Genomic DNA, 96584 nt, shown 5'->3' on the forward strand with positions numbered 1-96584 from the left:
TCGCTCTAACAGGCGCTGCATACCTTGTGGCAAACACCTGTCAGCCCTGATGCGATCCCCGTGGGAGCTGGCTTGCCGGCGATTGGGCCGCATCGCGGCCCCTTGCTTTATTCCTGCAAAGGCAGGGTGGCCTGCTGGCGCAGGGTAGCCCCCAGGAAATACGCCGGCGCACGCAGGCGTGACAGCATCATCAGCCCGATGCCCAGCACCGAGATGATCGCGGCAATCACGAACACCAGCCCCACCCCGCCGACATGCGAACCGCTGCCGAAGTCCGGCGACGCGCTGTCGATGGCGGTACGCGCGAAGATCACCGACAGAATCACCCCACCCACCAGCGGGCACATGCCACGCATGAAGAAGTGGCGCACGCTGCTGAACAGGCTGCCGCGGAAATACCAGACGCAGGCAAACGCCGTCAGCGAATAGTAGAAACAGATCATCATGCCCAGCGCAGTGATGGTATCGGCCAACACGTTCTCGCTCAGCGTACGCATGGTCACGTAGAACAGGCCCGCCGCCACACCTGCACAAATGGTGGCGTAGCGTGGGGTCTGCGAGCGTGGGCAAACGCTGGCGAACTTCGGCGGTACTGCGCCGTAATAACCCATGGCCAGCAGCGTGCGCGCCGGCGCCACGAAGGTCGATTGCAACGAGGCTGCGGTACTGGCCAGCACGGCAATGGACATCAGGATCGCCAGCGGCCCCATCACCGGGCCGGCCAGGTGGGCAAACACGTTCTCCTGGATGCGCGGGTTGTTGAGCCCCAGGCCGGTTTCGCTAATGCCGGCAAACTGCAGGGTGGCAATGGCAGTGAACAGGTACAGGCCGAGGATCAGCATGACGGTCAAGGTGGCAGCCTTGCCCGGCACCTCTTCACTGCCAACCGACTCTTCGCTGACGGTCAGGCAGGTATCCCAACCCCAGAAGATAAAGATCGACAGCGACAAGCCCGCGGCAAAGGCCGAGAACGACTCCACGCCGAATGGGTTGAACCAGGCCAGGTCGAACGCCATCGGCGGTGGCGCGGTGGTGCCGCCGAACGCGGCGAAAGCGAAGCCGACCAACACCAGCAATTGCAGGGCCACCAGGCCATACTGCACGGTCATGGTGGTGGCCATGCCCCGGCAGCAGATCCACACCGCCAGGGCGATGAACACACAACAGGTGACGATGTTGATCAACAGGTTGTCGGCCAGCCCCGCCAGCGCGTGCCTGCCGGTGATCTGGCCGAGGAACAGGTAGAAGAAGTCGACCGCCACCCCCGCCAGGTTGGACAGCACGATGGTGGTGGCAACCACCAGCCCCCACCCCCCGATCCAGCCGATCATCGGCCCGAAGGCGCGCGCCGACCAGGTAAAGGAGGTGCCGCTGTCCGGCTCTGCCGAGTTCAGTTCACGGTAGCCCAAGGCTACCAGCAGCATTGGCAGGAAGCCGACGATGAACACGGCTGGCAGGTGTGCCCCTACCTCACGCACGGTAGGGCCCAGTGCGCCGGTGAGGGTATAGACCGGGGCGATGGTGGAGATGCCCAGTACCACGCTGGCCAGCAAGCCCAGGCGACCCTTGGCCAGGCCTTTGCTGCGCTGATTGTTGCCCGCTTCGGCCGCCAGGTCGGGTGGGCGGGCGGCTTCGGTGTAATTGCTCATGAGTATTTGCCGTAAGTTTTGGAATTGTTCTTACAGGCCTTGCGCACAAGGCCCGCTTTCACTCATTGAAAGCTTGCTGTCAGGGGCGCGTCAGCCGTGCGCCCTCCCGTGCTGCATAGGCAATGCAGGCCTCGCGAAACGCCTGAAACAGGCGCAGCGAGACCGGGTTTTCGCTGAACCGCCACTCTGGGTGCCACTGCACGCCAAGGACGAAGCCCGGCGCACCGGGCATGGACACCGCTTCGATGAGGCCGTCCGGGGCCCGCGCTTCGACCCGCAGGCACGAAGCCAGGCGCTCGATGCCCTGGCTGTGCAGCGAGTTGACCTCGAACTGCGCTGCCAGCCCCAGGCGCTCGAACAAGCCACCAGGCTCTACGAACACCGGGTGCCGAAGGCCGTACTGCACCTCCAGGGGCGCGCCCTCGGGCTCGCGATGGTCCAGGTAGCCAGGCAGCTCTTGCACACGCTGGTGCAGGCTGCCCCCCAGGGCCACGTTCAATTCCTGATAACCACGGCAAATGCACAACATCGGCACACCGGCGGCGATCGCCGCCTGCAGCAGCGGCAAGGTCAGCCGGTCACGCGCCAGGTCATGAAGGGTGCCCGCGGCACTGGGGGCGCCATTGTAATGATGCGGTTCGATATTTGAAGGCGAGCCCGTAAAAACAATGCCGTGCAGGCAGGCCAGCAACGCTTGCGTGTCGCTGCCACCGTCACGGGCCGGCAGAATCAGCGGCAGGCCGGCAAACGCGGCCGCCTCGACATACTTGTCGCCAACCGTGTGCGACGAGTTCTTCCCCACCTGCTGGCGGCAGACGCTGACACCGATCAAGGGGACCGCAGTTGCGCTCATGGGCTTACACCGTGTGCAGGTACCAGTTGTACTCGAGGTCGGAAATCGACACTTCGAACTCGGCCAGTTCGCTTTCCTTGCAGGCCACGAAGATATCGATGTAGTCCGGGCTGATGTATTGGTTGAGCACCTCACTGTCGTCCAACGCGCGCAAGGCATCGCGTAGGTTGTTCGGCAGGCTCTGTTCGAGTTGCTCGTAGGAGTTGCCTTCGATCGGCGCCTGGGGTTCGACCTGGTTGGTCAGGCCGTGATGCACGCCGGCCAGGATGGCCGCCAGCATCAGGTACGGGTTGGCGTCGGCGCCGGCCACACGGTGCTCAAGGCGCACGTTGTCGCTGCTGTCGGTGGGCACGCGGACGGCTACCGTACGGTTGTCCAGGCCCCAGCTCGGCGCATTGGGCACGTAGAACTGGGCGCCGAAGCGGCGGTAGGAGTTGATGTTCGGGCACAGGAAGGCCATCGATGCCGGCATCGTCTCCAGCACCCCACCAATGGCGTGACGCAGGGTATCGCTCTGCAGCGGGTCGTCACTGGCGAAGATATTCTTGCCGGTTTTCTTGTCCAGCAGCGAGATGTGCACGTGCAGGCCGTTGCCTGCCTGGCCCGGGTAGGGCTTGGCCATGAAGGTGGTGTCCATTTCATGGTCGTAGGCCACGTTCTTGATCAGCCGCTTCAGCAGGATCGCGTAGTCGCAGGCTTTCAGCGGGTCGTCAACGTGGTGCAGGTTGACCTCGAACTGCGCCGGGGCACTTTCCTTGACGATGGCGTCCGCCGGCAGCCCCTGCTCCTTGGCGGCTTCGAGCATGTCCTGCAGGCAATCTGCATATTCGTCGAGGTCGTCGATCAGGTACACCTGGGTCGATTGCGGGCGCTTGCCGGAAATCGGCGAGCGCGGCGGTTGCGGGCGGCCATTGAGGTTGTCCTGGTCAATCAGGTAGAACTCAAGCTCGAAGGCGGCGCAGATAGCCAGGCCCAGGTCGTCGAACTTGCTGACCACCTGGCGCAGCACTTCCCGCGGGTCGGCGAAAAACGGCTGGCCATCCAGTTCGTGCATGGTCATCAGCAACTGGGCTGTGGGGCGCTTCTGCCACGGCTCATCCGATAACGTGCCAGGGATCGGGAAGCAGATACGGTCGGCATCGCCGATGTCCAGGCCAAGGCCGGTGCTTTCCACGGTGGAGCCGTTGATGTCCAGGGCGAACAGCGACGCCGGCAGGTTGATGCCCTTTTCGTACACCTTGTGCAGGCTGGCTCGCTCGATGCGCTTGCCGCGTACCACGCCGTTCATGTCGGAGATCAGCAGGTCGACGTACTGCGTGTCCGGATGGGCCTGGAGGAAGTCTTTCATCTCGCTGGAAGAACTGGCGCACGGGGTGACCGACGTCATGGCTGTACATCCTTTGATTTGCTGCGGCGATGTGGGGGGTACGGCTGGCGCCTCATGGGCGACGATGGTTGCAGCTGTTGTTCTTTTCACTTCCCATCGTGGGGATTGTTGACCCGACCGGGCGCATTGATTCCGGGGGGCGGTTTCACTATAAAATGGCCCTGATGCAACAGACATTGGCAATTCGGCAAGCAGAGCGTGCACCAATGCAATATCAGATCACCCACGCCGACCTCACTCTGGTCCTGGCACTGGAGCGTGGCCGCTCGCTGGCGAAGGCCGCCGAGTTGCTCAAAGTTGACGTATCGACGGTCTTCCGCTCGATACGCCGGCTGGAATCGGCCCTCGGTACTGCGCTGTTCGTGAAAAGCCGCAAAGGCTACCTGCCAACCGATACTGCCCAGGCCCTGGCCGAGCAGGCCGAGCGTGCCGAGCAGGCGCTGGAGGCCGCGCGCATTGCCATGACCAGTGGCGAGCAGGTGGTCAGCGGCACGGTGCGCCTGACCTGTACCGAGGCGGTCATGCACAGCCTGCTGCTGCCGGCGCTGGCCGAGTTCATGCCCAACTACCCGGCGCTGTCGCTGGAAATGGGCACCTCCAACACCTTCGCCAACCTCAGCCGGCGCGACGCCGACATTGCCCTACGCCTGACCAATACACCGCCGGAACACCTGGTGGGCCGCAACCTGGGCTCGACGTCCTATGTCATCTGCGGCCAGCCGCAGTGGCGCGAGCGGCTGGCCGAATCGCCTGCCAGCACCCCGTGGATCGCCCCTGACGACTCCATGCAGGACCACCCCACGGTGGTCTGGCGCAACCAGCAGCACCCCGGGTTGAGCCCGCGCTACCAGTGCAGCAGCATGTCGACCATCGCCCAGTTGGTGACCGCCGGGTTGGGCGTGGCGGCGCTGCCGGACTACATGGTGCACGCGCTGCCCGGCGTCGATGCGCTCAGCGGGCCGCTGGCCGGCTGCGACACCCAGCTATGGCTGCTGACCCGCCCGGACTGCCGGGCACTGCGCTCGGTGCAGACCTTGTTCGAAGAGCTGACCCCGAGGTTGCGCGGCGCGATGCTCTGAGGTTATCGTCAGGCTCATGCGTCGAGGGTGTCTGTTTCGGACCTTTCGCGGCTGAAACCGCGCCTGCAGGGTGCGGTGGCAGGCTTGGTGATGACGCTGCTCGGCAAAACAGCGCTTCCCTATTGGCTGGTGAATTTTTATACTATCGAGTCCGCCTGCCCACTATTGGGCTGCACGCCCACCGCATTTGCTACTGAGGAAGACCATGGCCCGCGTAACTGTTGAAGACTGCCTGGAACACGTGGATAACCGCTTTGAGCTGGTCATGCTCTCGACCAAGCGCGCTCGCCAGCTGGCGACCGGCGGCAAGGAACCACGTGTAGCGTGGGAAAACGACAAGCCTACCGTCGTTGCCCTGCGTGAAATCGCCGAAGGCATCGTCACCAACGAATTCATCGCCGCTGAAGAGATCGTCACCGAGGATCCGGTGTTCGCCGCGTTCGAGGACGAGAACAACGAGGCTGTCTGATTGATGCCAGGTCGACGTCGCACGGCGCAAGGCCCTCTTCCTCGGCAGGAGGTAAACCCATGCCGGGTATAGAAGCCTTGGCCGAACGGCTGTCGACCTATCTTGGCCCTGAACAGGTCAACCTGGTCCGGCGCGCCTATTTCTATGCCGAACAGGCCCACGACGGGCAGCGCCGCCGCAGCGGCGAGCCCTACGTGACCCACCCGCTGGCCGTGGCCAGCATCCTCGCCGACATGCACATGGACCATCAAAGCCTGATGGCGGCCATGCTGCACGATGTGATCGAAGACACCGGTATCGCCAAGGAAGCCCTCAGCCAGCAATTTGGCGAGACCGTGGCCGAGCTGGTTGACGGGGTCAGCAAGCTGACCCAGATGAACTTCGAAACCAAGGCCGAGGCGCAGGCTGAAAACTTTCAGAAAATGGCCATGGCCATGGCGCGCGATATTCGCGTGATCCTGGTCAAGCTGGCTGACCGCCTGCACAACATGCGCACCCTTGAAGTGCTGTCCGGTGAAAAGCGCCGGCGCATCGCCAAGGAAACCCTCGAAATCTACGCCCCCATCGCCAACCGCCTGGGCATGCATACGGTGCGCGTGGAGTTCGAAGACCTCGGCTTCAAGGCCATGCACCCCATGCGCTCGTCGCTGATTCACCGTGCGGTGAAAAGCGCTCGTGGCAACCGCAAGGAAATCGTCGCCAAGATCGAGCACTCGCTGGCGAACTGCCTGGCTGCCGATGGCATCGAAGGCGAAATCAGCGGCCGGCAGAAGCACCTCTATGGCATCTACAAGAAGATGCGCGGCAAGCGCCGCGCCTTCAACGAGATCATGGACGTGTACGCCTTCCGCGTCATCGTTGACAAAGTCGATACCTGCTACCGTGTGCTCGGCGCCGTGCATAACCTGTACAAGCCGCTGCCCGGCCGCTTCAAGGACTACATCGCGATCCCCAAGGCCAACGGTTACCAGTCGTTGCACACCACGCTGTTCGGTATGCATGGCGTGCCCATCGAAATCCAGATCCGTACCCGCGAGATGGAAGAGATGGCAAACAACGGCATCGCGGCGCATTGGCTGTACAAGTCCAACGACGACGAGCAACCCAAGGGCAGCCACGCCCGTGCCCGCCAGTGGGTCAAAGGCATCCTCGAGCTGCAGCAGCGTGCTGGCAACTCGCTGGAGTTCATCGAAAGCGTGAAGATCGACCTGTTCCCGGACGAGGTCTACGTGTTCACGCCCAAGGGCCGCATCATGGAGCTGCCCAAAGGCTCGACGGCCGTCGACTTCGCTTACGCGGTACACACCGACGTCGGCAACAGTTGCATCGCCTGCCGTATCAATCGCCGCCTGGCGCCGTTGTCCGAACCGCTGCAGAGCGGGTCCACGGTGGAAATCGTCAGCGCCCCGGGCGCCCGGCCAAACCCGGCCTGGCTCAACTTCGTGGTTACCGGCAAGGCGCGCACGCACATCCGCCACGCGCTCAAGCAGCAGCGCCGGTCCGAATCCATCAGCCTGGGCGAACGCCTGCTGAACAAGGTGCTCACCGGCTTCGACAGCAGCCTGGAGAAGATCCCTCAGGAACGTATCCAGGCGATCCTGGCGGAGTACCGCCTGGAACTGATCGAAGACCTGCTCGAAGATATCGGCCTGGGCAACCGCATGGCGTATGTGGTTGCGCGCCGCCTGCTGTCAGCCGAAGGCGAACAGTTGCCAGCACCGGAAGGGCCGCTGGCGATCCGCGGTACCGAGGGGCTGGTACTGAGTTATGCCAAGTGCTGTACACCCATCCCGGGCGACCCGATCGTCGGCCACCTGTCGGCAGGCAAGGGCATGGTCGTACACCTGGAGAACTGCCGCAACATCAGTGAAATCCGCCACAACCCGGAAAAATGCGTGCAGCTTTCCTGGGCCAAGGACATCACCGGCGAGTTCAATGTCGAACTGCGGGTCGAACTGGAGCACCAGCGCGGCCTGATTGCCCTGCTTGCCAGCAGCGTCAACGCGGCCGACGGCAATATCGAGAAAATCAGCATGGACGAGCGCGACGGCCGTATCAGCGTGGTCCAACTGGTGGTCAGCGTACACGATCGCGTGCACCTGGCCCGTGTGATCAAGAAGCTGCGTACCTTGACCGGTGTGGTCCGCATCACCCGCATGCGTACGTAGTCCGCCAACCGCAAGGAGTCATCATGAGCAAGACCGTCATCAACAGCGACAAGGCCCCCGCCGCTATCGGTACCTACTCGCAGGCGATCAAGGCCGGCAATACCGTGTACATGTCCGGCCAGATCCCGCTGGACCCGAAGACCATGGAGCTGGTCGAAGGCTTCGAAGCCCAGACCGTGCAGGTATTCGAGAACCTCAAGGCCGTGGCTGAGGCTGCCGGCGGTTCGTTCAAGGACATCGTCAAGCTGAACATCTTCCTGACTGACCTGAGCCACTTCGCCAAGGTCAACGAAGTGATGGGCCGCTACTTCGAACAGCCTTACCCAGCCCGCGCCGCGATTGGCGTTGCCGCGCTGCCAAAAGGCGCCCAGGTCGAAATGGACGCCATCCTGGTCATCGAATGATGCCTTGGGCGACGGGCACCCTGCCCGTCGCCCCCTCTCCTGCGCAAGGTTTCCCGACATGCGTCACGCACTGCCCCTCGCGCTGGTAGCCCTGCTCCTGAGCGGCTGCGCCAGCCACAAACCCGAAGATTTCAACGGCACCTGGATCAACCAGGCTGCGATCAAGGCCGCGGTAAAGGGCGACAGCCTGCGCCAGGCCCTCAATGAAAATGGTCCGGTATTCGAGTGGAAGCTCGACGTCGCCAACCAGCAGGCCAGCTACAGCAATGGCTTCGAAGCGGCGGACGGCCAGCTGGTCACGCTCGACAAGCAATTGCAGGCCAGCTTTGACGGTGGCCAGACCGAGCAGCTTGCGCTGGACGGTGACGAACTGCTGACCACAGACCAGAGCGGCGCAAAGCAGGCTTTTGTCCGCGTACAACCCTCTGCCACCGCCAACGCCCCGCTGGGCAGCAGCTTCGAAAAAGCCCTGTACCAAGCGTATCTGGGCGGTGAATGGACCATTCTCGAAGGCCAGGGCCAAGGCGGAAAAGTGCGCTTCAGCGATACCGGCAACGTCACTGGCTTGCCTGGGCCAGACCGTTTCGCCCTGTGCCTGGCCGGCGACTGCGCCACCATGGGCGGCAGCAACGACAGCCTGTGGCTGGAGCGCAACCAACGGGGTGCGCCTTTCATCATCAAGCGTGACGGCGACAAGCTGGAGATCTTCCAGGCGGTGAACCGTGCCCAGGCTGATGACATGCCCCAACTGGCAGCGGGCAAGCGCCAGTGGTTGCTGGAAAAAAACTGAAGCCTGCAGCAGCGGCCTTGTTTCGCGACAGGGCCGCAACACGGCACCAGGGCATCAGCGTCGCCGCGTGGATTGCCAGGGCTGCGTTGCAGTCCAATCGCAACGCCAGGCCGCGCCTACAGAAGTCGCGTCAAGGGTGTGGTCAGGCTTTCGCCGCCAGGATGGCTGCGTAGCCTTCCTTGTAACTCGGATACACCGGTGCCCAGCCCAACGCCTTCACCCGTGCGTTGCTGCAGCGCTTGCTACCGGTACGCCGCACGCGCTGTTCATCTGACCACTCGGTAACCCCCAGGTAGGCCCGCAACCAGGCCACCACATCGGCCAGCGGTGCCGGATCATCGTCAACCCCGATGTAACAGTCGTCCAACGCCTTGCCATCAGCATCTTCCCGCAGCAGAAACGCCAGCAAGCTGGCAGCATCTTCGGCATGAATACGGTTGCCGTACAGCGGCGGCTGCTCAGCCACCCGATAGCCTTGGCGTACTTGGCTCAGCAGCCACTCGCGGCCGGGGCCGTAGATGCCAGTGAGGCGCACCACACTCGCCGGTATGCCGCTGCCAAGGGCCAAGCGCTCCGCTTCCAGCATCACCCGCCCCGAATACCCCTCGGGCTCGGTCGCCGACCCTTCCTCAACCCACTCGCCGTCCTTCTGCGCATACACGCTACTGCTTGACACGAACAGCAAGCGGCGCGGCCGTTGGCCACGCTCGGCCAGCCAGGCCAGCACATGGCGTAAACCGTCGACATAGGCCGCCCGGTAACCCGCCTCGTCATGCTGGCTGGCCGCCACGCAGTACACCAGGTAGTCCAGCGTACCCCGTGGCCATGCGGCTGGCAGCGAAGGCTCGGCCAAGTCCGCAGCCACCGGGTGAACCCCCGCAGGCAATTGCCCCACCGAACGGCGCAGACCGCTGACCTGCCAGCCACGTGCCAGCATCTGCCGGGCCAAGCGCCCGCCTACATCACCACAACCCACCACCATCACGGAAAGGTCTGACATCACAAAACTCCCTGGACCAACTGATCAGCCCAACCACGCTACACGATGGATGGCTAGACCATAGGCGAAAAAAGCTACAATATTACTTTTGTTAACAAGAATTACTTGCAATAATGGCGACCAAGTTGTTCTCGGCCCGCCTCGAGGCCTTGGAGAACGTTCGTCTTTTCTCTTCATCAGGTCCGGCCAGCATGACACGTACTAAACCCTCCGCTTCGCCAACCCAGTCGCGCGCCTGGCGCGCCATCGCCGCGCTGACGCTCAGCCTGGTGCTGGCCCCGGCAGCCATGGCCGATGAGCCAACCGCCAATACCACCACGCCGGCCGCCGCCACTGCCGCTGCTGCCCCGAGCACCGCCCCGGCTGGCGAGGCACCCGCCACCAGCGCCACTGCCGGTGCACCAGCTGCAGCAGACCCAAGCGTCGAAGCCCTGGTTGAAGATACCTCGCTGGGCATGGCCCACGACCTGTCCCCTTGGGGCATGTACAAGAACGCCGACATCGTGGTGAAGATCGTCATGATCGGCCTGGCTATCGCCTCCATCATCACTTGGACCATCTGGATCGCCAAAGGCTTCGAGCTGATGGGCGCCAAACGCCGCCTGCGTGGCGAAATCGCCCAGCTGAAGAAGGCCACCACGCTGAAAGATGCCAGCGAAGTCTCCAGCAAGGAAGGCACGCTGGCCCATACCCTGGTGCACGACGCCCTTGAAGAGATGCGCCTGTCGGCCAATGCCCGCGAGAAAGAGGGTATCAAGGAACGCGTCAGCTTCCGCCTGGAGCGCCTGGTGCATGCCAGCGGCCGTAACATGAGCAGCGGCACCGGCGTACTTGCCACCATTGGTTCCACCGCCCCGTTCGTCGGCCTGTTCGGCACCGTCTGGGGCATCATGAACAGCTTCATCGGTATCGCCAAGACCCAGACCACCAACCTGGCCGTGGTCGCCCCGGGTATCGCCGAAGCCCTGCTGGCCACCGCCCTGGGCCTAGTCGCGGCAATCCCGGCCGTGGTCATCTACAACGTCTTCGCCCGCTCCATTGCCGGCTACAAGGCTCAGGTGTCCGATGCTTCCGCGCAGGTACTGCTGCTGGTCAGCCGCGATCTGGATCACCAAGGCAGCGAGCGCGCCGCCCCGCACATGGTGAAAGTGGGGTAAGCCATGGGCCTGCATCTCAACGAAGGTGGCGACGACCTCGCCGAAAACCACGAAATCAACGTTACGCCGTTCATCGACGTAATGCTGGTACTGCTGATCATCTTCATGGTTGCCGCCCCCCTGGCCACAGTCGATATCAAGGTCGACCTGCCGGCCTCGACCGCCAAACCGGCGCCGAGGCCCGAGAAGCCGGTGTTCGTCAGCGTCAAGGCAGACCAGAAGCTGTACGTCGGCGACGATCAGGTCCCGGCACCCGACCAGCTTGGCCCGATGCTCGACGCCAAGACCAAGGGTGACAAGGAAACCACCATCTTCTTCCAGGCCGACAAAGGCGTGGATTACGGTGACCTGATGGAAGTGATGAACAACATGCGCTCGGCCGGCTACCTGAAAGTCGGCCTGGTAGGTCTCGAGACGGCAGCCAAGAAATGACAAAACCGCGCTCAAACATGGCGCGCTACGCTGGCAGCCTGGCGATCGTGCTGGGCGTGCACGTGGTCGCCGTGCTGCTGACGCTCAACTGGTCTGTGCCGCAGGCCATCGAGTTGCCGCCAGCAGCCATGATGGTCGAACTGGCACCGCTGCCGGAACCCGCGCCACCGCCGCCCCCGAAAGCGGCGCCGCAGCCACCTGCACCGGTAGAGGAACCACCTTTGCCGAAGCTGGTGGAGGCACCCAAGCCGAAGATCGCCATCCCCAAGCCGCCCAAGCCGAAGGCCAAGCCCCAGCCGCCCAAGCCTGAGAAGAAGCCTGAGCCGTCGAAGGAAGCACCACCGACCGAGCAGACCGTCGACGCGCCGCCGAGCAATACGCCACCGCAGAAGTCCGCGGCACCGGCCCCGAGCATCGCGTCCAACAGCAACGCCCTGCCGACCTGGCAGAGTGACCTGCTGCGCCACCTGGCCAAGTACAAACGGTACCCGGAAGACGCGCGCCGCCGTGGCCTGCAAGGCATCAACCGCCTGCGCTTCGTGGTCGACGCCGAGGGCAAGGTGGTGTCGTATTCGATGGCCGGTGGGTCGGGCAGTGCCGCGCTGGACCGCGCGACCATGGAAATGATCCGCCGCGCCGGCAAAGTGCCAAAGCCGCCACCCGAGTTGTTGAACAATGGCACCATCGAAGTCGTGGCCCCCTTCGTCTACTCGCTGGATCGCCGCTAAGACTTTTGTTTCTGTCACAAATCGGCAAGTCTGATAACGTGCGTCTATCGATTGCAGCCGCTATGCTGGGGCCGCAACTTCATGGACGCACGTTATGACCCTCACAGAACTACGCTACATCGTCACACTCGCCCAGGAACAGCACTTCGGCCATGCCGCCGAGCGCTGCCACGTGAGCCAGCCGACCCTGTCGGTCGGTGTGAAGAAGCTTGAGGATGAGCTTGGCGTTCTGATCTTCGAACGCAGCAAAAGCGCGGTCCGCCTGACCCCTGTCGGCGAGAGCATCGTTGCCCAGGCACAAAAGGTACTGGAGCAGGCCCAGGGCATTCGCGAACTGGCCCAGGCTGGCAAGAACCAGCTGACTGCGCCGCTCAAGGTCGGTGCCATCTACACCGTGGGCCCCTACCTGTTCCCGCACCTGATCCCGCAACTGCACCGCGTGGCACCGCAGATGCCGCTGTACATCGAAGAAAACTTCACCCATGTGCTGCGCGAGAAGCTGCGCAATGGCGAGCTGGACGCGGTGATCATCGCCCTGCCGTTCAATGAAGCCGATGTGCTCACCCTGCCCCTCTACGACGAACCGTTCTGCGCGCTGATGCCTGCCGACCACCCATGGACGGCCAAAAAGACCATCGACACCGCCATGCTCAACGACAAGAGCCTGTTGCTGCTGGGTGAAGGTCACTGCTTCCGTGACCAGGTGCTGGAAGCCTGCCCTACCCTGAACAAGGGGGGTGAAGGGTCGCGGCACACCACGGTCGAATCCAGCTCGCTGGAAACCATCCGCCACATGGTAGCGTCCGGCCTTGGCGTGTCTATCCTGCCGCTGTCGGCGGTGCACAGCCACCACTACGCGCCTGGGGTCATCGAAGTCCGCCCGCTGACCGCCCCGGCACCGTTCCGCACCGTGGCCATCGCCTGGCGCGCCAGCTTCCCACGGCCAAAGGCCATCGAGATCCTCGCCGACTCGATCCGCCTGTGCTCGGTAGCCAAGGCCCCTGCAGAACAAACGGCCTGAGTCATGACGGAGCTGTCGAACGTCCCGGTCACCGTGCTCAAGGGTGTTGGCGAGGCCATGGCCGAAAAGCTCGCCAAGGTCGGCCTGGAAAACTTGCAGGACGTGCTGTTCCACCTGCCCCTGCGCTATCAGGACCGCACCCGCGTGGTTCCGATCGGCCAGCTGCGCCCAGGCCAGGACGCGGTGATCGAGGGGGTGGTCAGCGGTGCCGACGTGACCATGGGCAAGCGTCGCAGCCTGGTGGTACGCCTGGGTGACGGCAGTGGCGTGTTGAGCTTGCGCTTCTACCATTTCAGCAACGCGCAAAAGGAAGGGCTCAAGCGCGGCACCCACCTGCGCTGCTACGGCGAAGCTCGCCCGGGCGCTTCCGGGCTGGAGATCTACCACCCGGAGTACCGCGCACTGAACGGTGACGAACCGCCACCGCCGGTCGACCAAACCCTCACCCCGATCTACCCGTCTACCGAGGGCCTTACCCAGCAACGCCTGCGCCAACTGTGCCAACAGAGCCTGAGCCTGCTCGGCCCGCGCAGCCTGCCCGACTGGCTGCCCGACGAACTGGCCCGCGACTACCAGCTGGCGCCGCTGGATGACGCCATCCGCTACCTGCACAACCCGCCCGCCGACGCCGACGTCGAGGAGTTGGCCCTGGGCCACCACTGGGCTCAGCACCGCCTGGCATTCGAAGAGCTGCTCACCCACCAGCTGTCGCAACAGCGCCTGCGCGAGAGCCTGCGCAGCCTGCGTGCGCCAGTGCTGCCCAAGGCCACCCGGCTGCCGGCGCAATACCTGGCCAATTTGGGCTTCCAGCCGACCGGCGCGCAGCAGCGCGTCGCCAACGAAATTGCCTACGACCTCAGCCAGCACGAGCCGATGATGCGCCTGGTGCAAGGCGACGTGGGTGCCGGTAAGACCGTGGTCGCCGCGCTGGCCGCGTTGCAGGCCCTGGAGGCTGGTTATCAGGTGGCATTGATGGCCCCCACTGAGATCCTTGCCGAACAGCACTACATCACCTTCAAGCGCTGGCTGGAGCCTTTGGGTCTGGAGGTGGCCTGGCTAGCCGGCAAACTCAAGGGCAAGGCGCGGGCGGCGTCGCTCGAGCAGATCGCCAATGGCGCCCCGATGGTGGTCGGCACCCACGCCCTGTTCCAGGACGAGGTGAAGTTCAAGCACCTGGCCTTGGCCATCATCGACGAACAGCACCGTTTCGGCGTGCAGCAACGCCTGGCGCTGCGCAAGAAAGGCGTAGCCGGCGAGCTGTGCCCACACCAGCTGATCATGACCGCGACCCCCATTCCGCGCACCTTGGCCATGAGTGCCTACGCCGACCTGGACACCTCGGTGCTCGACGAGCTGCCGCCTGGGCGCACGCCGGTGAACACCGTGCTGGTGGCCGACAGCCGGCGTTTCGAAGTGGTCGAACGGGTACGCGCCGCCTGCGCTGAAGGGCGCCAGGCGTACTGGGTGTGCACGCTGATCGAAGAGTCCGAGGAACTGACCTGCCAAGCAGCCGAAAGCACTTACGAGGAGCTGGGCAGCGCCTTGGGTGAACTGCGGGTCGGGTTGATCCACGGCCGCATGAAACCGGCGGAAAAGGCCGAGATCATGGCCGAGTTCAAGGCCGGCAACCTGCAGTTGCTGGTCGCCACCACCGTCATCGAGGTGGGCGTGGACGTGCCCAATGCCAGCCTGATGATCATCGAAAACCCCGAGCGCCTCGGCCTGGCCCAGCTGCACCAGTTGCGTGGCCGGGTGGGTCGCGGCAGCGCCGTCAGCCATTGCGTGCTGCTGTACCACCCGCCGCTGTCGCAGATCGGCCGCGAGCGCCTGGGCATCATGCGCGAAACCAACGACGGCTTCATCATCGCCGAAAAAGACCTTGCGCTACGCGGCCCGGGCGAAATGCTGGGTACCCGCCAGACCGGCCTGCTGCAATTCAAGGTCGCCGACCTGATGCGCGACGCCGACCTGTTGCCAGCGGTACGCGATGCCGCCCAGGCCCTGATCGCACGCTGGCCGGAGCACGTCAGCCCGCTGCTGGACCGTTGGCTGCGTCATGGCCAGCAATATGGTCAGGTGTGACGCCTGTCCCATAATGGATCCAGATTTGCGCCCAGGGTGGTTATACTTCGCGTTTAAAAGAATCAGTGGATACGGACCATGACTGAAGTTGCCCTGGACACCGCAACCCCACACACGCCTTCCGTCATCAGGCTGCTGCTCGAGAAACTCGGCGTAGCCTACCGCGAGGTGGTCGAACATCCGCACCTGCCCGCAGCCTCGCGGGTACAGGCCGTGCTGCTGGACGACGAGGTGGGCGCCATGATGGTGCTGTTCCCGCAGAGCCAGCTGCTGGACCTGAACCGCCTGGCCGAACTGACCGGGCGCAAGCTCACCGCCGTGTCGGTGCCACGCCTCAAGCAAATGCTCGACAAACACCAGCTCAAGGCGCTGCCGGGCATCCCGGCGCTCACCAGCTCACCGTGCCAGTACGAAAAAAGCCTGCTGGACGTCGACCTGGTGTACATCAATTCGGGTGAAGCCGGCCTGTTGCTGGAAATAGAGCGCGCGCACTTCAAGCGCATGTTGCTCAAGGCCAGCGCCAGCAGCTTTGGCCAGGAAGTCGGGGCGATCAGCCCCAACCTCGACCGCCCTAACGACGATACCCGCGAAATCACCAATGCCGTGCAAGCCTTCACTGCCCGGCGTATCCAGAAGCGTCTGGAAGAAACCATCGAAATCCCGCCGCTGGCCGATACTGCGCAGAAAATCATCAAACTGCGGGTAGACCCCAACGCCAGCATCGACGATATCACTGGGGTGGTAGAAACCGACCCGGCCCTGGCCGCCCAGGTGGTCAGCTGGGCGGCATCACCCTACTACGCCTCGCCGGGCAAGATCCGCTCGGTGGAAGACGCCATCGTGCGCGTGCTGGGCTTCGACCTGGTGATCAACCTCGCCCTCGGCCTGGCCCTGGGCAAGACCCTGAGCCTGCCCAAGGACAACCCTCAGCAGGCCACCCCGTACTGGCAGCAGTCGATCTACACCGCCGCCATCATCGAGGGCCTTACCCGAGCCATGCCGCGGGCAGAGCGCCCTGAAGCAGGCCTGACCTACCTGGCCGGGCTGTTGCACAACTTCGGTTACCTGCTGCTGGCACACGTTTTCCCGCCGCACTTCTCGCTGATTTGTCGCCACCTGGAGGTCAACCCTCACCTGAACCACACCTATGTGGAACAACACCTGCTGGGTATCAGCCGCGAGCAGATTGGTGCCTGGTTGATGAAACTGTGGGACATGCCGGTAGAGCTCTCGGCCGCGCTGCGTTTCCAGCACGACCCGGCTTACGACGGCGAGTTTTCGGAATTCCCCAACCTGGTATGCCTGGCCACACGCCTGCTGCGCTCGCGGGGGATTGGCTCGGGGCCGCTGGAGGAGATTCCTGACGAACTGCTGGAGCGTTTGGGCATTGCCCGGGAAAAGGCCGAGGATGTGGTGAACAAAGTGCTGGAGGCCGAGAGCTTGCTGCGGGAGCTGGCTTCGCAGTTCAACGCACCGCATTGAAGCCCGGGGCCGCTTGGCGGCCCCAAACATTTCAGCCCTGCTTCTTCTTCGGCTTCAGGTACTTCATCAACCCCTGAAACCACATCACCAACGCCGGATTGCCCTTGATCTGGATGTTCTTGTCCTGAATGCCCTGCATGAACGCCAACTGCTTGTTGCTTGCCTGCAAGGTGGCAAAGCCATAGGCGGCATCCTTGAAGGCAATGGCAAAGGCTGGCTGTGAGTACGACCCGCTTTTGCTGCTGACACGCTCGTTGCTGACGATAAAGTGCCGGGCGACCTTGCCGTCCAGGGTCTGCATCTGGAATACCAGGTCCTTGCCTTTGAGCTGCTGCTGGAATGCCGGATTATTGCGGCTGGCCCGGGCCATCAGCAGCCCCATGGCCCAGAGAAGAAAGCGGAACTTCATCGACACGCCTCGATGGAAAAGTGACTAAGTTGCGCAGTTTATCCTCCTAATGACCGTTTTATGCAAGTTCGCAGCAATTACTGGGTGTAAAGCACAACGGGCGCCATCTGGCGCCCGTTCGGGATCAACGCATCCTCAGTGCACAGTTACTTTTTCTTGCTGGCCTTGCTCGGCGCGGCCGGCGTATTGACGCTGTCCCTGAGGTTCTTGCCGGGCTTGAAAGCCACGGTATTGCTGGCTTTGATCTTGACCGGCTGGCCGGTTTGCGGGTTTTTGCCGGTACGCGCGCCGCGGTGACGCTTTTCGAAAGTGCCGAAACCAACCAGGGTCACGGTGTCCTTGTCCAGGGCGCCCGTGATGCTGTCGAGAATCGCGTTCAGCACTTGATTAGCCTTTTCTTTGGTCAGGTCAGCTTTTTCAGCGATGACGGCGGCGAGTTCTGGTTTGCGCATAGTAAAGCCTCTTTGACGGAATTCTTGTTGTTATGCCGTGCTGCCTTCAGGAGCAGCGCTCAAGGCACCGCAGGCTCTAACCTGCGGCAGACGGGAGTGAGAATGGCACGTGGTTCGGGGCCGCGCCAGTATCTGAGCGGCCATTGTGCAGGCAACAACAGGGCAAACCAGACAGAACGCCGGGCAATTACGCCATAACTGCAGGTAGCTGGCGGTTCAGCGCCAGCTTTTCCATGACCGCAGCCCCGGTCAGGGCGTAACCCAGCAGCCCGCCACCCGCATCGATGCACAGCACCTTCAGGTCATTGCCTTGCCCTTCCACCTGCCAAGTGCCTTCTCGCCCCTGTGGCGGTGGCGACACCACCAGCGGGCAAGCCGGGGTTTTCACCGTGATCGGCATTGGCCCATAGGCAACTGCCGTGGGCTTGCCGGCCAGGGTTTGGGCCAGTGCCCGTGCACAACTCATCAGTGGCATCACGTACAACAGGTTGATGCCGTCTACCTCGGCACAATCCCCGAGGGCGAAGATATTGGCGTGGGAGGTTCGCAGCTCACGGTCCACGCTGACGCCACGGTTGACCTGCAGCCCGGCCGCGGCAGCCAGGTCGGTACGCGGGCGCAGGCCAATGGCCGAAACGACCAGGTCACAGCCAACCACGCTGCCATCCGACAGGTGCGCCTCCAGGCCGTGGGGCGCCTGCTGCAAGCGGGTCAGAACCGGCCCAAGGTGGAAGCGTACGCCCAGGTCTTGCAACCCACGTTGTACCGCGCCGGCAGCGGCCGGATGCAACAGGGTCGGCATGACCTGCTCGCAGGGTGCAACCACATCCACCTGGAAGCCCCCCAGGCTCATGTCGTTGGCAAACTCGCAGCCGATCAGGCCAGCGCCGAGAATCAGCACGCGTTGCTTGCCGGCGGCGGCAGCACGAAAGCGTGCGTAGTCCTCCAGGTCGTTGATGGGGAACACCAGGTGGCTGGCATCGCCTTCAACCGGCACCTGCACGGTCTGCGCACCCCACGCCAGCACCAGGTCGCGGTATGCCACGGTCTCTTCGCCGATCCACAGGCGTTTGTGCCCAGGGTCGATGCCGCTGATGCGGGTATGGGTGCGGATTTCGGCGTTCAGCTGCTCGGCCATGGCACCGGCTTCAGCCATGCACAGGTCAGCGGCGCCCTTGTGCTTGGCATAGCCCATGGAAAGCATAGGCTTGGAGTAGGAACGACCGTCATCGGCGGTGATCAGCAGCAGCGGCGTATGCGCATCGAGCTTGCGAAATTCGCGGGCCAGGTTGTAGCCCGCCAGGCCGGTGCCGATGATTACCACAGGGGACGTCATGTCGTGCTTGCCTCGCTTAGCCGATGGAGATCATTTCAAAGTCGCTTTTGCCAACACCGCAGTCAGGGCATAGCCAGTCTTCCGGCACGTCCTCCCAACGGGTGCCAGGGGCGATGCCGTCGTCGGGCCAGCCTTCGGCTTCGTCGTAGATCAGGCCACAGACGATACATTGCCACTTTTTCATCAGGTTGTTTTCCTCGGGTCAGGCTGGGGCTTTGTGTTGCTGCTGATGGCCCTATGGCGGGTGAGCCCGCTGCAACAGGGACCAACGCGCAATGCTTGGGGGCTTTGTAGCGGCCCTGCCCGCAGTATGCAAGCAGTCGGGGCAATCATGCTAAGCTCGCCGCCTCTCAGGTTGTAACAAGCAGACCGACGTGTCGTACGAATCCCCGCAAGCAGCCGCTGTCGCGTGGCTGCCGTATTCACGGCTGGCGACCGACATCGACCAGCCCACCCTTGACTGGCTGTTCGACGAAGGCTCACTGACCCGCCGCCTGACGCGCCTGGCCCACGATGACTTTTCCGTCACCCCTTTGTTCGAGGGCTGGCAGCCACTGCGCGCCGACGAATGCCAGGCACTGGGCATCGCTGTTGGCGCTGAAGGCTGGGTGCGCGAGGTGTACCTGCGCGGCCATGGCCAGCCGTGGGTGTTCGCCCGCAGCGTGGCCAGCCGCAGTGCGCTGGCCCGCGGCGGGTTGGACCTGGAACGCCTCGGCAGCCGTTCGTTGGGCGAGTTGCTGTTCTGCGACCAGGCGTTCATCCGCCACCCAATCCAAGTGTGCAGTTACCCACAGGCGTGGTTGCCGGCAGATGCCGCCCGGCCAGCGCTATGGGCTCGCCGCTCGCGTTTTGAACGTGACGGGCTGGACCTGCTAGTGGCCGAGGTGTTCCTGCCGGCGCTGTGGCAAGCGGCCCAGGAGGAAAACAGCTGATGTACCTGCAACTGCTCAAGTCGCTGAACCGCCTGCACCCGCGTGCCTGGGACTTTGTCCAGCTCAGCCGCATGGACCGCCCGATCGGCATCTACCTGCTGCTGTGGCCCACGCTGTCGGCGGTATGGATTGCCGGCAACGGCTCGCCGACCCTGGCCAACGTGCTGATCTTCGGCCTTGGCGTAGTACTGATGCGCGCCGCCGGCTGCTGCATCAACGATTTTGCCGACCGCAAGGTGGATGGCCACGTCAAGCGTACCGCCGACCGGCCCCTGGCCAGTGGCCGCGTGCGCCCGCGCGAGGCGCTGGCCCTTTTCGCCATACTTGTCGGGGTCAGTTTCCTGCTGGTGCTGTGCACCAATAGCCGCACCGTGTGGCTGTCGTTCGGCGCGGTGGCGTTGGCGTTCTGCTACCCGTTCATGAAGCGCTACACCTACTACCCGCAAGTGGTGCTGGGGGCAGCGTACTCGTGGGGCATTCCGATGGCGTTCACGGCCGCTGGCGGCGAACTGCCGGCCAGTGCCTGGCTGCTGTATATCGCCAACCTGCTGTGGACGGTCGGCTACGACACCTATTACGCCATGGTCGACCGGGACGACGACCTGAAGATCGGCGTGAAATCCACGGCCATCCTGTTCGGTGAGGCCGACCGCAGCATCATCCTGACTTTGCAGTTGTTGTCGCTGGGCTGCCTGTTGCTGGCCGGTAGCCGCTTTGACCTCGGCGGCTGGTTCCACCTGGGGCTGCTGGGGGCGGTGGCGTGCTTTGCCTGGGAGTACTGGTCTACACGAAAGCTGGACCGCGAGTCATGCTTCAAGGCGTTCCTGCACAATCACTGGGCGGGGTTGCTGGTGTTTATGGGGGTGGTTCTGGACTACGCGCTGCGCTGACAGCGTGAGCACCCCACCTTGTGGGAGCGGGCTTACCCCGCCCCCGCAAGCCGACTGCAAGCCCTTACGGCTTGGCGACGTGCCAAACGTCTTTCATGCCGTCACCGGTCATGTCGCCAGCCTTCTTGTCCTTGACGAAGGTATACAGCGGCTTGCCGTCGTAGGCCCACTGCATCTTGCCGTCGTCCCGCTTGATATGTGTCCACTTGCCTTCGGCTTTTTCGCCGCCACTGGTCATCAAAGGCGGCCAGTTCTTGGCGCATTCGCCATTGCACATCGACTTGCCGCCGGTATCTTTGTCGAAGGTGTACAGGGTCATGCCAGCATGATCGACCCACATGCCATCCTTTTCCATTGCAGGTTGTGCCGAGGCCACCCCCGGAAGTGCCAGCGCAGTGAAAAGGGCCATCCAGCTCAGCGTATGTCGTGTCATTGGATTCACCATCGTTTCGGGGGGTAATGGTTTCGGGTTGCCAGAACCGCGGCCCTCTGTAGCCTAGTTCAGTCACGCAATGTCGCCAGAACGGCCAACGTCCTGTCACACAGCTGCAATAATTCCGTTATCTAATGCGGGCCAAGACACTGAATCCAGGAGAGGTTTTGAGCATGGTAGGCAGGAACATTCTGATCGTCGACGACGAAGCACCGATTCGCGAGATGATCGCCGTTGCCCTGGAAATGGCCGGCTATGACTGCCTGGAAGCGGAAAACTCCCAACAGGCCCACGCGATCATCGTCGACCGCAAGCCGGACCTGATCCTGCTCGACTGGATGCTGCCGGGTACCTCCGGCATCGAGTTGGCCCGCCGCCTGAAGCGCGATGAACTGACCGGCGACATTCCGATCATCATGCTCACTGCCAAAGGTGAAGAGGACAACAAGATCCAGGGCCTGGAAGTGGGTGCCGACGACTACATCACCAAACCGTTCTCACCGCGCGAGCTGGTTGCGCGGCTCAAAGCCGTGCTGCGCCGCACCGGCCCAAGCGACAGTGAGGCACCGATCGAGGTCGGCGGCCTGCTGCTCGATCCGATCAGCCACCGCGTGACCATCGACGGCAAGCCGGCTGAAATGGGCCCCACCGAATACCGCCTGCTGCAGTTCTTCATGACCCACCAGGAACGCGCCTACACCCGTGGCCAACTGCTGGACCAGGTGTGGGGCGGCAACGTCTATGTCGAGGAACGCACGGTCGACGTGCACATCCGCCGCCTGCGCAAGGCACTGGGTGAGGCCTACGAGAATCTGGTTCAAACCGTGCGCGGCACCGGCTACCGCTTCTCGACCAAGAGCTAGCTGCAAGCTGCAAGCTGCAAGCTGCAAGCAAGAGCATGTAGCATCAGGCTCAAAAAGGACTATCAGCACCACTGATCCGCTTCATCTTGAAGCTTGCAACTTGCAACTTGCAACTTGCAACTTGCAGCCGGATCCGAAGGACCCATCAATTGAACCAGAACTGGCACGCGACACTGATTCGCCACCTGCTGTTGCTGATCAGCATCTGCCTGATCGGCGGGCTGATCAGCGGCTACTATGGCTGGAGCCTGGCCATTGGCCTGGCACTGTACCTGGCTTGGACCCTCAAGCAACTGCTGCGCCTGCATGACTGGCTCCGCAACCACCAGCCCGACGAGGCGCCGCCCGACGGCTATGGCCTGTGGGGCGAGGTGTTCGACAGCATCTACCACCTGCAGCGCCGGGACCAGCGTGTGCGGGGCCGCCTGCAAGCGGTGATCGACCGCGTTCAGGAGTCCACCGCTGCGCTGCGGGATGCGGTGATCATGCTCGACAGCGACGGCAACCTGGAGTGGTGGAACCGCGCCGCCGAGACCCTGCTGGGCTTCAAAACTCCACAGGACGGCGGCCAGCAAGTCACCAACCTGGTTCGCCACCCGCGCTTCAAGGAGTACTTCGAGGCAGAAAACTACCTCGAACCGCTGGAAATCCCCTCACCGATCAACGACCGCATGCGGCTGCAGTTGCACATCACCCGCTACGGCAACAACGAGCACTTGATGCTGGTGCGCGACGTCACCCGCATTCACCAGCTGGAACAGATGCGCAAAGACTTCGTCGCCAACGTGTCGCACGAATTGCGCACACCGCTGACCGTCATCACCGGCTACCTGGAAACCCTGCTGGACAACGTCGAGGACGTGAACCCGCGCTGGCGCCGGGCCTTGCAGCAGATGAGCCAGCAAGGCTCGCGCATGCAGACGCTGCTCAACGACCTGTTGCTGCTGGCCAAGCTGGAGGCCACCGATTATCCGTCGGACAACCAGCCAGTGCCGATCGATGCCCTGCTGGCCGCCATCAAGAACGACGCCCAGGCGTTGTCTGGGCCGCGCAACCAGCGCATTACGCTGGAAGCAACCCCCGGCGTGCAGCTCAAGGGCAGCGAGTCGGAGCTGCGCAGCGCCTTTTCCAACCTGGTGTTCAACGCCGTCAAATACACCCAGGATGAAGGCGATATCCGCATCCGCTGGTGGGCCGATGCCCAGGGCGCGCATTTGTCGGTGCAGGACTCTGGCGTGGGCATCGACGCCAAACACCTGCCACGCCTCACCGAGCGCTTCTACCGGGTGGATTCCAGCCGGGCCTCGAATACAGGCGGCACCGGGCTGGGGCTGGCCATCGTCAAGCATGTGCTGATGCGCCACCGCGGCAAGCTGGAAATCAGCAGCGTCCCGGGGCATGGCAGTACCTTCATCTGTCATTTTGCCCCGGCACAATTGGTCAACAGCAAGGTCTGAGCAACTCAGGGCCCTTTGCTTTTGCAGCCCCAACCGCTACATTGGATCCCCTGTGCCAGCAAGAGCTGGCACTTTTTTTCTCTCCATTTCTAAGACGGACCCCGTAAAAACTCCATCATGGACCCTTCCCCTGGTATCAGCCTCAGTTCGTTATTCGCCGATTTCGGCATGATCATCTTTGCCTTCCTGCTGGTGCTGCTCAACGGCTTCTTCGTTGCTGCAGAGTTCGCCATGGTCAAGCTGCGCGCCACCCGCGTGGAGGCCATTGCCGAAGAGCATGGCTGGCGCGGCAACATTCTGCGTAAAGTGCACAACCAGCTGGACGCTTACCTGTCAGCCTGCCAACTGGGTATCACCCTGGCCTCGCTGGGCCTGGGCTGGGTCGGTGAGCCGGCGTTTGCCCACCTGCTGGAACCACTGCTGGCGTACTTCGGCGTCGATTCACCCGAACTGATCAAAGGCGTGTCGTTCTTCGTCGCCTTCTTCGTCATTTCGTACCTGCACATCGTTGTCGGTGAGCTGGCACCCAAATCCTGGGCCATCCGCAAACCGGAGCTGCTGTCGCTGTGGACTGCCGTACCGCTGTACCTGTTCTACTGGGCCATGTACCCGGCCATCTACCTGCTCAACGCCAGCGCCAACACCATCCTGCGCATCGCCGGCCAGGGCGAGCCGGGGCCGCACCACGAGCACCACTACAGCCGTGAAGAACTGAAACTGATCCTGCACTCCAGCCGTGGCCAGGACCCAAGCGACCAGGGCATGCGCGTGCTGGCTTCGGCCGTGGAAATGGGCGAGCTGGAAGTGGTCGACTGGGCCAACTCGCGCGAAGACATGGTCACCATCGACGCCCATGCGCCGCTGAAGCAGATCCTGGCCCTGGTGCGCCGCCACAAGTTCAGCCGCTACCCGGTGTACGACGCCGAGCGCGAGGAATTCACCGGCCTGCTGCACATCAAGGACCTGCTGCTGGAGCTGGCGGAGCTGGAGCACTTGCCCGAAGCCATCGACCTGGACGACCTCGCCCGGCCGCTTGAGCGCGTATCGCGCCACATGCCACTGGCCCAGTTGCTGGAGCAGTTCCGCAAGGGTGGTGCGCACTTTGTGCTGGTCGAAGAAGCCGATGGCAAGGTGATCGGCTACCTCACCATGGAAGACGTGCTGGAAGTGCTGGTCGGCGATATCCAGGACGAGCACCGCAAGACCGAACGCGGCATCCTCGCCTACCAGCCGGGCAAGCTGCTGGTCCGTGGCGACACGCCGCTGTTCAAGGTGGAGCGCCTGCTTGGGGTCGACCTTGACCATATCGAGGCGGAAACCCTGGCTGGCCTGGTCTACGAGACGCTAAAGCGCGTGCCTGAAGAAGAAGAGGTGCTGGAAGTCGAAGGGCTGCGGATCATCATCAAGAAGATGAAAGGGCCGAAGATCGTGCTGGCCAAAGTGCTCAAGCTGGATTGATGGCCATGGGGCTGCCGCGCAGCCCCGCTCGATTGGCGCACGCCTATAGGCGCGGCCTTGTGCCCCGATGGCCTGCAAAGCAGGCCATACGCTCTCAAGGGTTACCCGCAGTAAAGTCCGGCAAGCCGCTGAGCGGCCTGTCGAACCGGTAAGGGATCGACTCCAGCGCCAAGCCTACGTTGCGCTGTACCACGAAATGCAGGTGTGGCCCGGTGCTGTTCCCGGTATTGCCCGACTTGGCCAGCATCTGCCCCTGGCGCACCCGCTGCCCCTCCTTCACCACCACCGAGTCGCGCATCAGGTGCAGGTACACGCCCATGGTGCCGTCCGAGTGCAGCACCCTGACAAAGTTGCCCGACGGGTTGGGCTCGCGCCCGCTCTGGCCATTCTGCGTTTTCACCACCACCCCTTCGCGCGCCGCGATAATGGTGGTGCCTTCGGGCATGGCGATATCCATGGCATAGCGCCCCTTCGGCCCGAAATGGCTGACACGGCCATTGGGGCCCTGGGTCACGCGGAATGGCCCGCCAAGCCACGCGAACCCGTAGCGGAAGCCCTGCGGCCGCTTGCCCGGGTCACCCATGGCCTGCAGCAGGGTCGAGCGGTAATTCAGCAACAAACCGGGCCGCCCCCTCAGCACGCTGAGCATTTGCGTGGTGCCCGGTGGCAGCAGCCGGCGCACGATACGCGGGGCATCACCGCCCTGGGCGTTCACCAGGTTGTCCAGGCGCAGCTCGACCTCGACCGGAACATGCAGTTGGTTGCGTGCCGAAAAGCTCACACCGCCGTTGAACACTTTCGCGTTCAGGAACACTTGGCCTTCGAGCGTTTCGACCATGGGCTCAAGCAAATTCAGCGGCCTGGCGCCAGGGCCGGGGCGGTCGGAATAGGAAATGACACCGGACTCGTCGGTGCTCTTGTAAAGGGTCACACCCAGGCTCGACGCCGAGGCCATGAACAGTGCACAGAACAGCAGCAGGCGCCCGGGCATGATAGTGGCTTTTTGACAGTTGAGGTCTGTCGAAGCCTAGCAGCAGGTTTAACGGCGAGTGTTGCAGTTGGTCGGATGGCTCAGGCCCCTGGGGTGAAATGCTTCTGCGCGGTGCCACGGGCAATCAGCCGCGACAGGTAATCGAGCTTCTGCGCATCCTGGTCGACGAACTTGAAGGTCAGTTGCAGCCAGTCGCTGTCCGGCTTGGGCTCCAGCGCCGCGACGGCGTGCAGATAGCCGTTCAGGCGGGCGACTTCGGCACTTTCGCCTTGCTCCAGGTCCAACACTGCACCTTCCAGCACTTGTGGCAGCACATCGCCGCGGCGTACCACCAGCAGGGCCTCTTTCAGGCTCAACGCCTTGATCACGCACGGCTGCATGCCACCGGCCAGGCGCAGTTGCCCTTGGCCCCGACCGGTCGGGGTGGCCGCGGCCGGCGTGGGCGCCTTGGCCGCTGGCCTGGCAGCAGCCGGTGCCAGTGCCGGCGCTGCAACCTTTACCGCCTCCGGCTTGCCGGCGGTCAGCGCACCCAACGAATCGTTGGCGAACGCCGGGTTGGCGCGCGCCGGGGTGATGGCCATCAGGCTGTCGAGCTTGCCGATCCTGGTCAGGGCCTTTTTCACCTTGGTCAGCAACTGCTCGTTGGTGAATGGCTTGCCGACAAAATCGGAAACACCGGCCTGGATCGCCTGGATGACGTTTTCCTTGTCGCCACGGCTGGTCACCATGATGAACTGCAGCTGCTTCAACGCAGGCTGCTGGCGGCACCAGGTGAGCAGTTCCAGGCCCGACATCTCGGGCATCTCCCAGTCGCACAGCACCAGGTCGAATGCCTCCTTGCCCAGCATGGCCATGGCCTTGCGACCATTGACGGCATCGTCGATCGTCATGCCCGGGAAGGCACTGCGCAGGCACTTGCGGACCAGGTCGCGGATAAACGGGGCGTCATCCACGACCAGCACATTCACTTTACTCATCGAAACTCCTTCTGAACCCGACTAGCCTACTGCCAAATACTGGCTACTTGCTACCACCTGGTAACGCCGGGCGTTCATCCGATCGTTCGCGGGTGCCTGCCGGCTCTCGGCCGTAAACGAAAACGCCCGGCCAAGGCCGGGCGTCGCTGCTCGGGGGCAACCTTACTTATCGTCAGATTCACCAGGAACATTAGCCTTTTCGCCATCGGTGGGCGCGGTGCCCTGCACTTCTGCAGTCATTCGCTTGAGGCCCATGTGACGCACATCGGTACCGCGGACCAGGTAGATCACCAACTCGGAGATATTGCGTGCATGGTCGCCAATACGTTCCAGCGAGCGCAGCACCCAGATCACGCTCAGTACCCGCGAAATCGAGCGCGGGTCTTCCATCATGTAGGTCACCAGTTCACGCAGGGCGGTCTTGTACTCCCGGTCGATGGTCTTGTCGTACTGAGCCACGGACAGTGCCAGGTCGGCGTCGAAGCGGGCAAAAGCGTCCAGCGCATCGCGGACCATGTTGCGCACCTGGTCACCGATGTGGCGCACTTCCACATAGCCCCGTGGCGACTCGCCTTCTTCACACAGCTGGATGGCCCGGCGGGCGATCTTGGTCGATTCGTCACCAATGCGCTCCAGGTCGATCACCGACTTGGAGATACTGATGATCAGGCGCAAGTCGGAGGCCGCCGGCTGCCGACGGGCGAGGATACGCAGGCATTCCTCGTCGATATTGCGCTCCATCTGGTTGATCTGCTCGTCAACCTCGCGCACTTGCTGGGCCAGGCCCGAATCGGCTTCGATCAGCGCGGTGACCGCGTCGTTGACCTGTTTTTCAACCAGCCCGCCCATGGCCAGCAGGTGGCTGCGCACCTCTTCCAGCTCGGCGTTGAACTGCTGGGAAATGTGGTGGGTAAGGCTTTCTTTGTTGATCATGCTGTCGCTCCGCGAAGTTGCTAGCCGCTAGCTGCAAGCTTCAAGTGGTTCGTGTCGTTCCCTGGCTCCGCGCTAACCGCTTCATCTTGCAGCTTGCAGCTCGAAGCTTGCAGCTGCGCCAAAGGCGCTCTTAGCCGTAGCGACCAGTGATGTAGTCTTCGGTCTGCTTCTTCGCCGGGTTGGTGAACAGGGTATCGGTGTCGCCAAACTCGACCAGCTTGCCCATGTACATGAACGCGGTGTAGTCCGAAACACGGGCAGCCTGCTGCATGTTGTGGGTCACGATGACGATGGTGTACTTGGCTTTGAGTTCGTAGATCAGTTCCTCGACCTTGAGGGTCGAGATCGGGTCCAGCGCCGAGCACGGCTCATCCAGCAGCAGCACCTCAGGCTCCACGGCGATGGTGCGGGCGATGACCAGGCGTTGTTGCTGACCACCAGACAGGCCCAGGGCCGACTCGTGCAGGCGGTCCTTGACCTCGTCCCACAGCGCCGCGGCCTTCAACGCCCACTCGACGGCCTCGTCGAGCACGCGCTTTTTGTTGATGCCCTGAATGCGCAGGCCATAGACCACGTTTTCGTAAATGGTCTTGGGAAAGGGGTTGGGCTTCTGGAACACCATGCCCACACGGCGGCGCAGCTCCGCGACATCTTCGCCCTTGCGGTAGATGTTGTTGCCATACAAGTTCACGGCACCCTGTACGCGGCAACCGTCAACCAGGTCGTTCATGCGGTTGAACGTGCGCAACAAGGTCGACTTGCCGCAGCCGGAGGGGCCGATGAACGCGGTCACGCGCTGCTTGGGGATGTTCATGCTGACATCGAACAAGGCCTGCTTGTCGCCGTAGAACAGGCTTAGCCCCGGTACCTCGATGGCCACGGTTTCTTCGGCCAGGCGCAGACTCTGCTTGCTGCGGCCCAGGGCAGACATGTCGATGCCGTGGGTGTGGGATTCGTTCTGCATGGTTGACTCCGTTTGTAGCTGCAAGCTTCGAGCTGCAAGCTGCAAGTTTGGGCAAAGCGGCAATCTGCTTGGAGCTTGCCGCTTGTGGCTTAAAGCTTCAATCAGCTGTCCAGCGCCTTGTACTTTTCGCGCAGGTGGTTGCGGATCCATACCGCCGACAGGTTCAGGGCCGCGATCACCAGCACCAGCAACAGCGCCGTGGCGTAGACCAGCGGCCGCGCGGCTTCTACGTTGGGGCTCTGGAAGCCGACGTCATAGATGTGGAAGCCCAGGTGCATGATCTTCTGGTCCAGGTGCAGGTACGGGTAGTTACCGTCAACCGGCAACGACGGCGCCAGCTTCACCACACCCACCAGCATCAGCGGCGCCACCTCGCCCGCAGCGCGGGCCACGGCGAGGATCATGCCGGTCATCATCGCCGGGCTGGCCATGGGCAACACAATCCGCCACAGCGTTTCGGCCTTGGTCGCACCCAGCGCCAGCGAGCCTTCACGCACCGTACGCGGAATGCGCGCCAGGCCTTCTTCGGTGGCCACGATCACCACAGGCACTGCCAGCAGCGCCAGGGTCAGCGACGCCCACAGCAAGCCTGGTGTACCCAGGGTTGGCGCGGGCAGCGCTTCGGGGAAGAACAGGCGGTCGATCGAGCCACCCAGCACATACACGAAGAAACCCAAACCAAATACGCCGTAGACGATCGCCGGCACCCCCGCCAGGTTGTTCACGGCAATGCGGATCAGCCGGGTTACCGGCCCCTGCCTTGCGTATTCACGCAAGTAGACTGCCGCAAGCACGCCGAACGGGGTGACGATCACGGCCATGATCAGGGTCATCATCACGGTACCGAAGATGGCCGGGAAGATGCCGCCCTCGGTGTTGGCTTCACGCGGGTCGTCGCTCAGGAATTCCCATACCTTGGCAAAGTAGGTGCGCAGCTTGGTAAAAGCAGACATGCCGTTTGGCTGGAGGGCGTGCACCACCTTGTTCAGGCTGATTTCCACTTCACGGCCGTTGCCATCGCGGGCCACCAGGCTGTCACGCGCGAGTGCCTGGTGCAGGCCGCCGAGGCGCGCTTCGATAGCCTGGTAGCGGCTGTTCAGTTCGGCGCGCTCGGCGTCCATGTCCGCCTGGGCGGTAGCGTCCAGCTTGCCGTCCAGCTCCAGCTTGCGGGCGTGCAGCCGCAGGCGCTCCAGGCCATGGTTGATGGCCCCGATGTCTTTCTTCTCCAGTTGCTGCAATTCACCGTTGAGCTGGTTGGCACGCTTGAGCCGCGCTTGCAACTCGCTCCAGGCAGCCGGGCCTTCGGCAACCACCCGGCCCTGTTCCTTGACGCTGACCAGGTAGCCATAGAAGTTGCCCCACTCGCGGCGCTCCAGGGTCATCAGGTCGGCCGGGCGCTGCTCGTCGACCAGCCAATCGCCGACCACCCAGGTGAAATCGCTGCCATAGAGGTCGCGGTTACCGACCTTGATCAGTTCACGGCTCATGAACTCCGGGCCCTGGTCCGGTACCGGCAGGCCGGCGCCTTTGAGGCGGGCACGCGGCACGTCCTCCTGCTGCACCACTTCGCCAATCACCACCTGGCCAGCCTGGCCCGGCACCTGGTAGGTGGCCTGCACCAGGTCGGCCGGCCAGAAGTGGCCCAGGCCGCGCACGGCGATGACCGCCAGCAGGCCAACGGTCATGATCACCGCCATGGCCACTGCGCCGCCGCTCATCCACACACCGGGGGCGCCGCTCTTGAACCAGCCTTTGAGGGAATCCTTTTTCACGGATCGCTACCTTTCTATCAAAGCGACGAGTATTTCTTGCGCAGACGCTGGCGAATCAGCTCGGCCAAGGTGTTCATGACGAAGGTGAACATCAGCAGTACCAGCGCGGCCAGGAACAGCACGCGGTAGTGGCTGCCGCCGACTTCCGATTCGGGCATTTCCACGGCCACGTTGGCGGCCAGGGTGCGCATGCCCTCGAACAGGTTCATTTCCATCACCGGCGTATTGCCGGTGGCCATCAGCACGATCATGGTTTCGCCCACTGCGCGGCCCATGCCGATCATCAGCGCCGAGAAGATGCCCGGGCTGGCAGTCAGGATGACCACGCGGGTCAGGGTTTGCCAGGGGGTGGCGCCCAGGGCCAGCGAGCCCAGGGTGAGGCTGCGCGGCACGCTGAACACGGCGTCTTCGGCGATGGAGTAGATATTGGGGATGACCGCGAAGCCCATGGCGATGCCGACCACCAGGGCATTGCGCTGGTCATAGGTGATGCCCAGATCGTTGGTGATCCACAGGCGCATGTCGCCAGCAAAGAACCAGTTTTCCAGGTGCGGGCTCATGGCCAGGGCGAACCAGCCGATCAGCAGGATCACCGGGATCAGTATCGCCGCTTCCCAGCCGTCAGGTACACGCAGGCGTATCGCCTCTGGCAGGCGGGTCCAGGCGAAGCCCACCAGCAGAATGCCGAACGGCATCAGCAGGAACAGGCTGAAGACCCCCGGCAGGTGACCTTCCAGGTAGGGGGCAAGGAACAGGCCGGCGAAGAAACCGAGGATCACCGTCGGCATCGCCTCCATCAGTTCGATCACCGGCTTGACCTTGCGCCGCATGCCCGGGGCCATGAAGTAAGCGGTATAGATGGCGGCCGCGACCGCCAGCGGGGCTGCCAGGATCATGGCGTAGAACGCGGCCTTGAGGGTACCGAAGGTCAGCGGCGACAGGCTGAGCTTGGGCTCGAAGTCGGTGTTGGAAGCGGTCGACTGCCAGACGTACTTAGGCTCGTCGTAGTTCTCGTACCAGACCTTGCCCCACAACGCGCTGAAGGAAATTTCCGGGTGCGGGTTGCGCAGGCTCAGCGGCAGCAGCTTGCCGCCTTGTTCGATGATGATACGGTTAGCACGCGGCGACAGGGCCAGGATGCCCGGGCCTTCGGCGACGGGTTCGACCAGCAGCGTACGGTGCGCCGTACTGTGGAACACTCCCAGCTGGCCGTTCGCGTCCAGCGCGATGAAGCCCTTGCGGCGCTCTTCGGCGTCGATCTGCACGATCGGTGCCTTGCCCAGCTGGAAGGTACGGATCTGCTTGAGGCGCGATTCGCCGTCCGGGTCGCGGGCCATGAACCACTGGGCCAGGCCGCCCCTGGAGTCACCGACGATCAGCGAAATACCACCCACCAGTTGCCCCGTGGCGGTCACTTCGGTGTCGGCACTGTCGGCCAGTTTATAGCGGCCGTTGAGGCTCTTGTCGCGCAGGCTGAACACGTCGGCCGTGGCCCGGCCGTTGATCACGTACAGCCAGTGCTGGCGCGGATCGATGAAAATGTTCTTCACCACCTCGGTCATCTGCGGCAGGACGATGCGGTTCTGCTCCGTGGTGACTTCTTCGGTCAGCATGTTCTCGCTACGGGTCAACTCCAGCACCTGCAGTTGCGCACCGGTGGAGCCGGCCAGCACCAGGGTGTCACCGTTGGCATTGACGCTCACGTGCTCCAACGCACGGCCCTGCTCGTCGAGCACGAATGGCTGCTCGCCGTAGGGGTAGTCGATGCTGGCGGTAATCGCCTTTTGGTTGTCCGGGTAGGTGATCTTGTAGGCGTGGTGGAACACCAGCGCCTGACCGTTGGACAGGCCCAGCACCACCAGCGGGCTGCCCGGCTGGTCGGCCCCGATCGAGGTGACCTGGGTACCGGCGGGTACCGGCAGGTCGATGCGCTTGAGCGCTTGGCCGGTCTTGGCATCGAAGAACAACGCCTGGCCTTTGTTCGAAACCCGCATGCCCACCAGGTTCTGCTCTTCCAGCGCGATCATCAGCGGCTTGCCGGCATCCTGCTGCAGCCAGTTTGGCTGCAGGGCTTGCTTGCGCGTCAGCTCGGCGCCCTGGAACAGCGGCAGCACTACATAAGCCAGGTAGAAGAAGATCAACGTAATGGCGGCCAAAACGGCAAGGCCGCCCACCAGCACATACCAGCGGGTCAGGCGGTCCTTGAGCGCGCGCAAGCGGCGCTTGCGTTGCAACTCGGGCGTATTGAAATCAATGCGCACGGGCTGGGGTTTTTGGGTCATGTTGGAGTTGGCCAGATCATTCATGCGCACACCCTAGCGGTCCCGTGTGACAAAAACATTACAAAATGGTGACGCGCGAAAGCCCGCCGCACAGGTTACCTGGCTTCGGGCCGGGAATTCGTGGAAGAGGCCGGGCAGTGGTACCGGCCTTCCCTGCAATTACTTACTGCTTGGCAACGCTGCCGGCATGCGACAGGCCCAAATCTGCCAGGGTCTTGTCGACGACCTTGGCCGGCAGCGGGATGTAGCCATCCTTGACCACCACCTGCTGCCCAGCCTGCGACAGCACCAGCTTGACGAACTCGGCTTCCAGCGGCGCCAGTGGCTTGTTCGGCGCCTTGTTCACGTACACGTACAGGAAGCGCGACAGTGGGTAGGTGCCGTTCAGGGCGTTGGCTTCGTTGTCTTCAACGAACGCGCTGCCTTCTTTCTTGGCCAGGGCTACGGTCTTGACGCTGGCTGTCTTGTAGCCGATGCCCGAGTAACCGATGCCGTTGAGCGAAGAGCTGATCGACTGCACGACCGAGGCCGAACCAGGCTGTTCGTTGACGTTAGGCTTGAAGTCGCCTTTGCACAGGGCCTCTTCTTTGAAGTAGCCATAGGTGCCGGAAACCGAGTTGCGGCCGAACAGCTGGATCGGCTTGTTGGCCAGGTCGCCGGTCACACCTACATCACCCCAGGTCTTGACCTCGGCCTTGCCCCCACACAAGCGGGTCGAGGAGAAGATGGCATCGACCTGCGCCATGGTCAGGCCCTTGATCGGGTTGTCCTTGTGCACGAACACGGCCAGGGCGTCGACGGCAACCGGGATGGCGGTCGGTTTGTAGCCGTACTTCTGCTCGAAGGCTTGCAGCTCGACGTCCTTCATCTTGCGGCTCATCGGGCCGAGGTTGGCAGTGCCTTCGGTCAACGCAGGTGGCGCGGTGGAGGAACCCGCCGCCTGGATCTGGATGTTTACGTTCGGATATTCCTTCTTGTAGGCCTCGGCCCACAGCGTCATCAAGTTGGCCAGGGTGTCGGAGCCGACGCTGGAGAGGTTGCCCGAAACACCGGTGGTCTTGGTGTACGTCGGGATCGCAGGATCGACAGCGGCCACCGCGTTGGCGGTTGCAACGCCAGCGGCGGCGAACGTGAGGGCCGCCATCAAACGCTTCAGTTTCATGCCTTGCTCCTAGCAGGAATATTGGGGTGCTGGATGGAACGGGCCCCAGTATCGGCAGGCCGCATGAACACGATATGACCTAATTGTGACAAATGGATTAAAGGCCATCATTTGAGGGCCGCGCCAACCGCCAGCGCAGCTCAGCGTTTGTTGGCGAGCAGATAAACCCCTACGCCCAGCCCGACGGTACACAACCCCGCCACATAGTAGGCCGGCGCCATGGGGCTGATCTTGAGCAGCGCCGTCACCACCATCGGCGTCAGCCCGCCAAAGATCGCGTAGGCCACGTTGTACGAGAACGACAACCCACTGAAGCGCACCACCGCCGGGAACGCCTTGACCATCACATAAGGCACCGCGCCGATCACCCCCACGCACAGGCCGGTTACCGCATACAGCGGGAACAGCAACTCGGGCCGGGTTGGCAAGCTATGGTAGAAGCTCCAGGAGGTTATCAGCAGCAACAGGCTGCCAATCACGAACACTCGGCCCGCGCCAAATCGGTCCGCCAGGCTGCCAGCGCTGATGCAGCCAAAGCTGAGCAGTACGATGGCCAGGCTGTTGGCCTTGAGCGAGTCGGTGGGGCTGATGTGGTAGATGCTCTGCAACAGCGCCGGGGTCATCAGGATGAGCACGACGATGGCCGCCGACAGCATCCAGGTCAGCAGCATCGACAAGATGATCGCGCCACGATGGTCGCGCAGCACTGCACGCAGCGGGAGCTCTTCTGCCAGGGCCTTGCGCTGCTGCATCTCGGCGAATACCGGCGTTTCGTGCAGCCAGCGGCGCAGGTAGACCGAGAACAGGCCGAACACACCACCCAGCAGGAAGGGGATGCGCCAGGCGTAATCCGCGACTTCTGCAGGGCTGTAGACCGTGTTGATCAGCGTGGCGACCAGCGACCCCAGCAGAATGCCCGAGGTCAGGCCGGCCGTGAGGGTGCCGCAGGCGTAACCGGTGTTACGCGCCGGTACGTGCTCGGAAACGAACACCCAGGCGCCCGGCACTTCCCCTCCGATCGCAGCGCCCTGGATAACCCGCATCAGCAGCAGCAGGATCGGTGCCCACAGGCCGATCTGGGCATACGTTGGCAGCAGACCCATGATCAGCGTCGGCAGGGCCATCATGAAAATGCTCAGGGTGAACATCTTCTTGCGCCCGAGCAGGTCGCCAAAGTGGGCCATGATGATGCCGCCCAGCGGCCGCGCCAGGTAACCGGCCGCGAAGATGCCAAAGGTTTGCATCAGGCGCAGCCACTCGGGCATGTCGGCCGGGAAGAACAGCTTGCCGACCACCGTGGCGAAGAACACGAAGATGATGAAGTCGTAGAACTCCAGCGCCCCGCCCAGTGCGGACAGTGAGAGGGTCTTGTAGTCACTGCGGGTCAGCGGCCGCGAGGGCTGCTCGATACTGCTCGGCACGGAAGTCATCGCTGGTTGTTCTCTTTATAGGGCATGCAGGCCGCTGGGCGCGCGGCTTCTGGATTGGGAGACCAGCGAAGATAGCAAATTGCCGAGGCGTGCTGATAGCGCTACAAAAACCCTACAGATATTCACGAATGTGCGGTCGTCGCTGGCCGTTATGCTCTATATACTGGCAACTCGTAGGAAAAGGTTGCGCCTAAACGTGGGATGTTGTGCGAAAACGCCGGTCTTTATTGTCAGGCGGTTTCGCAGAGTTTCCCTACGGCCGCCCAGTGAAACGAAATCGGCGTAGTATGTTTCAAGCTGAATCGTTTACCCGGCCCTTGCGCCACACCAACGAAAGCGTCACGGGTCAGAGGCCCCATCGCATGATTGAGCTCGAACAAGAAGATCCTATCCCGCAGGGCGACCTGGCCTTGCAGATCACTGCACTCCCGCGCGAGACCAATGGGTTTGGCGACATCTTCGGCGGCTGGCTGGTCGCCCAGATGGACCTGGCCGGCACTGCCATGGCCAGCCGTGTCGCCGGTGGCCGGGTAGCCACCGTGGCCATCGACCGCATGGCGTTCCTCGTGCCGGTCGCCGTGGGCGCGCAGCTGTCTTTCTATACCCAGACCCTGGAAATCGGCCGTAGCTCGATCCAGATGATGGTCGAAGTGTGGAGCGACGACCCGCTGTCCAGCGAATGGCGCAAGGTCACCGAGGCGGTATTCGTCTTCGTCGCCATCGACGGCAGCGGCCGCACGCGCTCGGTCCCTCGTCGCTGAGCCTTGCCGGCGGTAAACTCATTGCAGGTGCCCGGGTCCAAGGCCCACTGGCAATCAATGAGACAAGTGCAATGGCAACCTTCCAGGTCGTAACCGAGCAACATGGCGAACTGAACTGCTGGCGTATCAGCAGCGACCACGCCGAACTCCTGATCGCCCAACAGGGCGCACAGATCCTCAGCTACCAGCGGGTGGGCGAGCCGCCACTGCTGTGGCTGAGCGACCAGGCCATCTTCGGCAAGGGCAAGTCGGTGCGCGCCGGGGTACCCGTGTGCTGGCCGTGGTTCGGCAACCTGCAGCGTAACCCCCAGGCTGTGCAGGCCATGTACAACGGTGCGCAGGCGCCTGCCCACGGCCTTGCGCGCGCCCGAGACTGGCAATTGCTGGGTATCGAGGAAGTCGGCGAGCAGCTGCAGATCGAATTCGCGCTGCCAGAAGCGCAGGGTCAACTGCCCGACTGGCCGCATTCAGTCGAACTGAAACTGGTGATAGCGCTTGGCGCGGACCTGAAACTGAACCTCACCAGTCGCAACGTGGGCACTGCACCAGTCACCATCAGCCAAGCCCTGCACAGCTACTTTGCGGTCAGTGACGTGCGCCAGGCCCAGGTCGAAGGGGTGGAGGGGCTGAGTTACATCGAAACCTTGGCTGACTGGCAGCAGCGCCAGCAGCAGGGGCCGCTCACGTTCACCGGGGAGACTGACCGGATCTACCTCGGCGCCCCGCAAACGCTGAGCATTGTCGACCCGCACTGGAACCGGCGGATAACCCTGACCAGCAGTGGCTCGCGTTCGGCGGTTATCTGGAACCCCTGGACCGAACGGGCCAGGGAGCTGCCGGACATGGCCGATGAGGGTTGGCAACGGATGCTGTGCATCGAGACGGCGAATGTGTGGGATGACCTGGTGGAGTTGAAGCCTGGGGCCAGTCATTCGCTGGGCGTGATGCTGGCTAGCGAAGCACTTTGAGTACTCGGGACCGCTGCGCGGTCCTTTCGCGACGCAAGGCCGCTTGTGTCTTGAGAGGGGATTAGAATCTGCAGTGAGAGCGGTGAATGACAAGCTGAATGCCGCAGGTGCCTAGAGCACGAGCAGGAGCAGAAGCTGTCATTCACCGTTCCACTTGTGGGAGCGGGCGTGCCCGCGAACACCGGCGCAGCCGGTGCCAGACACCGCGTTGCCTGCTTCGCGGGCAAGACCGCTCCGACAATGAATCGCGCAGGCTTTTCAAATTTTGGGAAAGACAGTTGCTCCTACTGGCGATCGCGTGCCCTTGCAGGTGCGGCCTTGTGTGGCGAGGGCTCAGAGGTCGGCGTCTTCCACCACCCTCACCTTTCCGGCATCCAGCGCATAGGCGGCATCGGCCAGATCATTGCTGACCTTCTCCACCTTCAATTTGCCGGTGACCCACAGCGGGGTGTAGATGTCATCGATCTTCAGGCCTTTCGGGTAGCGCACCAGCACCAGCTGATTGGGCGGCGGAGGCGGTACGTGGATGCACGCGCCCGGGTAGGGCACCAGGAAGAACAACGTGCTGTTACCCTTGGCATCGCTTTCCAGCGGTACCGGGTAACCGCCCAGGCGGATGTCCTTGCCATTCATGGCTGGCACGGTCTTGGTGGAATACATCACCGCCGGCAGACCCTTGCTCTGCTTGAGGCCGCCCTTGTCGGTGAAGGTACCCATGGCTTCCGGCGAGTTATGGTCGATTTCGGGCATTTGCTCGAGCGCCTTCTGGTCCGACTTGGGCATCAGCTCCAGCCAGTCGGTTTCAGGCAGTTCGGCATGGGCCAGGGTGCTGGCCAACAGCAGGGGCAGGAGAAAAAAGGCACGCATGACAATGCTCGGCAACTCGATGGAATTGCCGAGCATTCTAACCGGTATTCAGCGTTTCTTGATGAACCCGTAGATCACCAGAAGGACAATGGCACCGACCAGCGCGCCGAAGAAGCCCGCCGCCTGCCCAGCCTGGTAAATGCCCAGCGCCTGGCCGCCATAGGTGGCCAACAGCGAACCGGCAATACCCAGCAGGATGGTCATGATCCAGCCCATGCTGTCGTCGCCTGGTTTGATGAAGCGGGCCAGTAGGCCGACGATGAGGCCGATGAAGATGGTTCCGATGATGCCCATGGCAATCCCTCTGCAGTGAAAATGGCACAAGCCAAAGCCTAGACAGCGCTTCGACTTGTTGCCATTTCAGAGGGCAAGCCGCTGGTAGAAGTTCGATCAGTTGCTGATCAGGGCCTCTACCTCGGCAATTTTGCGCTCGAGGGTAGCCATGTCGTGGCAGCGCAGGGTGGCGTGGCCAACCTTGCGGCCGGCCTTGAAAGCCTTGCCGTAGTGGTGCAGGTGGCAGCCATCGATGGCGATCACCTTGTCCACGGCAGGCACTTCACCGATGAAGTTGAGCATCGCACTCTCGCCCACCTTGGCGGTGGAGCCCAGCGGCAGGCCGGCCACCGCGCGCAGGTGGTTCTCGAACTGGCTGCATTCGGCACCTTCGATGGTCCAGTGCCCGGAGTTGTGCACGCGCGGGGCGATTTCGTTGGCCTTCAGGCCACCGTCGACTTCGAAAAACTCGAACGCCATCACGCCCACGTACTCCAGCTTTTGCAGTACACGGCCTACATAGTCTTCAGCCAAAGCCTGCAGCGGGTGTGCCTGGCTGGCCACCGACAGGCGCAGGATGCCGCTCTCGTGGGTGTTGTGCACCAGCGGGTAGAAGCGGGTTTCGCCATCACGGGCCCGTACGGCCACCAGCGAGACTTCGCCGGTAAAGGGTACAAAGCCTTCCAGCAGGCAGGGCACGCTGCCCAGTTCGGCGAAGGTATCAACCACGTCTTCAGGCGTGCGCAGCACCTTCTGGCCCTTGCCGTCGTAACCCAGGGTACGGGTTTTCAACACGGCCGGCAGGCCGATGCTGGCGACTGCGGCGTCCAGGTCGGCTTGCGAGAGGATGTCGGCGAAAGCCGGGGTAGGGATACCCAGGTCGCGGAACATGCTCTTCTCGAACAAGCGGTCACGGGCGATGCGCAGCGCTTCGGCACTGGGGTAGACCGGTACGAACTGCGAGAGGAAGGCCACGGTTTCGGCCGGGACGCTTTCGAACTCGAAGGTCACCAGGTCAACTTCGTCAGCCAACTGGCGCAGGTGCTCCTGATCGCCGTAATCGGCCCGCAGGTGCTCGCCCAGAGGCGCAGCGCAAGCATCCGGCGCCGGGTCGAGGAAAGCGAAATTCATGCCCAGCGGGGTACCCGCCAGGGCCAGCATGCGGCCCAGCTGGCCGCCACCGATTACACCGATCTTCATGGGTTGAGCCTCAAGCCTGGCGCGGGTCTGGGTTGTCCAGCACGGTGTCGGTCTGTTCCGTGCGGAATTGCTTCAGCGCAGCGTGGAATTGCGGGTATTTGGCACCCAGGATGCTGGCCGACAACAGCGCCGCATTGACTGCACCGGCACGGCCTATGGCCAGGGTGGCAACCGGTACGCCGGCTGGCATCTGCACGATCGACAGCAGCGAGTCGACGCCCGAGAGCATCGACGACTGCACCGGCACGCCCAGCACCGGCAGGTGGGTCTTGGCGGCGCACATGCCCGGCAGGTGGGCAGCACCACCAGCACCCGCGATGATCACCTCGATGCCCCGGCCCTCGGCCTCTTCGGCGTACTGGAACAGCAGATCCGGGGTGCGGTGGGCGGACACCACCTTCACTTCGTAGGGAATGCCGAGTTTTTCCAGCATATCGGCGGTGTGGCTAAGGGTGGACCAATCGGACTTGGAGCCCATGATCACGCCAACCAGTGCACTCATCGTCGAGCCTCTCCTGCAAGCGCCTTCTGGCGCGCTATAAAGCAACAAGCCACGCGGGTAGGCCGGCGTGGCTTGTCATACGGATTCTAATCGGCCCGGTGGCCGAAGGCGCGGGATTGTAGCGTACTTGCAGGCGGGCCGCCCACCCCTGCAAGCACATGACAGATAAAAGGGCAAGCTGTCTCGCGGGACAACTTTTTCCGGCTGCGATGCCTAACGGCAGTTGCAAGAGGATTGAACACCCCTGTTCAAACTTCTTGGAGAAAAAGATGGCCAGACCATTTTTCACCTCACTGCTGTTTTGCATGACGATGGCCCTTCAGGCCTCCCCCACATGGGCTGCGAGAACCTTGGTGGTTACTATCTATCCGCACGATGAACTAGCCGATGTGAGCGACAAACAGATCGATAAAGACTACGTGCAACCGTGGCTGGAAGAAATGCGCAGAATCAGCAATCACTCAATTGAAATCGTCTTCAAGCGTGATGTTGCAGGCATCACTGATATTCCCTATCGCCAGATGCCTCCAGAAGATACCCACAGGGTCTTCAGCGCTGCAGCGCGTCCACAGTTCAGGTGGCAGAAATCGATTTTGCTGACGCGCGATAGTTTCGGCCTCAACAGCGAAGGCGCAGAACACCTTGGCCTGGCCAAATTGGGCTATGCCCACGCGATCGCCTCCATGGCCAGCTATGGCACCCTGGGGCATGAACTGGGTCACTTGATGAACGCCACTCACGAGGCAGCAGAGTTACGCTACAACCCATGGCCATGCGAGACCTTCGTCTATCCGGACCGCTTCTCGCTTCGGGCCAATTGCTACCGCTACAGCGACCAGAACAGAGCGGCCATCGCCAATCACCTTGATCACGCGCTTCGTAACTGAAGAGGCTCACTCCGGCGCAGGCGTATTTTCCAGCTTGCGCCAAAGTAGCCGCACATTGGCCTTGCGCACCAACGCGCAGCGGTACAGGCGGATTTCCAGTGGTACGTGCCACTGGCTGCCTCCGCAGATCGCCAACTCACCGCGTTCCAGCTCGCCGCGCATCGAAAGCCGGGGCACCCAGGCAATGCCCATGCCTTCCAGCGCCATGCTCTTCAGGCTGTCTGCCATGGCGGTTTCGTAGACGGTGGTATACCGCACATTGCGCTGGCGCAGCAGCAGGTTGACCGACCGCCCGAGGAAGGCCCCGGCGGTATAAGCCAGCAGTGGCACGCTACTTTCACCTTCCAGGTCGAACATGGGCCTGCCGTCGGCGCCCACCGCGCATACCGGCACCATTTCGGTATTGCCCATGTGCAGCGACGGGAAAATCTCGGCATCCATCTGCAAGGCGGCGTCTGGGTCGTAGAACGCCAGCATCAGGTCGCAACCGCCCTCGCGCAGTGCATGCACGGCATCCCCCACGTTAGTCGCAACCAAGCGGGTGGCGATATTCAGGCCGTCATTACGCAGCTGCGCTACCCAACGCGGGAAAAAGCCCGACGCCAACGAGTGCGCTGCAGCCACCTGAATCACCTCCCCCTGGCCACCTTCCAGGTGATGCAAATGGCGGAGAATTTCACCCAACTGGTCGACAACCGTGCGCGCGGTAACCAGAAACAGCTGCCCTGCCTCGGTCAGCTCTATCGGCGTGCGGGAACGGTTCACCAACTGCAGGCCCAACGCTGCCTCAAGGCTGCGGATACGCCGACTGAAGGCCGGTTGGGTGACGAAGCGCCGCTCTGCCGCCTGGGAAAAACTGCGGGTGGCGGCCAGCGCACTGAAATCTTCCAGCCATTTGCTTTCAAGGTTCACGAAGCACATCTCCCGTCGTGCACCAAAATGGAACACGCTCGAATTTCGATTGGCGTCACATAATCACTATGCCGTTTGTGCATAGGTTAGCGTGCAACAGCATTGGCCGCAAAATCCCCTTAAGGCCTAGGATTGGCGCCATTCCGGCATGTGCCGGTTCAACATCGAGATGATATACATCATGTCCGCTGCTGCATCGTTCCGCGTCGAAAAAGATCTGTTGGGCACCCTGGAAGTACCTGCCGATGCTTACTACGGCATCCAGACCCTGCGCGCTGCCAACAACTTCCACCTCTCCGGTGTTCCGCTGTCGCACTACCCGAAACTGGTAGTGGGCCTGGCGATGGTCAAGCAGGCTGCTGCCGACGCCAACCGTGAGCTGGGGCACCTGAGCGATGCCAAGCATGCTGCCATCAGCGCCGCCTGCGGCCGCCTGATCAAGGGCGACTACCACGAGCAGTTCGTGGTCGACATGATTCAGGGTGGCGCCGGTACGTCCACCAACATGAACGCGAACGAAGTCATCGCCAACATCGCGCTGGAGGCCATGGGCCACCAGAAGGGTGAGTACCAGTACCTGCACCCGAACAACGATGTGAACATGGCGCAGTCGACCAACGACGCCTACCCGACGGCCATTCGCCTGGGCCTGCTGCTGGGTCACGACGCCCTGCTGGCCAGCCTCGAAAGCCTGATCCAGGCATTCGCCGCCAAAGGCAAGGAATTCGACCACGTACTGAAGATGGGCCGCACCCAGCTGCAGGACGCCGTGCCGATGACCCTGGGCCAGGAATTCCGTGCCTTCGCCACCACCATGACCGAAGACCTGCAGCGCCTGCGCTCGCTGGCGCCGGAGCTGCTGACCGAAATCAACTTGGGCGGTACCGCCATCGGCACCGGCATCAACGCCGACCCTGGCTACCAGGCCCTGGCCGTACAACGCCTGGCAATCATCAGCGGCCAGCCGCTGGTACCGGCTGCCGACCTGATCGAAGCCACCTCCGACATGGGTGCCTTCGTGCTGTTCTCCGGCATGCTCAAGCGTACCGCGGTCAAGCTGTCGAAGATCTGCAACGACCTGCGCCTGCTGTCCAGCGGCCCACGCACCGGCATCAACGAAATCAACCTGCCAGCGCGTCAACCAGGCAGCTCGATCATGCCAGGCAAGGTCAACCCGGTTATCCCGGAAGCCGTCAACCAAGTCGCCTTCGCCATCATGGGCAACGACCTGGCCCTGACCGTTGCTGCCGAAGGTGGCCAGCTGCAGCTGAACGTCATGGAGCCGCTGATCGCCTACAAGATCTTCGACTCGATCCGCCTGCTGCAACGCGCCATGGACATGCTGCGCGAGCACTGCATCGTCGGCATCACCGCCAACGAGCAGCGCTGCCGTGAGCTGGTCGAACACTCGATCGGCCTGGTCACCGCCCTGAACCCATACATCGGCTACGAAAACGCCACCCGTATCGCCCGCGTTGCCCTGGAAACCGGCCGCGGCGTGCTGGAACTGGTGCGTGAAGAGAAGCTGCTGGACGAAGCAATGCTCAACGACATCCTGCGTCCGGAAAACATGATCGCGCCACGCCTGGTTCCGCTGAAGGCGTAACCGGCTGCTGCACACTGTCTCACCAGGTTAAGGGACTAGACACCTCTCAACCTTTCCAAGCCCGGGCTTATGCACCGGGCTTTTTTTTGCCTGCTGGCTTGCGCAGGCGCGTGCCCTGCCTACACCGGTAGACGTGGGAGCGGCCTGGCGCCGCAAAGGGGCTGCACTGCGGCCTTTGAATATCGGCACACAACTTGCTCCATAATGTGTTCCAGGCCCACGGGATTACCCAGCATGCTGCACAGCCACCTGACCACCCTCAACGCGGTTTCGCTGATACTCAACGTCTTCCAGGCAGACGGTGCTGAGGCTTCGGCGCTGCTCGCCGGTAGCGGCATTGGCCCGGCAGACCTGGGGCACGCCGACGCGCGCATCACCACACAGCAGGAACTGCAAGTGTGTGCCAACGCCGTGGCCCGGCGCGAAGACATCGGCCTGGAGCTGGGCCAGCGCATGCATGTGTCGTGCTATGGCATGCTCGGTTACGCCCTGCTCTCCAGTGCCACTTTGGGTGACGCCCTGCGCCTGGCGCTGCAGTATCCGGCACTGCTGGGAACAGTCTTCTCGCTGCGCTTGCGCGACGATGGCCAACGCGTCTGGTTCAGCGCCAGCGAGTACCACGACAACCCGGCATTGAGCGCTTTCAATGCCGAGTTCTGCCTGGTTTCGCTGAAAGTCATCTGTGACGACCTGCTTGGCCGCCCGCTGCCGCTGTTGGGGGCACGCTTCGAGCACCCTCGGCCTGACTACCATGCACGCTATGCCGGTGCGTTCCAGTGCCCAGTGGTGTTTGCGGCGCAAGACAATGCCTTTGCCTTCGAGCGGCGCTGGCTGGATACGCCGCTGCCGTTGGCTGACCCGATCACCCACAAAGCCATGAGCGAACGCTGCCGGCGCCTGAACCTCGAATTCACGGGTCGCCAGGCCTGGCTGGGGCGGATTCGCCAGTTGCTCACGCAACAACTGGACGCCGCGCCAGGGCTGGACGGGCTGGCACGGCAGATGAACTGCTCGTCGCGCACGTTGCGCCGGCATTTGCAGGCGCTGGGTAGCAGTTACCAGCAGTTGCTGGACGAACTGCGGTTCGAGCGGGCCAAGCAGTTGCTGGCCGATGAGCAGATGCCAATCTACCGCATTGCCGAAACCCTGGGGTTCAGCGAAACGGCCAGTTTCCGGCATGCCTTTCAGCGTTGGAGTGGTGTAGCGCCCAGCCATTTCCGCGGTTGACCTGTGCTGGCTGCTTCGCGGGCTCGCCCGCGAAGCAGCCAGCACAGGAAAACCCGGCCATAGAGCTTGGCCACATCGATCCCCTTTTGGCCAGTTGCGTCGTTCTCCGCCACTGGCCCACCGCTGAAAATGGCCCCACGCCAGTCCCCACCGGAGAACAACAATGCTGACGATCTATTCCGATGATCACCGCCTGCACCATGGCCGCTGCGAGCTGATCGACGGCAAGCTGATGCCGTGTTTCGAAATGCCCTCGCGCGCTGACCATGTGCTCGACCAGGTCAAAAAACGCAACCTCGGTGACATCCAGGGCCCTACCGACTTCGGCCGCGCGCCCTTGCTGCGCATCCACAGCGCCGACTACCTGGACTTTTTCGAAGGCGCCTGGGCGCGCTGGGCGGCGCTGGGCCAGGAAGGCGACCTGCTGCCGTTCACCTGGCCTGCACGCACCTTGCGTCAGGTAAAACCTACCGGCCTGCACGGCGAGTTGGGCTATTACAGCTTCGATGCCGGTGCGCCGATCACCGCCGGCACCTGGCAGGCGGCCTACAGTGCCGCCCAGGTCGCCCTCACCGCCCAGGCAGCGATCCAGCAAGGCGCGCATAGCGCCTTTGCCCTGTGCCGCCCACCAGGGCACCACGCCGCCGGCGAAGTGATGGGTGGCTACTGCTACCTGAACAACGCCGCCATCGCCGCCCAGGCATTCCTCGACCAGGGTCGGCGCAAGGTTGCCATCCTCGATGTCGACTACCACCACGGCAATGGCACCCAGGACATCTTCTACCGCCGCAACGATGTGTTCTTCGCTTCGATCCACGGCGACCCGCAGGACGAATTCCCGTTCTTTCTCGGCTATGCCGACGAAACCGGCGAAGGCGCCGGCGAGGGCTGCAATATCAACTATCCGCTGCCCGCCGGCAGCGACTGGTCTGCCTGGAGCGCTGCCCTGGAAGAGGCTTGCCAGCGCATCGCCAGCTATGACGCCGACGTACTGGTGGTCTCCCTGGGTGTGGACACCTTCAAAGATGACCCGATCTCGCAATTCAAGCTGGACAGCCCCGACTACCTGGAAATGGGCAAGCGTATCGGCCAGCTTGGCAAGCCGACCCTGTTCGTGATGGAAGGCGGCTACGCTGTGGAAGAAATTGGTATCAACGCAGTCAATGTGCTGGAAGGTTTCCAGCGCGCTCAGCCAGGAGCCCGGTAATGGTCCGACTCAAGCGTCTGCTCGCCCCGTTCATCGCTGCCACCCTGTTCACCGGTGCCCTGCAGGCGCACGCCGAGCAGCGCACCCTGCGTGTGTATAACTGGTTCGACTACATCACCCCGCAGACCTTGACCGATTTCCAGAAGGACAGCGGCGTCAAGCTGATCTACGACATCTTCGACACCAACGAAGCGCTGGAGGCCAAGTTGCTCACCGGCAACTCCGGCTATGACGTGGTGGTGCCATCCAACGTATTCCTCGCCAAGCAGATCGAGGCCGGGGTGTTCCAGCCGCTGGATCGCAGCAAGCTGCCGAACTGGCAACACCTGGACCCTGCGCTGATGAAGCTGATCGAGGCCAACGACCCAGGCAACAAGTTTGCCGTGCCCTATATGTATGGCACCGTGCTGATCGGCTTCAACCCGGCCAAGGTCAAGGCCGCGCTCGGCGATAACGCGCCGGTGGACAGCTGGGACCTGATCTTCAAGGAAGAGAACATCGCCAAGCTCAAGCAGTGCGGGGTAGCGCTGCTCGACTCGCCGTCGGAGATCCTGCCGCTGGCCCTGCAGTACCTCGGCCTGCCACCGAACAGCGACAACCCGGCCGACTACAAGAAGGCCGAAGCGCTGATGCTGAAGATTCGCCCGTACATCACCTACTTCCACTCCTCGAAGTACATGGCTGACATGGCCAATGGGGATATCTGCGTGGCGGTGGGTTACAGCGGCAGCTTCTCGCAGGCTGCCAACCGCGCCCGCGAAGCGAAAAATGGTGTGACGGTCGACATGCGCCTGCCGAAGGAAGGCGCGCCGATCTGGTTCGACATGCTGGCGATTCCGAAGAATGCCGCCAACCCGGCAGACGCCCATGCATTCATCAACTACCTGCTGCGGCCGGAGGTGATTGCGCCGATCAGCGATTTTGTCGGCTACCCGAACCCCAACAAGGATGCCACCGACAAGGTGAGCCCTGCGATTCGCAACAACCCCAACCTGTACCCGACGGCGGAGGCGATGGCCAAGCTTTACACGCTCAAGCCGTTGCAGCGCGAGGCCGAGCGGGCGCGAACCCGGGCCTGGACGCGGATCAAGTCGGGGACCTGACGCAGTTGGGGCTGCCTTGCAGCCCTTCGCGGGTGAACCCGCTCCTACAGGATATGCGCCGCACCTGAGACCACCCGGCCATACCTGTGGGGGCGGGTTTACCCGCGAAGAGGCAGGCAGCCTCAACCCTTGCGCCACGCCTTGCGCAATTTCATCAATGCCGCGGCAATCTCGCCCTCCGGGACCGCGGCAAACCCCAGCACCAGACCTGCACGCTTATCCACAGGCACTTCGCTGTCGGCCAGCCAGAAATTGCTCAATGCTGTCACTTCAACGCCGACCGCCTCTGCCTTGGCCACCAGCGCCTGTTCACGCGCAAAGTTATCCACAGACACCTTCACGTGCAGCCCAGCGGCCACTGCGGGCATGCTACCCAGCCCGGCAATATCCACAGGCCAGCCGGCCTTGAGCACATTGCGCCGGTTCAACGCCGCTTTGCGCATGCGGCGAATATGCCGCTGGAAATGCCCACGGGCCATGAACTCGGCCATCACGCACTGGGTGCTGACCTCCGAATGCCGTACTGCCAACGCCTTACCCTGGCTGAAGGCCTGTGCCAACTGCGCCGGCAACACCAGGTAACCCAAGCGCAGCGCCGGGAAGGCGATCTTGCCGAAGGTGCCCACGTACAACACCCGGCCGGCCCGATCGAGTGCAGCCAGCGGGGCCAGGGGCGCGCCGCTGTAACGGTACTCGCCATCGTAGTCGTCCTCGATGATCCAGCCATCGCTGCGTTCTGCCCAGCCCAGCAACGCCAGGCGCCGGGCCAGGCTCATGGTTACCCCGGTCGGGTACTGATGGGCGGGCGTGACATAGGCCAACCGGCAACGCGGCAACTGGCCCAACCGTGCGCAATCCATACCCTCTTCATCCACCGGCACGCCGGCGACCTGAGCACCCGCCACTGAAAAGGCGTGCGCCGCCGCCCGGTAGCCCGGGTTTTCCACAGCCACCCGGTCGCCGGGCTGCAACAGCAACTGTGCACAAAGGCTTATGGCCTGCTGCGCGCCACTGGTGATCACTATTTGCTCAGCGGTACAGGTCAGCCCCCGCGAGCGCCGCAAGTAGGCGGCGATCAACTCGCGCAGTGCCGGTTCACCCGCCGGGTCGCCATAACCCAGCTGTGCAGGCGCAGGGTTACGCCAGAAACCCGCTTGCAGCTTGGCCCAAACGTCGAAGGGGAACAGATCGAAGGCAGGTATCCCCAAACGAAAAGCCCGCGGCGCGCCCTGTTTGGGGGGCGGCAGATGGTGATTTTTCAGGCGCTGCAAAGGCTCGCTCCAGCTGCGCTGGCTGGATAAATCCTCAGTATTTTCCTGGCCAAATGTGGATAAACCTGTTGATAACCCCCGGTATAACCCTGTGGACAGTTGTGTGGATAGTTTCGGCAGCCGGGTTACGTAGGTGCCGTCACCGACTCGGCTTTCGATATAGCCCTCCGCGTACAACTGGTCATACGCGCGCACCACGCTGTTGCGCGACAGCCCCAGCACGGCTGCCAGGTCGCGGGTGGCAGGCAGCCGTGTGCCGCTGCACAGCCGCCCGTCCAGCACCCGCTCGCGTAGCGCCTGGTAAAGCTGCTGGCTCAACCCGCGGCGGCGATCGAGCGAAATCCCGGCCGGGTCGAAAGGCAGGATGAGGGGCTTTTCGTGCATGGCATTGGACCTATGAAAACAGGCAGTAATGGCTCTTACCCAGAACCATTAGCCTGCCTAGGATGGGACCATTCGACAAGGACTCAGGCCATGTACAACAGTAAGCCTCACCAGGAACACGACCTCGCCCGGCTGCAGCGGCACATGCTCGACACGCGTCTGGCCGTGCTGGTCAGCCATGGCGAGCAGGGCCTGCTGGCCACCCACTTGCCGGTGCTGCTCGACCCCGCAGAAGGCGAGTTCGGCACCGTGTACGCCCACTTGGCCAGGGCCAACCGGCAGTGGCAGGACCTGGCGCGGGGGGCCGAAGCGCTGCTGGTGTTTCCCGGGGCCGATGCCTATGTGAGCCCCGGCTACTACCCGAGCAAGGCCGAGAACCCCAAGGTGGTGCCAACCTGGAATTACCTGGCCGTGCACGGCTATGGGGTAGCCGACGTGATCCACGACGCCGAGCCATTGCTGGCGATTGTCAGCCGGCTCACCGACCGCCATGAGCACGGCCGCAGTGAGCCGTGGCAGGTGAGCGATGCGCCCGCCGACTACATCGACGGCATGCTCCGCGCCATTGTTGGCATTCGCCTGCCGATCCAGCGGTTGCAAGGCGCGCGCAAGCTGAGCCAGAACCGCGCTGAGCAGGACATTGCCGGCGTGCGCGAAAGCCTGAGCGCCAGCCCCGATCACCTGGACAACCAACTTGCCGCGCACATGCGCCTTCTGTGAAGGAGTAGCCCAATGCCCAGCGTTACCCTGTGCCCTGTCACCGCTCAAGATCACGCCGCCTGGCATGCCTTGTGGCAGGCCTACCTGCACTTCTACGAAACCGAACTGGCCGATGACGTCAGCCTCAGTACCTGGCAGCGCCTGCTCGACCCCAACGAGCCAACCCATTCGGCCCTGGCCTGGGTAGATGGCATGGCCGTGGGCATGGTCAACTTCATCTACCACCGCTCCAACTGGAGCATCGAAAATGCCTGCTACCTGCAGGACCTTTACGTGCACAGCGCACAGCGGGGCCTGGGCATCGGCCGCCAGCTGATCGAACATGTCTATGCTGCAGCCAAGGCCGACAACTGCAACAAGGTGCACTGGCTGACCCACGAAACCAACGCCACCGCCATCAGCCTGTACGAGCAGGTTGCCGAGCGCCCGGGCTTCATCCAATTCCGCAAAGGGTTGTAGGCCACATGACTGACGCACTGCACTGGAAACCCGCCGCATCACCCAAGGCCGAGCCCATCGACGGGCGCTTCATCCGCCTGGAAAAACTCGACCCGGTGCGCCACGGCGACGACCTTTGGGCTGCCCTGCAAGGTCCGGGCGCCGACCCGGTACTGTGGGATTACCTGCCCTACGGCCCGTTTACCGAACGCGCTGCCTTCGACCGCTGGCTACAAGGTAACGCCGCCGGCCACGACCCGCTGTATTTCACCGTGATCGACCGCGCCAGCGGCAAGGCTCAGGGCATCCTCAGCCTGATGTCGATCGTGCCTGATCATGGCCGCATCGAGATCGGCCACATCGCCTTCGGCGCGCCCATGCAGCGCACACCCAGGAGTACCGAGGCCGTCTACCTGTTGGCCAAGCTGAGCTTCGAACTCGGGAACCGCCGCCTGGAATGGAAGTGCAATAACGCCAATGCCCGCTCCAAGCGTGCAGCGCAGCGGTTCGGGTTCGTCTTCGAAGGGGTGTTCCGCAAGCACCTGGTGGTGAAGGACCACAACCGTGATACGGCGTGGTACTCGATTACCGATGATGAGTGGCCGCAGGTGGCGGCTGGCTTCGAGCGGTGGTTGAGTGCCGAGAACCAACGCCCGCAAGGGCAGGCACGAACGCTTGAGGCCTGCCGCAGGAGCTGACCTGCACAACCGGTCACGGGCTCACGGGCCTGTGATCGGTGCAGTGGCTTACCTGATCAGACTCGCGCGCCTGACGACCCCCATCTGCAAGCCAAATGGCTTGAACACGGCGTTCAACGAGTTCAGCGTGGGGTTACCACCGCCCTGCTCGATCTGGATCAGCGTACGCACGGAAATCTTGCACATGCGTGCAAACTGAGTCTGCTGCATCTTCGCCACCTCCACACGCAGCCGCCGCACGGCAGCACCCAGCTCAAGGCTGCCGTTGGCGATTCCTTCGCGTACTCCGTCGATCAGCAGCCCACGGGCATCGATGGAAACCGTCATGCCAACCCCCATTCAACCATCCGGCGCTCAAGCCTGCCCAGCGCAATTGCCGGGTGATTCATCACCGCATCAGGCAGCCCCAGGGCGGACAAGATATCCGGCAATGCCAACAGGTGCCGGGCATCCCGCCGCAGACGCTCAAAAGCTTCGCCCGGGTCGACAAATTCGGCCAGTGCAGTGCAGGCAGCCTGCCAGTCGATATCGCCAGCCCGCTCTATCGAGGCTGGCCACTTCGTCGTTCGCGTTATCCCTTCCTGATCCATCACCATCGGTGCAAGATCGTAGATCGGTGCGAGGCGCACGGTGTCACGGGTACGGATGATCGCAGTGTTACGTCCGTGGTTATCGGCATTACCCAGGATCTTGTTGATCAGGTCGCGCCGCAGATAATCGGCAACCAGGTCAGGCAGCTGTCTCCCCTGCCCGGCCAGTTTCCACACCACGGCAAGCGCCTCAATCGCCTCCAGGTGCCCCATTCGGCTGCCAGGCTCGGTCACGCCACACAGGGAGTACATCGACTCCACGGCAAAGCGTTGCACACCCTGCGCGCAAACCTGCCGGTCGAAGCGTTCCAGCCACAGGCTGGGCTTGGAGCCTTCTTCCAGCGCCATGTATTCAGTGGCCACCGTTTCGATGCCAAGCTGCTGCAACGCCTTGTAGTAGAGATACTCGGCCCGCAGTATCTGCTGATCATCAGCTAGTGCCTGGTTCCTGGCGAACTTGATGAACCAGTGACGCCGGGCACGTTCATCCGCCAGCACCGCGTCCGGATACAACAGGCCGTTTTCTGCCTCGGTCATCAACAGCTTTGGCGCCTCCCCACCGGCGCCTGTCGCGCCACCAATGGCCGCACCTCGCTCATAGGCGTATTCGAGAAACCGTTGATCGCGGGTGATCACATCCTGACGGGCAAACCCGATGGGGTCGGCATAATCCAGTAGCTCAGCCGACTCCTTGATGCGCAGGTTGCCGATTGGCGCCGGAGTGGACCGCCCCAGGAGAAACAGGTCATCCCCCATGCCTTCTGGTTTCTCACGGCCGATATGCCGGAGCAGGAAGCGCTTGGCGGCACCGGCGGGTGCGATGTCGTAAAGGAACGCGGGAGCATGCTGCAGACGATGAGAACCAAAATCCACCGGCAGCCTCGCGCTTGCCGCCTGGCAGAACAGGCTGTCGTATGCCTCCAGATGGGTTTTGACGTACTCGGAGGTATAGCCAAACTCGCAGGGGCTGGAGAGGCCCTTTTCAGGCTCGACAAAGGCGATGGCAACAGCATCATGCCACTGCGCCTGATCATGGAGTTGAAGCGTGAGTCTGTACATGGTTCACCTGCAATTTACCGCATGCGGACAACCGACTCGGTTGATGAATCTGCATCATAGTGCAGATTCCCTGATGTCCCAATTTAAATTCTGCAATTTAATGCAGATACGATCCAAGATTCACGCTATTCCTGCATTAAAATGCATATTAAACCTCAAAAAAAGGGGAGCATCCGCTCCCCAGAGGTAAACCGCTTGTAGATGAGGGCCTGAATCAGCCCTCGATCTCGATCAGGATCTCGCCCGGTGTAACGCGATCGCCCTTGGCCACGTGGATGGCCACGACCTTGCCGGCGATGGCCGCCTGCACTTCGGTCTCCATCTTCATGGCTTCGGTGATCAGCACCGCCTGGCCTGCCTTGACCATGTCACCTTCCTTGACCAGCACATCGACGATGTTGCCGGGCATGGTGGTGCTGACGTGGCCTGGGGCACTGGCCTGCTTGCGCTTGCTGCTGCCGCCGCCGACAAACTCGTTGAGCGGCTCGAACACCACCTCTTCCGGCATGCCATCGATCGACAGGTAGAAGTGGCGTTTGCCTTCGGCCTTCACACCCACACCGGTGATGTCGACGCGGTAGGTTTCACCGTGCACATCGATGACGAACTCGGTCGGTACGCCTTCACCGCTTGGGGCGGCAGCCACACCGGCTTCCGGAATCGGCAGCAGGGCTTCCGGGGTCAGGGTGCCGGCTTCGCGCTCTTCGAGGAATTTGCGCCCGATATCCGGGAACATGGCGAAGGTCAGCACGTCTTCTTCGCACCGGGCCAAGGCACCGATATCGCCACGCAGCTTGGTCATCTCCGGCTTGAGCAGATCGGCCGGGCGCACGTCGATCACCTCTTCGCTGCCGATGGCCTGGCGGCGCAACTGCTCGTTGACCACGCCCGGGGCCTTGCCGTAACCGCCCTGCAGGTAGAGCTTCACCTCGTTGGTGATGGTCTTGTAACGCTCGCCGGCCAGCACGTTGAAGAACGCCTGGGTACCGACAATCTGCGAGGTCGGGGTGACCAGCGGCGGGAAGCCAAGGTCTTCGCGGACCCGGGGAATCTCGGCCAGCACTTCGTTCATGCGGTTGAGGGCGCCCTGCTCCTTGAGCTGGTTGGCCAGGTTGGAAATCATCCCGCCGGGAACCTGGTTGACCTGCACGCGAGTATCCACCGCGGTGAATTCGCTTTCGAACTGGTGGTATTTCTTGCGCACCGCGTAGAAGTACAGGCCGATTTCCTGCAACAGCTCCAAGTCCAGACCGGTGTCGAACTCACTGCCCTTGAGCGCAGCGACCATCGATTCGGTACCTGGGTGGCTGGTGCCCCAGGCGAAGCTGGAAATGGCGGTGTCGATGTGATCGGCGCCGTTTTCCACTGCCTTGAGCTGGCACATTGCAGCCAGGCCAGCCGTGTCGTGGGAGTGGATGAACACCGGCAGCGACTGTTCGGCCTTCAGGGCCTTGACCAGTTCACCGGTGGCGAACGGCGTCAGCAAGCCGGCCATGTCCTTGATCGCGATCGAGTCGCAACCCATGGCCTCCATCTGCTTGGCCTGGTTCACGAAGGCTTCGATGGTGTGCACCGGGCTGACGGTGTAGGCAATGGTGCCCTGGGCGTGCTTGCCAGCGGCCTTGACCGCTTCGATGGCCACGCGCAGGTTACGCACATCGTTCATGGCGTCGAAAATGCGGAATACATCGATGCCGTTGACTGCCGCCTTGGCCACGAAGGCCCTGACCACGTCGTCGCTGTAGTGGCGGTAGCCCAGCAGGTTCTGGCCGCGCAGGAGCATTTGCAGGCGGGTGTTGGGCAGCGCAGCGCGCAGCTTGCGCAGGCGCTCCCACGGGTCTTCCTTGAGGAAGCGCACGCAGGCGTCGAACGTGGCACCGCCCCACACTTCCAGCGACCAGTAGCCGACCTTGTCGAGCTTTTCGCAGATCGGCAGCATGTCTTCGGTACGCATGCGGGTGGCCAGCAAGGACTGGTGGGCGTCGCGCAGGATCGTGTCGGTTACGTGAATTTTCTTGGACATTGTTATCTCCTCGTAGCGGCAAGCTTGAAGCTACAAGCTGCAAGAAAAAGCTGATCTGCTTCTACTTGCAGCTTGCCGCTTACAGCTTGCTGCTGCATTCATAGGCCTGCGTGGGCGGCGATGGCAGCGGCGATGGCCAGGGCCAGCTCTTCGGGTTTGCGCTTGATCGAGTAGTTGGTCAGTTCAGGGTGGCTTTCGACGAAGCTGGTGTTGAACTGGCCGCTACGGAATTCCGGGTTACGCAAAATTTCCTGGTAGTACGCAGCGGTGGTCTTCACCCCTTGTACACGCATGTCATCCAGGGCCCGCAGGCCGCGGTCCATGGCTTCTTCCCAGGTCAGCGCCCAGACCACCAGTTTCAGGCACATGGAGTCGTAGAACGGTGGAATGGTGTAGCCGGTATAAATCGCCGTGTCGGTGCGCACGCCCGGGCCGCCAGGGGCGTAGTACCGGGTGATCTTGCCGAAGCTGGGCAGGAAGTTGTTTTTCGGGTCTTCGGCGTTGATACGGAACTGCAACGCGTAGCCGCGGTGGTGGATGTCTTCCTGCTTCACCGACAACGGCAAGCCTGAAGCAATGCGGATCTGTTCACGGACGATGTCGATGCCGGTGATTTCCTCGGTGATGGTGTGCTCCACCTGCACCCGGGTGTTCATTTCCATGAAGTACACCTCGCCATCGGCGAGCAGGAACTCCACGGTGCCGGCGTTTTCGTAGTCCACTGCCTTGGCTGCACGCACCGCCAGGTCGCCGATATAGGCGCGCTGCTCAGGGGTGAGCTGTGGGCTTGGGGCGATTTCGATGAGCTTCTGGTTGCGGCGCTGGATCGAGCAGTCGCGCTCGAACAGGTGCACCACATTGCCGAAGCTGTCACCGAGAATCTGCGCCTCGATGTGCTTGGGGTTGACGATGCACTTTTCCAGGAAGACTTCGGCCGAGCCAAATGCCTTGGTTGCTTCGGAAATGACCCGCGGGAAGTTCTGCTCCAGTTCTTCACGGCTGTTGCAACGGCGGATACCACGGCCACCGCCACCCGAAGTGGCTTTGAGCATGACCGGGTAACCGATGCGGTCACCTTCGCTCAGGGCTTCGTGGATATCGGCAACGTTACCTTCGGTGCCCGGGGTTACCGGCACACCGGCGGCGATCATGGTACGGCGTGCTTCGGTCTTGTCGCCCATGCGGCGAATCACGTCGGCGGCCGGGCCAATGAACTTGATCCCGCGTTCGGCGCAAATCTCTGCCAGCTCGGCATTTTCCGACAGGAAGCCATAGCCCGGGTGCAGGGCATCGCAACCGGTTTCCACCGCCAGGTTCACCAGTTTGCGCGGGTTCAGGTACCCGGCCAGCGGCTCGGCACCAATGCTGTGCGCCTCGTCGGCACGCTTGACGTGCAGGGCGTGGCGGTCGGCGTCGGAATAGATCGCAACCGAGCGAATGCCCATCTCGGCGCATGCACGCACGATCCGAACTGCGATTTCACCTCGGTTGGCGATCAGGATTTTTTTTATCACTGGAGTCTTCCCAAAGCCGTAGGAACAGTCGAGCCGGTTCTACCGGTCGGCGCGTGACCAGACGTTGCTGGCCAGTCGCGTATTCACCCTAGCGCCATGGGTTGATAAACAAAAATCAATATTTGTTAGGGGCTGTATTAGCAAAAGCTTATAGTTGGGTAACAAGGTATTGCCGATGAGCCGAAAACTATGCGTAAGTCCTTGATGCGTATGACTTTACGACAATTGCAGATCTTCAACGAAGTGTGTGATTTGCGTTCGTACAGCCGCGCTGCGGAAGAAATGGCGCTCACACAACCCGCTGTTAGTCTACAGATCCGGCAGCTCGAAGAGCTGATAGGCCAGCCACTGTTCGAGTACGTTGGCAAGAAGCTGTACCTGACCGAAGCAGCCGAGGCCCTGCAGCGTGCCAGCCGGGATATCTTCGGCCGGCTGGAGAGCCTGGACATGCAGCTGTCGGACATGCAGGGCTCATTGCAAGGTCAGTTGAAGCTGGCGGTCGAGTCCAGTGCCAAGTACTTCGTTCCGCACTTGTTCGCGGCCTTCAAGCAACGTCACCCGGAGGTCAACCTGACCTTGACGGTGGTCAACCGTGCCCAGGCCATTCGGCGGCTTTCCGACAACCGCGATGACCTGATCATCATGTCCATGGTGCCCCAGGACATGGGCCTGGAGTTTCTGCCCTTCCTCAACAACCCGATCGTGGCCGTGGCGCCGCCACAGCATCCGCTGTGCAAGCTGGAGCAGCTGCGCCTGCAGGATCTGGAACCGCATACCCTGCTGGTCCGCGAGCAAGGCTCAGGGACGCGCAAGGCGTGCGAGGAATATTTCAAGGACAAGCGTGTGCATTTCACCCAGACCCTGGAAGTGGCGTCGGCCGATGCCCAACGCGAATGCGTGATCGCAGGTCTCGGGGTGGCGTTGCTGACCCGCCACGCGGTGAACCTGGAACTGGCCACCGGCGTGCTGACCGAACTGCCGGTGGAAGAGCTGCCCCTGTACCGCAGTTGGTGCGTGGTGCAGGCCAAAGCCAAGCGCCAGTCGCCGGTGGCCTTGGCCTTTCTGGCGTTCATCCGCGGCGAACGTGCGCTGATCAGCGGGCTTGTTGAACGTTTTTCGGGGAGGCTGCCGCAGACGCCTGCCACACCGTGAGCGCTTGCAGGTCTGGGTAGTCCGCCAGCTCGCGGAGCAATTGACGCTGGTCGCAATAGCTTTCGATCGCCCGCCGGTATTCCATGCGGCGCTGGTCCTTTTCCTGCTGCTTGCGAGCCTTGGCGCTGGGTTGATACGTACCGTCGAAGTCACGAGCCATTGCCTGTCTCCCAGATAGGATGCGGGAGCTTCAGACTGGCCTGGCAGGTTTACGGTTTAGCGGTGAAATGGTGACAAAACAGTGAAATCTGCTTTGCCGGTGCCGGCCCCTTCGCGGGCTTGCCCGCTCCCACAGGCATTGTGCAAATTGCACAGTACCTGTGGGACCGGGCAAGCCCGCGAAGGGGCCGGCACAGACTGAATTCAGTCGTCTGTAGCCTTGATCGACTTGGGCGACAAACGCAGGCTGCGCAAACTGCGTTTCACGCTTTTCAGGTGGTTGACCAGGCTCGGCCCACGCGCCATGGCCACACCCATGGCCAGTACGTCGATCACCACCAGGTGGGCAATGCGCGAGGTCAACGGGGTATAGATTTCGGTGTCTTCATGCACGTCGATCGCCAGGTTGACCGTCGACAACTCGGCCAGCGGTGTCTGGCTGGGGCACAGGGTAATCAGGTTGGCCCCGCTCTCGCGTACCAGGTTGGCGGTGATCAACAGGTCCTTGGAGCGGCCGGACTGGGAGATACACACGGCCACATCGCCCGGCTTCAAGGTCACCGCCGACATGGCCTGCATGTGCGGGTCGGAATACGCCGCCGCGCTCAGCAGCAGGCGAAAGAACTTGTGCTGAGCATCTGCCGCTACAGCCCCCGAGGCACCAAAGCCGTAGAACTCCACACGCTGAGCCTGCGCCATGGCGCTCACCGCCTGCTGCAGCGCCAGCGGGTCGAGGTGCTCGCGCACCTCCATCAAGGTGTGCAGGGTGGTGTCGAAGATTTTCAGGCTGTAGTCGGCGACCGAGTCGTCTTCGTGGATGGCGAACTGGCCGAAGCTGGCCCCGGCGGCCAGGCTCTGCGCCAGCTTCAGCTTGAGGTCCTGAAAGCCCGTGCAACCGATGGCCCTGCAGAAACGCACGATGGTGGGTTCGCTGATACCTACGCTGTGCGCCAGGTCGGCCATGGAGCTGTGCATGACGGCAGCCGGGTCGAGCAGCACGTGGTCGGCCACTTTCAGTTCCGATTTGCGCAGCAGGTGGCGCGATTGGGCGATATGTTGCAACAGATTCACGGGCTGGACTCGGTTATGATCGGCTGGCCGGGTTGTAGCTTTCTTGTAGTTATACTACATGGACGCCAACCCGCCCAGTTAAACGAACGTGGAGAGTGGCGGTTTGACTATTCCTTGCGACATTCTGGTATTCGGCGGCACCGGCGATCTGGCCCTGCACAAACTGCTTCCGGCGCTCTACCACCTGTTCCGCGAGGCCCGCCTCAACCCTGCAGTACGCGTCATCGCACTGGCCCGCCGCAACCTGCCACGCAATGACTACCTGAAGCTCGCCGAGCGCCACTGCCGGGCACAGGTTGCCCGTACCGACTTTGACGAAGAAGTGTGGCAGCGTTTTTCCGCACGCCTCGACTACTTCCCCATGGACGCGTCACAGAGCGCCGATTTCGGCCGCCTGGCGCGCTACCTGGGTGAACCCGGCGGGCTCACGCGCATCTTCTACCTGGCCACCGCACCCAAGCTGTTCGTCCCCATTGCCAACCACCTGCACACCGCCGGCCTGGCCGACGGCGAAGCACGCATCGTGCTGGAGAAGCCGATCGGCCACTCGCTGGAGTCGGCCACCGCCATCAACGAAGCGATTGGCGCGGTGTTCGAAGAATTCCAGGTATTTCGTATCGACCACTACCTGGGCAAGGAAACCGTGCAAAACCTGATGGCGCTGCGCTTTGCCAACGCCCTACTGGAGCCGGTGTGGCGCAACAACCAGGTCGATCACGTGCAGATCAGCGTGTGCGAAACCCTGGGTGTAGAGAACCGGGGCGGCTATTACGACAAGGCTGGCGCGATCCGCGACATGCTGCAAAACCATTTGCTGCAGTTGCTGTGCCTGGTGGCCATGGAGCCACCCGCGCAGTTCGAGGCCGAAGCGGTACGCGATGAAAAAGTGAAGATACTGCGCGCGCTCAAGCCGATCACTGGCCAGGACGTGCAGGACAAGACGGTCCGTGGCCAATACGGCCCGGGGCGCATCGGCGGCCAGGAAGTGCCGGCCTATTACTTCGAAAAAGACGTCGACAATGACAGCGACACTGAAACGTTCATCGCCATCGAGGCACACATCGACAACTGGCGCTGGGCTGGCGTGCCGTTTTACCTGCGCACGGGCAAGCGCATGGCACGGCGCTCGTCGCAAATCGTCATTCAGTTCAAACCGGTGCCCCATGAGCTGTTCAACGGTGGCCAGGTGAACCAGCTGCTGATCCAGTTGCAACCAGAGGAACGCATCAGCCTGCGCATGATGACCAAAAGCCCTGGCAAGGGCATGCGCCTTGAGCCGGTCGACCTCGACCTGAACCTGGCCCAGGTTTTCAGCCAGACGCGCCGCTGGGAGGCTTACGAACGCCTGTTACTGGATGTGCTGGAGGGCGACTCCACGCTGTTCATGCGCCGTGATGAAGTAGAAGCCGCCTGGGCCTGGATCGACCCCGTGATCAAGGGCTGTGAAGAACACTTCCAGGCCCCACGCCCGTATGCGGCTGGCAGCAACGGGCCAGAGCAGGCTACCAGCCTGCTGGCACGCCATGGCAGGGTCTGGCATAGCTGAAAAGTTTCATGCTGTGGCTGGGCTGGGGCTTGTTGCACGCTCTGGTCGGAAGGCGCATTTCGCCCTTCGTACTAATGGAGCTGCAGACATGATCAACAGCAAGAACTGGAAAGCTCAACATGACAGGATGCCCCCAGGGGCGCGGGTGCGGGTTGCAGGTACCGTGACCGTCGCCAACCCTGGCGTCAACCCCGTGCTGGTCAAGCGCGACGGGCAACCGGGTACCCTGGCCCTGGACCTGGAATTGAAATGGGAAAGCGGCAGCTTCATCCAGGTGTTGTGTGACAAGGAGGTGCATTTCGAGATGCCAACCGGCACTGAAGCCATCGCCAGCGTAGAAATATTCCACGAAGGCACGCTGCTTGCCGAGATCGACGAAATCCTGATCACCGCTTGATTTCGCTGACAACCGCCACGTCAGCTTGCACGCTCGGCGCGTCGGCCTTGCGCATGCACCGTTCGGCGCTTGGGCAGGTGAGTATTTATACAGTACCATTTACCCCTTCCCTGCCGCGCCCTAGAATGGCCGGATGCACACAGACGACCTCTCCCTCCTGCTGAACTCCCTCAACGATGCCCAACGCCAGGCCGTAGCGGCCGCGCTCGGGCGTCAACTGGTGCTTGCCGGCGCCGGTTCCGGTAAAACCCGCGTGCTGGTGCACCGTATCGCCTGGCTGATCCAGGTAGAGCAGGCCTCGCCGCACTCGATCCTATCGGTGACGTTCACCAACAAGGCCGCCGCGGAAATGCGCCAGCGGATCGAGCAATTGCTGGGCATCAACCCAGCTGGCATGTGGGTCGGCACCTTCCACGGCCTGGCCCATCGCCTGCTGCGGGCACACTGGCAGGAAGCGCGGCTGGTGCAGAACTTCCAGATCCTCGACAGCGACGACCAACAGCGCCTCATCAAGCGGGTAATGCGCGAGCTGGGCCTGGATGAACAGAAGTGGCCGGCCCGCCAGGCCCAGTGGTTCATCAACGGCCAGAAGGACGAGGGGCTGCGCCCGCAACATATCCAGGCCGGTGGCGATCTGTTCCTGGCCACCATGCGCGAGGTGTATACCGCCTACGAGCAGGCCTGCGAACGCGCCGGGGTCATCGATTTTTCCGAGCTGCTGTTGCGCGCACTGGACCTGTGGCGGGACCACCCGGGCCTGCTGGAGCATTACCAGCGGCGCTTCCAGCACGTGCTGGTCGACGAGTTCCAGGACACCAACGCCGTGCAGTACGCCTGGCTGCGCCTGTTGGCGCGCGGTGGCGCCAGCCTGATGGCGGTGGGCGATGACGACCAGTCGATCTACGGCTGGCGCGGCGCCAAGATCGAGAACATCCACCAGTACACCGCCGACTTCCCCGACGCCGAAATGATCCGCCTGGAGCAGAACTACCGCTCCACCGGCGGCATCCTCAAGGCTGCCAACGCGCTGATTGCCAACAACAGCGGGCGCTTGGGCAAAGAGCTGTGGACCGACCTGGGTGAAGGCGAACCCCTGACCCTGTATGCGGCCTACAACGAGCACGACGAAGCGCGCTACGTGGTGGAAACCATCGAAGGCCTGATCAAGCAGGGTAACGCGCGCAACGACATTGCCATCCTGTACCGTTCCAACGCCCAGTCGCGGGTGCTGGAAGAAGCCTTGCTGCGCGAACGCGTGCCGTACCGCATCTATGGCGGCCAACGCTTCTTCGAGCGCGCCGAAATCAAGAACGCCATGGCCTACCTGCGCTTGATCGAAGGCCGTGGCAACGATGCCGCACTGGAGCGGGTAATCAACGTACCCCCACGCGGCATTGGCGAAAAAACCGTCGAAGCCATCCGCGAGCACGCCCGCCACAGCCAGCTTTCCATGTGGGGGGCCATGTGCCAGCTGATCGCCGCCAAGGCGTTGAAAGGCCGCGCCGCCAGTGCATTGGGGGCCTTCATCGAACTGATCGAAGGGCTGGCTGCCAAGGTTGCGGACATGCCGCTGCATACCATGACCCAGACCACCATCGAGCAGTCCGGGCTGATTACCTATCACCAGGAAGAAAAGGGTGAAAAGGGCCAGGCACGGGTAGAAAACCTTGAGGAACTGGTCAGCGCAGCGCGCAACTTCGAATCCACCGAAGAAGATGCCGACCTCTCTCCGCTCTCGGCTTTCCTCGGCCATGCTTCGCTGGAAGCCGGCGACAGCCAGGCGGACGAACATGAGGACAGCATCCAGCTGATGACCTTGCACAGCGCCAAGGGCCTGGAGTTCCCCTACGTATTCCTGGTCGGCATGGAAGAAGGGCTGTTCCCGCACAAGATGAGCCTCGAGGAACCTGGCCGCCTGGAAGAGGAACGCCGCCTGGCCTATGTCGGCATCACCCGTGCGATGCGCCAACTGGTCATGACATATGCCGAGACACGCCGCCTGTATGGCAGCGAAACCTACAACAAGGTGTCGCGCTTCGTTCGCGAAATTCCACCGGGGCTGGTTCAGGAAGTACGCCTTTCCAACAGCGTCAGCCGCCCGTTCGGCGCCCCCAAGACAGCCACCAACAGCCACCTGTTCGACAATGCCAACATCCCGCAAACCGCCTTCAACCTCGGCCAGCGGGTGCAGCACGCGGTGTTTGGCGAAGGTGTGATCCTCAACTTCGAGGGCTCCGGCGCCCAGGCACGGGTGCAGGTGAATTTTGCCGAAGGCAGCAAATGGCTGATGTTGGGGTATGCCAAACTCGAGGCGATCTGACGTCTGTGCCAGTACCGTTCCTTGCAGCGGCTGCCTTTTTGGGGGCGCGCTCAAGGGCGATGGTGCCGGCGTTGTAACATTCAGGCAAAAGCTGGAAACATTATGTCGCTGGTCATGTGCCCGGGAACCTGTGCACCATGACGCGCGTGCAATCCACAACAGGGGATATCCCAATTATGCAACGTTTTCTTAGCATCGCACTGGCGCTTTGCGTCGGCCTGACGCTGAGCCTGGACGCCAACGCCAAGCGTTTCGGCGGCGGCAAGAGCTCGGGCTCCGCGCCTATTCACCAGACCCGCCAGGCCACACCAACCGCGCCAGCCGCCGCGCCGACCGCACCTGGTCGTGCCGCCCCGGCCGCCAGCGGTGCTTCGCGCTGGTTGGGCCCACTCGCTGGCCTGGCCGCCGGCGGTCTGCTGGCGTCCATGTTCATGGGCGACGGTTTCGAGGGCTTCCAGATCATGGACTTCCTGATCGTGGCGCTCATCGCCTTCCTGGTGTTCCGCTTCATTGCCGCGCGTCGTCGCCAGCAACAACCGCAAATGGCCATGCCAGGCCACGCGCCTATGCAGCGTGAAGCCCACGGCCAGCCTGCCCAGCCGTCGGTGTTCGGTGGTTCGGCCGCGGCTGCCGCCGCCCCGGTGATCAACGCCCCTGCCTGGTTCAACGAACAGAGCTTCCTGGCCGCCGCTCGCAACCACTTCCAGTCGCTGCAGCAGCACTGGGATGCCAACGAGATGGACAAGATCGCCGAGTTCGTCACGCCGCAGATGCTTGAGTTCCTCAAGCGTGAGCGCGCCGAGTTGGGTGATGGCTTCCAGTCCACCTACATCGATAACCTCGAAGTGCAACTGGACGGCGTCGATGACCGCCCAGACCGCACCGACGCCACCCTGACCTTCCGCGGCGTGTCGAAAAACTCGCGCTTCGACCAGGGCGAACTGTTCAGCGAAAGCTGGCACATGGTGCGTGCCCCAGGTGAGAACCAGCCTTGGCTGGTAGCCGGTATCCGTCAAAACAGCTAACCGCTGCGCGCCGTACCAAGAACCCCGGGCTTGCCCCGGGGTTTTTGCTTTTGTCAGAGTGGCCTACTAGGGTATAACGCGCAAAGTTGTCATCTAGGTCAGAGGAAGTGAACCGTGGAAGAAGTGATCGAACAACTCCGTGAAGCCAACGAGCCGGTGCCGGTACCTTTGGAGCTTCCCGATGAGGACCAGCTGGTAGAGATAGAAGAGCAGCTGTTCATCAACATTCCATACGTGTTCAAAGAGTTTTTGCTGACTGTGAGCGATGTGGTGTACGGCTCACTGGAGCCTGTAACTTGTACCGATCCACAGTCGCACACCTACCTGCCCGAGGTGGCAGCCAACGCCTGGGATGCGGGCGTACCGCGTGAGCTGATCCCGTTGTGCCAGGACGGCGCCAACTACTACTGCGTAGAGGAAGATGGCACCGTGGTGCTGTGGGATGCCGAGGAAGAGCTGGTCGGTGAGGACAGCTGGGAATCGGTGTGGCACTGGGCACGGGATGTGTGGCTGGAAAGCTGATCTTCCCCACCAATTCCGGTGCAGCGGCGCCTACAGGTACCCACAACGGCCAAGCGTGTGGTGAACCGGTAGGCGCCGCTGTCGCTGCGGCCGGCTGGCACTCAGTGCGAGTTCTCGCGGCTGTTCTCCAGCGTTTCCAGCAAGGCGATCTGCATGCGCGTGTGCACGCGAATGAGCCAGCGCCACAGCAAGGCCACCACCACCGCAGCGACCACGGCAATCACCAACAGCAATTCGTTGGTCGGCAAGATGCTCGCTGACAATGCCGACAACAGCAGGAAAATCACCAGTAACGACAACAGCGGAATCACTTCGGCAATCACTCGCCGCACCCGCTGGGTATGCCGCCCGGCCATTTCCGGCTTCACGCCCATCTCGGCCAGCAGCATCGACAGCGCCTTGAGCTTGCGGTAGGCCGCGATCAGGAACGGTAGCGACAGCAACAACGCCGCGCCCCAGATCATCGCCTTCTGCTGGCTGATGTCGCTGACCCATTCGCTGAGCCAGTCACCGATGCGCCCGGCAAAATAGCCGCCGCTGAAGAAGATCGCGATCACCAGCGCCAGGTTCACCCCAACCTGCAGGAGGATGCGCCGGATCATTGCCGCGAGCATGGCACCCTCGCCCTGCGGTTGAATGTTGCGCAACCACTCGCCATACAACGACAGCACCCGCGCCAGGCGCCCGGGCACGACATTGCCCAGTTTTTGCGAAAGCGGGTCGGCTGCGCGGATCAGGTAGGGCGTAAGCAGGGTGGTGATAGCCGATACGGCGACCGCCACGGGGTACAGGAAGTCGCTGGTTACCTGCAGGGTCATGCCCAGCGCGGCAATGATGAAGGAGAACTCGCCAATCTGCGAAAGCCCCATGCCCACGCGCAGCGAGGTACGCCCATCGTTACCGGCAATGAACGCGCCCATGCCGCAGGACACCATCTTGCCCAATACCACCGCCAGGGTAATGACCACAATCGGCCAAGCGTATTCGACCAGCACCTGCGGGTCGATCATCAAGCCGATGGCGACGAAGAAAATGGCGCTGAACAGGTCGCGTACGGGTTCGATCAGGCGCTCGATCTTCAGCAACTGGCGTGACTCGGCCATGATCGCGCCAATCAGGAAGGCGCCCAGGACCATGCTGTATTCCAGCTTGACGACCAGCAGGCAGAAGCCGAAGCACAGCCCCAGCACGGTAATCAGCAACATCTCGTTGCTCTCGAACCGGGCCACGTAGGCCAGCAGGCGCGGCACCAGCAGAATACCGATGACCAAGGCAACGATCATGAACAACGACAGCTTGCCGACAGTGGAGAATACCTCCCCCGAGCTGACCGTGCCGCTGACGGCGATACCTGAGAGCAGGGCAATGATGCCAATGCCAAGAATGTCCTCGACGATGAGCACGCCAAAGATCAGCTGGGCAAAGCGCTCGTTCTTCATCTTCAGGTCGTTGAGCGCCTTGACGATGATGGTGGTCGAGGAAATGGCCAGGATGGCACCCAGGAACAGCGAGTCCATGGTGTTCCAGCCAAACCAGCGGCCGATCTCGAAGCCGATCCAGATCATCAGCACAATTTCGAGGAACGCCGCGATGAACGCCGTGGCGCCCACCTTGAACAACTTGCGCAGGCTGAACTCGAGCCCCAGGCAGAACATCAGGAAGATCACCCCCAGCTCGGCGAGGGTCTTGATGGTGTCTTCGTCGTGGATAAGGCCGAATGGCGGGGTGTGCGGGCCGATGATGAAGCCGGCGACAATATAACCAAGCACGACCGGCTGTTTGAGGCGGTGAAACAGGATGGTGACCACGCCAGCGACCAGCATGATGACTGCCAGGTCCTGGATGAAGCTGATGGCATGCATGGCGTGATACTCCTTTTCTCGTCTTTTATGAATGCCTGGGCAAACCGCTCCTCTGCCGGGGCAAACCTGAGCGAGCAGCAAGTACATACTGTATTGAATGCAGGAACGCCCATGGTGCATGGGCGTACTCAGGTTAACATCGCGATCGGCTGCAAAAAGCCGGCGCAATATGCAGAAACAGATCGGCTGGAAAAGCGCCGCTGATGGCATGATCAGCGTGACCGCTACGCCCCCGGCAACGTCCCGTAGCAACGAGGCAAATTCACAAGAGGGAAAACCCGTGTCAGCAGATCACCCCCTCCATTCGCCCGATTCAGCGCAACCTAACCGTGAGCACCTTATGGAACCTGGAAACGCCCAGCTGAGCATGACCGTCCTGATGACCCCGGACATGGCCAACTTTTCTGGCAACGTACATGGCGGCACCCTGCTCAAATACCTCGACGAAGTGGCCTATGCATGCGCCAGCCGTTATGCAGGCAGCTATGTGGTGACATTGTCGGTGGACCAGGTCATCTTCCGCGAGCCGGTACACGTGGGCGAGCTGGTGACGTTCCTGGCGTCCGTCAACTACACCGGCAATACCTCGATGGAAGTGGGCATCAAAGTGGTGACCGAGAACATTCGCGAGCGCTCGGTGCGCCACTCCAACAGCTGCTTCTTTACCATGGTCGCGGTGGACGACAATCGCCGCCCTGTGCCGGTACCGCCGCGTCAGCCGCAAAGCAGCGAAGAAAAGCGCCGCTTCCTGCAGGGGCAGCAGCGCCGCCAGATCCGCCAGGAACTGGAAAAGCGCTACCAGGACCTGAAAACCGACGCTATTTAAAACGCCAGCAACCGCGCTTCAAAGCGCACACGCGGGTGGGCAATGCGATCCTGGGCCCGTACCAGCTGCAGCTCGTAGCTGGCACAGGCCTGGGTTTCCAACAGCACTTCATGCACCGCGGCGGCAGTGAACTCGAATGCCTGCACCCAGCTGTCGCCCAGCAATACCCTGGCCAGGAACAGCCCGGAAGTCAGGTCGCCGACCCCCACTGGCTGACGCGGAAACGCCAGCAGCGGGCGCCGCAGGTGCCAGCAGTGCTGGGCCGTCACCAGCAGCATTTCGAACTGGTCCTCGCACCGCCCGGGGTAGGCCAGGTGCTTGACCACGACCACCTGCGGCCCGCGCTGCAGCAAGCTGCGCGCCATGTGCACGCAATCCTCCAGTGACTGCGCGCGGCGCCCACAGAAGCTGTCCAGCTCCAGCTGGTTGGGGCACAGGATGTCGGCCTTGGCCAGCGCTTCGTCGAGCAGGAACTGGCTGACCTCTGGCGGTACGATGCAACCCTTCTCGGCGTGCCCCATGACCGGGTCACAGAGGTACAACGCCTTGGGGTTCACCGCTTTGATCCGCTGTACCCCGGCCAGAATCGCCCGCCCTTGTTCGGCACTGCCCAGGTACCCGGAAAGCACCGCATCGCAGTGCCCCAGTTCACCGATGTTGGAAATACCTTCGACCAACGCAGGAATTTGCGCTGGAGCAAGCACATCGCCCGCCCACTGGCCATACTGTGTGTGGTTGGAGAACTGCACGGTATTGAGCGGCCACACGTTGACCCCGATCCGCTGCATGGGGAACACCGCGGCGCTGTTGCCGGCGTGGCCGAACACCACATGGGACTGAATGGCGAGCAGGTGCGGAGTACGTTTCATGCGGGTGTTTTCCAAAGCTGTTTCAAAGAATGGTGCGCGACGCAGTATGAACTCGATTGTCACCTGTACGACAGGCCAGGGACGCAGTTAAGCTGGATCTACCTGTTTGGAGCATAAGCAAATGTTGACCCTGGAGAACCTCTTCGTCCTGATGCTGGTAGCCACGGCAGGCGCCTGGTTGTGGCACAACCATGGGTTGCGCGAGAAAGCCCTAGAACGGGTCAAACAGCATTGCGCCAAACTGGACCTCGAGTTGCTTGACGACGCCGTGGCGCTCAAGCGCATCGGCTTTGTGCGCGATGCCAATGGCCGCAAGCGCCTGGCCCGCATCTATGCCTTCGAGTTCACCGTCACTGGCGAGCAGCGCCACCCCGGTAGCGTGACACAGTTCGGTGCGCACAGCGTGCAGATAGAACTGGCACCCTACCCGTTCGAGATCAAGACCCCGCCGCGCACCGACAACGTTATCGAGATGCAGCAATGGCGCCAGGAACACAACCGCTGGCGTAACTGATCAGCTGATGCAGCATTCACGCAAAGCGGCCTGCAGCGCCGCTTGCGATTGCGCCTGATCGAAAATCAGCTCGATGCGGCTGTCCCGGCGCCACTCGCTGGGCTGCCAGGCGGGCAAGCCCCCATCCAGCCCGTTGAAAGCCTGCCATCCCTCCGGGCTGTGGATAACCCCCTTGGCGCGGCGCCACGGTAAATTCTGCAAGAACGTGCTTAGCCGCTGTGGATAAAACTGCTGGCTGGGGTGCCAGCGCCAGCCAATACTCCAACCCCCCTCACCTTGCTGGGCCAGGCAGACCGGCTGGGTGGGGTCGGCCCAGACCGCACCTGGGGTTATTTCCAGATTGTCGACAATCCTGACGGCGGAAAGCGGGCTGTCAACAATCTGTGAAGGTGCCTGGGGTAGGCCACGAAACGCTACTTCACCCTGCACCGCCCACAGCACTCTCTTGTCGCAAAACTTATTACTTATCAACAATTTAGATGATTCATCCACAGCCTCTGACTTATTCAGAATCACACATTCGCAGGCGTTCAACGCCTGCTGTTGCGCATCGGAAAGCCGCTGGTTGCGAACCACCGCTTGAGCATCCAAAACCATGACAAGTGGCTGAATTGTCAGCACTCCAGCCCATGGCGCTGCCTGCAGCTGTGCCTGCAATTGCAACGGGTGACCCAAACCTGAAGGCTCGATGAACAAACGGTCAGGGCGTGATTTGCGCAATAGACGCCCTAGCCCGACCTGAAACGGCATACCGTTCACGCAGCACAGACAACCACCGGCCACTTCACCAATGGCAACACCGTCTTCATCCCGGCTGAGCAACGCCGCATCCAGGCCAACCAGGCCGAATTCATTGATCAGCACCGCCCAGCGCTCATTGGGCGGCCGCTGCGCCAGCAAATGGCGGATCAGGGTGGTTTTGCCGGCGCCGAGCGGGCCGGCAATCACGTGGGTAGGTATGTTCTGCAGCATGGCCTGGTTCAAACAGTGGCAAAGCCTAACTATGCGCCGTCAGGCCAACCAGTCAAGGCTCAGCAGCAGACGCCCCTGCTGGCCCGAAGGCGAGCGGTGAACCAGACCTGCGCCTTCGTTGCCTTGCCATTTCTCGCCCTTGAGCAGCGCGACATCACCGGCTTGCAGGGTTTGAATTTTATCCACAGGGGGCTGTGCTGTGTATAACTCCCGCCGGGGGCTGATTGCCTCAGGCAACCATTCACTGCCCGGCCCCACGTAGGTTGTGAGCAAGCGCAATGGCACGTTATCCACATGGAAGCGCGGACACATGGGGCCATTCAGCACGCGCAGGCGTAAACCCACACGGCGCGCACCCACCAGGCAGGTGTAGGCCGCGACCAGCCAGGTCACATCGGCTACAAATGACTCATAGCCTTGCAGGTCAGCGGCTTCGCGCAGCAGGTCCGGCAGGACCGGCGCGTGCTGCTCGTCCACCTCGATTACCCGTTGGTCGGTCAAAGGCTGGCCAAGGCTGAGTACCAGTTCGGCAAAGTCCTGCAACTGCGCCGGCAGCCGCCGCCGCCACACGGCCAGGTTGACACCATCCTGCAGGACCTCAGCCAATGTCTGCGGCGTTTCGCCACACACCTGAAAGATATCCACAGGCCTGAATGCCAGGCTCATGCTGCGGACTCCGCATGCCACGGTCCGAATGGATCGGGCAGCCGCAACCAGCCCATATGCCCAAGCTGCATTTCCTGGTCGGTCAACAAGCACGCGTCAAGGGCTGTGGATAACTTGGCAAAGTCGATGTTCTGCCCAATGAACACCAATTCCTGGCGGCAATCGCCGGTTTCAGCGGTCCAGTGCTTAAGGATTGCACTGGTGTTATCCACATCCTCAGGCCACTGGTCGCGCGGAACGAAGCGCCACCAGCGCCCCGCCAGCCCATGGCGCATCATCCCGCCCGCTTGCGACCAGCTACCGGCTTCCTGGTACTTGCTGGCCAACCAGAAAAACCCTTTGGAACGGAGCAAGCGGCCGTTGCTCCAGTGCGTGTGGATAAAGTCGTAGAACCGTTGTGGATGCAGCGGGCGCCGCGCTTGCCAGGTCATGGCTGCAATCCCGTACTCTTCGGTTTCCGGTACGTGCTCGCCGCGTAGCTCCTGCAACCAGCCTGGCGCCTGGGCCGCCTGGTCGAAGTCGAACAGGCCCGTATCGAGAATGCGCTCCAGTGGCACCTGGCCCATGACCATCGGCACGATCTCTGCCCGCGCATTGAGGCTGCGCAAAATGGCCACGAGCTCTTCGCGCTCATGCTGGCTGATCAGGTCGATCTTGCTCAGCAGCAGTACATCGGCAAATTCCACCTGTTCGATGAGCAGGTCGCTGATCGAGCGCTCATCGTCCTCGCCCAATGTTTCGCCACGGCTGGCCAGGCTGTCTGCAGCCTGGTAATCGCGCAGGAAGTTCAGGCCATCGACCACCGTGACCATGGTGTCCAGCCGGGCCATGTCGGACAAGCTGCGGCCTTGTTCGTCGCGAAAGGTGAAAGTCTCTGCTACCGGCAGTGGCTCTGAAATGCCCGTGGACTCGATCAGCAGGTAGTCAAAGCGCCCTTCTGCGGCTAACCGCGCTACCTCTTCCAGCAGGTCCTCACGCAGGGTGCAGCAGATGCAGCCGTTGCTCATCTCTACGAGCTTTTCTTCAGCGCGGTTGAGGCTGACGTTGCGCTGCACCTCGCTGGCATCGATGTTGATTTCGCTCATGTCGTTGACGATGACGGCAACCCGCAGGTTGTCACGGTTACGCAATACATGGTTGAGCAACGTGCTTTTGCCGGCACCCAGAAAGCCGGACAGCACAGTAACGGGAAGACGATTGGACATGGCGAAACCCCTTCAGGCGAGCGCATTCGAAACGATGCATTGCACAATGTTATAAAGTAACAATACAATTTCGCCAAGTCGTTCTCGACGGACGAATGCTCACCAGGGACAAAACATGAAACTGTCACGCGCCATGGCATTGGTGTTGTTCGCCATGCCCACCTCACTGGTTGCCATGCCGCAGAGCACTGCACTGGCGTTGTGTACCCGCAGCGCCACGCTGCTCTCGTGCCAGGACGGCAAAGGGAGTTACTACAGCGTACGCACGCACGGCAATGAGCTTTACCTGCGCGGTTTCGACTCGGTCACGCGGCGGCTATGGGCTCAAACCAACAGCCGTTACGGTTCGTTGACCTTCTTCACCGGCCTGGCCAGTGATGGCGAAGCCTGGGTGGGTTACAGCCGCCGCGTAGGCTGGACCACGTTGAACCGGGTGTCCAGTTCCAGCGGGCAACGCTTCAATGTGCATTGCAGCATGATCGGCGGCTGCCGCTGACACCTTTTTCTGTGGAAACCCCAATGAACCAGCACACGCTCCCCGATATCGCCTCACAGACTCATGCATTCGCCTTGCCACTGAACTGGGTGGGCATGTGTGGCATAGCCCTGCCCGTGCAGTTCGAAGGGCGCCCCGCTGCTGCCACCGTCGACGCAGGCGTCAGTTTGATAGACGGCCACTCACGTGGCATCCACATGTCGCGGCTCTACCTTGCATTGGAGGCCCTGGAAAACCAGCCCCTTACGCCGCTGGCAGTTCGGCAGCTTTTGGCGGATTTTTTGACCAGCCACGAAGGGCTGTCTTCCGCTGCTTATCTGCGCCTGGGCTTTGATCACCTGCTTAAAAGACCAGCCTTGATCAGCCCATTGGCAGGCTGGAAGAGCTATCCCGTGACCATCGATGCACGCATCGAGAATGAAATGTTCCACGTGGAACTATCCGTTAGCGTGCCCTATTCGTCCACCTGTCCATGTTCGGCGGCGCTTGCCAGGCAACTGATACAACAGCAGTTCCAACAGCAATTCCCCGGGTCGCAGGTCGACACCGCGGCGGTAATGAACTGGCTGGGCACTGCCGAAGGCATCGTCGCTACCCCACATAGCCAACGCAGTAGCGCGAAAATTCAGGTACGGCTGCGCAGCAGCCAGCGTGATCTGCCGATTACCGAGCTGATTGATTGCATCGAAATGACCTTGGGCACAGCGGTACAGACTGCGGTCAAGCGTGCAGACGAACAGGCCTTCGCTTTAGCCAACGGGCAAAACCTGATGTTCTGTGAAGATGCTGCCCGGCGCCTGCACCAGGCGCTGCGACAATTGGAGTGGAGTGCTGCTTTCAGGCTGCGGGTGGAACATGCAGAAAGCCTGCATGCCCACGACGCTGTTGCCACCAGCCAGTGGCAGTGGGACCTCAACTGCGCGGCTTGACCGTACCGCAATCACTGCCCAGCCACACCGCACGGGTGTTCATGCTGCCTTGCTGCTGAACACCCGACGCGTTGAAGGTGCCACTGACCTGGGTGGTGAACTCCCGATCACTGAGGAACGTCGCCTGGCCACTGCCCTGTGCCTTCGGGCAACTGAACTCGAACTTCCATACGTTGCCGGTACGGTCAGTGATTTTCTGCGTGCAACCGGATTTGGGATCCTGCAGCGGGATGTCGTTGGTCGCCACCTGTTCGGCGGTCAGGCAGGAACGCACGCCATTACCAGCCACCGTCACCCCTTGTTTGGCCAGCACGCCTTCCATCATCGCGCGCTGCTCCGGCGGCAGGTTCTTGAGCTGGCCCAGCATGAACCCCATGTCAGGTAACGGCTTGCCATCGACCTGCATGTTGCTGGTGGTCAGCTCCCACAAACCGGGTTGCAGCATCTGGGCATGCACCAGCGGGCTGCTCATACCGAGGACCAGGGCCAACAGTGGCAGACGAATCTTCATGGGTGAACACTCCTGAAAAAAGCCGGCCAAGCGGGCCGGGCTGAGCCTTAGACGCCAAAACCATCCGCAGGTTGCAAGGTGCACCGGGAACGTGTTCTGTTAGCCAACAGTACTCGGTGAGCAGGATGCATATGGATTACCACAGCCCCTATTTCTTTGGTTATGTAATTGGCCTGATTCATCTACTGGGTATAGTAGCCGCACTGCACGCGTTGTTCACGGTGCGCACGGCCCAAGGCGCAATTGCCTGGGCGATGCCGTTGTTCTTCATTCCTTATTTCACCCTTATACCGTACTTGGTGTTCGGCGCCCGTTCGTTCAATGCGTATATCAAGGCGCGGCGCCAAGCCAACCAGGAAATGCACGTTGCAATGGCCAACCTCAACTGGCGACCATGGGTTGAAGAAGCCCTGACCGCCCGCGAGTCGGAAAGCTACGCCGCGCTACGCGCCATGCCCAAACTGGGGCGCATGCCTTGCCTGGCGAACAACCAGGTGAAGCTGCTGATCAATGGCAAGGCCACCTTCGATGCCATTTTCGCGGCCATCGAAAAAGCCCGCGATGTGGTGCTGGTGCAGTTCTTCATCATCCATGACGACAAACTCGGCAAGGCGTTACAGCACCTGCTGCTGCGCAAGGCGGCTGAAGGGGTTCAGGTTTTTGTGCTGTACGACCGTGTCGGTAGCCATGCCTTGCCAGCCAGCTATAGCCAGGCGCTGCGTGATGGCGGCGTACAGGTTCACGCTTTCGCCACCCGGCGTGGTTGGTTCAACCGCTTTCAGGTCAACTTCCGCAACCATCGCAAGATCGTGGTGGTGGATGGCTTGGTCGGTTTCATCGGCGGGCATAACGTAGGTGACGAGTACCTGGGTGAAGACCCGCAGCTTTCACCATGGCGCGATACTCATGTGCAGATCGGCGGGCCAGTGCTGGCCTGCCTGCAAGAGTCGTTCGCCGAAGACTGGTACTGGGCCTCGCGCCAGCTGCCGCCGCTGATTCTGCCAGATGCCTACCCGGACGACGGCGTGCTCTGCCAGGCCTTGGCCAGTGGGCCGGCGGACCCACAGGAAACCTGCGCACTGTTCTTCCTTGAAGCCATTCACTCCGCCACGCGCAGGGTGTGGATAACCACCCCCTACTTCATCCCTGACGAAGCGGTGTTCGCGGCATTGCGCCTGGCAGCACTGCGAGGGGTGGATGTGCGCGTATTGATCCCGGCACGCCCCGACCACCGGGTTGTCTATGCCGCCTCCAGCCTGTTTGCCTTCGAAGCGGTACGCGCAGGCGTACGCATGTTCCGCTACCAGCCGGGTTTCCTGCACCAGAAGGTGGTACTGGTAGATGACGAGGTCAGCGCAATCGGCAGTGCCAACCTGGACAACCGTTCATTCCGCCTGAACTTCGAGATCACCCTGCTGACGGTCGACCGTGGCTTTGCCGACCAGGTGGAACGTATGTTGAATGAAGACTTCGAGCAGGCGCGAGAGATAACCGTTGAGGACAGCCGCGACACCCACCGGCTACAGCAATTGGGGATGCGCATTGCACGCTTGATATCCCCAATCCTGTAACCGGTGCCGCCGGCCAGAGGTAGGTGTCAGCGGTACAGATCCTCGCGTGTCCAGGGCAGGTCGTGATGCCCGTCGGCATAGGGCTTCACTGCCAGAATCTGGTGCAGGTTGATCCAGCCCTTCTGGAACGCATAGGCACACCCGGCCAGGTACAAACGCCAGATGCGCAGGGTTTTCTCGGGGACCAGTGCCGCCGCCTTGTGCAGCTGGTTCTCCAGATTCTCGCTCCAGTGGTGCAGGGTCTTGGCGTAGTGCAGGCGCAAGCTCTCCACGTCCACCACCTCCAGCCCTGCTTCGCAGATGCTGGCACTGATCATCGACAGGTGGGGCAGCTCACCATGTGGGAACACGTAGCGATCGATGAACTCGCCTGCACCTCGCCCCACCGGCCGACCATCCACATGCTTGGCGGTGATGCCGTGGTTCATCACCAGCCCCCCTTCCCTCACCGCACCGAACAGCTTCTGGCAATACAACGCCAGGTTGGCATGGCCGACATGCTCGAACATGCCCACGCTGACAACCTTGTCGAAGCGGCCGTCTTGCGGCAGGTCGCGGTAGTCGAGAATCTGTAAATCGACCTTGTCGCTCAGACCCTCTGCCTTGACCCGCTGGCGGCCGAGCTTCAACTGTTCTTTGCTGAGGGTGATGCCGAATACCTTGGCGCCATACTCACGGGCGGCGAAACGCGCCAGCCCTCCCCAGCCACAGCCCACATCGAGCAGATAGTCGCCCGCATCGAGCCGCAGCTTGCGGCACAGGTGCTCGAACTTGTCCTGCTGCGCCTGATCGAGGGTGTTGTCCGGCTCGCGAAAATAAGCGCACGAGTACACCATGTCCTGGTCCAGCCACAGCTGGTAGAACTCATTGGAAACATCGTAGTGATAGGAAATGGCCTGGGCGTCGGTAGTCTTGTCATGCGCCAGGCGCTGGGGCGGCGTGTCGTCTTCGTCGGTAAGCAGTGCCTCACTCAGCTCATCGCAAACGCGTATGGCCTCACCGATATCGCCTTCAAGCTCCAACTTGCCTTCGACGAATGCCGTGCCCAACTGGTCCATGCTCGGGTGGGTCAGCTGGCTGATCAACTGGGGTTCTCTGACCAGTATGGTGACCTGCGGGCTGGGCCCGAGATCGAAGTGGTTGCCGTCCCAGAGTTTCAGCCGCAGCGGCAGATGCAAGCTCTGCAGTGCCGGTGGAAGTTGCGCAAGCATGAACGACCCTCCTATCCGTAATTGGCCACGACGCCCGAAATTTCGAACGTCGTCGAATCAGAGTAGTTCATCCATGGGATGTTTCCTCCCGATCAGACCATGGTCTAGTCCCTGCTGCGCTGGTATGCGCAGCGAATTGTATACAATTCCACGGGCTCAGCCTAACCTAATGCCCCTGTCGCATTTCTACATCCCTGGAGTTGAACCATGAAAACCTATGACGTGGTGATCATCGGCGGTGGCCCTGGCGGCTACAACGCAGCCATTCGCGCTGGCCAACTTGGGCTCAGTGTCGCCTGCGTGGAAGGCCGCTCGACCTTGGGCGGCACTTGCCTGAACGTCGGCTGCATGCCGTCCAAGGCACTGCTGCATGCTTCCGAACTCTACGAAGCCGCCAGCGGTGAGGCGTTCGCCCACCTCGGCATCGAAGTCAAACCCACGCTGAACCTCGCCCAGATGATGAAGCAGAAGGACGAGAGCGTGGCCGGCCTGACCAAAGGCATCGAGTACCTGTTCCGCAAGAACAAGGTCGACTGGGTCAAGGGCTGGGGGCGCCTGGATGGCGCCGGCAAAGTGGTCGTGAAGGCGCAGGACGGCAGCGAAACCACGCTGCAGGCCAAAGACATCGTCATCGCCACCGGTTCCGAGCCAACGCCGCTGCCAGGCGTGACCATCGACAACCAGCGCATCATCGACTCGACCGGCGCGCTGTCGCTGCCGCAGGTGCCCAAGCACCTGGTCGTCATCGGTGCCGGGGTGATCGGCCTCGAATTGGGGTCGGTGTGGCGCCGGCTGGGTAGCCAGGTCACGGTCATCGAATACCTCGATCGCATCTGCCCTGGCACCGACAGCGAAACCGCCAAGACCCTGCAGAAGGCATTGGCCAAGCAAGGTATGGTGTTCAAGCTGGGCAGCAAAGTGACCCAGGCTACCGCCAGCGCCGACGGCGTGGCCTTGACCTTGGAGCCTGCAGCGGGTGGCGCGGCAGAAACACTGCAAGCCGATTATGTATTGGTGGCGATCGGTCGCCGCCCCTATACCAAAGGCCTGAACCTGGAAAGCGCAGGCCTGGAAACCGACAAGCGCGGCATGCTTGGCAACGAACACCACCGCACTTCAGTGCCCGGGCTCTGGGTAATCGGCGACGTCACTGCCGGGCCGATGCTGGCGCACAAGGCCGAAGACGAAGCAGTGGCCTGCATTGAGCGCATCGCCGGCAAACCGCACGAGGTCAACTACAACCTCATCCCTGGCGTGATCTATACCCGGCCGGAGCTGGCCAGCGTGGGCAAGACCGAAGAGCAGCTGCAGGCCGAAGGGCGTGAATACAAAGTGGGCAAATTCCCCTTCACGGCCAACAGCCGCGCCAAGATCAACCACGAGACCGAAGGCTTCGCCAAGGTGCTTGCCGATGCCAAAACCGACGAAGTGCTGGGTGTGCACCTGGTGGGCCCGAGCGTCAGCGAAATGATCGGTGAATTCTGCGTGGCCATGGAGTTCTCGGCCTCGGCCGAAGATATCGCCCTCACCTGCCACCCCCACCCCACCCGCTCCGAAGCGTTGCGCCAGGCAGCGATGAATGTGGATGGCATGGCCATGCAGGTTTGAGTCGACTACGCCGAGGGTAACAGCGAGCGGGAGCTTGCGTCCGCTGCTTCCCCCTTCGGCGCAGGCAAGCGTTTGGTGCGTTGCAGTTACTCGATCCTGCTGGTTGATGAATACTGCTCAGCGCTGCCTTGCAGACCCCGGCAACAGATACGCGCCACGCGCACGCTCAGCATGCCCGACAACGAGATCAACCAAAGCACCAGAAACACGCAGGCAATTGCCAGGCTCGAGGTCAGTGGCAAAGCGCTGACCAGCGCCGAGGCCAATGACCCGAATACCAGCATCAGGCAGCCTTGCAGGCTGGCGGCAACACCGGCGCGGTCGGGGAGCAGCGACATCGAGTTGGCCATGGCGTTGGAGAAGATGAAGCCCTGACCGAACGCGACCAGCATGATGCCGCCCAGGATCGAGACCAGGTGAATGTCCTCGGCCTGCGTGGCGATCGTCACCACGCCGAGCAGAAACACCGCCATTCCTGCTCACATCAGCAGCCGTGGCTTGACCTGCCGGATCAGCGCACGGTTGACCAGGGTGCCGACCAGGTAGCAGCTACCCACAGCCAGCGCGGTGGTGCCGAAGTATTGCGCGCTGTGCCCCAGGCGTTCCTGGACGATGTGTGGGCCGAACACATTCCATAGCAGAAACGCCGAGAAGCTCGAGCCGAGCACAACCACCGAGGCCCGTCGGTTGTTGGAAAAAGGGAAGTACCACAGGTGGGCGTACGCCAGCATGACTCATTCCTCCGTGAAAGCGTGGAACTCAGGTAGGTCTTGCGCTACCCGGTGACCACACGATAAGAGAAATGAGCGGCTGGCTGGTTTTAAGAAATCTAAAAGCGTGGTGAAAATTTAAAAGCCTGTTTCATGGTGCCGTCAACGACACCTCGGCCACCTGTTCGATCAACTTGCGCAGGCTGGCTATATCTTTGCTGTTCCGACGGTCGCGCGCCCAGATCATGTCCAAGGTGAACGTTGGGAAACCCAGCGGCGGCTGACAGACTTTCACTGATGACGGTATGCGCAGATGCGGCAACAGGCGCGCCGGTAGTGCGAGCGTGGCCGGTACCGCGGCAACGATGTTCACGCACGCTTGGTAACCATTGGCGCGCACCAGCACATCGCGCGAACGGCCGACTTTATCCAGCCAGCTGTCGACCATGTTCTTTTCCGAAATCCACGGTGTGGGGAATACGTGGGGCGAGGCGCAGAATTCATCCAGGCTCATGGCCGCGTCGTTGGCCAACCCGTTTTGACTGGTCAGGCAGACAAAGTCGTCGTTGACCAGCGCTTGCCATTGCAACTCCGGGTGCATCTGGTGATAGCCCGGACCGAAGCCGATCGCGATGTCGATTTCCCCTGACATTAGCTGATCCACAGGCAGGTCACGGCTCAGGCGGTCGAGGTGCAGCGAAGTATTGGCATGGGTGTGCGACAGCATCGCCAGGGTTTGCGGCAGGAACGACAACTCGAAATACTCCGGCGCGCAGAACCGCCAGATCTTACGCACGGCTTGGGCAGATGCTTGATATTCGTCTTCCGCGCAGCGGTTGACCGACTCGACCACCACGCGCAAATAAGGCGCGATCTTCTCGGCCTTGCTGGTCGGTTGCAGTAACCCTTGGGATGAAGAGAACAACGTGTCGTCAAAGCAGCCGCGCAGCCGCTTCAAACAATAACTGACCGTCGGCTGGCTCACGCTCATCAGCTCGGCGGTGCGTTTGGCACTGCGCAACTCCAGCAAGTTGAGAAACACCACGATGTCCTGCAGATCCAACTGTTTGAGGTAGTTGCTGTGGAGCATGGAAATTCCTTCTTAGCCTGCCCAGGCCGCACAGCTGGCCACAGCCAACCAAGAGCACTGGTGCCAGAATAAGCGGCTGCAGGCCATCCAAGCCGCGACCGCGGTGCTGGTGTGGTTGCCACCGCTCTATGGGGTGCTCGGCTGGGGCGCTACTGCGCCCCCCCAGCAGTGCCAGTGGTGGACGGGAGCGGAGCCTGGATCACCAGGAGGCCGCGATCGCGCATGACCGCTTTTAATGTCGCGGTACCACTTTTATTGCCGGAAACCAGCTCTGGATTTGGAGAATTAAAACTGTCGCGAAAGGTCCCCGGCTTCCGTGGCTTTCAGCACAGTTCAAAGAAAACGCAAAACTGTCGCAACTGCCCAAAATTACGGTTCGCAGCAATGGCGTAGAGAATTAAAACTGTCGCACCCAGAGCCTACGCGCCTTGGAGGCTCCTCCACCGCCAGTACTGGTCAACCGCCGCGTTGTAGCAGCGTCTTCGACAGGCAATGCTTTCACAGATAGCGGTCAACACGATCGTGGCGAGGAGCCGCAAACGAACCTGTACCGGTGACCCTGCTGTGAGGTGGAAAATCAAACACGGGGGGTTCAAGGAACCAGGCAGCACTAGGATGCGACAATCTGCCACGGCACCATGTGAACTTGCCTCACACCCCAGCTTTAATAACGCCAACACGGCCACGCTCACCGGGGTGTGGTCTATTGTCGCAGTCCAACTGATCAACATCCGCTACCTACACTACGTTCTCAGCTAGGTTGGCGAAGTACGAACCCATACGGGTGTGAAACACAACAAAAGCCGGCCGCCCGTTCCTCTCCTCAAAGAGCTCCCTAATGCGCGTGCCCTCCAACCACCTCAGACTCCAATTCGTGCGTCATGCCATATGCCTGACCGCGGGCCTGGCCCTGCATAACGCTGCACAGGCTAGCGATACTGCCGTTGTTGCTGCTGCCGAACCTCCTGCGACACAACAGGACAAGGCCAGCTGGACACTTGAACCTGTAATCGTCAAAGGGCAGCGTACGAGCTACAGCGAAGCCAACTCGACATCTGCCACTCGCACCGACACTCCAGTAAAGGAAGTGCCGCAGTCAGTGCAGATTATTACCCGCTCACTGATCGAAGAGCAGTCCAGTGCCACTTTGGGTGATGCACTGCTCAACGTATCCGGCGTCCGCCCCACCAGGCCGGAAGAAACCCTGTTCACCCAACCTATTGTCAGGGGCTTCCCAGCAGAAATTTACATGAATGGCATGCCTGCTTTCGGGGGAACAGCAGCGTACATCGACCCTACCAGCATGATTGGCGTCGAGCGGGTGGAGGTTCTCAAAGGGCCTACCTCGACGCTGTATGGCGGAGGCCTGGGTGCACCGCTGGGTGGCCTGATCAATGTGGTAAAAAAGCGACCTGAAGCCGAGCCGAGCGCTTTTCTGTCGATGCGAACCGGCAGTTTCGACACGGTCAATCCGGCGATAGATCTCAATACACCGATCAATGACAATATCGCAGCCCGCCTCTCAGCCGAGTATCAGAAAAACGACAGCTGGATTGATCAAGTCGAGGGCGAACGCTGGTCGATACAGCCAAGCATCGCCTTCCAGCTATCTCCCGACACCGAGTTATTACTGCGTGGCCAGTATGACAAACGTAGCCAGTTGGAGTACTCCGGACTGCCGGCGGAGCAGGCCCTGCGCGGGCAGATTGATCGCGATGCCTTTCCTGGTGCAGGCCATGGGCAACCGCATACAACCGTCGAAAACCGCCTGAGCACAGCGGAACTGACCCACCACTTCAACGACAACACGCGCCTGACTGTCACCGGCCAATACTATGAAATGCAGGCCCGGGACTATGGCAGTTGGGCTTTGGGTGCAGCTGACCCGGCAGCAGCGCCGACCACTTACTCGATCTACAAGCTTTACCTGCCAGGCAACATCCGTGAAAGCACTCTGGACGCCAACCTGGCCTTCAACGTTGACGCGCTGGGCGGACAGCATGAACTGTTGGTAGGAGCAACCTACGACAATACGCACTTCTGGTCAGCGATGTCGGGTGCCGAATATGTAGGAGAGCTGGATCTGGCCAATCCCGTCTATGACTTGGATTACGGCACGACCCCGGTGCTCTCGGCAGGCAGCGCAACCACGAATGACTACCGGACTAGCGCGCTCTACCTTCAAGATCAGGCCACCTATGGGCGCTGGCACCTCCTTGCATCATTGCGTTTTACGAGTATCGACCTCAAACAAGAAGGCGTTGTTGGCGATATCGACAAGCGTTACCACCGAGCGACTCCACGCCTAGGCGTAACCTATGACTTGACCGAAAGCTTGGCCCTTTATGTTGCCTACGCTGAAGGCTTTCGCGGCGCTTTCAACTTCACCGGCCTGGAAGCACCCAAGCCCGAGTTATCCCGTAACTATGAAGCTGGCGTGAAACTCGCATTCACTGATATTGGCCTGTCCGGAACCCTTGCGCTGTTCGAGCAGACAAGACGTAACGTTGCGACACCTGACCCAGACCCGGCCAATGCAGTGATGGGCTATAGCGTCCAGAGTGGAGAGCAGCGGGCCCGTGGCTTCGAAACGGATCTGACCTGGGAGCCGACGCCGGCGGTGTCGATACTCGCTAACTACGCCTATACCCAGGCCGAAGTACGCGAGGACAATACGATTCCTGTCGGTGACGGTCTGCCACGTGTGCCGAAGCACAGTGGTCGCCTGGCTGCGCGCTATCGCATTCTCGACGGAGCAGCTGAGGGCCTGTCTTTCGGCGCAGGCGTGACGGCGCTCAGTGCCCGCGAACTAACCCTGCCCAACACCGTCTCGGTCCCTGGCTACGCACTGCTCGACGCCCAAGTCTCCTATGATTTCGACCGCTACAGCGTGTCGCTGTCCGGCGTAAACCTGACTGGGCGCGAGGTCTATGAAACGTATCAGTATCTTGGCTCGCCATTGGTGCTGCCAACGCAGCCGCGTTCTGCGTACGTCACCCTCAGTGCTCGCTTTTAAGGAACCCGAGATGATCGACCATCAACGCCGTAACCTGCTGCTCGGCGCCTTGCTCGCACCGATGATGAGCAACTCTGCCCTCGCAGCTAGTGCAACAGAATCAATGCCTCACGCACACCCCATTCCCAGCATGGGGCCCGATATGGACAAGGTGAAGTGGATGGGCGATGAACAGATCGGCATGCTGGTGTATCCCGGCATGACGGTAATGGATCTTATCGGCCCACACTGTATGTTCGGTTCACTGATGGGCGCGAAGATACACATTGTCGCCAAGTCACTCGCTCCGGTGACCAGTGATGCGGGGTTGACGGTGATTCCAGACACAACCTTTGAGACCTGCCCGCGCGATCTGACAGTACTGTTTGCTCCGGGTGGCACCGATGGCACCCTTGCCGCTGCATCAGACCCAGACACCTTGGCGTTCTTTGCCGACCGTGGCGCCCGAGCCAAATACATCACCAGCGTGTGTTCAGGCTCGCTGATCCTGGGGGCAGCAGGATTGCTGCAGGGTTACAAGGCTACCTCCCACTGGTCCTGTCGAGATGCGCTGTCCGGGTTCGGCGCAATTCCGACTGATGCACGCGTAGTACGCGATCGCAACAGGATCACTGGAGCGGGCGTTACCGCAGGCTTGGACTTTGGTTTAGCAATGGTGGCCGAGCTACGGGGCCAGACCTACGCCGAATGCGCGCAGCTGATGAGCGAATACGACCCCGAACCGCCATTCAACGCAGGTTCAATGAAGACGGCACCAGCAGGCGTGAAAGCGGCAATGGCTGAGCTAGTAGCCGACTTCAGTAAAAAAGCTGCTGCTCTGGCGGCCGCAAGTAAGGTGTGAAGACCGAAGCGTAAGCGCCACGCTGAAACCTGCTGAAGGAGCACGCGATACTGTCGGCAGTGCTTAAGAACAAAAGCCGGAACGGTAAAGCGTCCCGGCTTTTGTTTGACCCGGTGAAAAACCCTGCCAAGAGTAAAACACCGAATCAGCTTCAACGTAGCACGGCACCAGAACACCGCCACCCTGCGACAGGATGCCGCACCCCGCACGGCAACCTGCTATCAAAAACCTTCGTGCCGACAGTGCGGCAGACTGTCGCACCTGACAGGTGCCGCCGCTCTCATAGACTCTGGCCTCAAATAAAAACTAAGAGGTTTGTCATGAAAAAAGCTCTGATGATTCTTGCGTGCCTAACAACCGCCAACTTTGCCCAAGCGGCGCAAGATCCGGAGGCCGTGTTCAACCGTGCCTGCCAGATGTGCCATAACGGCCAGTTACCCATGGCACCCAAAAAAGGCGACCATGAAGCCTGGAAGCCGCGACTGGCCCAAGGCAACGAAGTGCTGGTAAAGCATGTGACCGAAGGCTTCAACGCCATGCCGCCGCGCGGCCTGTGCATGGACTGCACGGCTGAGGACTACACGGCTGTGATCGAATATATGTCCAAGTGACCCAGACACCGAGGCCGTGCCAAAGGGTGCGCGCCTTGGTGACACGTTCATGCCGGCGAGCTGGCCGAGCCTGGATTGAAGGCCATCAGCTTGAGCACGCCGCAGCTTATATGGGCAATGCTCGCCCCTGATCCGGGTACATCGATGCTCGCGAATGTGTGCGACGTCTTCCCGTGGCAATCCGCAACGGGCTCTCTAGACTCATCCCAAATCATCTGCAACCACTTCACCCAAGCTGGGGTTAATCGGGTATCGAAGTAGCGGAGTATGCGGCAGGCTGTCGCACCCAGCGTAAACGGGAAGCATTGCTAAACTCGCGCATCGCCCCACTTTAACTGAAGTGACCATCGAGCAAAGGACATGCCCCGACAAGCAGGACGTCGTAACGCCTTCGCGTGGATTCTCTATGCCAGTGTGCTGTTCGCGCTGCTGCATTGCGGTCTGGGGCATGGCCAAGCCAACGGTTTGTTGCTCAACGGCGTAGGCGGGGCTTTTTGTGGCCACTCCGCGACTGCAGTTGGGGCGGTCAGTTTCGATAAATGGCTCGGCGCTACCTTGGGTGGCATATCCACCATTGATTGCCCACTGTGCAGCCATACAGGCTTGGCCATCACCCTGCATTTGGTGGATATGGTGTTCGCCGGGCGAGCCAGCAAGCCCTCACTTCCCATCGCTCCCGCCATTTGGCCTCGCCTGCGCTGGCCGGCAGCCAACCCTCGTGCCTCGCCCGGCCTGTCCTGAATCAACCCAATAGCCGCACCACGCCCTTGGCTCTTATGCACCTGGGGATGTCGCCTCGCGCGTGGAGCATGGCTCGCGTTGCAACTTTTGCATTCAGGAATACCCAGAGCATGAAGAACAAGACTATCTGCTGCGCTGCTGCACTCGCCTTTTCCAGTGGAGCTACACTGGCCCAGACCAACACGGTGGAGTTGGCCGAAACCTCGGTGGTCGGAACCTCGGTCATCGATCAGAACAACGTCGACAGCTTCGGCAGCCTGACCACTGTGGTCGGCCAGGAGCAAATCCGCGACCTCAACGCCCTGGACCTATCCTCGGCCCTGCGTCGTACACCTGGCGTGGTCGTATCGCGCTTCAACCCGGTCGGCTCGTTCGGCGGTGCCGAAGGCGGCGCGGTGTACATCCGTGGCATGGGCGCCAGCCGCCCGGGCAGCGAGATCAAGACCTACATCGACGGCGTGCCGTTCTACATGGGTGTCTGGGGCCACCCACTGCTGGATCTGCTGCCGATCAACGCAATGCAGAGCATCAGCGTTTACAAAGGCCCTCAGCCGCAGAAGTTCGGCAACACCTTCGCGGCCATCGACCTAACACCCAAGGTCGCCGAACAGGGCGACAACCACCATGGGGAGCTGCAACTCACCGGTGGCAGCTTCCGCACGGCCACCGAACAAGCCAGCCTGATTGGCCGGGAAGGTGATTTCGATTACCTGCTGGCCCAGGGTGCAGCCCACTCCGACGGTGACCGCAGTGACGGTGACGGCCGGCTGAACAATGGCATGGCGCGCTTGGGTTATCGGCTGAATGAGAACTGGAGCACCGGGTTGTTGCTGCTGCACGCCAACAACCAGGTATCCGACCCCGGGCAGAAGGGCCTGCCAGAAACCAAGAATGGTGAGTTCAATACCCGCGGCACGCTCGCTTCACTGTCCTTGGCCCACAATCACGAATGGGGCGATGGTAGCCTCAAGGTCTACCACAACGAAGGTCGTGGCTCAGCCCTTGACCAAACGGCCTGGATGGCGACACGATCAGTGATTTCACCCTGCAGGGCATTCGCTGGGAAGAGCAATTGCGCCCGTGGCAAGGCGGCGAAGTGGCCCTGGGCCTGGACATCGACGAGAGCAAGGGCGAGGTCCTCTTCAAGCGCATCGCCCCGGCGCCGCAAGCGAAGTTCGACGCGCCTACTCTGCGCGTGACGTCACCGCACGTTGCAGTCAGCCATGCCTTTGCCCTCAACGACACCTGGACCCTGACTCCATCGGCCGGTGTGCGCACTTATCAGCACAACGTGTTCGACAACGCCACAGCCCCGCACGCGGGCCTGCTGTTGTCTTCGAGCGATGTCGAGTTCCGTGCCAACGCCTCGCGCGGCATCAACTACCCCGGCCTGGAAGCCTCGGTGATGTCAAGCCTGATCCCGGCGCTGGGTGAAACCTGGAAGGATCTCAAACCCGAGAAAGTCGACCACCAGGAACTGGGTGTGCGTTTCAACCCGATCGACAGTGCCACCATTGACCTGGCGGTGTTCAAGGACAAGTTGCAAGACCGCTACCTGTTCGCCTTCCCGCCATCGGTGTCACGTCCGTCGTATATCAACCTGGGTGACTACAACATCAAGGGCGCCGAAGCCACCTGGCAACAGCGCTGGACCAGTAACTGGAGCAGCTTCGTCGGTTTCACCTGGCTCGATCCATCGCTCAAGACCCTGCCCTACGCGCCGCAGAAATCGCTGTCGCTGGGCACCACCTACGAGACCGGGCCTTGGCGCCTGTCGGCTGATGCGCAGTACCAGAAAGACATGTACGTGCTGGCCGAGGAACGCACCGCCGGCGCCAGCAACTTCTCCAAAGTCGATAGCTTCACCGTGGTCAACATGCGCGTGGGCTATGCCATGCCGGCGCTGGGCAAGGTCGGCGAAGTGTTCGTGGCAGTGGAGAACCTGTTTGACCGTGACTACGCCTACCGCACCAACTACCCGATGCCCGGCACTTCGGCGCAACTGGGTGTGAAGATGGGCTTCTGAGCCCGCCACCGGAAGCTGCCGACAACCGTCGGCAGCCTTACAAGGAACAAGCACATGAAAGCACCGATCCTTGCTCTGCTGCTGGCCTGCAGCCCGCTACTGGCCGTGGCCGATACCGCCAGCGAGCAGCAGAGTATCCAGCAACTGATGCGACACAGTTTCGAACGCCCAGATGCGCCGCTGGACGTTGGCCCGGTCACCGTGCAGGGCGACCATGCGGTAGCCGGTTGGTTACAGGACCAGCGCGGCGGTCGCGCTTTGTTGCGTAAAGGGCCTCACGGTTGGCGCGTGGTGTTGTGTGCCGGCGATTCACTGCTCGACCCGGCGACCCTGCGCAGCGCCGGTCTTAATGAACAGGACTCGGCCCAGCTGAACCAGGCAGTGCGCCAGGCCGAAAGTGCCCAGCCAGCCGAGCGGGTCAAGCAGTTCGCGCTGTTCCAGGGCGTGGTCAAGGTCGACAAGGACGCCGCTCACGGCAACCACTGATCCACATCTCCTTGGGCCGGCGGGCTCCGTCTGCTGGTCCCGACTCTTACACCTGCAAAGATTTCCGAGCTACCCCATGCGCAACTTTCCCCTTTTCGCGGCAGCACTGGCCAGCCTGCTGGCTGGCTGCGGCGATCCGCATGCCAGGCCCGAGCCTGGCGAAAACTTGCCCGGTGGCGGCACCACGGTACAACGTGCAGATAAGGATGCCTTCTCGATGCCTGCCGCGAACCTCTCGCCCACCAGGCGGATGGACTTCTTCGTCGGCAACGCCTTCTTTCGCGGTAGCTGGCATACGGCTCGCGATGATCAACGAAAAGGCGGCCGAGTAGGCCTGGGGCCTTTATTCAACACCGATGCCTGCCAGAGTTGCCATACAAAGGATGGCCGTGGTTTCCCGCCTGGAACGGCCAGCAGCACGCCTGCGCTGTCCTCGCTGGTACGCCTGTCGATCCCACCGAGCGCCGAGCAAGCCGCATTGATTGAGCGCCTTGGCGTTGTCCCCGAGCCCACCTACGGGGGGCAACTACAAGATGAAGCCATAGCCGGACACGCGCCGGAAGGTCGAGTCCAATTGCACTATGAACCCTACGCCATCACGCTTGCCGACGGTCAAACGGTCACACTGCGCAAGCCTTCTTTCACCATCGTCCAACTGGGTTATGGGCCGATGCATCCTCAGACGCAAATGTCATTACGCGTAGCACCGCCAATGATCGGGCTTGGATTGCTGGAGGCTATTAGCGACAGCGACTTGGAGCAGAACGCTGCGCTTCAGGCTGACGCCAGCGGCCCGGTGCGTGGTCAACTCAACAAAGTCTGGGACGACTTGCACCAGCAAACACGCATTGGTCGCTTTGGCTGGAAAGCCGGCCAGCCTACGCTGGACCAGCAAAATGCCCACGCCTTTGCTGGAGACATGGGTCTGACCAGCAGCCTGCTGCCCACCGACGACTGTACCGAGCGTCAATCCGCATGCCGCGAGGCGGCCCAAGGAGGAACCCCGGAAGTCAGTGACAAGATTCGCGAACAGGTGCTGTTCTACACCCGTACTCTGGGTGTACCTGCGCGGCGAGATGCCGAGTCACCCCAAGTGCTCAAAGGCAAAGGCATATTCTACGCCGCCGGGTGCGCGGCCTGCCATCGTCCATCCTACGTGACCGGGGAACACGCGCTTCCGGAGCTTTCCGGGCAAAGGATCTTCCCTTACACCGACCTATTGCTGCATGACATGGGTGAAGGGCTGGCCGATCACCGTGGTGAGTTCCTTGCCAATGGCCGGCAGTGGCGAACGCCGCCGCTATGGGGGTTAGGGCTGACCGCCACAGTCAGTGGCCATACACAATTGCTGCACGATGGCCGGGCCCGTGATGTGCTGGAGGCGATCCTGTGGCATGACGGCGAAGCACGTAAGTCACGCGATGCGGTGATCGCGATGGATCGCGGGCGACGCGAGGCGTTGCTGACGTTCCTGAATTCGCTGTGAGATTTTACCTTTGGGCGATGACTTTAACGGACGGTTCCGGCCCCTGAGGCCGGCGCCTACCGTATAGGCCAGTAGCATCGGCATCAGTACGCTGGCCAGGATCAACATCAGCCCCATCGTCTTTTCGCCGCTTGCGGCATTCCAAACGGTCAAGCTGGCCGAGAGCTGCACACTGGAAGGAATGATGAAGGGGAACAAAGCCAGGCCGATGCTGCACAACATCATGACGATGGCCAACCCACTACCGAGCACGGCCATACCTGCTCGCCCCCGCACAACACTGTAGAGGCTCAGGACCGTGCCGCTGAGGGCGAGCAAGGGTGCCAGGCAAGCCAAGGGCCAGGCGCTGAAGTTGCCCTGCCAGCCTGCATTGCCCGGCAGTACAACGCTCAGGCCAGGGCTGCACAGCGTATGGGAGTGGACTGATGCTGCAAGCCTGTAGCCGCGTATATCCGCCGCGAGCCACAGCGCAGCTGCAGTGAAGCCTACCAAGAACACGACACCCGCACGCCATGCAACCTGGCGAGACGCTTGGCGCAAGACGTTACTACCGCGCAGCATCACCCAGGTGGCGCCTAGCTGGCAGAACATGCTTAGGCTGATTACTCCGATGAGCAATGCGAAAGGCCTGAACAGACCAGACAACGTACCGTGAAACTCACTGGCTGCCAGGGCGCAGCGACTGAATGGCAACCCAAGGAAAAGGTTGCCCAGCATGACACCGATCAGCGCGGCGGGTATCAAACCGATTACCAGCGCACTCCAAGCCCCGAACGGTCGCAAAGATGACCCGTTGGATTGGCGCAACAACAAGAGCACACCCATCAGGCCACCACCTACGCAAGGTAGTAAGCCCAGCGATGGCCAAATCACCACAATCGCGGAACACAGGGCTAGCAGCCAGAACAAAGTAATGTGCTGAGGCCAGCTGAACGGTCGAGTCTGTTGCGAAAGAACAGCACTCTGCGCTGCCATGAATGGCGTAAGGACACGCGCCCCCAAGTCCAGACCTTCAAGCAAAGCAAAGCCAATCAGCAGGCCACCGATCAATAGCCACCAGACAAATTTCAGCAGTTCGTAGTCCATGGCTGGACTCCCCAGCGTAAGAAAAAGCGGCCCGCCAATGGACGGGCCGCTGTCGTGTGCCTGTACTGCACCGTGGATGGGAAAACGGCATATCAGGCACTTGGAGATGCTAGGCGTTGACGGCGACGCCCCCAACTGCGACGCGCCGCCGCACCCTGGATAAAACCCCAATGATTTGCGTATCGGTGCGTTGGCACAGCATTGCATGCGGCAGAATGTCGCATGACAGGTCTTTGAAATGACCGACATCACACAGGATTAACAGCAACTATACTTTTCTCCTTGGCAACATTAATGACGGAATTCCGTCATAGATAACCGCTAAGGAGTACTCGATGAAATCGATCCCGAGTTTCGGTCTCGGCAAGGGCAAACGTCTGATAATCGGCATACTGCTGGCTGGTTTTGGCACTGCCGCGCTGGCCGATGTCAACGTCACGGTTGAAGACGCCTGGGTCAGGGCGTCGGTACCGGGTCAAGCTGCCACTGGTGCCTTCATGCGTCTTACTGCAAGCGAGGACGCAAAACTTACGGCAGCGAGTTCGCCAGTGGCAGGTACCGTAGAAATACATGAGATGCATATGAAGGGCGATGTGATGAGCATGGCTCGCGTTACAAGTATCGACCTCCCAGCAGGCAAGTCAGTGTCGCTCGATACTCATGGCTACCACATCATGCTGATCAACCCGAAAGCGCCGATCGAAGCCGGCGCGACAGTACCGCTGACCCTGACGGTGGTTGACGGTGGTGGCAAGCAGACCTCGGTCAAGGTCGATGCCAAGGTACGTCCTCTGGCCAGCGGCGAAGAGGACATGCCGCACTAACAGTGCACTTTATGGCCAAAATTCACCAGGGGCTGGCGAGCCTGACCCAACATGGGCATCTCCAGCCGCTGCTGCAGCACTTCGGTCTCTGCAGTTTCCACCAATTCGAGGATCAGCAGGCAACGTTTGTGATATCGCATGCCTGCCTCCGTCAAGGCAATTCGGCGTGTGGTGCGATTCAGCAGCCGGGTTGTCAGGTGCGCCTCAAGGCTGGAGAGTATTCGGGAAACGCTGGCAATGCTGGTATCCAGGCGCTCAGCCGCACTGGTCAGGCTTCCTGCCTGGACAACGCAACTGAACACACGCATGGCTTGGAGTACATCCATAGTCGCTATCTCGGTTGAATTTGAGTTCACAGGGAGAGCGGGGCTGCTCAAGGCTGCCCCGAGCGTAATCAAGGCTTAGCCGGGCACTGGTAGCCAGCGCCGAAACCGGCTCCCTCCTTTTGCGCTAAGCGGACTCCAGGAGAACTCCCAAGGTGGTGGTGGCAGGTCCTCAACCTCGTCCCACGTCGACATCAGCGGCCGTGCGCCAGACTTCCACTCCACTATTCGTTCGCCCAAAGGCTGCCACGCCAGGACCAGGCCACGAGCCTGCGACACGTCGGTGGTTACCCAAAGCGCTGCGGCGGCCACCATAAGCGCTTCGATATGCTCCTCAGTCACCCGGGACTTGTACGGTGAGCTCAGCAACCAACGGCAGACACTGATGTAATACGTCCAGTCCAGCGTCGGATGGTGCCGATAGGCCCAGGTCATGAAGCGCCGGAACAGCTCCAAGCCTTCTGGTGGATCGAGCTTGAGCAGGCTTGGGCAGACATCGAACAAGGTGTGCCAATAAGGCAACAGGCGCGCATCAAGGGTGACGAAGCTGCGGGCATTACAGGGATAGTCGGGAAACGGCAAAAGAAAATCGCCATTACGCGAAGCGCGAACAGCGGGCTCCAGCAGAGCGGAAGAGATCATCACACGAGTCATCGTGTTCTCCTGGATACAGATAGCCTTCGACATGCCGGTGTCCCCGTTCAGAGGCACGGCATGGGTTCCTTGTCAGGTCAGGCGATCAGCATCGGGGAGGCACGTGGGTTTATCGACGGCCAGCAGTGCCGAGGCGAGCATGCCAGGGAGACCAGCACCAGCGCGGTCTGCAACGCCTGGACAGGTACCGTGGCCAAAACCAAGGCGGCAGGCAGCGGCGCCGGGCCTCCCTGCGCGCAGCAGCAGTGTCCAGGATCGGATGCCTTCGGGCTGAGGTTCCCGTCCTTGTCTGCAAGAGCTGGCTGCACACCACCCGACGAGCAGTAGCTGCCCGCCAGCAGTTGGGCCAGGCTCAAGTCGCCCAAGGTGCTGGCCATAGGCAATGCCAGCATCTTGAGCAACATAGCCAGCAGTGCCGCGACCCAGAGGTTATCCCAGGTACGCGGGCGCAGGCCGCAGCGGTTCATGTTCACGCCTCGGCAGATTGCGAGGGCGTGGAGATCCAATCGGGCATGATGGTTTCTCTCCAACGACGGTGATGTGAGCCGCAAGGTCCGTCAGGGATATACCGCAGGCATACGTCACGGACCCGCCAACCGGAAAGCGGGCAGAGGCCCGCCCTAGCGCCAGGGCGCAGGCAGCGTCAGAGAGGGGAAGCGCGGGGGTTGGCCGAAGGCCAGCAATAGCGCGGAGGCGCTTGGCTGCGGACCTCGCGCATGATCGGACGGTGATTAGCACTGGCCAGCAGCCAAGCGACACCGATCAGGAATACCAAGGTGAGAAAAGCTGCCGAGCCCATCGGGCAACTGAATGGGATACTCAAGTCGCCCGTCAGAGCGCCGTCCTGCTTGGCCTTCAGTGAGGCGATGTCGCCACCGAGGCTGCAGAATGCGCCGCCGAACCCATTCAGCGCCAGCCCCAATGCCTGCCCGTGGGCAAGGCCACAGCCAAGCACATTGAACAGGACACAGAAATACAGTGCCCAGACAATGAGGGGTCGGTTTGAAGGCGGACGATTCATGGGCAGCGACTCTAGCATCGAATACTGCAAGCTTGAAGCTCGACATTCGACTTGCACTCAGTGCGACAGAGCGCCACACCACAAGCCAATACCACCGTAAAAGATCTACAGGCCAGTTGCCGGGACAGATTGTCGCAGTTGGTCTCATGCGGCCCTGTCATTACAGTGGCGCCGCCATCGCGATGGCCCCAGAACCTTTCTTACACCCTCGCGCAGAACCGATCAGGACCCGGCCCCTGCATCCTGAAACTGGCGCTCTTGCGCGCTGCCCCGTGAGGCTTTCCATCATCATGAACGTGCTCGATGCGCTAGACCTGGCTCGAATCCAGTTCGCCTTCACTGTTTCCTTCCACATCCTGTTCCCCGCTATCACCATCGGCCTTGCCAGTTACCTGGCAGTACTCGAAGGGCTGTGGCTGCGTTCGAACCAGCAGGTCTACCGTGACCTCTACCACTTCTGGTCGAAAATCTTCGCCGTCAATTTCGGAATGGGCGTGGTGTCCGGCCTGGTCATGGCTTACCAGTTCGGCACCAACTGGAGCCGGTTCTCCGACTTCGCCGGCGCGGTTACCGGCCCATTGCTGACCTATGAAGTCCTCACCGCGTTCTTCCTGGAAGCAGGCTTCCTTGGCGTCATGCTGTTTGGCTGGAACCGTGTCGGCCGTGGCTTGCACTTCTTCTCCACGGTGATGGTCGCGCTCGGCACGCTGGTCTCAACCTTCTGGATTCTCGCCTCCAACAGCTGGATGCAGACGCCCCAAGGCTATGAAATTGTCGATGGCCGGGTGATTCCGGTGGACTGGCTGGCCGTCATCTTCAACCCTTCATTTCCCTATCGGCTGATGCACATGGCCACTGCCGCATTCGTTGCCACGGCCTTCTTCGTCGGCGCTTCGGCGGCCTGGCACCTGCTGCGCGGGCGTGACAACCCGGCCATCCGCAAGATGCTGTCGATGGCCATGTGGATGGCCCTGATCGTGGCGCCGGTGCAGGCGATCATTGGCGACTTCCATGGCCTTAACACCCTCAAGCACCAGCCGGTGAAAATCGCCGCGATCGAGGGCCATTGGGAGAACAAACCGGGTGAGCCAACACCGTTGATCCTGTTCGGCATCCCCGACATGAAGGCCGAAACCACGCGTTTCAAGATCGAAATCCCTGCTCTTGGCAGCCTGATCCTGACCCACAGCCTGGACAAACAGGTACCGGCGATGAAGGAGTTCCCGCCAGAGGACCGTCCCAACTCGACCATTGTGTTCTGGTCGTTCCGCGTCATGGTCGGCCTCGGGTTGCTGATGATCTTCGTCGGCCTGTGGAGCCTGTGGCTGCGCAAGCGCGGCACGCTCTACACCTCGCGCCCGTTCCTGTACCTGACATTGTGGATGGGGCCGTCGGGACTGATCGCCATTCTCGCCGGCTGGTTCACTACCGAAATCGGCCGCCAGCCGTGGGTGATGTACGGCTTGCAACGCACTGCCGATGGTGTGTCGAACCATGACGCCACCCAGCTCAGCATCACCTTGGTCGCGTTCGTGGTGGTCTATTTCGCCCTGTTCGGCACCGGCCTCGGCTACATGATGCGCCTCGTGCGCAAAGGACCAAAACCTGGCGAGGGCGACCACCACACCCCAGGCGGCCCAGGCCAGCAACATACCCCGGCGCGGCCGCTGTCCGCCGCCGACGATTACCAGGCAGAGGTGAACTGACATGGGCATCGACCTTCCACTGATCTGGGCGGTGATCATCATCTTCGGTGTGATGATGTATGTGGTGATGGATGGCTTCGACCTGGGGATCGGCATGCTCTTCCCTTTCGTCAAGGACGCGCGTGACCGTGATGTGATGATGAACACCGTCGCCCCGGTATGGGACGGCAACGAAACCTGGCTGATCCTCGGCGGTGCAGCGCTGTTCGGCGCCTTCCCGCTAGCCTACGCGGTGGTGCTGGAGGCGCTTTACCTGCCGCTGATCCTGATGCTGATCGGCCTGATCTTCCGGGGCGTGGCGTTTGAATTCCGCTTCAAGGCCAAACCCGCCAAGCGCCACCTCTGGGACAAGGCCTTCATCTGGGGCTCGCTGGTCGCGACCTTTTCCCAAGGTGTTGCCCTGGGCGCCTTTATCGAAGGCATCAAAGTGGTCGAGCGCAAATACGCTGGAGGTGCACTCGACTGGCTCACGCCGTTCAGCCTGTTCTGCGGGCTGGGTCTGGTAGTCGCCTACACCCTGCTCGGTTGCACCTGGCTGGTGATGAAGACCGAAGGGCCGTTGCAGCAGCGCATGCACGATGTTGCCAGGCCCCTGGCGCTGGTGCTGCTGGTGGTGGTCGCCGTGGTCAGCCTGTGGACACCGCTGGCCTACCCGCAAATCGCCGCCCGATGGTTCAGCATGCCTAACCTGTTCTGGTTCATGCCGGTGCCGATCCTGGTGCTGGTGACGTTCTACGGGCTGCTACGTGCCGTGGCACGCAACGCGCACTACACGCCGTTCTTGCTGACCCTGGCACTGATCTTCCTGGGCTATAGCGGGCTGGGCATCAGCCTGTGGCCAAACATCATTCCGCCGTCGATCAGCATCTGGGAGGCCGCAGCGCCGCCGCAGAGCCAAGGCTTCATGCTGGTGGGCACACTGTTCATCCTGCCTATCATCCTCGGCTACACGTTCTGGAGCTATTACGTGTTCCGCGGCAAGGTGACCCATGAAGACGGCTATCACTAGGAGCCCAACGTGATGACACCCAGTGTGAAGCAACCGATGTGGCGCCGCCTTGCCTGGCTGGTGCTGATCTGGGCAGGCAGCGTGGCAGCGCTGGGTCTGTTCGCTTGGCTGATTCAACTGTTCATGATGGCCGCCGGCATGCGCAGCCATTGAGCCCTCACCGTGGTGCGCCTGCGACAAAAAGGCGCACCACGGAACTTGTCTAGCCCGCAACGGATGCGGCTTAATGCGCGCCATATTCGTTCGGGTGACTCATGCTTTCACGTGCACGTGCACATCTTTGTCTGCTCGCCTGCTTCGCCGTGCTGTTCAACCTGCTGGCGATGCCGCTCGACCGTGCCTTGCAAACACCCCGTATCGACAGCCAATCGCTGATTTTCGGCAGCTTCTGCAGCTTGCACGGCGCGCAGAGCCTGCCCAAGTCACTGCTGGCCCAGCTCAAGGCCGAGCTGCCGCAACTCGATGATCAGCCGGAAATGAAACACCAGGCTGGCGACTGCTGCTGTGGCCATGCCGGGCATGCCTTATTGGCCAGCGACTATTATCGTCACCTGTTCCCCCGCTTCTGGCCCGATGCACTCCTGCTCGGTGACAGCCACAGGTTGCCACTGCCACGCGAGCAGTGGCCAAAGCTGAACCCCCGCGCCTCTCCCCTGGCCTGACCCGTCGCTGATTGCCAACGGCTGCCCCGTGACCTGCGGTGCGTAGCCCTGCCCGACTGTCTAGCCAGGAAATCTTCCATGCCTGCGTTCCGTTGCACCGCACGCGCTGTCCTGCCCGTGCTCGCTTTGTTCAGCCCCCTGTCATTGGCCGTTGCCGAAACACTGCCCGCTGAAAACTCCACCCTCACCCTCGGTGCGGTCACCGTAACCGGCACCGAAAGCGGCCCGCTGGCCACCAGCAGCGTGCTCAGCTCGGTGGACATCCTGGGGGGTGATATCCTTGAAAAAATGCCCGTGACCTACAGTTGGGAACTGTTCAGCCGCGCGCCAGGTGTGATGCTGACCGAGTTCAACCAGGGCACCACCTCGGGCAAACTGTCGTTTCGCGGTTTCAATGGCGAAGGCGAAGTGAACGCGGTGAAGTTGCTGATCGATGGCATCCCCAGCAACACCAACGACGGCAACATGCCCTTCATCGACTCGGTGTTCCCCATGGACATCGACAGCATCGAAGTGGTGCGTGGCACCAGCGACCCACGCTACGGCCTGAACAACATCGCCGGCAACGTCAACATCAACACCCGCACCGGTGGCAACTACAACAAGGCGCGCGTGCGCTACGGCAGCTTCAACACCCGCGAAGTGCAACTGGCCAAGGGCATCGAGACCAGCAACTGGACGCAGAACTATTTCTTCGGCCGCCAGCAGGTCGACGGCTATCGTGACCACGCCGACACCGAACGCTACAGCTTCGGCGGCAAGTGGTTCTATACCCCAGACGATGGCAGCTATCGCCTAGGCCTCATCGCCCGCCACTACGAGTCCGAAGCCCAGGAGGCCGGCTACCTGACCGAGGATGACGCCCGCCACCATCCGCGTATGAGCAACGACTACAACGCCACGGACAAAGGTACGCGGCGAATGAACCAGGTCAGCGTGCACTTCGACACCGACCTGGCCGAGACACTGTCCTGGTCGGCCAAGACCTACCTCAACACCTACGATGACCGTCGCTGGACCCAGTACTGGCGCACTAGCTCACAGCAGGAGCGCGACACCTACGAAGACCAGTACGGTGCCATCACCTCGCTGACCTGGCGACCCCAGGTGGACTGGCTGCACGCCTTCGCCCTGGAAGGTGGCAGCGATGTGCAAAAGCAACAGAACCGCAGCGAGCGCTATCGCACCGTGGAGCGTGTACGCCAGGC

The 96584-nt window shown here is 61.8% G+C and carries 96 protein-coding genes and 1 pseudogene; 53 read left to right on the top strand and 44 right to left on the bottom strand.

What is annotated here, in order from left to right:
* Positions 1 to 107 precede the first annotated feature (107 nt).
* From EGJ22_RS09225 to EGJ22_RS09235, 3 genes are all read right to left on the bottom strand, one after another.
* On the bottom strand, positions 108 to 1649 hold the full coding sequence (locus tag EGJ22_RS09225) for an APC family permease (protein WP_064314229.1): 1542 nt from the start codon (positions 1647 to 1649) through the stop codon (positions 108 to 110).
* A 79-nt stretch (positions 1650 to 1728) separates the two neighbouring features.
* The gene (locus EGJ22_RS09230) at positions 1729 to 2502 is read right to left on the bottom strand and encodes a gamma-glutamyl-gamma-aminobutyrate hydrolase family protein (protein WP_029886873.1); all 774 of its coding nucleotides are present in this window, start codon (positions 2500 to 2502) and stop codon (positions 1729 to 1731) included.
* Positions 2503 to 2506: 4 nt separating this feature from the next.
* The gene (locus EGJ22_RS09235; protein WP_371921039.1) at positions 2507 to 3850 is read right to left on the bottom strand and encodes a glutamine synthetase family protein; all 1344 of its coding nucleotides are present in this window, start codon (positions 3848 to 3850) and stop codon (positions 2507 to 2509) included.
* A 245-nt stretch (positions 3851 to 4095) separates the two neighbouring features.
* On the opposite strand from EGJ22_RS09235, the gene EGJ22_RS09240 reads away from it, so the two are divergent.
* From EGJ22_RS09240 to EGJ22_RS09260, 5 genes are all read left to right on the top strand, one after another.
* On the top strand, positions 4096 to 4968 hold the full coding sequence (locus EGJ22_RS09240) for a LysR family transcriptional regulator (protein WP_009684533.1): 873 nt from the start codon (positions 4096 to 4098) through the stop codon (positions 4966 to 4968).
* A 205-nt stretch (positions 4969 to 5173) separates the two neighbouring features.
* Positions 5174 to 5437, top strand: a complete 264-nt coding sequence (gene rpoZ / locus EGJ22_RS09245) for a DNA-directed RNA polymerase subunit omega (protein ID WP_003253383.1) — start codon at positions 5174 to 5176, stop codon at positions 5435 to 5437.
* Positions 5438 to 5496: 59 nt separating this feature from the next.
* Positions 5497 to 7605, top strand: a complete 2109-nt coding sequence (gene spoT, locus EGJ22_RS09250) for a bifunctional GTP diphosphokinase/guanosine-3',5'-bis pyrophosphate 3'-pyrophosphohydrolase (protein ID WP_009684532.1) — start codon at positions 5497 to 5499, stop codon at positions 7603 to 7605.
* A 23-nt stretch (positions 7606 to 7628) separates the two neighbouring features.
* On the top strand, positions 7629 to 8009 hold the full coding sequence (locus EGJ22_RS09255) for a RidA family protein (protein ID WP_009684531.1): 381 nt from the start codon (positions 7629 to 7631) through the stop codon (positions 8007 to 8009).
* Positions 8010 to 8067: 58 nt separating this feature from the next.
* The gene (locus EGJ22_RS09260) at positions 8068 to 8799 is read left to right on the top strand and encodes a hypothetical protein (protein WP_029886876.1); all 732 of its coding nucleotides are present in this window, start codon (positions 8068 to 8070) and stop codon (positions 8797 to 8799) included.
* A gap of 142 nt (positions 8800 to 8941) precedes the next feature.
* Here the strand turns inward: EGJ22_RS09260 and EGJ22_RS09265 are convergent, their stop codons facing one another.
* A complete protein-coding gene (locus EGJ22_RS09265; protein ID WP_029886877.1) occupies positions 8942 to 9799 on the bottom strand; it encodes an SDR family oxidoreductase in 858 nt (285 codons plus the stop codon).
* A 191-nt stretch (positions 9800 to 9990) separates the two neighbouring features.
* On the opposite strand from EGJ22_RS09265, the gene exbB reads away from it, so the two are divergent.
* The 6 genes from exbB (at position 9991) to EGJ22_RS09295 (ending at position 16701) form a co-directional block, all read left to right on the top strand.
* Positions 9991 to 10956, top strand: coding sequence for a tonB-system energizer ExbB (gene exbB / locus EGJ22_RS09270; RefSeq protein WP_009684526.1), 966 nt, complete (start codon positions 9991 to 9993; stop codon positions 10954 to 10956).
* 3 nt (positions 10957 to 10959) lie between these two features.
* Positions 10960 to 11388 (top strand): TonB system transport protein ExbD, encoded by a 429-nt coding sequence (exbD, locus tag EGJ22_RS09275; RefSeq protein ID WP_009684525.1) that lies wholly within the window; start codon positions 10960 to 10962, stop codon positions 11386 to 11388.
* Positions 11385 to 12116 carry an energy transducer TonB gene (locus EGJ22_RS09280; RefSeq protein WP_029886878.1) on the top strand — a complete coding sequence of 244 codons (732 nt, stop codon included), beginning with the start codon at positions 11385 to 11387 and terminating at the stop codon, positions 12114 to 12116. The genes exbD and EGJ22_RS09280 overlap by 4 nt, the downstream gene beginning before the upstream one ends.
* 94 nt (positions 12117 to 12210) lie before the next feature.
* A complete protein-coding gene (locus EGJ22_RS09285; RefSeq protein ID WP_009684523.1) occupies positions 12211 to 13137 on the top strand; it encodes a hydrogen peroxide-inducible genes activator in 927 nt (308 codons plus the stop codon).
* Positions 13138 to 13140: 3 nt separating this feature from the next.
* Complete coding sequence (recG, locus tag EGJ22_RS09290) at positions 13141 to 15219, top strand: ATP-dependent DNA helicase RecG (RefSeq protein ID WP_009684522.1); 2079 nt, start codon at positions 13141 to 13143, stop codon at positions 15217 to 15219.
* Positions 15220 to 15297: 78 nt separating this feature from the next.
* Positions 15298 to 16701: an aminoacyl-tRNA deacylase and HDOD domain-containing protein gene (locus EGJ22_RS09295; protein WP_009684521.1), complete on the top strand. Its 1404-nt coding sequence runs from the start codon at positions 15298 to 15300 to the stop codon at positions 16699 to 16701.
* Positions 16702 to 16732: 31 nt separating this feature from the next.
* Here EGJ22_RS09295 and EGJ22_RS09300 read toward each other — a convergent pair whose 3' ends face one another.
* The 4 genes from EGJ22_RS09300 to EGJ22_RS09315 form a co-directional block, all read right to left on the bottom strand.
* Positions 16733 to 17110, bottom strand: a complete 378-nt coding sequence (locus tag EGJ22_RS09300; protein WP_009684520.1) for an SCP2 sterol-binding domain-containing protein — start codon at positions 17108 to 17110, stop codon at positions 16733 to 16735.
* A gap of 146 nt (positions 17111 to 17256) precedes the next feature.
* Positions 17257 to 17562 (bottom strand): HU family DNA-binding protein, encoded by a 306-nt coding sequence (locus EGJ22_RS09305; RefSeq protein WP_009684519.1) that lies wholly within the window; start codon positions 17560 to 17562, stop codon positions 17257 to 17259.
* Positions 17563 to 17749: 187 nt separating this feature from the next.
* Positions 17750 to 18898, bottom strand: a complete 1149-nt coding sequence (locus tag EGJ22_RS09310; RefSeq protein ID WP_029886879.1) for an NAD(P)/FAD-dependent oxidoreductase — start codon at positions 18896 to 18898, stop codon at positions 17750 to 17752.
* A gap of 16 nt (positions 18899 to 18914) precedes the next feature.
* A complete protein-coding gene (locus EGJ22_RS09315) occupies positions 18915 to 19082 on the bottom strand; it encodes a rubredoxin (RefSeq protein ID WP_003253349.1) in 168 nt (55 codons plus the stop codon).
* A 190-nt stretch (positions 19083 to 19272) separates the two neighbouring features.
* Between EGJ22_RS09315 and EGJ22_RS09320 the strand changes: the two genes are divergently transcribed.
* The gene (locus EGJ22_RS09320) at positions 19273 to 19830 is read left to right on the top strand and encodes a chorismate lyase (protein WP_029886880.1); all 558 of its coding nucleotides are present in this window, start codon (positions 19273 to 19275) and stop codon (positions 19828 to 19830) included.
* The gene (gene ubiA / locus EGJ22_RS09325) at positions 19830 to 20720 is read left to right on the top strand and encodes a 4-hydroxybenzoate octaprenyltransferase (protein WP_029886881.1); all 891 of its coding nucleotides are present in this window, start codon (positions 19830 to 19832) and stop codon (positions 20718 to 20720) included. Before EGJ22_RS09320 ends, ubiA begins: the two co-directional genes overlap by 1 nt.
* 64 nt (positions 20721 to 20784) lie before the next feature.
* Here ubiA and EGJ22_RS09330 read toward each other — a convergent pair whose 3' ends face one another.
* Positions 20785 to 21153, bottom strand: coding sequence for a hypothetical protein (locus EGJ22_RS09330; RefSeq protein WP_029886882.1), 369 nt, complete (start codon positions 21151 to 21153; stop codon positions 20785 to 20787).
* 173 nt (positions 21154 to 21326) lie between these two features.
* Between EGJ22_RS09330 and phoB the strand changes: the two genes are divergently transcribed.
* The 3 genes from phoB (at position 21327) to EGJ22_RS09345 (ending at position 24931) form a co-directional block, all read left to right on the top strand.
* The gene (gene phoB / locus EGJ22_RS09335) at positions 21327 to 22016 is read left to right on the top strand and encodes a phosphate regulon transcriptional regulator PhoB (protein ID WP_003253341.1); all 690 of its coding nucleotides are present in this window, start codon (positions 21327 to 21329) and stop codon (positions 22014 to 22016) included.
* A gap of 149 nt (positions 22017 to 22165) precedes the next feature.
* On the top strand, positions 22166 to 23473 hold the full coding sequence (phoR, locus tag EGJ22_RS09340) for a phosphate regulon sensor histidine kinase PhoR (RefSeq protein ID WP_029886883.1): 1308 nt from the start codon (positions 22166 to 22168) through the stop codon (positions 23471 to 23473).
* Between the two features lie 117 nt (positions 23474 to 23590).
* Positions 23591 to 24931, top strand: coding sequence for a hemolysin family protein (locus EGJ22_RS09345; protein WP_009684513.1), 1341 nt, complete (start codon positions 23591 to 23593; stop codon positions 24929 to 24931).
* A 94-nt stretch (positions 24932 to 25025) separates the two neighbouring features.
* On the opposite strand, the gene EGJ22_RS09350 is transcribed toward EGJ22_RS09345, so the two are convergent.
* From EGJ22_RS09350 to EGJ22_RS09385, 8 genes are all read right to left on the bottom strand, one after another.
* Entirely contained in the window at positions 25026 to 25922 is an 897-nt protein-coding gene (locus tag EGJ22_RS09350) for a peptidoglycan DD-metalloendopeptidase family protein (RefSeq protein WP_009684512.1), read from the bottom strand.
* 80 nt (positions 25923 to 26002) lie between these two features.
* On the bottom strand, positions 26003 to 26899 hold the full coding sequence (locus EGJ22_RS09355; RefSeq protein WP_029886884.1) for a response regulator: 897 nt from the start codon (positions 26897 to 26899) through the stop codon (positions 26003 to 26005).
* A gap of 162 nt (positions 26900 to 27061) precedes the next feature.
* Positions 27062 to 27832, bottom strand: coding sequence for a phosphate signaling complex protein PhoU (gene phoU / locus EGJ22_RS09360; protein WP_029886885.1), 771 nt, complete (start codon positions 27830 to 27832; stop codon positions 27062 to 27064).
* Between the two features lie 130 nt (positions 27833 to 27962).
* Positions 27963 to 28796: a phosphate ABC transporter ATP-binding protein PstB gene (pstB, locus tag EGJ22_RS09365; RefSeq protein ID WP_029886886.1), complete on the bottom strand. Its 834-nt coding sequence runs from the start codon at positions 28794 to 28796 to the stop codon at positions 27963 to 27965.
* Positions 28797 to 28897: 101 nt separating this feature from the next.
* Positions 28898 to 30514: a phosphate ABC transporter permease PstA gene (pstA, locus tag EGJ22_RS09370; RefSeq protein WP_172828377.1), complete on the bottom strand. Its 1617-nt coding sequence runs from the start codon at positions 30512 to 30514 to the stop codon at positions 28898 to 28900.
* Between the two features lie 71 nt (positions 30515 to 30585).
* Positions 30586 to 32874 (bottom strand): ABC transporter permease subunit, encoded by a 2289-nt coding sequence (locus tag EGJ22_RS09375; protein WP_029886435.1) that lies wholly within the window; start codon positions 32872 to 32874, stop codon positions 30586 to 30588.
* A gap of 139 nt (positions 32875 to 33013) precedes the next feature.
* The gene (locus tag EGJ22_RS09380; RefSeq protein ID WP_009684506.1) at positions 33014 to 34012 is read right to left on the bottom strand and encodes a phosphate ABC transporter substrate-binding protein PstS; all 999 of its coding nucleotides are present in this window, start codon (positions 34010 to 34012) and stop codon (positions 33014 to 33016) included.
* 140 nt (positions 34013 to 34152) lie between these two features.
* Entirely contained in the window at positions 34153 to 35442 is a 1290-nt protein-coding gene (locus EGJ22_RS09385) for an MFS transporter (RefSeq protein ID WP_029886436.1), read from the bottom strand.
* A 362-nt stretch (positions 35443 to 35804) separates the two neighbouring features.
* Here EGJ22_RS09385 and EGJ22_RS09390 point away from each other — a divergent pair, with 362 nt between their 5' ends.
* On the top strand, positions 35805 to 36203 hold the full coding sequence (locus EGJ22_RS09390) for an acyl-CoA thioesterase (protein ID WP_003253317.1): 399 nt from the start codon (positions 35805 to 35807) through the stop codon (positions 36201 to 36203).
* Positions 36204 to 36274: 71 nt separating this feature from the next.
* Complete coding sequence (locus EGJ22_RS09395) at positions 36275 to 37171, top strand: D-hexose-6-phosphate mutarotase (RefSeq protein WP_029886437.1); 897 nt, start codon at positions 36275 to 36277, stop codon at positions 37169 to 37171.
* A gap of 333 nt (positions 37172 to 37504) precedes the next feature.
* On the opposite strand, the gene EGJ22_RS09405 is transcribed toward EGJ22_RS09395, so the two are convergent.
* The 4 genes from EGJ22_RS09405 to purE form a co-directional block, all read right to left on the bottom strand.
* Complete coding sequence (locus EGJ22_RS09405) at positions 37505 to 38038, bottom strand: DUF3299 domain-containing protein (RefSeq protein ID WP_029886438.1); 534 nt, start codon at positions 38036 to 38038, stop codon at positions 37505 to 37507.
* A gap of 48 nt (positions 38039 to 38086) precedes the next feature.
* Positions 38087 to 38332 carry a GlsB/YeaQ/YmgE family stress response membrane protein gene (locus EGJ22_RS09410; protein ID WP_009684502.1) on the bottom strand — a complete coding sequence of 82 codons (246 nt, stop codon included), beginning with the start codon at positions 38330 to 38332 and terminating at the stop codon, positions 38087 to 38089.
* A 96-nt stretch (positions 38333 to 38428) separates the two neighbouring features.
* Positions 38429 to 39511, bottom strand: coding sequence for a 5-(carboxyamino)imidazole ribonucleotide synthase (locus EGJ22_RS09415; protein WP_029886439.1), 1083 nt, complete (start codon positions 39509 to 39511; stop codon positions 38429 to 38431).
* Between the two features lie 10 nt (positions 39512 to 39521).
* Positions 39522 to 40013, bottom strand: coding sequence for a 5-(carboxyamino)imidazole ribonucleotide mutase (gene purE / locus EGJ22_RS09420; protein WP_009684500.1), 492 nt, complete (start codon positions 40011 to 40013; stop codon positions 39522 to 39524).
* Between the two features lie 269 nt (positions 40014 to 40282).
* On the opposite strand from purE, the gene EGJ22_RS09425 reads away from it, so the two are divergent.
* Positions 40283 to 40900: a hypothetical protein gene (locus tag EGJ22_RS09425; protein ID WP_029886440.1), complete on the top strand. Its 618-nt coding sequence runs from the start codon at positions 40283 to 40285 to the stop codon at positions 40898 to 40900.
* A gap of 6 nt (positions 40901 to 40906) precedes the next feature.
* Here EGJ22_RS09425 and EGJ22_RS09430 read toward each other — a convergent pair whose 3' ends face one another.
* Positions 40907 to 41812: a LysR substrate-binding domain-containing protein gene (locus tag EGJ22_RS09430; RefSeq protein ID WP_161891645.1), complete on the bottom strand. Its 906-nt coding sequence runs from the start codon at positions 41810 to 41812 to the stop codon at positions 40907 to 40909.
* Between the two features lie 181 nt (positions 41813 to 41993).
* Between EGJ22_RS09430 and aspA the strand changes: the two genes are divergently transcribed.
* The 4 genes from aspA (at position 41994) to EGJ22_RS09450 (ending at position 46955) form a co-directional block, all read left to right on the top strand.
* The gene (aspA, locus tag EGJ22_RS09435; protein ID WP_029886441.1) at positions 41994 to 43418 is read left to right on the top strand and encodes an aspartate ammonia-lyase; all 1425 of its coding nucleotides are present in this window, start codon (positions 41994 to 41996) and stop codon (positions 43416 to 43418) included.
* 234 nt (positions 43419 to 43652) lie between these two features.
* Positions 43653 to 44645 (top strand): AraC family transcriptional regulator, encoded by a 993-nt coding sequence (locus EGJ22_RS09440; RefSeq protein WP_029886442.1) that lies wholly within the window; start codon positions 43653 to 43655, stop codon positions 44643 to 44645.
* Positions 44646 to 44808: 163 nt separating this feature from the next.
* On the top strand, positions 44809 to 45852 hold the full coding sequence (locus EGJ22_RS09445) for a histone deacetylase family protein (RefSeq protein ID WP_029886443.1): 1044 nt from the start codon (positions 44809 to 44811) through the stop codon (positions 45850 to 45852).
* A complete protein-coding gene (locus tag EGJ22_RS09450) occupies positions 45852 to 46955 on the top strand; it encodes a polyamine ABC transporter substrate-binding protein (RefSeq protein WP_029886444.1) in 1104 nt (367 codons plus the stop codon). Before EGJ22_RS09445 ends, EGJ22_RS09450 begins: the two co-directional genes overlap by 1 nt.
* 122 nt (positions 46956 to 47077) lie before the next feature.
* Here the strand turns inward: EGJ22_RS09450 and EGJ22_RS09455 are convergent, their stop codons facing one another.
* Positions 47078 to 48610, bottom strand: coding sequence for a PLP-dependent aminotransferase family protein (locus tag EGJ22_RS09455; protein WP_029886445.1), 1533 nt, complete (start codon positions 48608 to 48610; stop codon positions 47078 to 47080).
* Between the two features lie 90 nt (positions 48611 to 48700).
* Between EGJ22_RS09455 and EGJ22_RS09460 the strand changes: the two genes are divergently transcribed.
* From EGJ22_RS09460 to EGJ22_RS09470, 3 genes are read left to right on the top strand one after another with little or no spacing between them, the layout of a single operon-like run.
* Positions 48701 to 49330 carry an FMN-binding negative transcriptional regulator gene (locus EGJ22_RS09460; protein ID WP_029886446.1) on the top strand — a complete coding sequence of 210 codons (630 nt, stop codon included), beginning with the start codon at positions 48701 to 48703 and terminating at the stop codon, positions 49328 to 49330.
* A gap of 12 nt (positions 49331 to 49342) precedes the next feature.
* Positions 49343 to 49789, top strand: a complete 447-nt coding sequence (locus EGJ22_RS09465; protein ID WP_009684489.1) for a GNAT family N-acetyltransferase — start codon at positions 49343 to 49345, stop codon at positions 49787 to 49789.
* A 5-nt stretch (positions 49790 to 49794) separates the two neighbouring features.
* Positions 49795 to 50466, top strand: a complete 672-nt coding sequence (locus EGJ22_RS09470) for a GNAT family N-acetyltransferase (RefSeq protein WP_029886448.1) — start codon at positions 49795 to 49797, stop codon at positions 50464 to 50466.
* Positions 50467 to 50514: 48 nt separating this feature from the next.
* Here EGJ22_RS09470 and EGJ22_RS09475 read toward each other — a convergent pair whose 3' ends face one another.
* The 4 genes from EGJ22_RS09475 to EGJ22_RS09490 form a co-directional block, all read right to left on the bottom strand.
* A complete protein-coding gene (locus EGJ22_RS09475) occupies positions 50515 to 50793 on the bottom strand; it encodes a helix-turn-helix domain-containing protein (RefSeq protein WP_009684487.1) in 279 nt (92 codons plus the stop codon).
* Positions 50790 to 52115, bottom strand: a complete 1326-nt coding sequence (locus EGJ22_RS09480) for a type II toxin-antitoxin system HipA family toxin (protein ID WP_029886449.1) — start codon at positions 52113 to 52115, stop codon at positions 50790 to 50792. The genes EGJ22_RS09475 and EGJ22_RS09480 overlap by 4 nt, the downstream gene beginning before the upstream one ends.
* Positions 52116 to 52329: 214 nt before the next feature.
* Positions 52330 to 54138 (bottom strand): sodium-extruding oxaloacetate decarboxylase subunit alpha, encoded by a 1809-nt coding sequence (gene oadA, locus EGJ22_RS09485; RefSeq protein ID WP_029886450.1) that lies wholly within the window; start codon positions 54136 to 54138, stop codon positions 52330 to 52332.
* A 98-nt stretch (positions 54139 to 54236) separates the two neighbouring features.
* On the bottom strand, positions 54237 to 55652 hold the full coding sequence (locus EGJ22_RS09490) for an acetyl-CoA carboxylase biotin carboxylase subunit (protein WP_009684483.1): 1416 nt from the start codon (positions 55650 to 55652) through the stop codon (positions 54237 to 54239).
* A 204-nt stretch (positions 55653 to 55856) separates the two neighbouring features.
* Here EGJ22_RS09490 and EGJ22_RS09495 point away from each other — a divergent pair, with 204 nt between their 5' ends.
* Positions 55857 to 56804, top strand: coding sequence for a LysR family transcriptional regulator (locus tag EGJ22_RS09495; RefSeq protein WP_161891643.1), 948 nt, complete (start codon positions 55857 to 55859; stop codon positions 56802 to 56804).
* Here EGJ22_RS09495 and EGJ22_RS09500 read toward each other — a convergent pair.
* Positions 56746 to 56964, bottom strand: a complete 219-nt coding sequence (locus tag EGJ22_RS09500) for a PA3496 family putative envelope integrity protein (RefSeq protein ID WP_080709225.1) — start codon at positions 56962 to 56964, stop codon at positions 56746 to 56748. The genes EGJ22_RS09495 and EGJ22_RS09500 overlap by 59 nt on opposite strands.
* A gap of 203 nt (positions 56965 to 57167) precedes the next feature.
* On the bottom strand, positions 57168 to 58034 hold the full coding sequence (gene hexR / locus EGJ22_RS09505) for a transcriptional regulator HexR (protein ID WP_009683527.1): 867 nt from the start codon (positions 58032 to 58034) through the stop codon (positions 57168 to 57170).
* 103 nt (positions 58035 to 58137) lie between these two features.
* Between hexR and zwf the strand changes: the two genes are divergently transcribed.
* The 5 genes from zwf to EGJ22_RS09530 all read left to right on the top strand — a co-directional run bounded on the left by zwf (position 58138) and on the right by EGJ22_RS09530 (position 63844).
* Positions 58138 to 59580 carry a glucose-6-phosphate dehydrogenase gene (zwf, locus tag EGJ22_RS09510; RefSeq protein WP_029886452.1) on the top strand — a complete coding sequence of 481 codons (1443 nt, stop codon included), beginning with the start codon at positions 58138 to 58140 and terminating at the stop codon, positions 59578 to 59580.
* A gap of 88 nt (positions 59581 to 59668) precedes the next feature.
* On the top strand, positions 59669 to 59977 hold the full coding sequence (locus EGJ22_RS09515; protein ID WP_029886453.1) for a hypothetical protein: 309 nt from the start codon (positions 59669 to 59671) through the stop codon (positions 59975 to 59977).
* Positions 59978 to 60110: 133 nt separating this feature from the next.
* Positions 60111 to 62297, top strand: coding sequence for a DNA helicase II (uvrD, locus tag EGJ22_RS09520; RefSeq protein ID WP_009683531.1), 2187 nt, complete (start codon positions 60111 to 60113; stop codon positions 62295 to 62297).
* A 176-nt stretch (positions 62298 to 62473) separates the two neighbouring features.
* Positions 62474 to 63322: a Tim44 domain-containing protein gene (locus EGJ22_RS09525; RefSeq protein ID WP_029886454.1), complete on the top strand. Its 849-nt coding sequence runs from the start codon at positions 62474 to 62476 to the stop codon at positions 63320 to 63322.
* A gap of 114 nt (positions 63323 to 63436) precedes the next feature.
* Complete coding sequence (locus tag EGJ22_RS09530; RefSeq protein WP_009683533.1) at positions 63437 to 63844, top strand: SMI1/KNR4 family protein; 408 nt, start codon at positions 63437 to 63439, stop codon at positions 63842 to 63844.
* Positions 63845 to 63945: 101 nt separating this feature from the next.
* On the opposite strand, the gene EGJ22_RS09535 is transcribed toward EGJ22_RS09530, so the two are convergent.
* The gene (locus EGJ22_RS09535) at positions 63946 to 65706 is read right to left on the bottom strand and encodes a cation:proton antiporter (protein ID WP_029886455.1); all 1761 of its coding nucleotides are present in this window, start codon (positions 65704 to 65706) and stop codon (positions 63946 to 63948) included.
* Between EGJ22_RS09535 and EGJ22_RS09540 the strand changes: the two genes are divergently transcribed.
* Positions 65701 to 65910 (top strand): hypothetical protein, encoded by a 210-nt coding sequence (locus tag EGJ22_RS09540; protein ID WP_125854445.1) that lies wholly within the window; start codon positions 65701 to 65703, stop codon positions 65908 to 65910. The two genes, EGJ22_RS09535 and EGJ22_RS09540, sit on opposite strands and share 6 nt — an antisense overlap.
* Positions 65911 to 66046: 136 nt before the next feature.
* A complete protein-coding gene (locus EGJ22_RS09545; protein ID WP_009683536.1) occupies positions 66047 to 66532 on the top strand; it encodes an acyl-CoA thioesterase in 486 nt (161 codons plus the stop codon).
* Here the strand turns inward: EGJ22_RS09545 and pdxY are convergent.
* Entirely contained in the window at positions 66529 to 67401 is an 873-nt protein-coding gene (gene pdxY / locus EGJ22_RS09550; RefSeq protein WP_029886456.1) for a pyridoxal kinase PdxY, read from the bottom strand. The two genes, EGJ22_RS09545 and pdxY, sit on opposite strands and share 4 nt — an antisense overlap.
* Positions 67402 to 67522: 121 nt before the next feature.
* Here pdxY and EGJ22_RS09555 point away from each other — a divergent pair, with 121 nt between their 5' ends.
* Entirely contained in the window at positions 67523 to 67915 is a 393-nt protein-coding gene (locus EGJ22_RS09555; RefSeq protein ID WP_009683538.1) for a DUF3301 domain-containing protein, read from the top strand.
* Here the strand turns inward: EGJ22_RS09555 and EGJ22_RS09560 are convergent, their stop codons facing one another.
* Genes EGJ22_RS09560 through zigA form a run of 3 tightly spaced genes read right to left on the bottom strand, consistent with a single transcriptional unit; the run spans position 67916 to position 70758 of the window.
* A complete protein-coding gene (locus EGJ22_RS09560; protein WP_029886457.1) occupies positions 67916 to 68887 on the bottom strand; it encodes a GTP-binding protein in 972 nt (323 codons plus the stop codon).
* A 39-nt stretch (positions 68888 to 68926) separates the two neighbouring features.
* Complete coding sequence (locus tag EGJ22_RS09565) at positions 68927 to 69553, bottom strand: DUF1826 domain-containing protein (RefSeq protein ID WP_029886458.1); 627 nt, start codon at positions 69551 to 69553, stop codon at positions 68927 to 68929.
* A complete protein-coding gene (zigA, locus tag EGJ22_RS09570) occupies positions 69550 to 70758 on the bottom strand; it encodes a zinc metallochaperone GTPase ZigA (RefSeq protein ID WP_064314234.1) in 1209 nt (402 codons plus the stop codon). The genes EGJ22_RS09565 and zigA overlap by 4 nt, the downstream gene beginning before the upstream one ends.
* Before the next feature lie 115 nt (positions 70759 to 70873).
* Between zigA and EGJ22_RS09575 the strand changes: the two genes are divergently transcribed.
* Both EGJ22_RS09575 and folE2 read left to right on the top strand, forming a co-directional pair.
* Positions 70874 to 71254, top strand: coding sequence for a hypothetical protein (locus EGJ22_RS09575; RefSeq protein WP_029886460.1), 381 nt, complete (start codon positions 70874 to 70876; stop codon positions 71252 to 71254).
* 23 nt (positions 71255 to 71277) lie between these two features.
* Positions 71278 to 72183: a GTP cyclohydrolase FolE2 gene (folE2, locus tag EGJ22_RS09580; RefSeq protein WP_029886461.1), complete on the top strand. Its 906-nt coding sequence runs from the start codon at positions 71278 to 71280 to the stop codon at positions 72181 to 72183.
* Here folE2 and EGJ22_RS09585 read toward each other — a convergent pair.
* Entirely contained in the window at positions 72167 to 72694 is a 528-nt protein-coding gene (locus EGJ22_RS09585) for a DUF3617 domain-containing protein (protein ID WP_009683544.1), read from the bottom strand. The two genes, folE2 and EGJ22_RS09585, sit on opposite strands and share 17 nt — an antisense overlap.
* Positions 72695 to 72825: 131 nt before the next feature.
* Here EGJ22_RS09585 and cls point away from each other — a divergent pair, with 131 nt between their 5' ends.
* Positions 72826 to 74265, top strand: coding sequence for a cardiolipin synthase (cls, locus tag EGJ22_RS09590; RefSeq protein WP_009683545.1), 1440 nt, complete (start codon positions 72826 to 72828; stop codon positions 74263 to 74265).
* Positions 74266 to 74291: 26 nt separating this feature from the next.
* On the opposite strand, the gene cfaB is transcribed toward cls, so the two are convergent.
* The gene (gene cfaB, locus EGJ22_RS09595) at positions 74292 to 75476 is read right to left on the bottom strand and encodes a C17 cyclopropane fatty acid synthase CfaB (protein WP_029886462.1); all 1185 of its coding nucleotides are present in this window, start codon (positions 75474 to 75476) and stop codon (positions 74292 to 74294) included.
* 207 nt (positions 75477 to 75683) lie between these two features.
* On the opposite strand from cfaB, the gene lpdA reads away from it, so the two are divergent.
* Entirely contained in the window at positions 75684 to 77084 is a 1401-nt protein-coding gene (gene lpdA / locus EGJ22_RS09600; protein WP_029886463.1) for a dihydrolipoyl dehydrogenase, read from the top strand.
* A gap of 86 nt (positions 77085 to 77170) precedes the next feature.
* Here lpdA and EGJ22_RS26455 read toward each other — a convergent pair whose 3' ends face one another.
* From EGJ22_RS26455 to EGJ22_RS09610, 3 genes are all read right to left on the bottom strand, one after another.
* Positions 77171 to 77557 (bottom strand): hypothetical protein, encoded by a 387-nt coding sequence (locus tag EGJ22_RS26455; RefSeq protein WP_223809615.1) that lies wholly within the window; start codon positions 77555 to 77557, stop codon positions 77171 to 77173.
* Positions 77558 to 77563: 6 nt separating this feature from the next.
* Positions 77564 to 77815 (bottom strand): hypothetical protein, encoded by a 252-nt coding sequence (locus tag EGJ22_RS26460; protein ID WP_223809616.1) that lies wholly within the window; start codon positions 77813 to 77815, stop codon positions 77564 to 77566.
* Positions 77816 to 77945: 130 nt separating this feature from the next.
* Entirely contained in the window at positions 77946 to 78884 is a 939-nt protein-coding gene (locus EGJ22_RS09610; RefSeq protein WP_029886464.1) for a LysR family transcriptional regulator, read from the bottom strand.
* An 838-nt stretch (positions 78885 to 79722) separates the two neighbouring features.
* Here EGJ22_RS09610 and EGJ22_RS09615 point away from each other — a divergent pair.
* The 8 genes from EGJ22_RS09615 to EGJ22_RS09645 all read left to right on the top strand — a co-directional run bounded on the left by EGJ22_RS09615 (position 79723) and on the right by EGJ22_RS09645 (position 88091).
* Complete coding sequence (locus EGJ22_RS09615) at positions 79723 to 81900, top strand: TonB-dependent siderophore receptor (RefSeq protein WP_125920184.1); 2178 nt, start codon at positions 79723 to 79725, stop codon at positions 81898 to 81900.
* Between the two features lie 10 nt (positions 81901 to 81910).
* Positions 81911 to 82741, top strand: coding sequence for a DJ-1/PfpI family protein (locus tag EGJ22_RS09620; protein WP_029886466.1), 831 nt, complete (start codon positions 81911 to 81913; stop codon positions 82739 to 82741).
* Between the two features lie 320 nt (positions 82742 to 83061).
* Positions 83062 to 83352, top strand: a complete 291-nt coding sequence (locus EGJ22_RS09625; RefSeq protein WP_029886467.1) for a cytochrome c5 family protein — start codon at positions 83062 to 83064, stop codon at positions 83350 to 83352.
* A gap of 360 nt (positions 83353 to 83712) precedes the next feature.
* Positions 83713 to 84093 carry a DUF2946 family protein gene (locus EGJ22_RS09630; protein WP_064314236.1) on the top strand — a complete coding sequence of 127 codons (381 nt, stop codon included), beginning with the start codon at positions 83713 to 83715 and terminating at the stop codon, positions 84091 to 84093.
* Positions 84094 to 84203: 110 nt separating this feature from the next.
* Entirely contained in the window at positions 84204 to 85292 is a 1089-nt protein-coding gene (locus EGJ22_RS26465) for a TonB-dependent receptor (protein ID WP_223809618.1), read from the top strand.
* The gene (locus tag EGJ22_RS26470; RefSeq protein WP_223809684.1) at positions 85289 to 86119 is read left to right on the top strand and encodes a TonB-dependent receptor domain-containing protein; all 831 of its coding nucleotides are present in this window, start codon (positions 85289 to 85291) and stop codon (positions 86117 to 86119) included. The genes EGJ22_RS26465 and EGJ22_RS26470 overlap by 4 nt, the downstream gene beginning before the upstream one ends.
* A gap of 54 nt (positions 86120 to 86173) precedes the next feature.
* Positions 86174 to 86605 (top strand): copper uptake system-associated protein, encoded by a 432-nt coding sequence (locus EGJ22_RS09640; protein ID WP_029886468.1) that lies wholly within the window; start codon positions 86174 to 86176, stop codon positions 86603 to 86605.
* Between the two features lie 76 nt (positions 86606 to 86681).
* Positions 86682 to 88091: a di-heme oxidoredictase family protein gene (locus EGJ22_RS09645; RefSeq protein ID WP_125920185.1), complete on the top strand. Its 1410-nt coding sequence runs from the start codon at positions 86682 to 86684 to the stop codon at positions 88089 to 88091.
* Here the strand turns inward: EGJ22_RS09645 and cydB (EGJ22_RS09650) are convergent.
* On the bottom strand, positions 88020 to 89177 hold the full coding sequence (gene cydB, locus EGJ22_RS09650) for a cytochrome d ubiquinol oxidase subunit II (RefSeq protein ID WP_064314237.1): 1158 nt from the start codon (positions 89175 to 89177) through the stop codon (positions 88020 to 88022). The two genes, EGJ22_RS09645 and cydB (EGJ22_RS09650), sit on opposite strands and share 72 nt — an antisense overlap.
* A gap of 335 nt (positions 89178 to 89512) precedes the next feature.
* On the opposite strand from cydB (EGJ22_RS09650), the gene EGJ22_RS09655 reads away from it, so the two are divergent.
* Positions 89513 to 90001 (top strand): copper chaperone PCu(A)C, encoded by a 489-nt coding sequence (locus EGJ22_RS09655; protein ID WP_050492209.1) that lies wholly within the window; start codon positions 89513 to 89515, stop codon positions 89999 to 90001.
* Positions 90002 to 90081: 80 nt separating this feature from the next.
* Here EGJ22_RS09655 and EGJ22_RS09660 read toward each other — a convergent pair.
* The 4 genes and pseudogenes from EGJ22_RS09660 to EGJ22_RS09675 form a co-directional block, all read right to left on the bottom strand.
* A pseudogene (locus EGJ22_RS09660) lies at positions 90082 to 90327 on the bottom strand (LysR family transcriptional regulator); the annotation flags it as partial.
* A 75-nt stretch (positions 90328 to 90402) separates the two neighbouring features.
* Positions 90403 to 90978 carry a putative natural product biosynthesis protein gene (locus tag EGJ22_RS09665; RefSeq protein ID WP_029886473.1) on the bottom strand — a complete coding sequence of 192 codons (576 nt, stop codon included), beginning with the start codon at positions 90976 to 90978 and terminating at the stop codon, positions 90403 to 90405.
* Between the two features lie 77 nt (positions 90979 to 91055).
* Entirely contained in the window at positions 91056 to 91445 is a 390-nt protein-coding gene (locus EGJ22_RS09670) for a DUF2946 family protein (RefSeq protein ID WP_029886474.1), read from the bottom strand.
* Between the two features lie 176 nt (positions 91446 to 91621).
* Positions 91622 to 91999 carry a DUF2946 family protein gene (locus EGJ22_RS09675; protein ID WP_029886475.1) on the bottom strand — a complete coding sequence of 126 codons (378 nt, stop codon included), beginning with the start codon at positions 91997 to 91999 and terminating at the stop codon, positions 91622 to 91624.
* Between the two features lie 290 nt (positions 92000 to 92289).
* On the opposite strand from EGJ22_RS09675, the gene EGJ22_RS09680 reads away from it, so the two are divergent.
* The 5 genes from EGJ22_RS09680 to EGJ22_RS09700 form a co-directional block, all read left to right on the top strand.
* Positions 92290 to 93705, top strand: a complete 1416-nt coding sequence (locus EGJ22_RS09680) for a cytochrome ubiquinol oxidase subunit I (protein ID WP_029886476.1) — start codon at positions 92290 to 92292, stop codon at positions 93703 to 93705.
* A 1-nt stretch (position 93706) separates the two neighbouring features.
* Positions 93707 to 94714: a cytochrome d ubiquinol oxidase subunit II gene (gene cydB, locus EGJ22_RS09685; RefSeq protein ID WP_029886477.1), complete on the top strand. Its 1008-nt coding sequence runs from the start codon at positions 93707 to 93709 to the stop codon at positions 94712 to 94714.
* A 12-nt stretch (positions 94715 to 94726) separates the two neighbouring features.
* Positions 94727 to 94867, top strand: coding sequence for a DUF2474 domain-containing protein (locus EGJ22_RS09690; RefSeq protein WP_080709226.1), 141 nt, complete (start codon positions 94727 to 94729; stop codon positions 94865 to 94867).
* Positions 94868 to 94968: 101 nt separating this feature from the next.
* Positions 94969 to 95376 (top strand): DUF2946 family protein, encoded by a 408-nt coding sequence (locus tag EGJ22_RS09695; RefSeq protein WP_029886478.1) that lies wholly within the window; start codon positions 94969 to 94971, stop codon positions 95374 to 95376.
* A gap of 78 nt (positions 95377 to 95454) precedes the next feature.
* Positions 95455 to 96584 (top strand): TonB-dependent receptor (locus EGJ22_RS09700; protein WP_158619525.1); only part of this gene is annotated, 1130 nt, incomplete at its 3' end.

The sequence above is a fragment of the Pseudomonas sp. p99-361 genome (genome assembly GCF_003935475.1).
Classification (GTDB): Bacteria; Pseudomonadota; Gammaproteobacteria; order Pseudomonadales; family Pseudomonadaceae; genus Aquipseudomonas; species Aquipseudomonas juntendi.

What these genes read in the sequence shown, in the direction of transcription:
- EGJ22_RS09225 (WP_064314229.1), bottom strand. Translation starts at nt 1,649, where the DNA reads ATGAGCAATTACACCGAAGCCGCCCGCCCACCCGACCTGGCGGCCGAA.
- EGJ22_RS09230 (WP_029886873.1), bottom strand. Translation starts at nt 2,502, where the DNA reads ATGAGCGCAACTGCGGTCCCCTTGATCGGTGTCAGCGTCTGCCGCCAG.
- EGJ22_RS09235 (WP_371921039.1), bottom strand. Translation starts at nt 3,850, where the DNA reads ATGAAAGACTTCCTCCAGGCCCATCCGGACACGCAGTACGTCGACCTG.
- EGJ22_RS09240 (WP_009684533.1), top strand. Translation starts at nt 4,096, where the DNA reads ATGCAATATCAGATCACCCACGCCGACCTCACTCTGGTCCTGGCACTG.
- rpoZ (WP_003253383.1), top strand. Translation starts at nt 5,174, where the DNA reads ATGGCCCGCGTAACTGTTGAAGACTGCCTGGAACACGTGGATAACCGC.
- spoT (WP_009684532.1), top strand. Translation starts at nt 5,497, where the DNA reads ATGCCGGGTATAGAAGCCTTGGCCGAACGGCTGTCGACCTATCTTGGC.
- EGJ22_RS09255 (WP_009684531.1), top strand. Translation starts at nt 7,629, where the DNA reads ATGAGCAAGACCGTCATCAACAGCGACAAGGCCCCCGCCGCTATCGGT.
- EGJ22_RS09260 (WP_029886876.1), top strand. Translation starts at nt 8,068, where the DNA reads ATGCGTCACGCACTGCCCCTCGCGCTGGTAGCCCTGCTCCTGAGCGGC.
- EGJ22_RS09265 (WP_029886877.1), bottom strand. Translation starts at nt 9,799, where the DNA reads ATGTCAGACCTTTCCGTGATGGTGGTGGGTTGTGGTGATGTAGGCGGG.
- exbB (WP_009684526.1), top strand. Translation starts at nt 9,991, where the DNA reads ATGACACGTACTAAACCCTCCGCTTCGCCAACCCAGTCGCGCGCCTGG.
- exbD (WP_009684525.1), top strand. Translation starts at nt 10,960, where the DNA reads ATGGGCCTGCATCTCAACGAAGGTGGCGACGACCTCGCCGAAAACCAC.
- EGJ22_RS09280 (WP_029886878.1), top strand. Translation starts at nt 11,385, where the DNA reads ATGACAAAACCGCGCTCAAACATGGCGCGCTACGCTGGCAGCCTGGCG.
- EGJ22_RS09285 (WP_009684523.1), top strand. Translation starts at nt 12,211, where the DNA reads ATGACCCTCACAGAACTACGCTACATCGTCACACTCGCCCAGGAACAG.
- recG (WP_009684522.1), top strand. Translation starts at nt 13,141, where the DNA reads ATGACGGAGCTGTCGAACGTCCCGGTCACCGTGCTCAAGGGTGTTGGC.
- EGJ22_RS09295 (WP_009684521.1), top strand. Translation starts at nt 15,298, where the DNA reads ATGACTGAAGTTGCCCTGGACACCGCAACCCCACACACGCCTTCCGTC.
- EGJ22_RS09300 (WP_009684520.1), bottom strand. Translation starts at nt 17,110, where the DNA reads ATGAAGTTCCGCTTTCTTCTCTGGGCCATGGGGCTGCTGATGGCCCGG.
- EGJ22_RS09305 (WP_009684519.1), bottom strand. Translation starts at nt 17,562, where the DNA reads ATGCGCAAACCAGAACTCGCCGCCGTCATCGCTGAAAAAGCTGACCTG.
- EGJ22_RS09310 (WP_029886879.1), bottom strand. Translation starts at nt 18,898, where the DNA reads ATGACGTCCCCTGTGGTAATCATCGGCACCGGCCTGGCGGGCTACAAC.
- EGJ22_RS09315 (WP_003253349.1), bottom strand. Translation starts at nt 19,082, where the DNA reads ATGAAAAAGTGGCAATGTATCGTCTGTGGCCTGATCTACGACGAAGCC.
- ubiA (WP_029886881.1), top strand. Translation starts at nt 19,830, where the DNA reads ATGTACCTGCAACTGCTCAAGTCGCTGAACCGCCTGCACCCGCGTGCC.
- EGJ22_RS09330 (WP_029886882.1), bottom strand. Translation starts at nt 21,153, where the DNA reads ATGACACGACATACGCTGAGCTGGATGGCCCTTTTCACTGCGCTGGCA.
- phoB (WP_003253341.1), top strand. Translation starts at nt 21,327, where the DNA reads ATGGTAGGCAGGAACATTCTGATCGTCGACGACGAAGCACCGATTCGC.
- EGJ22_RS09345 (WP_009684513.1), top strand. Translation starts at nt 23,591, where the DNA reads ATGGACCCTTCCCCTGGTATCAGCCTCAGTTCGTTATTCGCCGATTTC.
- EGJ22_RS09350 (WP_009684512.1), bottom strand. Translation starts at nt 25,922, where the DNA reads ATGCCCGGGCGCCTGCTGCTGTTCTGTGCACTGTTCATGGCCTCGGCG.
- EGJ22_RS09355 (WP_029886884.1), bottom strand. Translation starts at nt 26,899, where the DNA reads ATGAGTAAAGTGAATGTGCTGGTCGTGGATGACGCCCCGTTTATCCGC.
- phoU (WP_029886885.1), bottom strand. Translation starts at nt 27,832, where the DNA reads ATGATCAACAAAGAAAGCCTTACCCACCACATTTCCCAGCAGTTCAAC.
- pstB (WP_029886886.1), bottom strand. Translation starts at nt 28,796, where the DNA reads ATGCAGAACGAATCCCACACCCACGGCATCGACATGTCTGCCCTGGGC.
- pstA (WP_172828377.1), bottom strand. Translation starts at nt 30,514, where the DNA reads ATGAGCGGCGGCGCAGTGGCCATGGCGGTGATCATGACCGTTGGCCTG.
- EGJ22_RS09375 (WP_029886435.1), bottom strand. Translation starts at nt 32,874, where the DNA reads ATGAATGATCTGGCCAACTCCAACATGACCCAAAAACCCCAGCCCGTG.
- EGJ22_RS09380 (WP_009684506.1), bottom strand. Translation starts at nt 34,012, where the DNA reads ATGAAACTGAAGCGTTTGATGGCGGCCCTCACGTTCGCCGCCGCTGGC.
- EGJ22_RS09385 (WP_029886436.1), bottom strand. Translation starts at nt 35,442, where the DNA reads ATGACTTCCGTGCCGAGCAGTATCGAGCAGCCCTCGCGGCCGCTGACC.
- EGJ22_RS09390 (WP_003253317.1), top strand. Translation starts at nt 35,805, where the DNA reads ATGATTGAGCTCGAACAAGAAGATCCTATCCCGCAGGGCGACCTGGCC.
- EGJ22_RS09395 (WP_029886437.1), top strand. Translation starts at nt 36,275, where the DNA reads ATGGCAACCTTCCAGGTCGTAACCGAGCAACATGGCGAACTGAACTGC.
- EGJ22_RS09405 (WP_029886438.1), bottom strand. Translation starts at nt 38,038, where the DNA reads ATGCGTGCCTTTTTTCTCCTGCCCCTGCTGTTGGCCAGCACCCTGGCC.
- EGJ22_RS09410 (WP_009684502.1), bottom strand. Translation starts at nt 38,332, where the DNA reads ATGGGCATCATCGGAACCATCTTCATCGGCCTCATCGTCGGCCTACTG.
- EGJ22_RS09415 (WP_029886439.1), bottom strand. Translation starts at nt 39,511, where the DNA reads ATGAAGATCGGTGTAATCGGTGGCGGCCAGCTGGGCCGCATGCTGGCC.
- purE (WP_009684500.1), bottom strand. Translation starts at nt 40,013, where the DNA reads ATGAGTGCACTGGTTGGCGTGATCATGGGCTCCAAGTCCGATTGGTCC.
- EGJ22_RS09425 (WP_029886440.1), top strand. Translation starts at nt 40,283, where the DNA reads ATGGCCAGACCATTTTTCACCTCACTGCTGTTTTGCATGACGATGGCC.
- aspA (WP_029886441.1), top strand. Translation starts at nt 41,994, where the DNA reads ATGTCCGCTGCTGCATCGTTCCGCGTCGAAAAAGATCTGTTGGGCACC.
- EGJ22_RS09440 (WP_029886442.1), top strand. Translation starts at nt 43,653, where the DNA reads ATGCTGCACAGCCACCTGACCACCCTCAACGCGGTTTCGCTGATACTC.
- EGJ22_RS09445 (WP_029886443.1), top strand. Translation starts at nt 44,809, where the DNA reads ATGCTGACGATCTATTCCGATGATCACCGCCTGCACCATGGCCGCTGC.
- EGJ22_RS09450 (WP_029886444.1), top strand. Translation starts at nt 45,852, where the DNA reads ATGGTCCGACTCAAGCGTCTGCTCGCCCCGTTCATCGCTGCCACCCTG.
- EGJ22_RS09455 (WP_029886445.1), bottom strand. Translation starts at nt 48,610, where the DNA reads ATGCACGAAAAGCCCCTCATCCTGCCTTTCGACCCGGCCGGGATTTCG.
- EGJ22_RS09460 (WP_029886446.1), top strand. Translation starts at nt 48,701, where the DNA reads ATGTACAACAGTAAGCCTCACCAGGAACACGACCTCGCCCGGCTGCAG.
- EGJ22_RS09465 (WP_009684489.1), top strand. Translation starts at nt 49,343, where the DNA reads ATGCCCAGCGTTACCCTGTGCCCTGTCACCGCTCAAGATCACGCCGCC.
- EGJ22_RS09470 (WP_029886448.1), top strand. Translation starts at nt 49,795, where the DNA reads ATGACTGACGCACTGCACTGGAAACCCGCCGCATCACCCAAGGCCGAG.
- EGJ22_RS09475 (WP_009684487.1), bottom strand. Translation starts at nt 50,793, where the DNA reads ATGACGGTTTCCATCGATGCCCGTGGGCTGCTGATCGACGGAGTACGC.
- EGJ22_RS09480 (WP_029886449.1), bottom strand. Translation starts at nt 52,115, where the DNA reads ATGTACAGACTCACGCTTCAACTCCATGATCAGGCGCAGTGGCATGAT.
- oadA (WP_029886450.1), bottom strand. Translation starts at nt 54,138, where the DNA reads ATGTCCAAGAAAATTCACGTAACCGACACGATCCTGCGCGACGCCCAC.
- EGJ22_RS09495 (WP_161891643.1), top strand. Translation starts at nt 55,857, where the DNA reads ATGCGTATGACTTTACGACAATTGCAGATCTTCAACGAAGTGTGTGAT.
- EGJ22_RS09500 (WP_080709225.1), bottom strand. Translation starts at nt 56,964, where the DNA reads ATGGCTCGTGACTTCGACGGTACGTATCAACCCAGCGCCAAGGCTCGC.
- EGJ22_RS09515 (WP_029886453.1), top strand. Translation starts at nt 59,669, where the DNA reads ATGATCAACAGCAAGAACTGGAAAGCTCAACATGACAGGATGCCCCCA.
- uvrD (WP_009683531.1), top strand. Translation starts at nt 60,111, where the DNA reads ATGCACACAGACGACCTCTCCCTCCTGCTGAACTCCCTCAACGATGCC.
- EGJ22_RS09525 (WP_029886454.1), top strand. Translation starts at nt 62,474, where the DNA reads ATGCAACGTTTTCTTAGCATCGCACTGGCGCTTTGCGTCGGCCTGACG.
- EGJ22_RS09540 (WP_125854445.1), top strand. Translation starts at nt 65,701, where the DNA reads ATGCATGGCGTGATACTCCTTTTCTCGTCTTTTATGAATGCCTGGGCA.
- EGJ22_RS09535 (WP_029886455.1), bottom strand. Translation starts at nt 65,706, where the DNA reads ATGCATGCCATCAGCTTCATCCAGGACCTGGCAGTCATCATGCTGGTC.
- EGJ22_RS09545 (WP_009683536.1), top strand. Translation starts at nt 66,047, where the DNA reads ATGGAACCTGGAAACGCCCAGCTGAGCATGACCGTCCTGATGACCCCG.
- pdxY (WP_029886456.1), bottom strand. Translation starts at nt 67,401, where the DNA reads ATGAAACGTACTCCGCACCTGCTCGCCATTCAGTCCCATGTGGTGTTC.
- EGJ22_RS09555 (WP_009683538.1), top strand. Translation starts at nt 67,523, where the DNA reads ATGTTGACCCTGGAGAACCTCTTCGTCCTGATGCTGGTAGCCACGGCA.
- EGJ22_RS09560 (WP_029886457.1), bottom strand. Translation starts at nt 68,887, where the DNA reads ATGCTGCAGAACATACCTACCCACGTGATTGCCGGCCCGCTCGGCGCC.
- EGJ22_RS09565 (WP_029886458.1), bottom strand. Translation starts at nt 69,553, where the DNA reads ATGAGCCTGGCATTCAGGCCTGTGGATATCTTTCAGGTGTGTGGCGAA.
- zigA (WP_064314234.1), bottom strand. Translation starts at nt 70,758, where the DNA reads ATGTCCAATCGTCTTCCCGTTACTGTGCTGTCCGGCTTTCTGGGTGCC.
- EGJ22_RS09575 (WP_029886460.1), top strand. Translation starts at nt 70,874, where the DNA reads ATGAAACTGTCACGCGCCATGGCATTGGTGTTGTTCGCCATGCCCACC.
- folE2 (WP_029886461.1), top strand. Translation starts at nt 71,278, where the DNA reads ATGAACCAGCACACGCTCCCCGATATCGCCTCACAGACTCATGCATTC.
- EGJ22_RS09585 (WP_009683544.1), bottom strand. Translation starts at nt 72,694, where the DNA reads ATGAAGATTCGTCTGCCACTGTTGGCCCTGGTCCTCGGTATGAGCAGC.
- cls (WP_009683545.1), top strand. Translation starts at nt 72,826, where the DNA reads ATGGATTACCACAGCCCCTATTTCTTTGGTTATGTAATTGGCCTGATT.
- cfaB (WP_029886462.1), bottom strand. Translation starts at nt 75,476, where the DNA reads ATGCTTGCGCAACTTCCACCGGCACTGCAGAGCTTGCATCTGCCGCTG.
- lpdA (WP_029886463.1), top strand. Translation starts at nt 75,684, where the DNA reads ATGAAAACCTATGACGTGGTGATCATCGGCGGTGGCCCTGGCGGCTAC.
- EGJ22_RS26455 (WP_223809615.1), bottom strand. Translation starts at nt 77,557, where the DNA reads ATGGCGGTGTTTCTGCTCGGCGTGGTGACGATCGCCACGCAGGCCGAG.
- EGJ22_RS26460 (WP_223809616.1), bottom strand. Translation starts at nt 77,815, where the DNA reads ATGCTGGCGTACGCCCACCTGTGGTACTTCCCTTTTTCCAACAACCGA.
- EGJ22_RS09610 (WP_029886464.1), bottom strand. Translation starts at nt 78,884, where the DNA reads ATGCTCCACAGCAACTACCTCAAACAGTTGGATCTGCAGGACATCGTG.
- EGJ22_RS09615 (WP_125920184.1), top strand. Translation starts at nt 79,723, where the DNA reads ATGCGCGTGCCCTCCAACCACCTCAGACTCCAATTCGTGCGTCATGCC.
- EGJ22_RS09620 (WP_029886466.1), top strand. Translation starts at nt 81,911, where the DNA reads ATGATCGACCATCAACGCCGTAACCTGCTGCTCGGCGCCTTGCTCGCA.
- EGJ22_RS09625 (WP_029886467.1), top strand. Translation starts at nt 83,062, where the DNA reads ATGAAAAAAGCTCTGATGATTCTTGCGTGCCTAACAACCGCCAACTTT.
- EGJ22_RS09630 (WP_064314236.1), top strand. Translation starts at nt 83,713, where the DNA reads ATGCCCCGACAAGCAGGACGTCGTAACGCCTTCGCGTGGATTCTCTAT.
- EGJ22_RS26465 (WP_223809618.1), top strand. Translation starts at nt 84,204, where the DNA reads ATGAAGAACAAGACTATCTGCTGCGCTGCTGCACTCGCCTTTTCCAGT.
- EGJ22_RS09640 (WP_029886468.1), top strand. Translation starts at nt 86,174, where the DNA reads ATGAAAGCACCGATCCTTGCTCTGCTGCTGGCCTGCAGCCCGCTACTG.
- EGJ22_RS09645 (WP_125920185.1), top strand. Translation starts at nt 86,682, where the DNA reads ATGCGCAACTTTCCCCTTTTCGCGGCAGCACTGGCCAGCCTGCTGGCT.
- cydB (WP_064314237.1), bottom strand. Translation starts at nt 89,177, where the DNA reads ATGGACTACGAACTGCTGAAATTTGTCTGGTGGCTATTGATCGGTGGC.
- EGJ22_RS09655 (WP_050492209.1), top strand. Translation starts at nt 89,513, where the DNA reads ATGAAATCGATCCCGAGTTTCGGTCTCGGCAAGGGCAAACGTCTGATA.
- EGJ22_RS09665 (WP_029886473.1), bottom strand. Translation starts at nt 90,978, where the DNA reads ATGACTCGTGTGATGATCTCTTCCGCTCTGCTGGAGCCCGCTGTTCGC.
- EGJ22_RS09670 (WP_029886474.1), bottom strand. Translation starts at nt 91,445, where the DNA reads ATGAACCGCTGCGGCCTGCGCCCGCGTACCTGGGATAACCTCTGGGTC.
- EGJ22_RS09675 (WP_029886475.1), bottom strand. Translation starts at nt 91,999, where the DNA reads ATGAATCGTCCGCCTTCAAACCGACCCCTCATTGTCTGGGCACTGTAT.
- EGJ22_RS09680 (WP_029886476.1), top strand. Translation starts at nt 92,290, where the DNA reads ATGAACGTGCTCGATGCGCTAGACCTGGCTCGAATCCAGTTCGCCTTC.
- cydB (WP_029886477.1), top strand. Translation starts at nt 93,707, where the DNA reads ATGGGCATCGACCTTCCACTGATCTGGGCGGTGATCATCATCTTCGGT.
- EGJ22_RS09690 (WP_080709226.1), top strand. Translation starts at nt 94,727, where the DNA reads ATGACACCCAGTGTGAAGCAACCGATGTGGCGCCGCCTTGCCTGGCTG.
- EGJ22_RS09695 (WP_029886478.1), top strand. Translation starts at nt 94,969, where the DNA reads ATGCTTTCACGTGCACGTGCACATCTTTGTCTGCTCGCCTGCTTCGCC.